The sequence below is a fragment of the Sphingomonas agri genome (assembly GCF_038148795.1).
Taxonomy (GTDB): Bacteria; Pseudomonadota; Alphaproteobacteria; order Sphingomonadales; family Sphingomonadaceae; genus Sphingomicrobium; species Sphingomicrobium agri.
On sequence record NZ_JBAPEU010000001.1, the window covers coordinates 708539 to 820722 of the forward strand.

The window sequence follows — 112184 nt, forward strand, 5'->3', positions numbered from 1 at the left end:
CACTTCCGATGTTCCTGCTTATGCCTGCATTGCTTCGCGCCGGCTGGAACTTCTGGGCGGCGTTAACAGTGGGCTGTCTCCTTACGATTGCACTCTATCTCGCCATGACCGCCATCGGGCCGCGCTTCGGTCTCAGGCTCTAGTGGTCACCGCTGTACGTTTGTAAGGTCCAGCGCGGAACGCATGGCCCTCGCCAGCCTGCTGGCATCCGCCACCCCCCAGAAGTGCATGAAATAGAGCTTGGGCTCCTCGCCAATCATGTGACTGTGCAGGGCGGTCACCTCGACGCCGTTGGACCGCAGGATACGCATCACTGGTGCAACCTCGCTTGCGACCAGAACGAAGTCTCCGGTAACCGCAGCCTTGCCGCCGCTCGCCGGCTGGAAGTTGATTGATATGCCCGTACCCATCGTCGCAGGTACGTCCATGCCATCATCAATGATCTTCTCGCGGCGCGGTACGGTGAACTGATAGACCCCGCCGGTGGCTTTTCCCTGCTTGCCGATGATGCGATCGATGGCAGTAGTGTCGAGCTCGATGGCAGCAGGTGCCGCGATGGCGGGCGGCTGGAGCGGCGTGTGCGATAAAGCCAGCGCGGCGTGCAGTGCAGCCGCGAGTTTCGCAGGGTCGCCGTGGCCGTGAACATGCATATAGACCGTCTGCGGCAATGACCTCAGCAGGTGGTTGTGAATGGCGGTGACCTCGATCCCGCCTTGCAGCAGGCCGCTCATTACGGGGTTCACCTCATCGGGCGTCAGCACAAGGTCCCCCATGACGGTTGCCGACCCTCCCAGGGGTTCGAACGCCAGCCATGAGCCCAGGGCGAGAGCAGGCTTGATCGCCACGCCATCGAGTTGAACGTTGAGGTCTGACCTGGGGAAGCCGTATCGCCGTACCCCGTCCGGCTGCGTTGCGCCCGGCCGGCCGAGAGCTTGATCGACGGCAGCCCAGGACTGCTGTGGCGCCTGGGCTTGCAGCACGGCCGGAGCAGAGCCGACGAGCGCGCACAGGACGAAGAAACCGCTCAATCGCATGACGTTCCTCCTCCAACCGAGAGTAGCCGCTTCTTTCACACAAAGGACGGGTGAGGGCCAATGAACTCGCGTGCTGCCGTCGCGACTTCAGGACAGCAGTTTGCGGGCATTATCCTGAGTCTTTCGGAGCGACGGGGCGACAACAGTGAGCCGGATCATCTGTTCGGGCATGTTAGACGCGCCGCGCAGATGTCGCGCTCGTTCGAAGGAAAGCTGTTAGTTTTCAGCGGATTGCCAAACTGCCAATAGTCTGGCCGGGGATGGTGCCCAGGAGAGGACTCGAACCTCCACGCCCTTGCGAGCGCCAGCACCTGAAGCTGGTGCGTCTACCAATTCCGCCACCTGGGCACAGGTGCTTGTCTTTTCGGCAGGCGGCGGCGCTTAAAGGCGCCGCCGCTGCCTTGTCAATCTAGGAAGCGAGCGGCTATCGCGCCACCCCATGATTGAGCGGAACGAAGAGCTTGTAACCGTCTTCGGCGGCGGCGGATTCATCGGCCGCTACGTCTGCGAACTGCTGTTCAAGCGTGGAGTCCGGGTGCGCGTTGCGAGCCGCGACCCTCGCAGCTCCTACTTTATCCAGCCGCTGGGCCAGGTCGGGCAGTTCGGCTTTCAACAGGCTGACATCACGAATGCTGCGAGCGTCAGGAACGCCGTCAAGAGCGCGACCGCGGTCATCAACCTGTGCGGCGTTTTCGGCAAGGGAATGCATTCGGTTCACGTCGATGGCGCTCGCAACGTTGCCGAGGCGGCGCGCGATGCGGGCGCGGTAGCCCTCGTCCACATTTCGGCGATCGGCGCGAACCTCGAGGCGAGTTCGGCCTATGGCCGGACCAAGGCCGAAGGAGAGGAAGCTGTCCGCAAGGCCTTCGGCAGCGTGACGATCCTCCGGCCCTCGCTGGTGTTTGGTCCCGAGGACGAGCTCACCAACCGCTTTGCGGCAATGGCCCGCTTGCCGTTCCTCCCGGTCATCGCTGCCAAGCGCAATTTCCAGCCCGTCTACGTGCGCGATCTTGCCAGGGCGATCGCGCTATCGGCACTCGAGCCGCAGCGCTTTGGCGGCCAGACCTACGAGATCGGCGGTCCGCAGGTCATGAGTATGGTCGAACTCCAACAGGCGATCGTCGATCTCAGCGGGCAGAAGACGGACATCGTTCCGATGCCGGATCTGTTCGGCAACCTGCTTTCCTATTTCGGCTGGCTGCCCGGCGCGCCGCTCACACGTGATCAGTGGCTGATGCTTCAGAAGGACAATGTTCCGTCAGGCAACTTGCCGGGCCTTGAAGCATTCGCGATCGAACCGGCCCCTCTTGGAGCGGTTGCCTACGAGTGGCTCGGCCGCTTCCACCGAGGCGGCAAGTTCGCGGGACGACGGATTAATTTGACGGCCACCTCGTGATCCGCGACGCCTAGCCGATGCCCATTCTCCTGATCGCCATCATCCTCGGCATTGTCGAGGGCGTCACCGAGTTCCTGCCGGTCTCCTCGACCGGCCATCTCATTCTCGCCACCGAGCTCCTCGGCTTCGATGCCGAGAAATGGGCTTATTTCAACGTCATCATCCAGCTGGGCGCCATCCTTGCCATCGTGGTGCTTTACTGGCGCACCTTCTGGGCGGTGCTCGAAGGGCTCATCAGGCGCAACGCCATGTCCTGGCGTTTCGTTCGAAACGTGCTCATCGCTTTTCTTCCCTCGGGAGTCCTTGGGTTTCTTCTCATCAAGCACATCGAGGCGCTGCTCGGGAACGGGAAGGTCGTGGCGATCGCCTTCATCATCGGGGGCATCGCCATCCTGGTGATCGAGCGGATGGCCAAGCGCTCCGACACGATCGGGGTCAGCGAGATGCCGGCCGCGACGGCAGCGGGGATCGGCGTGGCGCAGTGCCTCGCGATGATCCCCGGCGTCAGCCGCTCGGGGGCGACGATCATGGGTGCACTCTCGCTCGGGGTTGAACGAAGGACGGCCGCCGAGTTCAGCTTCTTCCTGGCGATCCCGACCATGCTCGGATCAACTACTCTCGAACTCGTCAAACACCATCACGAGATGATGTCGGGCGCAGGCGTCGGCTTTGGCACCATCGCGGTCGGTTTTGCAGTCAGCTTCGTGGTCGCGCTCATCGTCGTGCGGGCCTTTGTCCATTATATTTCGCGCCACGGCTTTGCCCCGTTCGCCTGGTACCGCATCGTCGCGGGCGCGGCTGCTCTGGCGTGGCTGACCCTGCGCTAAGTTTTAACTTGCACGGCAGTATCCCTGGCCTGATAATTCAGTGACTTAGATGGTGGTACCCATGCACAGAAGCTTGATCGGCCTGCCGCTTATCCTGTGTCTTACAAGCCCCGCGCTTGCGCAGGAGCGAGTCGCACCGCCGGCGGCCGACGCCTTCCAGCTTCCGCCCGAATTGACAGATCCTGCAACAATCCAGCGGGTCGCCGGCGCCATGCAGGCCGCCTCGCAGGCGCTCCTCAACGTCCGGGTCGGCGAGATGCACGCGGCGATCGAAGGGCGTGAAGCATCGCCGCGCGAACGCAACGAAACGGTGGGCGACCTCGTTCGCAAGAAGGACCCGAACTTCGACCGCGACGTCCAGCACAAGCTTGCGACGGTCGGACCCCAGATCGGCCGCACCGTGAGGGCGTTAAACGAAGCGCTTCCCGGGATTGAGCGAAGCCTTGCAGAAGCGCAGCAGGCCCTCGATCGCGCGGTCGCCAATCTTCCCGATCCGACCTATCCGAGGCGCTAGACGCCCGACGCTCAGCCGCTAAAGCAGCGGCTCGATGTGGCAGCTTTTCCAGTTCCCGCTGTGTCCCTTTTCAAGGAAAGTGCGTCTCGTCCTTGCCGAGAAGGGCGTCGGGCATGAATTGGTGCGCGAGAATCCCTGGGAGAAGCGCGACGAATTCATCGACCTGAACCCTGCGGGCGAAACCCCGGTCATGGTCGAGCCGGATCAGGGGGTCACCCTCATCGGTTCGCAGCCGATCGTCGAATATTTCGACGAGACGGTCGACCGCATGCCGATGATCCATGGCAATGGTGCGCTCCGAGCCGAGATCCGGCGGATGACCGAATGGTTCGACATCAAGCTCTATCGTGAAGCCGTCGAGCCCTTGATGAACGAGCGGATGCGCAAGCGGCTCGTCAACCGCGAGAGTCCCGATACCAGGATCTTGCGCGAGGCGATGCGCACCTCGAGCGAGCATCTCGATTACCTCGACTATCTGCTCGACCACCGCCGCTGGCTTGCCGGCCCTGGCCTCAGCCTCGCCGATTTCACGGCCGCCGCTCACCTCAGCGTTATCGATTATCTCGGTGCGTTGGACTGGCGCGGACACAAGCAGACCAAGGACTGGTATGCGGTGATGAAATCGAGGCCGTGCTTCCGGCCGCTCCTTGCTGAACGGATGGAAGTGATCGTGCCGCCCGGCCACTATGACAAGGTCGACTTCTAGCTGGGGACGCCGACCGACTGGCTGATATTCAGACCGTGCCGCGTGCGCGGACTGCGTCGCAGATCTGGAAATAATCGGTCGTCAGCTCGGTACCGGCTGCAAGATCGCTTGCTGCAACGTCATCGCCGAACGCGACTCCAAGCGAGATGGTGTTGGGTTCGTCCGAATGATTGAAGTGGCGTCCGTTGTCGCCGCACAATACCCACAGCCCCGATTGCTCGTGGAAGGTCGAGTACATCACGAGGAAATCGCGAAGCCGCTCGGGCATGGTTTCGAGCTCTTCGTTCGAGAAGATGCGATCGATGCGGCTGTCGAAACGCCAGATGAGATCGCCAGCCTTGACGTCCTCGAGGAGGAATGTGCCGATCCCGTGGATCAAGCTTGGCCTGAGTTCGGTCTCGACCATCAACATGAACGAACGCTCCACGCCCCAACGGGCGCGCTAACGGCAGTGCCCGCGCATGGTTCCGTTGCGGTCAGGCGGCGATGAGCGCCCCGCGATAGACCTGGTCCTCGAGAGTGCGGCCGGCGCCCAGCGCAACGCAGCTCATCGGGTCGTCCGCGACATGAACGGGGAGCCCTGTCGCGTCCTGGAGCACCGTGCTGAACTCGCGCAGAAGCGAGCCGCCGCCGGTCATGGTGATGCCCTGGTCGATGACGTCTGCAGCGATCTCCGGCTGAGTGTTTTCAAGCGCCGTGCGCACGACCTCGACGATCTGATTGACGGGCTCGCTCAGGGCGTCAGCGACCTGCGCCTGGTTGAGCTGGATCTCGCCCGGCATGCCCCGGCCAACATCGCGCCCGCGCACAAGCGTCGTCAGGCCCTCGCCGTCGCTGGGGCGAACCGCCGCGCCGATCTCGAGCTTCACGCGCTCGGCCGTTCCTTCCCCGATGAGGAGATTATAGTTGCGGCGGACGTAGGAGGCGATCGCTTCGTCCATCTTGTCACCGCCGACGCGCGATGAACGGCAGAGCGCCAGGCCCTGGAGCGAGATCACTCCGACCTCGGTAGTCCCGCCGCCGATATCGACCACCATTGATCCGATCGGTTCTGCAACCGGCAGGCCCGCGCCAATCGCCGCAGCCATCGGCTCCTCGATCAGCGACACACGATCGGCGCCGGCGTTGCTCACGGCATCGCGGATCGCCCGCCTTTCGACGGACGTTGCTCCCGAGGGGATGCAGATCACGACTTCGGGTCCGCGCGAAAAGCGGCTCGGTCCGCCGTGCGCCTTGCGGATGAAATGCTTGATCATCTCCTCGGCGACTTCGAGGTCGGCGATGACGCCATTGCGAAGCGGGCGAATCGTCCGGATGTTGTCGGGGGTCTTGCCAAGCATCAGCTTTGCATCGTCGCCCACGGCACGTACCTTCCGCACCCCGTTCAGCGTTTCCATGGCGACGACCGAGGGCTCGCTTGCAACAATGCCCTGACCACGAACGTAGACGACGGTGTTCGCTGTGCCGAGATCGATGGCAAGGTCGCGCGACGAGAAGTTGAACAAAGAACGCATTGCGGGCCCCCCGGCCTCAAGATTCGGAGAATCAAAGGCTTAGGCCCCCCCGCACCGCCGGTCATATGGTTAATGGCGGTTAGACGCGGGGCGTGGTTTTCCTGCGCCGAGCGGAGCCCGTTGAACCGTCAGCCGAGCTTGGCAACCGCCGCAACCAGGTAGTTGAGACGAAGGTCATCGCTGAGGTGAAGCCCGCGCGCAGGGGACCAGGCGATTCCCTCGACGTCGAGGCATCTGAGACCCGCCTCCGAAAGGAGCAGCTTCATCCGGTCGGGCCCGATGAACTTGTCAAAATCGTGCGTCCCACGGGGGATCCGGCCGAGGCCTTCACCGATCGTAATCATCATCAGCTTCGACCAGCCGGTCGCATTGGGCGTCGAGAGGATGAGAAGGCCGCCCGGAGCAAGCCGTTCAGCGAGCGCGCCGACGAACGCTGATGGGTCGGCAACGTGCTCGATCACCTCCATGCAGGTGATGAGATCAAATTTCCCCTCAAGGCTGGCCAATTCCCCGGCGCGATATTCGATCTCGAGGCCTCCAGCGATTGCATGATCCGAGGCAACCCTCACGAGTTCGGGCGAGGCGTCGAGACCCGTCACGCGTGCGCCCAGCCGGGCGAGCGGTTCGGCAAGCAGTCCCGCACCGCAGCCGACGTCGAGAGCTGCCTTTCCAGTGAGGGGCGTGCGCGAGCACTCGTCGTACTGCCAATGCTGGTCGATTTGGTCGCGCACATACTTCAGTCGGACCGGATTGAGCTTGTGGAGCATTGCCCCCGATCCGCTGGGATCCCACCAGTCACCTGCTTGCGCGGCGAATTTGCGGACTTCCGCCTCGAGAATGCTCGTTTCGGTCATGACGCTCCAATGCTCCCAACCCTTGCAAAGGGGAAGGGAGCTGTGCGTTGGGGTTTCGATGGATCATTTTCAGCTGAGGAATGGCGAGCTTTGCTGCGAGGACGTGCCGCTCGCCGACATCGCGGCAAGCGTCGGCACGCCTGTCTATGTCTATTCAACCGCAACAATGTGCCGGCACGCCGAGGCGCTTCGGGAAGCACTGGATCCTCTGGGCGATCCGCTCATCGCCTATGCCGTGAAGGCCAACCCCAACAGCGCCGTCATCGCGACGCTGGCGAGGGCAGGCCTCGGCGCGGATGTCGTATCGGGCGGTGAATATGCGCGCGCCCTCGCCGCGGGCGTTCCGGCCGGCAAGATCGTCTTCTCGGGCGTCGGCAAGACCCAAGAGGAAATGCGCCTCGCGCTGGAAGGCGGTCTTTACCAGTTCAATCTCGAGTCGCTCGAAGAGGGCGAAATGCTGTCCGCGATCGCCTCCGAGCTTGGTCGGACTGCTCCCGTGGGATTTCGCGTCAATCCTGACGTCGCAGCCGGCGGCCATGCCAAGATCACCACCGGGGCAGCGGAAAACAAGTTTGGTATCGCCATCGGCGAAGCGCCCGAGGCCTATGCACGCATCACCGGCCTCCCGGGTCTCAAGGTCCAGGGCGTTGCCGTCCACATCGGCAGCCAGCTCACCAGCCTTGATCCACTCGAACGGGCCTTCACGCGCGTCGGTGAACTGATCGGAAAACTTCGCGCTGCCGGCCACCAGATCGAGGTCGCCGACCTTGGAGGCGGACTAGGGGTCTCCTACGACCCCGGTCATCCGACGCCGCCGAGCCCCGCAGAATATGGAGCGATGGTTCGGCGCGTCGCGAGCTCGTGGAATGCACGTCTGGTCTTCGAACCCGGCCGCCTCATCGTCGGCAATGCCGGCGTGCTGCTGTCGAGAGTGATCCGCGTGAAGCCTGGACAAAAGGATCCCTTCGTCATTGTCGATTCAGCAATGAACGACCTCATGCGCCCGGCCCTCTATGACGCCTGGCACCGCATCGAGGCGGTTCGGCCCACGGGCAGAACCCGGACTGCCAATGTGGTCGGACCCGTGTGCGAAACGGGCGACACCTTCGCAACCGCTCGCGAAATGGACGACGTCGAAGCGGGCGAGCTCCTCGTCTTCAGGACAGCGGGCGCATATGCGGCGGCAATGTCGAGCACTTATAATTCGCGCCCTCTCACCCCTGAAGTCCTGGTCGACGGACGGCGCTGGGCAGTTGTCCGTCCGCGCATCGAGGTTGCAAGATTGATTGGCCTCGATCGCATGCCGGAATGGCTCGGCGGTTGCGCCCCGGACTCCAGCAGCTAAAGCCGCGCGCTAATGGCGCGCATCGTGATGAAATTCGGCGGCACCTCGATGGCGGGCATCGAGCGCATCCGCCATGTCGCCGGTCTCGTGAAGCGCGAAGCCGAGAGCGGCAACGAGGTTGCAGTGGTCGTCTCGGCCATGGCGGGCGAAACCGACCGCCTGGTCCAGCTCTGCAAGGAGGCTGCGCCCCTCTACGACCCGCGCGAATATGACGTCGTCGTCGCCAGCGGAGAGCAGGTGACTTCGGGGCTCCTTGCGATCACGCTTTCGGGAATGGGCGTCAACGCGCGCTCCTACATGGGCTGGCAGCTGCCAATCCTCGCGTCGGGTCACAGTTCCGCACTGATCGACCATATTGACGGCGACATTCTGAAGGGCGTCTTCGCCCGGGGCGGGATAGCGGTCATTCCGGGCTTCCAGGGGGTCACTGCCGAAGGAGACCTTGCAACGCTCGGGCGCGGCGGCTCCGATACATCAGCGGTTGCACTCGCCGTCGCGGTCGAGGCCGATCGGTGCGACATCTACACCGATGTCGAGGGCGTGTTCACGACCGATCCCAGGATCGTACCGAGCGCGCGCAAGCTCAATGCCATTACCTACGAGGAGATGCTGGAGCTCGCATCGGTCGGCGCCAAGGTCCTGCAGACCCGCTCAGTCGGCCTCGCGATGCGCTACAATATGGCGCTGCAGGTCCTTTCGTCCTTCGAGGACAAGCCAGGAACGCTCATCGTCTCCGATGATAAAATCGAGGAGCTCAACATGGAACGGCAGCTCGTCACGGGCATCGCCCATGACAAGAACGAGGCACGGGTGACGCTAAGGGGCCTTCCTGACCGGCCCGGCACCGTGGCCGCCATCTTTGCGCCGCTTGCGAGGGCGAACATCAACGTCGACATGATCGTCCAGAGCGGCGCCGGAACGGGATCGCCGAGCGACCTCACTTTCACCGTTCCCAACGGCTCGCTCGCCCATGCGGTTGCCGAGCTTGAGAAAGCGAGGACTGCTATCGGCTTCAGCGAGATCTTGACCGATACCAACGTCGTCAAGGTGAGCGCGGTCGGTATCGGCATGCGTTCCAATGCGGGCATTGCAGCAAAGATGTTCGAGACGCTTGCCGAGCGCGGCATCAACATTCTCGCTATCTCGACTTCGGAAATAAAGGTCTCTGTGCTTCTGCCCGAGGAATATACCGAGCTTGCCGTGCGCGTGCTTCATTCCGCCTTCGGCCTCGATGCCCGCGAGACCGCGGCATGAGCGGAGAGGGCCTGATTGCCGAGCCGCGCGCTGTCCACGCCCCGGAGGGTCACGCCCGCCTCAGGGAACTGATGCACCGCGGCACCCAGTTTCTGGGCTGCGAAGTCGCGATCATGGGCGGGGCGATGAGCTGGGTCAGCGAGCGCAATCTCGTGTCGGCAATCTCCAATGCCGGCGGCTTTGGAGTCATTGCCTGCGGCGCGATGACGCCTGAGCTGCTGGATTCCGAAATCGCCGAAACCCGGGCGCGGACCAGCCGGCCTTTCGGGGTCAATCTCATCACCATGCATCCCCAGCTCACCCAACTCATCGAGACCTGCGCGAAACATGGTGTGGGTCATGTCGTGCTCGCGGGGGGTCTTCCGCCGGCCGGTGCGATCGAGCGTATCAAGGGTAGCGGCGCCAAGCTCATGGCCTTTGCTCCGGCGCTTGCGCTCGCGAAGAAGCTGATGCGCTCCAATGTCGATGCACTGGTAATCGAGGGAATGGAGGCGGGCGGGCATATCGGACCGGTTTCGACCTCGGTCCTCGCGCAGGAAATCCTGCCCATCGTCAGCAAGGACATTCCGGTATTCGTCGCGGGCGGGATCGGCAGGGGCGAGGCGGTTGCAGCCTATCTCGAAATGGGAGCGGTCGGGGTCCAGCTCGGCACCCGCTTCGTGTGCGCGAGCGAAAGTATCGCGCACCCCAATTTCAAGAAGGCGTTCATTCGCGCGTCTGCCCGCGATGCGATCCCGTCGGTTCAGATCGACCCACGTCTTCCCGTCATCCCGGTGCGCGCGCTCAAGAACCGGGAGATGGAAAATTTCGCGGCCAAGCAGCGCGAAGTCGCGCAGAAGCTTGACGAGGGCGCGATTGAAATGGCCGAGGCGCAGCTTCAGATCGAACATTATTGGGCAGGAGCCCTTCGCCGCGCAGTGATCGACGGCGATGTCGAGAGCGGTTCGGTGATGGCCGGCCAGTCGGTGGGGATGGTCAATCGCGAAGAACCCGTCGCGGCGATCATCCAGGAACTGGTCGACGAAGCCGCCGCGGCGCTGGAGAGCCGCGGCTAGAGCCCGTTCACCGATGGCTCCATTTTGCTCCTCGAGCATTGGTGGCGTCCGTAGGGGCTTGGGATGAGCAACATCTTCAACAGCTGGTTCATGGCCGGTTTCGAATGCTCGTCGCATCGGCGGCGGGACGGCGTTCGCCTGGACCTCATCAGGGCCACCGGCCATGCCAAGCATGTCCTTGGCGACTATCGCCTTTGCAGGAAATCCGGCTTTGACACCGTTCGCGACGGCCTGCGCTGGCACCTTATCGAGAAAACTCCGGGCAAATACGACTGGTCGAGCTGGCTACCCATGCTCGAGGCAGCCGAAGAGACGGAAATCCAAGTCATCTGGGACCTTTTCCACTATGGCTCTCCCGACTGCATCGACCAGGCGGGAAGCGACTTTCCCGATCGCTTCACCGAATTTGCAATGGCAGCCCTCGAGCTGCAGCAATCCGTCAGCGGCCGACCGCCGCTCGTCTGTCCCCTGAACGAGATCAATTTCCTATCGTGGGCCGTCGACGATGGCTATTTCCCCCATGTCGGACCCGACGAGCGGGGATGGTTCAAGTCGCAGCTCGTGCGAACGGCGATTGCTGCTGCTCGTGCAATCAAGCGGCAATGGCCTGAGGCAACCATCGTCTGGGCGGAGCCGCTCATTCACATTGCACCGCACGACCGCCGCCGTCCAACTATCCGTGCCGCCGAGCAGAGCCTCGGCGGGATGTACGAGGCCTATGACTGGATCATGGGAATGGCGCAGCCGGAGCTCGGCGGCGACCCGTCGCTGGTCGATGTCGTCGGGTGGAATTTCTACCCGCACAACCAATGGTATTTCCAAGGACCCACGATTCCCATGGGTCACCACGAGTACCGGCCTCTTGGAGACATGCTCGTCGACACCGCCGAGCGATATAAAAAGCCCGTGTTCCTCTCTGAAACGGGAGCCGAAGGAACGGGCAAGGCCTCGTGGCTCCACTACGTCTCCAATGAGGTGCGCGATGCCATGGCTCGGGGCGCCGACGTACGCGGGATCTGCTGGTACCCGATCACCGCCTACCCTGGCTGGGATAATTCACGGCACGCCGAAACAGGTCTTTTCTCGACGATCGTCGCCGACGGAAACCGGCACGTGGACGAGCGCCTGCTCGCCGAGTTCGAATTGCAGCGCAGCCTGTTCGAACGCTCAGGCGACGCGCCCCGCGCGGTTGGGGCCGCCCGCCGCTAGGTGACGGGCGCCGCCTGCGGCGTATCCGAGGGCGTACCGACATAAGGCCAGCCGTCGGTCCATTCGATCTTGTCGATGAGAAGGATGCGGCGGCTGTTGATCTCGTCCTCCTGCGTCTGGCGGGGCCGGTTCACGTCGATCGCGTGATAGATGATCCAGACCTGCCCCGCCTTGTCGGTGACGATCGAATTGTGACCGGGCGCAAGCCAGCGCTCGCTCTTGAACAGCATCAGACTGTGGGGCACGCCCTTGGCCTCCTCGAGGGTCTCGAACGGGCCGGTCGCACTTTTTGAACGCGCAACCATCACGCCATATTCAGCCTGGGGGCCGCAGCAATTGTCGCCCGAATAGAACAGATAATAATGTTCGTCGTGGCGGATCAGCCACGAGGCCTCGACCAGCCTTGGAAAGCCCCCGTTTTCGCCGTTGGGCCAGATCAGGTCGACGGGCTTGCTGCCCGGGGCGAAGGACATGCGGTCGGGACCAAGCTCCTGCACCTTGATCGGCTCAAAGCCCGATCCCCAGTAGAGCAGGCGCTTGCCGGTGACGGGATCGTCATAGGCCATTGGGTCGATATTGTGGAAACCCTTGCCCGCGAGAAGAGGCTCGCCGGCATCGGTGAAGGGGCCATCCGGACTATTGGAGGTCGCAACCGCGAGCGCGTGGTCAGGTCCCTCGCGGCACTCGTCCGGCGTTGCCGAATAATACATGAAATAAGTGGACCCATCGAAGATCACGCTCGGTGCCCAGAAGTCCTGCGTCGTCCGGGCCCAGTGCGGCTTTTTGGGAAGCGCGTCGCCAAGGTCGTGCCAGTGAACAAGATCTTTCGAGCGCCAGACCTGGATGTTGATCCACTGGCCGTTCCTGAGGGTCTGCGTCCCGTAGGCGTAATAATAGCCGTCGGGAGCAAGGATCACGGCGGGATCGGGAAAGTCGTCGTCAAGGACGGGGTTCAGATAGCAGTCGTTAGCGCCCGGCGCGGCGATGCCGTTTTCGGACCCGCCGGCACCTTCAAGCGCGAGGTTCGAAGAATCGAGTGAGGTTCGCATCGAGCGGACATATGGGTCGGCAGGGCGATCGGGAAGCACCATTCTATTGTCTAGCCGAGGTTCCTTAAATTCTCGTAGAGAGTCCACGCTGCGCAAACGAACCTGCGCGTGACACGCGCGCTCTCCATCTGATAGCCCGAATATATGGCCACTTCTGCCGCGACCTCAGCCCGCGAGATCCTTACCGGTCTCCACGAGATCATGGCGAAGCGCGGTTCGGCCCAGTCCAAGCTCGACCAGGTCGTCGACCTCATTGCTCAGAAGATGGAAAGCGAGGTCTGCTCGATCTACCTGCTGCGCGATAATAATCTCGAGCTTTTCGCAACCCACGGTCTTCGCAAGGAGGCGGTTCACGTGACCCGCCTTCGCCTCGGCGAGGGTCTCGTCGGCACGATCGCAGCCGAGGGCCGCGTCCTCAACCTGGCCGAGGCGGCCGAGCATCCGGCCTATATCTACAAGCCGGAGACCGGCGAAGAGCGCTTCCACAGCTTTGCCGGAGTGCCGATCGTTCGCCTCGAAAGCCCTATCGGCGTCCTTGCAGTCCAGCATGCCGAACCGCGCCGTTACGAGGATGTCGAGATCGAGGCGCTCCAGACCGTCGCGATGGTCCTCTCCGAAATGATCGCGGGCGCAAGGCTGGTCGACGGCGCGCGCCGCAGTCGTTTGCGAAGCGCTGGACCGCTGCGGCTTGCAGGCCTGAAACTCGTTGCTGGAATGGCAAAGGGTGTGGCTGTCTTCCACGAGCCGCGCATCGTCGTCGAGCATACCGTGGCAGAGGACATCGAGGCTGAGCGCGATCGTGTCTACTCGGCCTTTCGCAAGATGCGCGAGCAGATCGACAACATGACGCGCGACGCCGAATTCGGGACCACCGGCGAGCACGAGGAGATTCTCGAGACTTACCGGATGTTCGCCTACGACGAAGGCTGGTCCCGCCGCATCAACGCAGCAATCGACAGCGGCCTCACCGCCGAGGCTGCGATCGAGCGGGTTCAGCAGCGGACGCGCGCGCGAATGCGCGAGATCGACGATCCCCTGCTCCAGGAGCGTATGCACGACCTGGAAGACCTCTCGAACCGGCTGCTTCGAATCGTCTCGGGACGCATGGGAACGGCCGCCCAGACCGGCCTCACGCACGATGCCGTCCTCATTGCCCGGAACCTTGGCCCTGCGGAACTGCTCGAATATGACCGCCGCCGGCTCAAGGCCGTCCTGCTCGAGGAAGGTTCGCTGACCTCGCACATGACGATCGTCGCGCGGGCCATGGGCGTGCCCGTACTTGGCCGGCTCCACGACATTCGCCACAGCGTCGAGGAGGGTGAGACCATCCTTGTCGACGGCGACAACGGCAGCGTCATTATCCGCCCTACCCGTCAGCTTCTTTCCGGCTTCGAGCACCGGATGGCGCTCAGCCAGAAGCGCCGGGCCGAATTTGCAGCCTCACGCAACCTCCCTGCAAAGACACTGGACGGCATCCAGTGCAGCGTGATGGTCAATGCGGGGCTTGCCGAAGATGCTGTCGCCCTGCCGATGACGGGCGCGGACGGCATTGGCCTCTTCCGGACCGAGTTTCAGTTCCTGGTCTCGGCGACCCTTCCCGGCCGCGACCGCCAGCAGAGACTTTATACCAAGGTACTCGAGGCAGCCGGAAACAGGCCGGTGGTGTTCCGCACTGTCGATATCGGGGGTGACAAGGCTCTCCCCTATCTTACCGACGACGTCGAGGAGCAGGCCGAGAACCCCTCGATGGGCTGGCGCGCCCTGCGCCTGTCGCTCGATCGCTCGACCCTGATGCGGGCGCAGGCGCGCGCCCTGATCGAGGCTTCGGGCGGCAAGGTCCTGCGGGTCATGTTCCCGATGGTCTCTGAGCCTTGGGAGTATGAGGAGGCCCGCGCCCTCTTTGAAGAACAGGTCGACTGGGCGCGAAAAGGCCACCGCAGGATCCCCAAGCGTATCGAGTTCGGGGCGATGCTCGAGGTGCCAAGCCTTGCTGAGATGCTCGACCAGCTTCTGCCGCGGGTCGATTTCCTCTCGATCGGGACGAACGATCTCACCCAGTTCCTGTTCGCCGCGGACCGCTCGGATCCCCGTCTCGCGGAGCGTTACGATTGGCTCAGCCCCGCCGTGCTGCGTTTCCTCAAGCGCATCCTCGACCAGACGCGTGCCGCGGGCGTTCCAGCACGCATCTGCGGCGAAATGGGAGGCCGACCCCTCGAGGCGATGGCTTTGATCGGTATCGGCGTCGAGAATTTCTCGATCACGCCCGCAGGCGTCGGGTCGCTGAAGGCGATGATCCGCTCGCTCGATGCGGGAGCCATTCGCGGCCGCATGGAGCAGCTGCTTGCAAAGCCGCCGAGGGACGTTCGCAAGGCTCTCAGCGACTGGGCACGGCGGCATAATGTCATAATCGGCTAGGCCGTGGTTGACACCCGGCGTTCAGCACTCACAAACATGGCCATGGCCAAGCGCGACGCCGAACCTGAACCGATGGAAGAAGAGCTGGTTGAGCAGGAAAGCTCGCCTGTGGGCGAACGGCTGAAGGCCGCTCGCGAGGAAAAAGGCCTAAGTCTCGAAGACGTTGCGGCGCAGACTCGCATCCCGCAGCGTCATCTCGCCAGCATCGAGACGGGAGATTGGGAGAATCTGCCGGCTGCGACCTACACGATAGGCTTTGCGAAGAGCTACGCTTCGGCGGTCGGTCTGGACCGCGTTGAGGTCGGCAACCAGCTGCGCGAGGAAATGGGCGGCCAGCGATTCGCGAACAGTTCCACCGATGTGTTCGAAGCGGCGGATCCTGCCCGCACGATGCCTAAGTGGCTCGTGCTCGGCGCGATCGCGGCCGTTGTCGTCCTCATCGCCGTGATGAGCTGGCTTAACAACAGGTCGCTCGAGCAGCCTGAAGAAACCAGTAATGTCGCGGCGGCAGCCACCGGTCCTGCCTCCCCCGCGCCCAAGCCTGAAGCGCCCGCGCCCAGCCCTCTTGCCCAGGGCCCGGTCGTTCTCAATGCGACCGCGCCGGTCTGGCTCCAGGTCAGCGAAAAGGGCGGGCCGACCCTGTTTTCGGGCATGCTCCAGCCTGGACAGACCTATACGGTGCCGGCCAGTTCGGCAGCTCCGGTTCTCAAGACTGGTAAGCCCGAAGCTCTGAAGATCACTGTCGGAAGTGCCGTTGCCGCTCCTGTTGGCCCCCCTGCGACAACGGTTTCGAACGTGAGCCTTCGTGCAGCTGACCTCATGAAAGCGCAGGGATCAGCTCCAGCTGCCGTTCCTGCAGCGGCGGCACCGCGGGCCGAGACCTCGCGGCCGCGCCCGAGACGGCCCGTCGCGGCCCCGCAAGCGCCGGCACCCGCTCAAACGCCTCAGGAAACACCGCCGACGACCAACACGGGCGAGTAGGATTCATCGGGGGAAAGCTGCCTTCCTTAAGAGTTGCCAACAGCTAAGCGTGGGGAAATGTTCGTGAAATCTCGCCTGATCACCGCTCTTGCGGCCACCGCCTTCGTGGCGCTCGTGCCCTCGCTCGCCCTTGCGCAGCGCCAGGCCCCGCCGACGCCCGAACAGCGCATCGACCGCCTCGAGCGACAGGTTCAGCAGGTTCAGCGGCAGCTGTTTCCCAAGGGGAGGCCTGCGGACACTGCCGGTTTTTCGGACGATCCCGCTGCTACTCAATCCTCGGTCGTGACGCTGGACCAGCGCCTCGATGCCCTCGAGAGGCAGATGGCCGATCTCGTCCGGATGTCGGAGGAGAATGGCAACCGCCTGCGGACGGTCGAAACTGGCCTTGGCCAGCTGAAGACCGACCAGGATCAGCGGATTGCGGCTATAGAGCAGCGGATGAGCCAGGCGGCCGCGCAGCAGGCTCCCGCGCCCGAGGTCGTTCCGCCGGCGTCCTCCGTTCCGGCAAAGCCGAAGCCCGGATCCAAGACCGTGCCGCCCAAGAAGACCGCCGATGCCCAGCCGCCCGCCGAAGGAGGCCCGGGGGTCGGGACCGCAAACATACTGGCCGCCGACCCGGGTGAGGATGCCTATACCCAGGGCTTCCGTCTGTGGGAGGCCGGGCAATATGACCAGGCGATCAGCTCGCTCAAGTCCTTCACGGCGGCTTATCCCAAGCACCGCCGCGTCAGCTACGCCAACAATCTCATCGGCCGCTCCTTGCTCGATAAGGGCGATCCGCGCGCGGCCGCCCAGGCGCTCCTCACCAACTACCGGACAAATCCCGGGGGCGAGCGGGCACAGGACAGTCTCTATTATCTGGGGCAGGCGTTGATGAAGCTTGGCCAGCCAGGTCAGGCCTGCAAGGCCTATGCCGAGCTCGACGCAGTGTATGGGGCTAAAGTCCGTCCCGATCTCAAGAAGCTCGAAACCGACGGCAGAGCCCAGGCACAGTGCAACTGATGTGCTAGAGCCGTTCGGGATGGTTCCCGAACCGGCCCTGGTGGAACGCTTTCGAGCCGGGCTCGACGCGCTCATCTCCCCCGATGCACGCATCGGTCTGGCCGTTTCAGGCGGACCGGATAGCCTTGCACTTCTGCTGCTCGCAGCTGCCGCCCGTCCGTCGATGATTGAAGCTGCCTCCGTCGACCACGGGCTGAGAAAAGGATCCCACGAGGAAGTCGCTTTTGTCGCTCTCCTTTGCGAAAGGCTTGGAGTTCCCCACGCGGTCCTCACCGCCCGCTGGAGCGAGATTCCTGAAACCGCGATCCAGGAGCGCGCCCGCCGCGAGCGATATCGTCTGCTGAGCTATTGGACCGAGGAGCGCGCGCTTGATGCCCTGGCGACGGCTCATCACGCCGACGATCAGGCAGAAACCTTGCTGATGCGCCTCAACCGCGGCTCGGGAGTGCGCGGACTGGCCGGCATGCGCGGCCGATCCATCACCCCTGGAAACCACGTCAGGCTCCTGCGGCCGCTGCTGGGCTGGCGGCGTGCGGACCTCCGGCAGATCTGCGCCGATGCCGGGCTCACACCCGTCGTTGACCCGAGCAACGCCGACGAGCGCTTCGAGCGCGTGCGCATCCGCAGCGCCCTTGGCAATGCCGAATGGCTCGACACGGCGGCGGTTGCGCGCTCCGCCGCACACCTTGCTGATGCCGACACTGCCCTTGACTGGGCGGCAAGGATCGAATGGGGCCGTAGCGTCCAGGAACGAATGGACGATATCCGCTACCGGCCGGGCGACGCACCCGCCGAGATTGTGCGCCGGGTCGTTTCCCGGGCGGTGCGCAAGCTCGCGACAGAGGGAGAGAGCGAACTTCGCGGGAATGAGCTCGACCGGCTCCTTGCCTCGCTCGCCATGGGCGAAATCTCCACTTTGAGGGGCGTCCGGTGCAGCGGCGGAAAGGAATGGCGTTTTTCTCCCGCATCGCCGCGCCGCGCCTGAAACGAGCAGCGCCTGCTGGTTTGCGCGTGAGCTGAGCCTCCTGAAATAGGTTGCTCACTAGTCCCCGCGGGCTTCACTCCGTTTCTGTCCGTGACTAGGGTCCGTGTCCGGAAGAGGGGTTTCATGTCTCATCTGCGTTCAATTCTTGCCGCCGCGGCGATCGCCGCATTGTCACCGTCCGCCATGGTTTGGGCGCAGGGAGCGCCGGCTGCCGCGCCCGCTGCCAATGCCGAAGATGCGCGCCTCACTGCATTTCTCGATGCGGAGTTCGCACAAGACCTGAAACTTCGCCCGCAGCTTGCGACCCGGCTGGGGGTCAAGAACGGTGAGGACCGGCTCGACGATATCAGCGATGCGGCGCAGCTTCGCCGCCTCGAGGAGCGCCGCGCCAGCGTCGCGCGGATGCAGGCGCAGTTCGACCGGTCCAAGCTCTCGCCGGCGGGCCAGACGAATTACGATATCTGGGAAACCGAGCTGCAGCGGATGGAGCTGCAATATAAATATCGCCGCTACCAGCCGCCCTTCTATTCCTTTCTCTATTCGGTGCACTCGCAGCTGCCCGATTTCATGATCAACACGCATACGGTGACCGACGCGGCCGACATGCGGGCCTATAATGCGAGGCTTCGCGGCATTCCGGCAGTGCTCGACACCGCAATCGCCCAGACGAAGCTTGCCGATGCCCAGGGCATCCGCGCGCCCCGCTTTGAAATCGAGCGCGTGATCAGCGGAAGCAGGACGATCATCAGCGGCGCCCCCTTCGATGCAGGCAAGGATTCGCCGCTGTGGGCCGATGGAAAGGCAAAGGTTGCCAAGCTCGAAGCCTCGGGCAAGGTCACGAAGCAGGAGGCCAATTCGCTTCTCTCCGAAACACGCGCGGCGCTTCTTACACTGAAGCCCGCCTACGGGCGGGTCATCGGGTGGGCTGAGAGCGAGCTTGGCTCAGCCCCAAGCGGCCGGGTCGGTGCAATTTCCCTTCCTCGCGGGGCTGAATGGTATGCCGCCGCGCTCAAGCTCAACACGACGCTCGATCTCACTGCCGACCAGATCCACAAGATCGGCCTCGGTGAAGTCAGGCGGATCGAGGGCGAGCAGGACGCGCTTGCGCGGCAGGCGGGCTTCAAGGACCGCAATGCCTTCTACGCGGACCGAGCCAGGCGCTTTCCACCGCAGCCATGGACCGATGCGCTGAGGGCCGATTACCTGAAGCGCGCGAACGATGCGGTCGCGCACAACCGCTCGCTGCTTCCGGAACGCTTCTACAACCTGCCGCAGTATCGGGCGGAGGTGGTTCGCGAGCCTTCGTTCAGCGAGGTCGCGGGAGGCGCGGCGCACGCGTCCGGTCCCAGCCCCGACGGTACTCGTCCGGGGCGGGTCTATGTGCACCTGCTTGGAAAGACCGAGGACCCGGCGGCGGTCTACGACCTCATGTGCCACGAGGGCATTCCCGGTCACGTGATGGCGGGCGACATCCAGGTGCGCCAGACGGGCACTCCCAAGTTCCGCCGGGCAGGCGGCTATGTCGCCTTCAACGAGGGATGGGCGCTTTACGCCGAGCACCTGTGCAAGGAGATGGGCGCCTATCCGGACGTCGCGGCCGACTTCATGCGACTTGACCAGGAGCTGTTCCGCGCGGCGCGCCTGGTCGTCGACACCGGCATCCATTCGATGGGTTGGACCGAGCGGCAGGCGATTGATTACATGACCAGCACCGGGCGGCTCGGGCCTGATCAGGCGCGTTCCGAGGTCCGCCGCTACATCACGCTTCCCGGCCAGGCGACCGGTTACAAGATCGGCATGCTCAAGATCATGGAACTCAGGCACAAGGCGGAGGCGGCGCTTGGACCCAAGTTCGACGTCAAGGCCTTCGACGACCTCATCATCAGCGAAGGCTCGCAGCCGCTCCCCGTTCTCGAGCGCCGCGTCAACGAATGGATTGCATCGCGAAGCTGACACATAGGACCTGTCCCGGAATCGTACAGCCCACAAAGGAGCCGTTGCAGCAGTGACGGCCAGGCATAGACCCTAGCCTTAGTTAGCTGCTGGGCCTGAAGGCATCGGGGGAGTGATTGCGATGTCGCGTCTTGAACACAAATTCGCGTTTCCGACTGATCGCCGGCGTGCGGCCCGCCGCCCGGTCTTCGTTGCGGGATCCGCGGTCACCATCCATGGGTCGAAATCCGTCGTGGTCGAGAACGTCAGTTCGACCGGTGCGAAGATTCGTGGCCGCGACCTGCCGGTGAAGGGCAAGCAGATCCTCATCTGGATGGAAGGTCTCGACGTCCTGGGCTCCGTCGCCTGGACGAAGAGCGACGAGTGCGGCGTTCGGTTTGACGTGTCGCTCGACGCTGATGCGTTGACCTGCCTCGAGCAAGAAGCCGTCGGCACGATCTTTGCCTTCAACTAGCCCGCGGCCGCTGCAAGCCCTTCGGCCGCACGGGCGGTCTGCACCGTCTCCCAGGCGCTCGTGATCTCCTCGCGGACGAGTGGCACCTGGTCGGGCCCCGTTCCGAAGTTGGTTACGGACAGGCGCATCACCCACTGCCCGCGCCATTGCGCCGGTCCGACAAAGATCCGGCCCCGGCGCTGCACCTCGGCGACGGTGGCAAGAGTTGCCTCGTCAGTGTCGCCGAAACGGACGATGAGCTGGTTCAGCTCTACCGGCGCGACCACTTCGATCCCCTCGGTCCGGGCAAGCGCTTCTCCGACTGCCGCTGCAACCCTGCAGTGCCGCTCGATCATTGCTGCAATGCCTTCTCGGCCGAGCGTACGGATCATGGTCCATGCCGCAAAGCCCCGGGCCCGCCGCGAGAGTTCCGGGACATAGGCGGACGGTTCGCGCTCGCCTTCGCTGGCGCCGGGAAGGTAACTTGCCTCGATCCCCATGCTGCGACGGTGCGCCCGGGGATCCCGAACGATGGCAAAGCCGCTGTCATAGGGCGTCTGGAGCCATTTATGGCCGTCGGTCGCCCAGCTGTCGGCTTCTTCGACCCCGCGGGTCAGGTGCCTCAAGCGCTTGCTGGCCTGTGCCCACAGTCCGAATGCACCGTCGACATGGACCCAGGCGCCGCGGGCATGCGCGATGGAGCAGATCTCGGCAAAGGGGTCGCAGGCTCCGGTGTTGATCTGGCCCGCTTGCGTAATGACGATCGCCGGCCCCTTTTTTGCCGCCAGCGCAGCCTCTAGGCTGTCGGGACGCATGCGCCCTGCATCATCGCTTTCGATGACGGTCACTCGCCCGGACCCGAATCCAAGGTAGCGGAGCGCCGAATAAACGGTCGCATGCGCATCGCGCCCGATCATCACCTCGATAGGGGGAGCGCCGAACAATCCGTCCTTCTCGACGTCCCATCCCGCCTGACGCAGCTGTTCGCCGCGCGCTGCTGCGAGCGCCACGAAATTGGCCATCGTCGCGCCAGTTACGAAACCGACCGAGGCGGTCCTTGGAAGGCCGAGCAATTCCAGGAGCCAGTTCGCCGCAACCTGTTCGGCGGCTGCTGCCGCGGGAGCAGCCGCGAAGTTTCCGGCATTCTGTCCCCAGGCCGAGGTCAGCCAGTCTGCCGCAACCCCTGCGGGATGCGAGCCGCCGATCACCCAACCGAAAAATGTCGGGCTGGTCATCGAGCGGAGGCCGGGGCTCGCCTTCGAGACGAGCTCCTCAATCACCTGTTCGGGATTGGTCGGCTGCTCGGGAAGAGGAGCGTCGAACAGCGCCAGTTCCTGAGCGAAGGTCGCAATCTCGGCCTCGCTGCCCTTCTCGACCAGTTCTCGATAAGCAATAGCTTCCCGCGCTGCACGAAGAAGCGCCTCATCCGCGTCCATTCATGGTCCTCCGTTGATCCTGCGGTACCGGACCAAAGCTCGAGCCTAAATGATCCTTCTGCCGAATTTCATGACTGATCTGCCGGCGGCCAAGCCAAGAAGATCTGGCCCGTGCAGCGTCCGAGGAGCGAGCCGGATGGGTCCCGGGCAAGCAGGGAAAAGGGCCGCCGAAGGCGTTCGGCTGCTCCTAAATTCCCATGATCCGTGGAACGAGCGAATGCCACCACGGCTTATCCCACACGCTGTAGGTAAGGATCGCAAACGGCAGCGAGATCCCGATCCAGAGCCAGTAGGCCTCGTGAACCCGCCGGTTGCGGATGACGTCCCAGGCGAGCATCGGCGAAACCGCCAGCAGCACGTAGAATTCGGTTGAAAGCGGGTTTGCCGGAAGAGTGCTCGGCAGCCAGGTTATGCGGTTGATCGCGGCCGGCAATGCGACTGCCGTCCCGAGGATCATCATTCGCTTGTGTAGCCCCGAATCGACCTTTCGCGCCCGTAGCCCGATGAAGAGGAACAGCGGGAACAGGATACCGATCCGCAATTGGAACAGCATGATGTCATCGAGCTCGGTCAGCCGGTGCTTCATGTCCGTCGCAACAGGTGCAGGAGCTGACTGCGCGGCGTGCGCAACCGAGTGGTAGATTGTGGGGACGAGAACCAGTCCCACGAGCACCAGCAACGGCACCAATATCATGCCTGCCCGTCCCACGCGCTGGTGGAGATCGCACCTCCCGGTCGCGACCAGTGTCGTCTGCGTCAGCAGCAGCAGCATGAACGAGCCCATCAGTGCTGCATGCACGTGCAGCACGAGGGGAAACGGTGGCCTCTGTCCCCCCGCTACGGCGGCAACCTTCATCAGAGAGTCAGGAATGAAGCCCGTCAGCACGATCGCAACGAACCACAGGGCCGTGATGACGAAGATCCAGCGGTCGATTGCGTGGGCTCGCGGTGTACCCGACAACAGGTCTAGCCGCCGTTCCTTGAACGTCAGATTCTCAGCAACAGTCGCCATGGCGCAATCCCCCCATCGCCTCCCGACTGGGCACAGGCTGTATCACAAGGATGGGTGGGGCGGAATGCACGGATCGAACTTGGCAATTCGATGCGGCGGGGGCCCCGCCAGGCTCAAAAAAGAAGCGAGCGGCAGGCCGCCGCTCGCTTATTGGTCAAGAGGGCGGGCGAGCCCTCGAAGCTCGCACCCGCGCCGATCAGGCCGGCTTTGCGCCCTTCGTTCCGCACTTCACGAACTTGCCCTTGGCGCCGCGGCAGCGCGTCGATTTGGCCGGCTTAGGCTTGGTGCACTTGGTGAACTTTCCCTTCGCATCGCGGCAGGGCGCCGCGATCGATGGGGCCGAGCCGGCGATCAGCCCCAGGGCCGACAGTCCGATGATGAATTTGCGCATCGCTTGGTCTCCTTCCTTGGCTCGGCCACTTGGCCTCAGCTCAGCCATTTGGCCACGCCGCCGTGATGAGAGCAAGCGCCCGTGTGATGGGCGGCATGGCTGTAGGTGCCATCCTTGCATTGGGCAGTCGCGCCGTTGGGATTGTTGTTCTCGCCGGCACTGCTCGAGCGTGAAGCTGCGGGAGGCGCCGCCGAAGGCTTTGGAGCCGGCGCGACGGTCGTGGTCGGTTTTGAGGAAGCGCTGCTCGTCCGGCAAACTGCGCGCACCTTATTGTACCACTTGGTGCAATCCGTCGTGGTGGACGTCGTTTTCGTGGTCGTCTTCACGGCGCCCGGTGAGCGACCGGTGGGCGTTTGTGCGCCAGCTGTCCTGCAGGCGGCCTTGTTGGCATTGCCTGCCTTCGTGCAGTCGTAATGGCGTGCGGTCGTCGTCGCGGTCGTCTTCGTCGTGGTGGTACGAGTGGGCGTCGCCGGCGCTGCGGCGGGCGCTGCAGCTCCCTTGCACGCAGCCTTGTTGGCGTTGCCAGCCTTTGAGCAATCATAATGGCGCGGCGAGGCTGCTGCAGCCGTTGCCGGAGATGCCGCAAGCGCGGTCGGCATCAGGAAAGCAAAGATCAGCATTGCTCTATGAATCATCGCCATGCACGAACTCCTCTTGCTGGATGACTTCAGGCTCTTCGCCTTCTCAGATGAACTTGGAAACAATTCCTGAGAGACCGCCTTCTCCCTCGAGCAGGGAAGAAAAGCGACCGAGGGATCCCTCGCCGCCGATATGATCGACGATCTCGTTGAGTTTGTCGGCTGGCAGCCCCGTCGTCGCCGAGGCCGTCTCGACGGTGTCGCCCTCTTGAGCATGCGCCTGGCCGAGCGCTGCGACAGCGCTCTCGACCTGCTCCGGCGTGAGGCCGACTTTTGCGGCAAGGTTCTGGATGGTGGCGTTTTCGCTCACCTGGCCCAGGATGGAATCAAGAAGGCTCATGTTGTTTGCCCCTCTAACAGCCTTGGATGGCTGAATTGCCGCGATGGTTGTTTGTTCCCACCAACCCGCAATCCAGCTTTCGCGAAACGCTCTGTCCTTGCGTTTTGCGGCGCCATGCTAGGGCGTTGCGGGCCCCGCAACCAGCTCATCGAAAGTGAAGCCCTTCAGTCGCCTCAGTCGGAACGCACGGGGCGGCTCCAGGCAATGACGCGTTCTCGCTCGTCGACGAGCGGGAATGTGGCCCTCGCCGGGGGGCGAGGGCCATGAAGGATCAGCTCTTGGTCGTCGACGAAGTCGTGACGTGTGCCTTTACTTTGGTCGTGTGCGTGTGCCGAACCCGACGATGCTTGCGGTGCTTTACGGGCTTATGGTGACGGACGACCTTGTGCTTTTTGACCGTCGTCGGCGACGTCGTAGTGGTGGTGGTCGTCGTCGACTGGTTAGCCATTGTGTCGTTCGACGCAGGCGGTGTGCTTTGTGCAAGGGCAGGCGAAGCAATCGCCAGTGCCGCAATCGATGCGATGAGAAGTTTCATGACCTTCCTCCTGTTGTTTGGCCAGCGACTGCTGAAAGCGCAGCGGCCAAGGAGGTTGCATTAAGATCGCCAGTCCAAATGAGCCGAGCGCGTATGCGTCTCGTCCCTTGTGCGAAGTCGATGACCTGAATAACTCCTGTCCGAATGGTGAAATCGTCCTCGCTGATCCAGATCGTGACGAAGGAGGTCGGGGCTGTTCAGGCGAGTGGAAGCCCGCACTCCTCCTAGTTCGGAGACCCGCGGCGGGGCGCAGGACGCGGCGAGGCGGCCCTCACTCCGTCGCCGGACCGCTTGTCCGTCGGCCGGAGACCGACCATCTCCAGAACCATGCTTCAATCTTCGCTCCGCCTCTTTTGCAAGATGTTCGGGCACAGCCGGTCCCGAAGGCTTGCCCATCTCGATCCGGTGGAACGCCGGTGGCGCAGCTACTGCTCGCGATGCGGTACCCGGATGAAGAAGGATGCAGTGACGGGGTGGGAAGCGGGCTAGGTATCATTTTCCCTCCCTTGAAGGTCTCAAGCGAGTTCTGGTTCGGGCTTGCGCATTGCCGGCGGCTCCATTTCGGGACGCTCGTTCACCCCCTCCTAAGGGTCGCATTGTTATTGGCCTGAATGAGCCTATTTTAGAGGCACATGCATTCCGCCCCGAAAGTGACGCGATGAACGACAAGGACAAGAAGCCGGGTAATCCGTGGACCAAGAGCCTGCTTATCTGGGCGGGCGTGCTCCTTGCGCTCGTGCTGTTCGTGCAGATGATCGACGGCGGATCACGCACCCCGACGGGCCAGGCGATGGCCTATTCCGAGTTCGTGCGCCAGGTCGACGAGGGCAATGTTCGCACGGTCACCATCGCCTCGGGCGGCAACGGCGCCAACAGCGCGATCGCCGGCAAGCTGTCGAGCGGCGAGGATTTCCACACCATCGCGCCGGGCGATGCCAATGTCTCCGACAAGCTGATCGCCAAGGGCGTTGCGGTCCAGGTCAAGGCCGAAGAGCAGTCGAGCATCTGGCTCTACATGCTCTACAACTCGCTGCCGTTCCTCCTTATCCTAGGCATCAGCTTCTTCGTGATGCGGCAGATGCAGAAGAACGCCGGTTCCGGCGCAATGGGTTTTGGCAAAAGCCGGGCCCGCATGCTGACCGAGAAGCAGGGCCGCGTTACGTTCGCCGACGTCGCTGGCATCGACGAGGCGCGGGAGGAACTCCAGGAGATCGTCGAATATCTGAAGGACCCCGGCAAGTTCGCTCGTCTTGGCGGCAAGATCCCCAAGGGCGCACTCCTCGTTGGCCCTCCGGGCACAGGCAAGACGCTTCTCGCCCGCGCGATCGCGGGCGAAGCTGGCGTTCCCTTCTTCACCATCTCCGGCTCGGACTTCGTCGAGATGTTCGTCGGTGTCGGCGCGAGCCGCGTCCGCGACATGTTCGACCAGGCCAAGAAGTCGGCGCCATGCATCGTCTTTATCGATGAGATCGATGCCGTAGGCCGCCATCGCGGCGCGGGTCTTGGCAACGGAAATGACGAGCGAGAGCAGACCCTCAACCAGCTTCTGGTCGAGATGGACGGCTTCGAGGCCAATGAAGGGATCATCATCATCGCCGCGACCAACCGTCCCGACGTGCTTGATCCTGCGCTCCTTCGCCCCGGCCGCTTCGATCGGCAGGTCGTCGTTCCGCGGCCTGACATCGACGGCCGCGAGCAGATCCTCACCGTCCATATGAAAAAGGTGCCGCTGGCGCCGGACGTCGACGGCCGCGTCATCGCACGCGGCACTCCGGGCTTCTCGGGCGCCGATCTTGCCAATCTCGTCAACGAGGCGGCGCTGCTTGCAGCCCGCAAGGGCAAGCGCCTCGTTGCCATGCAGGAGTTCGAGGAGGCCAAGGACAAGGTGCTGATGGGCACCGAGCGCAAGTCCATGGTGATGACCGAGGACGAAAAGCGGATGACCGCCTACCACGAGGCCGGCCATGCGATCGTTGCGCTGCATGAGCCTGCATCAGACCCCATTCACAAGGCGACCATCATCCCCCGGGGACGGGCGCTAGGAATGGTCATGCGTCTGCCGGAGCGCGACAGCTACAGCTATCATCGCGACAAGATGTACGCGAACCTTGCGGTGGCGATGGGCGGACGCGTCGCGGAGGAAGTGATCTTCGGCTACAACAAGGTTTCGTCCGGTGCTTCTTCGGACATCCAATATGCAACCACGCTCGCCCGCGACATGGTGACCCGCTGGGGCATGTCCGACGCGCTCGGACCTCTCCAATATGCGGAACCCGAGGAAGAGGTGTTCCTTGGATATTCGGTCAATCGCCAGCGGCAGATGTCGAACGAGACGGCGCAGCAGATCGACAAGGAGATCCGCCGGATCGTCGAGGAAGGCTATGAGCGGGCCAAGCACCTGCTCGACGAGCATCGCTCCGAACTCGAGAAGCTTGCCCAGGCGCTTCTCGAATATGAGACGCTGAGCGGCGACGAGATCACGAAGGTGATTGCCGGCGAGACCATCGACCGTGGCGGGTTCAAGGGTCCCGCGATCCCGACTGCCGGTTCCTCGATCCCCAAGGCCAAGCGTCCAAAGGGCGGCACGGTCGGCGGCCCGGCTGCAGCGGGAGCCTGAGGCCTCTACTCGAACGCACCGAGGGCGACGAGCAAGCTCCCGAACAGCGAAATCGCGATGAAGGCGAAGAGGGTAAGGAGCGCGGCGCGCCAGACGGCGCCGCGCTTGCTCACCCCGTAGGTGCCGCGGATCTGGCGGTACATGTGGATCGGCGGAACGAACCAGGCGATGCTTGCAATCGAATCGGAAACGAGCCCGATCACCGATCCCGCCGCCAGCAGAAGCATCATGAAGCACAGGGAATAGGTCACGAAGACCGTGTGATCGTAAAGCTTGAACCGCCGGCTGAAGGGAAAGAGCAGCCACACGAACGGCACCGAGATGGGGATGAGGGCCCAGCTGAACTTGTAGGCGTTGGTCTTGATCTTGTAGAACAGGAGTTCGGGGTTCTTGGCTGCCTTGCCGAGCTGTTCGTTGATTCCGCCCAGATAGTTACCCGCAAGACCGAAGCTTGCGTCGACCTTGCCTTCCTTCAGCGCCTCCAGCGCTGTCATTTCGTTCTTTAGGTCGCTGATCTTTTCGTCCAGAGCGCTTGCAACCGGCCCGCTCGCTGCTGATCGTTGCTGCTGCAGGATCGCCAGTTTCTGCTGGTCCTTGGTCAGTTCTCTCGAGGCATCGGCCGAAGCCTTGGCCGAGACATGGGCCGTGCTGCTGGTCAAACCGACGACGCCGAACATCAGGAACACGCAGAAAAGGAAAAGCGCGATCGGCGAGACGAAGCTTGCTCGCTGCCCGTCGATGTATCGCCGCGTCAGCTCACCTGGCTTCCAGGCAAGCAAAGGAAGCGTTCGAAAGATCTTTCCCTCGAAATGAAGAACCCCGTGCGCGAAATCGTGGAAGAAGGCTTCAAGGGTACGATGGACGTGCGCGTGCTGCCCGCACTGGCTGCAATAAGGGCCCTCAAGCGCTGCGCCGCAGTTGAGGCAGTTCGCTTCATGCGTATGCCCGTCCCCTTCGCCGGTCGCAGGCTCGACCGCGCGGCCGACCATTCCCCCGGTCAGAGCATCGCCAAGTGCTTCAAGGTTGCCCATCTCAAACCCCCTTGGCCCGACATTAGGCGGCGCGACAGGCGCATGCTAGCCGTGAGGGGCATGGCGCGCATCGGTCTCCTCGGCGGCTCGTTCAACCCGGCGCACGCGGGACACCGCCACATCAGCCTCGAGGCGATGCGCTCGCTCGGTCTCGACGAGGTCTGGTGGCTCGTGTCGCCGGGTAATCCGCTCAAGGAGGACGCCAAGGACATGGCCCCCTTCGGAGCGCGCTTGGCCTCGGCAAAGCAGATGGTCCGCCGCTCACCGATCCGCGTCAGCGACTTTGAGCAGCGTATGGGCACCCGCTACACGATCGACACTGTGCGCAAGTTGAAGCGAAGCCATCCTGAACATGACTTCATCTGGTTGCTCGGAAGCGACACCCTGCCAAATTTTCACTTATGGCGCGATTGGAGGGGTTTAGCGCGCGAAGTGCCGATTGCGGTGATTCGCCGGCCCGGTTATGATTCCGCTGCCCACGCGGCGCGCGCGATGGGTTGGCTCAGAAGGTTCGTCCATCCTTCGAGCCAGGCCAGACGTTGGACGCAGTGGAGTGCACCGGCGATCCTTTTCCTTCGCCTCAAGCCCGACACTCTGTCCGCAACGGCTATCCGCGCGCACGATCCCCACTGGCACCTGAGAACGAATGCTCGGCTCGAGCGTTCGTATCGTTCCGGTTCGCCAATGTTTCGCAGGAGAACCCTTGACCGAACGTCCAGCTGAGAACGCCGCCGAGGCCGGCCGCCCTCCCGTCGACGTCGAAGATCTCCACAAGCTCGTTCTTCAGTCGCTTGACGACGATCAAGCTCTGGAGGTCGTCTCCATCCCTCTTTCGGGAAAATCGAACATCGCCGATCATATGGTGATCGCTTCGGGCCGATCGACCCGCCAGGTCGCCTCGATGGCGGTTAAGCTTGGCGACAAGATCAAGGAGCGATTTGGAAGGAACGTCAGGATCGAAGGTCTCCCGGCTGCCGACTGGGTCCTCATCGATGCAGATGACGTCATCGTTCACATTTTCCGTCCCGAGGTGAGAAATTTTTACAATTTGGAACGAATGTGGGCATTTGGCGATGATTCTGGCGTAAGCGCAGCGGTACGCGGGTAGGGCGAAATGCGATTCATTGCGTTTTTTCTGACACTTCTGGCGTTCCTCGCGCAGCCGGCGGCGGCTGCCTCGAGCCCCAGCCTCTCAAGCCTCGAGCAGCAGCTGAGCTCCCTCGTCTCGAACAGGTCCACCGACGTCGGCATCGCAGCGCTCGATCTCAACACGGGCGAAACCGTGAGCATCAAGGGCAACACCCCCTTCCCGATGGCGAGCACGGTGAAGGTGGCAATTGCCGCGCTCTATCTCGCGCAGGTCGACAACGGCCGGCGCTCGCTCGATGACACGATCAACGGCCAGTCGGCACGCAGCCTCATGGCGCGGATGCTGATCCACAGCGACAACCACGCGACCGACATCCTGCTGAAGGATCTTGGCGGCCCGACCGCAGTGCACCAGTGGCTTCGCGACAATGGCGTCACCGGGCTTCGCGTCGATCGCACGATCGCCGACCTTCTGAGGAGCAAGCGTGACCTTTGGGATCGACGCGACTCAAGCACGCCGGTTGCGATGGTCGACCTCCTGAAGCGCATCTACAAGTCAGAGCTCATCAAGCCCGACAGCCGTAACTACCTGCTCGATCTCATGGCCAAGTGCCAGACCGGCAAGAACCGGATCAAGGCCCTGCTGCCCTTCGGCACCCCGGTTGAGCACAAGACGGGCACTCTGGATGGCCTTTCGGACGACGTCGGGTTCATCACCTTGCCCGACGGACGCCGCGTTGCGGTCGCGATCTTCACCCGCGGCGGCAATGACCGTCCGCGGACGATCGCCGAAAGCGCCCGCGCTATCTATGACGGATTCAAGTCGGTCTTCGCCTGGCCTTTCGGCAGCCCGGCGCTCAGCGCCCAGTAGGTTGCTGCTTCATATCGTCGCTCGCGGGAAGATCGGCCGCTCTCCGGAGGCCGATCTCGTCGAGCGATATGTGAAACGCATCCAGTGGCCGAGCAGGGTTACCGAACTTCCCGACCACGGTGGAAACGTCCCGCCGTTGCCGGCCAATGCAGTCACAGTCGTGCTCGACGAGCGCGGCGCGGCCTTGGCCTCGAGGGACCTTGCGCGCAAGCTCGAACACTGGCGCGACGAGGGTAAACGGGAGGCGCGGTTCCTGATCGGCGCTGCGGACGGCCATGAGGAAGACCAGCGGCGGGAGGCCGATTTCATTCTCTCTTTCGGCGCCGCAACCTGGCCGCATCTTCTCGTAAGAGCGATGCTTGCAGAACAATTGTTCCGTGCAACATCGATCCTTGCGAACCATCCCTATCATCGCGAAGGCTAAGAGCATGGTCCGCGCCGCGCTCCTTGTCCTGCTCTGTCCGCTGCTCGCTTCCAGCGCGCTCGCGCAAATGGCCGGTCAGCCGCTCGATGCGGCACTGAAAGAGGCGCTGTCGGACCAGGCGAGGGCCGACGCCGAGACGAGGAGACTGGAGCAGGCGGCCTCGCAGGCACGCTCCGAGGCCGACAGGCTTCGAGCAGAGCAGGCCGCGGCAGCCCAGGGCATCGATGCTGCCGAGGCGCGGATCAGCGCCGCCAACGCGCGCTTCCAGCTCGCCTCGGCTTTCGTAGCTGCGCACCAGCAGCAGCTTGCCTCCGAGCAGCAGCCGGTCTCGTCTCTCCTCGCGGGCCTTGCAACAATGGCCCGTAGACCTCCCCTACTGGTCCTTGCAGACGAAGGCGGCACTGACGAGCTCGTCAAGGTGCGCCTCCTGCTCAAGGCGACACTGCCGGTAATCCGGAGCCGGACAGGCCGCCTGTCGGCAGAGCTCGCGCAGGGACAGCGGCTTCGTCAGCAGGCACTTGCAGCCCGCTCGGAGATCGCCCGGAGCCGCGATGGTCTCCTCGCCAGCCGCGCCCGCTTTGCGGCGCTGGAGCAGAAGGCGGTCCAGCGAGCGCTCGCATCGGGCGGCGAGGCACTGGGCGCGAGCGACGTCGCGATTGCCGCCGGCGAGGACATCGAGCGCCTGCGCGGCGAACAGCTAAACAACCAGTCCATCCGGGCCGCCGCCTCGCGACTGGCAGAAGAGGGCGGGGCTCCCGAAAGCCCCTTCGCACAGGAAGGTCCCAGGGTCAGGACGCCATTCGCCTACCAGCTTCCTGCCGCGGCACCGGTTGTCGAGGGCCTCGGCTCGATAAGCGAGAGCGGCGTTCGCGCACGCGGAATGACGCTCGCGACCGCGCGCGGTACCCCCCTTAGTGCTCCTGCCGACGGAGTGGTCAGGTTCGCAGGCGCATTCCGCGACTATGACGGCGTACTGGTCATCGACCATGGCGGCGGATGGATGAGCCTCATCGTCAACATCGCAACGCCGCTTCATTCCGGGGACCGGGTGCGGATGGGCGATGACATCGGCCGTGCGATCGGCCCGCTGCAGGTCGAATTGTCCCAGAATGGGCGTCGAATGTCGCCTGCCCTCATCGCAGGTTCATCTCAAAACCTGTCAAACGGAACCAAAGGCTACTAAACGCCCGGAGATCCCTTAGGCTGGACGCCGATACAGGACGCGACTGTGATGAAATTCAATCCGAAGCTGATCCCTTCACTTGCGCTCGTTGGAGCCCTTGCACTGGTACCCGTGACCGCCAGCTCGTTCGCTGCGGCCGACACCACCAATTACCAGGAACTCGAGAAGTTCATGAGCGTCTACGAACGGGTCAAGGCGAACTACGTCGAGCCGGTCGATGACCACACCCTCATCAAGGGGGCAATCGACGGGATGCTTGCCGCGCTCGATCCTCACTCGAGCTATGTCGAGGCGAGCGATTTTGATCAGCTCAAGACAACGACAGACGGCAATTACGGCGGCCTCGGGCTCACCGTTTCCATCGAAGATGGAGCCGTGAAGGTGGTTGCGCCGACGGAAGACACGCCGGCGTATCGCGCCGGGATCAAGGCGGGCGACTATATCACGCACATCAATGGAGAGCTGGTCTACGGCCTCAATCTCGACGAAGCCGTCGCCAAGATGCGCGGCGATCCCGGCACGTCGATCAGCCTCACCATCGTCCGGCCCGGTCGCGACAAGCCGTTCGACGTCAGCATCAAGCGCGAGCGGATCGAGCTTCGTCCGGTCAAGTGGGAGATCAAGGACGGTATCGGCTATCTCAACATCAACACCTTTTCGGGCAATGTTGCCGAGCAAACCAAGTCGGCGCTGGTAGCGATCGACAAGGCGACCGGCGGCCATCCGCTCGGCTATATCGTCGACCTGCGCTCCAATCCTGGCGGTCTTCTCGACCAGGCGGTCGATGTTGCCGACGACTTCCTCGACAGCGGCGAGATCGTCTCGCAGCGCGGCCGGACCAAGGACGATATCGACCGCTATTACGCTCGGCCGGGCGACATGGCGCACGGGCTTCCCGTCATCGTCCTCACGGACGCCGGTACGGCATCGGCCTCGGAGATCGTCGCAGGCGCGCTGCAGGACCATCGCCGGGCGCTCATCATGGGCGAAAAGAGCTTCGGCAAGGGCTCGGTGCAGACGGTCGTCCAGACCGGCCCCGATGCGGCGCTGAGGCTCACGACGGCACGCTATTACACGCCCTCGGGCCGCTCTGTTCAGGCCGGAGGGATCGAGCCGGACGTCGAAGTGCCGCAGCTCAGCGACCCCGACTACAAGGATCGCAAGGTCGTTCGTGAAGCCGATCTTCGCCGGCACCTGCTCGCGCAGGCCAAGGTCCAGGACAAGCTGCTCGAGGCCGACGACAGTCCTGATCCGCGCTTCAGCGCCAAGCCCGACGAGCTCGAGAAGAAGGGCATCAAGGACTTCCAGCTCTATTATGCGATGAACACGCTGAAGCGGCTCGCCTCTCCGGCGGCGATCGCTTCGGCTGCCCCCATCAAGAAGTCGCGGTAGCAGCATGGCCGAGGCGCTGGTGGCGGGCTCTCCTCGAGCAAGCGGCCTGACGGGTCCGGCAGCGGCGCGGCTGATTGCACTGCTGCTTCCAGCAGCGCTTCTCGGCGGGGCCCTCGGATCGCAATATCTGGGCGGCCTTCACCCGTGCGAGATGTGCTATTGGCAGCGTTGGCCGCACGCTGCGGCAATCCTTCTTGCGGCGCTATCCTTCACACAGCCCGCTGCGTCCGGCCGCGCCCGCTCGCTGACCCTCCTTGCAGCGCTCGCGATTGCGATATCCGGCGCGATCGGGGTCTATCACGCGGGTGTTGAAGCGAAGATCTTCGAGGGCTTCACGACCTGCACGGCAATGGGCAAGGGCCTTAGCACTGCCGAATTACTGAAGCAGATCAGCGCGGCGCCCCTTGTTCGCTGCGACGAAGTGCAGTTCCGCTTCCTTGGAATCTCGATGGCTGGCTGGAACGCGATCCTCTCGCTTGGCGGCGCGGCACTGATCGTGACCCTCAGCCTGCGGGCGAAACGCGCATGAAAAGCTGGCGCCCTGGCGGTGACCGGGCCGACACGGCTTCGATGCTCCGTGTCGACCAGGCGGGTGAATACGGAGCGACGCGGATCTACGCGGGCCAGCTCGCGGTCCTTCGTCGCAACGGCGCGGAGGCCAAGCTCATCGCACGCATGGCAGCGCAGGAAGAGCGCCACCTCAAGCGTTTCAACGACCTGATGGCTGAACGGCGCGTGCGACCAACGGCCTTGCAACCGTTGTGGAACGTCGCCGGGTTCGCGCTTGGTGCGGCGACGGCACTCATGTCCGAGAAGGCCGCACTTGCGTGCACGGACGCGGTCGAAACCGAGATCGACAAACATTATTCCGAGCAGCTGAGTGCGCTTCGCGAGGATGATCCCGAGCTTGCAAGAGACATTGCCGACTTCCAGACCGACGAGCTCGAGCACCGCGATACTGCGCGGGCCGCGGGTGCCCGGCAGGCGGTTGGATATCCGCTGCTGACTGCGGCGATCCGTGCCGGTTGCAGGGTGGCAATCGAGCTCTCGAAACGCATATGAGGAACGAATGGCGGCGCCAGCCGCTGAAAACGGGAAAGGACGCGGTGAAACCATGAGAAGCTTGAGCATCATGCTCGGGGTTGCGGCCCTCGCCGGCGGCCTTGCTCCGCTCGCGACGCCGGCCGTCGCCCAGCAGGCCACGACTGCCGAGGTGGTCGTCTATGGCAACGACCCCTGTCCGCGCTCGACCGACGACCAGGTCGTGGTCTGTTCGCGGCGACCCGAGACCGAGCGTTATCGCCTCCCCAAGAATCAGCAGCTTCAGGGCACACGCCAGCAGCGCCAGTCGTGGGCGAAGAAGTCGCAACAGCTGATGACTGTCGGCAATACGGGCGTTGGCAGCTGCTCGGCGGTTGGGCCTGGAGGCCGCGAAGGCTGCCTCACGCAGCAGATCCAGCAGGAAAAGCAGGCGGCTCGGGAAGCCCAGCAGGACAATACGCCCCCTCAACTCTAGGGCCGTGACTGCCTCGGCCTTGAGAAATCGCTACCGGCCACCGCTGGCTCTTGTTACGCCGGCGCACCATCCGCGGGGGAGGGACGCCGTCACTTGAGCAGCGCGCCGGCCATTGTGCCCGAAGAGAGAGCCAGCCGCACGTTCTTCGGCCATCCACCAGGGCTCGCCTATCTCGCATTCACCGAAGCGTGGGAGCGTTTCTCCTATTACGGGATGACCGCCCTGCTGGTGCTTTACATGGTGAACCAGCTGCTCCTGCCTGGGCACATCGAGCATGTGGCGGGCTTCGCGACGTTCCGGCGGCTTGTCGAAGATACGACCGGGCCGCTTTCGGCGCAGGCCCTCGCGTCGCAGATCTTTGGCCTCTACGCGGGCTTCGTCTATTTCACGCCGGTGCTGGGCGGCTGGCTCGGGGACCGGATCGGCCAGCGTAGCGCCGTGGTGCTCGGCGCTCTTTCGATGACGGGCGGCCATCTTGCGATGGCCTTCGATCAGACCTTCCTCCTTGCCTTGTTGCTGCTGATCGCCGGGTCGGGCCTTCTCAAGGGAAATATCTCCGCGCAGGTCGGTAGCATCTACCCGCCCGACGACGAGGCGCGGCGGACGCGGGCTTTTGCGATCTTCAGTACCGCAATCAATCTGGGAGCCGTCACCGGACCCTTGCTGTGCGGTTTCCTCGGGACCCGCTTTGGATGGCATGTGGGCTTCGGCGCGGCAGCCCTGTTCATGCTGGGAGCGTTGGCGACATATCTCGGCGGATATCGCTACCTCCCTTCGAGGGTGGCGCGGCGCGACCGACCCCGGGCGACACCGCTCTCGGCGGCCGATCGCAAGGCTCTTGCGGCGCTGGTGGCGGTCATGGCCATCGTCGTCCTTGCCTATGTTGCTTATTACCAGCTCGCCAACGTTCATCCGGTCTGGCTGCAGCAGCACGCGGACCTCAACGCGGGCGGCTTCGAGATTCCGATCCCGTGGTTCTATTCGATTGACCCGCTGGTCAGCATGCTTTCGGTTCCCTTCCTGTTCGCCCTCTGGAACTGGCAGGCGCGTATCAGCGGTGCTGAACCTTCACCGCTCATCAAGATCGCGACCGGTTCCTTTCTGAGCGGCGTTGCAAATCTGGTCCTGGTCGCAGCGATCGCGTTTTCGAGCGGACGCGTCACGTGGATGTGGCCTGTACTCTACTGCGCCATCCAGGGGGTGGCCTTCATGTATTTCTGGCCGACGCTTCTGGCCCTCGTCAGCCAGGCCGCACCCCCCAAGGTCAACGCGACCATGATGGGCGTCGCTTTCCTTACCCTGTTCGTTGCAAACAACCTCATTGGCCGGATCGGTACATATTACGAGAAGATGACGCCGATGACGTTCTGGGCGCTCCACGCAGGCATGGGAATGGTCGGGGGCCTGCTTGCGCTGGCGTTCAGACGGTCACTCGGGCGGCTTCTTGAGCCGCAGTCCGCCGCGTCAGTCCGCGATTAGGAGATTTTTTTGATGAGCGTTGCCGAAGCCACTCCGGATCTCGAGCAGGTCGATCGCCGCGACCGAGCGTTTCTTGGTCATCCCAAGGGCTTGGGTTTCCTCGGCTTCGCCGAGGGCTGCGAACGCTTCTCTTATTATTCCATGCAGACGCTGCTGGTGCTCTACATGGTCAATTACCTGTTGTTGCCGGGACGGATGGAGAATGTCGTCGGCCTCAAGTGGATGCAGGCGCACGTCTACCACGGCATTTCGGGTCAGCCGCTCGCCTCGGCCATCTTCGGTACCTACACCTCGCTCGTCTACCTCACCCCGATCTTCGGCGGAGTGATCGCCGACAGGTGGCTGGGGCGACACAGAACGCTGATCGTCGGCGGCGTGCTCATGGCCATCGGGCACTTCCTGATGGCGATCGAGCCAGCATTCCTGCTTGCCCTGTTGGCGCTGCTGCTCGGAGTGGGAGCATTCAAGGGCAATATCGCAACGCAGGTTGGAGCGCTCTACGGCCCTCAGGATCTGCGCCGCGCGATGGCCTTCCAGATCTTCTACATCTTCATCAACGTCAGCGTGATCGTCGCGCCGCTCGTCTCGGGAACGCTGGGCCAGAAGGTCGGCTGGCATTACGGGTTCGGCTGCGCCGGCGTTGTGATGGTTCTTGGGCTCATCATCTATCTTGCGGGTCGCCGTTATCTCCCGGCGGAACAGCCTCGCGGACCGAGTGCAAAGCCCAAGCACCACGATCCGATGACACGCGGCGACTGGATCTGCCTTATCTACCTCGTCATCCTCATCCCCGTCATCGCGGTCTCACTCCTCACCAACCAGCAGATCTTCAATGTCTATCTCACCTGGGGCGACCAGCGGTTCGACCTCCGGCTGCTCAACAACACGAGCAGCTGGCTCATCACCGTCGATGCCGCAGTCAGCTTCACGATGCTCGTCGCAGTCGCCGCATTCTGGAAGTGGTGGGGAACGAAGCGGCAGGAGCTCGACGAGATCAGCAAGATGATCATCGGCAGCGTGTTTACGGTCGCGGGCGGGCTTTGCCTGTTCATGGCCGCTTTGACCCAGCCTGCGGGCGGCAAGATCAGCCTGTTCTGGCCGATGCTGTTCGAGCTTTGCAACAGCATCGGCTTTGCCCATGTCTTGCCGGTCAGTCTTGCCCTGTTCTCGAAGATCGCGCCGAGGCAGATAACAGCGACCGTCATCGGCCTCTATTATCTCGCCTTCTTCATCGCGAACGCGATCGTCGGCTGGGTAGGGGGCCTTTATTCGAGCCTCCCGACCACGACCTTCTGGCTCATTCACGTTGCAAGCGCGGCCTTCGGACTGGTCGCGTTCATCATTTTCAAGGTCGCGATCGGGCGGCGAATGCAGGGCACTCCGCAAGACCAGGCAGCGGCCCTCAGTTGAGGGTCACCTCTGCCACTTTTTCTTTCATGCCGGCCTCGGGCTTGCGGCCGAACAGCTTGTTGAACGCCGGCTTGAGGAAACCCTCGACGTCGCTCAGCCAGATCTTCGCGTCCGCGACGTCGAAGCGCACCAGCGCGAGTTTGGGATCGTCCTTTCCCTCGTACCATTCCGCAACGATCGGGCTCCACAGCCGTTCGATCGTGGCTGGGTCCTGATCAAGGGTCAGCGTTCCCCGAAGGCTCGCGAAAAGGCTGTGTCCTTTGGCCGAATAAGAGGCGATCGCCTGACTCGACTGGCCCATTGCGCGGGTGAAGTCATGATCCTTCGCAGTGAAGATCCACAGCACTCCCGAATGGCGATCCTGGTCTTCGAAATTGACCGTCATCGGCTGAGTGGCGCCCTCGCGTGCGCCCTCAATGCCGAGCATGATGAAGGGGCTGTCCTTCAGCGCCTTCCAGAACTTGTCTTCGATCTCGCGATCGTCGGCCATCAAACCTCTCCTTTGCGATGTCCCTGAACAACACCTGCGCTTGAAGGCCCGTTCCCCGGCTGCCGCTAAGTCATTGGCTTGTCAGCGGTTCGTACAGAACATAAAGAGAACAAATGGCCCAACTGGCACTTTCGGACAAGCTCGCGATTCTCGCCGACGCGGCGAAATATGATGCGTCCTGCGCCTCCTCGGGCTCGATCGAGAGGAATTCGCGGTCCGGAACGGGAATGGGATCCACCGCACCCGGCATGGGCATCTGCCATGCCTATGCGCCGGACGGGCGCTGTATCAGCCTGCTGAAGATCCTTTTGACCAACAGCTGCATCTTTGATTGCGCCTATTGCATCAACCGCAAGAGTTCGAACGTCCGTCGCGCGCGCTTTACCGCGAGCGAGGTCGTCGGCCTCACGCTGGCGTTCTACAAGCGCAACTATATCGAAGGACTGTTCTTGTCCTCGGGGATCATCCGCTCTTCCGATTACACGATGGGGAAAATGGTCGAGGTCGCGCGAAGCCTCCGCAACGATCATGACTTTCGCGGCTACATTCACTTGAAGGCCATTCCGGAATCCGATCCGGAACTGGTGAAAGAGGCGGGGCTTTATGCCGACCGCGTCTCGATCAATGTCGAGCTGCCGACGCGAAGCGGGCTTGCAAAGCTCGCACCTGAAAAGGACGCTTCGCAGATCGCCGGCGCAATGGGCGACATGAAAGCGCTGATTGCCGATGCCGATGACGCGAGAAAGCGGTTCAAGTCGGCCCCGAATTTCGCCCCTGCGGGCCAGTCGACCCAGATGATCGTGGGAGCAGACGGGGCCAGCGACTCCGACATCGTCGCCAAGGCGAGCAGCCTCTACGATCGCTTTGATTTGCGCCGGGTCTATTATTCCGCTTTCTCACCCATTCCGGATCCGAGCGCGGTGCTGCCGCTCAGACGGCCGCCGTTGATGCGCGAGCATCGGATCTACCAGGCCGACTGGCTGCTTCGTTTCTACGGCTTCACGGCGGTCGAAGTGCAGAGCGCGGCGGACGAGAAGGGCATGCTGCCGCTCGACATCGACCCCAAACTTGCCTGGGCCCTCAAGTATCGAGGCGTCTTCCCGGTCGACGTGAACCGCGCACCAAAGGAGATGCTGCTTCGGGTTCCGGGCCTCGGGACGAGGGCGGTCGAGCGGATCCTGTCCTCGCGACACTGGCGCAAGCTGCGGCTCGAGGACATTGGCCGGCTGACCCGTTCGATTTCCAAGGTACGGCCGTTCATTGCGGCCGCCGACTGGCGTCCGGTAGCGCTCGGTGATCGCGCGGATTTGCGTTCCCTCCTCGCGCCGAAAGTTCAGCAACTGGAGTTGTTCGCGTCCTGAGAATGGTCTTCGGATCAGCGGGGTTCGAGGCCCGCTTCGCTCAACCAGCCCTGTCGGGTCGCGATCCGGAAGAGGAGGTTGACCAGGGGGTTGGACCAGCCGTTATTGGTCGCGAAGTCGCGGCGCAATGTCTCGTGGTGAAGGGCATGGGCCCCCGGCGACATGAGGAGGCGCGCGCGCCGCATTGCCAGCACGATCCAGGGATTGTCGGATCGGTGCAGCGTGCCGTGGAAATATTGGGCGAGCGTCCCCCCGATCATCAGGACGACGATGCCCGCGACGAGCCATCCTGCGGCCGGGAACACCAGGCAGACCAAGTTGACGAGGATCGAGAAAGGAAGGGACACGAACATGATGGTCGAGCCGATCTGCACCAGGAACGACCGTCTCCCGAGTGCTTCAGGACGCGGGTGATGATTCTTGAAATCATAGACCAGCCGCTCGAACGGCGAGATCTGCGCCCACACCCTGTCCCGCATCCCGATATATTCGGCGCTCTCGCGAGAGCCTGCATAGTGGAACACGCGGTCAAGACCGATACCGGGCGTGCAGGGACGATAGTCCATGTACATGTGCGTGAGGCCCGAGAGCAGGTCGGCGGCATACCAGCCCGCGATCGCGGCCGGAATCCACCGCCAGTCCGGGACGCCCGCAAACCAGAGGTTGAGCGCAAGAGACAGGGTGAAGAGGGCCATCACCCAGGGCGGCGCAGCCTTCATCATGCTGATAAAGCGTTCAAAAGTGCTGGCATCCTTAGCATTTGCCCGAAAAATCCTACTTTTGGAACCGCATCGGCGACGAACGACGAGCTTATTGCGACAGGGAAGGTCGCGATTTCGTGATGCTGCCGGATGGGCCGATGATCGATTTCCACCGCGTGACGCTCGGGAGTCCTGACGATTTTGATGGCTGGCGCGAGGCTGCGCGCGCCCTTGCGGAGGCAGGAGTGCCGGCAAGCGCCGTTCTGTGGCAGGTGGAGAACGACGGGGCGGACCTCTTCGGAACTCCGATCGCCCAGCTTTGCGGCGAGAGTTTTCCGGTGCCGCGCTCCTTTGTCGAACTTGCGCGTGACGTCGTCTGCAACGCCGAGAAGGAGCGCTTCGCCCTCCTTTACGCGATGCTCCTTCGACTGAGGGAGAACAGGAGCGCTCTCGACAACCCGGCCGACCCTCTCGTCATGCGATTGGAAAAGCTTGCGGGGGAGGTTCGCCGTGACATCCACAAGATGCGTGCATTCGTCCGCTTCCGCGAGTTTGACGGCCGTTTCGTGGCGTTCTTCGAGCCAGGCCATCACATCGCTCGCCGCGCAGCGAGTTTTTTCGTCAATCGCTTCACCAACATGCACTGGTCGATCCTGACGCCCGAGCTCTCGATCCACTGGGACGGGCTGAGCCTGAGTGAAGGCCCTGGCGCCACGCGGGCCGACGCTCCCTCGGGCGACCCCGTCGAAGAGACCTGGCGAACCTATTATTCGAGCATCTTCAACCCTGCGCGGCTCAAGGTCGGCGCGATGTTGAAGGAAATGCCACGCAAATACTGGTGCAACATGCCGGAGACCTCGCTCGTTCAGCCGCTGATTGCCGGTGCACGGAGCCGGGAGGTTGCGATGATGGATGCTTCTAGCGCGAAGGAAGGATTGAGCCATGCGCTCGAAGCCGAGCGCCGGATTGCGCCAGGCGGCAATCTTCGCAGTTCATGGGAAGCGCTGCTGAAGGACGCGCGCAAGTGCAGGCGGTGCGATCTCTACAAGCATGCGACGCAGACCGTCTTTGGCGAAGGTCCGCTCGATGCAAGCATCATGTTCGTCGGCGAACAGCCGGGCGACCAAGAGGATATTGCCGGGCGGCCGTTCGTGGGTCCTGCCGGCCAGCTCTTCGATGCTGCGCTTGAAAAGGCGGGGATCGATCGTTCGGCCGTGTACGTCACCAATGCCGTCAAGCATTTCAAGTTCGAGGCGCGCGGCAAGAGGCGCATTCACAACAAGCCCGATGGAGGCGAGATCGAGGCCTGCCGCTGGTGGATTGACCACGAACGGGAACTCATCCGCCCGCAAGTGACCGTCGCGCTCGGCGCGACCGCGGCTCGGTCACTGCTCGACAAGACCGTGACGATCAGCCGCGTCCGCGGTGTTCCCATCAGGGCCACGGATGGCAGCGAGGTCTGGGTGACGGTCCACCCGAGCTTCCTGCTTCGCATTCCCGAGGAAGCCCGCAAGCGCGAGGAACGTGCCCTTTTCATTCGCGACCTCGAACGGATCAAGGCGCGGGCGAAGGAACTCGCTTCCTAGAAGCGATAGCCGAGCGAGCCTTTGAACGTGCGCGGCGCGCCGGGCGCGATATTATTGTCGGCGTTGGCCGTCGGAAAATAATGGGCGCCCAGGAGATTTTCGACATTGAGCTGCGCCTCAACGCCTGCGGCCAGCGCATAGTAGAACGCGCCATCAAGTCGCGCGTAGGCCGGAAGTTTCACCTGATTGCTGATTGTCGCATAGGATTTGGACCGGGCGAGGAGTCCCAGGCCGGCCCCGAGCCGGCCGCTGAAATCATATCGGTTCCACAAGGAGAAGCTACGGCGAGGGACGAGGGGAAGCTCGCGGCCGGCTGGCGCTGCGTTGGTCGTGCTGGTGATCTTCGCCTTCTGGAGCGTGTAGCCCGCCGAGATGAGCCAGCGGCTCGTAACGCTGCGCTCGAGTCCAAGCTCCAGGCCGCGGCTGCGCTGCTTGCCGGTGAGGACTGTCAAGGCCGGGTTGGCGGGGTCAGTGGCCCGGGTGTTGGTGCGGCCGAGCTGGTAGATTGCAGCGGTTGCGAGGAGTCCGCCCGGAAGCTGCAGCTTGGCGCCGATCTCCCGATTGTCGAACCGTTCGGGTTTCAGGCCCTCGGTGATCGCGGTGAGGCTGCTGAACTGATCGCCCGACTGGGGCAAATAGGATCTGCTGGCGTTTGCGTAGAATGACAGCCGGCCCGTCGGCTTGATGACAAGGCCAAGGCGCGGCGACCACAGATGGTCCGTGCGGTCAAACACGCCGCCGCTTCTGAGATCCTGAACCTTGACCCGGAAGCTGTCGAACCGCAGGCCTGCGACGATTTCGAGCCAGTCGGCGGGGCGCAGCTGGTCCTGCGCATAGACGGCTGCAATATCTGCATGGACGCGGTTGTCTGAGTCTGTCGGCGAAGGCGCGAACAGCACGTCGGCATCGGCCGTAGGATCAGAGACCGACACCGATCCTGCACCGAGGACGCGGGCCGTGCCGCGCCTGTTCCTGGACCGCTCGCGTCCGAGTTCGAAGCCAAGCAGCAAGGTCTGGTCGATGCCTGCGAGACGGATTTGCCAGACAAGATCGGTCTGGCTGAACAGGTTCTTGCGGTTGTTGAGATTATTGTAGCCGGCCAGCGCAACGAGGCCGGTCGCCGGGCTAAAGCTGCTCGCGAACACGTTCTGGTAGAATTTGCGATAGTTGCCGGACACGGTCCGGTTCTTCAGCGTGACCCCGCTACCGAACCGGTGTTCCACCGCGAGTGTCGCAACTTCGATGCTGGACGTTGCAAAGCTCAGTCGGGGATCGCCGAAGAAGTCGCGGTCATGGTCTCTGACCGGTTCGTCGCCATCTGCGGGAATCCCGCGATCGGCAGTCCGGCGATCGTGGAAATGTTCGAAGCCTAAGTCGATCCGCGTATCCGCCCCGGCGCGGAGGGCAACGGTGGGATTAATGCCGTATCGCTTCAGTTCGACGTGCCGCCGGAAGCTGCCGCTGTCCTCGAAGACTGCGCCGATGCGAACACCGATGCCGCTGGAAAGCGGCTGGTCGATGTCGCCGGTAAAGCGAAAGGCGCCCCAATTGTCGGTCGAGATGGTCGCGCTGCGTGCCTGGTTGAAGGTGGGACGCTTCAGTACCCTGTTGACGATACCGCCGCCGCCGCCGCGACCGAAGATCATCGCGTTGGGGCCTTTCAGGATCTCGACCCGATCGACGTTGTAGAAGTCGCGGAAGTATTGGACGTCGTCGCGGACACCATCGACGAAGAAGTCCGCAGTGCTCGAATTTCCGCGCAGGACGATCTGATCGCGGTTGCCCTCTCCCGAGCCGTACGAGGCGCCCGGCACGAACAGCAGCAGGTCGCCGACCGAGCGCAGCTGCTGGTCCTCGATCTGCTGGGCCGAGAGGATCGTGATCGCCTGCGGCACATTCCTGATGTCTGTCGGCGTCCTCGTCGCGCTGCTTGTCGCCTTGATGCCGTACGCCGCGCGCTCGCCGGTAACGACGATGGGCGCGGCATCGTCACTGGCGCGACCGACGTCGCCGGCGGCGGCAGGAGCAGCACCGCAAGCAAGAGCAGCGGCGAGCGGGTAGAACAACCGGTCCATTCGTTCCCCTTTGGATTGTTGTCAGGCGGCCTAGTGTTATCGATAATAATTCGCAATAGCGAATCATCTGACGGGCATTGGCCTAGCTGGGCGGCCGGTGACGCACTGGCGGAACCGCAGCTGGGGGAGAGCAACGGTCAAGACATTGGCTGAGCGGGCGCGCCGGTTTGCCGTCACGCTGAACACCTCATCCAGCAGGTGAGGCCGCGCCGCCGCTATTCGGCGGCGAGTAGGGTCTCCGCGCTGCCGAGGTCGACCGATACGAGCCGGCTCACGCCCTTTTCGATCATGGTAACGCCGTAGAGGCGGTCCATCCTGCTCATCGTGACGGCATTGTGGGTGACGATGAGATAACGTGTGTCGGTCTCGCGCGTCATCCTGTGGAGGAGCTCGCAGAAGCGCTCGACGTTGGCATCGTCAAGCGGCGCGTCCACCTCGTCAAGGACGCAGATCGGCGCCGGATTGGTAAGGAAGATCGCGAAGATGAGCGCGACTGCGGTCAATGCCTGTTCGCCCCCGGAGAGGAGAGTGAGCGTCGAGAGGCGCTTGCCGGGCGGCTGGGCCATGATCTCGAGGCCCGCCTCGAGCGGGTCGTCGCTTTCGACCAGCTGGAGGTGCGCCTGGCCGCCTTCGAAAAGGGTCGTGAACAGCCGCTGAAAATGACCATCCACCTTCTCATAGGCTTCGAGCAGCCGTACCCGGCCTTCGCGGTTGAGATTTCCGATCGAACCGCGCAGCCGATTGATCGCCTGGGTCAGTTCCTCTGCTTCTTCGGCGCCCTTGGTCCGTGCCGCATCGAGCTCCGCCAGTTCCTGCTCCGCGACGAGATTGACTGGACCGATCCGCTCCCGCTCCGCAGTCAGCCGCTCAAGAGTGACCGCTTCCTCCTGGGCATCCTGAAGGGCTTCGGCTTGGAATCCCAGCTTTTCGGGCAGCCGCTGAGGTAGGCATTCGAACTTGTCGGCGCTTGCACGGGCGAATTCCGCGCTTCGCGCCTCCTGCGCTTCGGCGCGCGCTGCCGCGGCAGCGCGGCGCTCACGCGTGTCGGCCGAGCGCTCGTTGGCTGCTGACAGGGCGTGTGCTGCATTGACGACGGCATCTTCGGCTTCGCGCTCAGCGGCGGTCGCTTCGCCTATCCTCACCTGGCTGAGATCATTTTCCTGCTCGAGGTCACGGATCTTGAGGTCGAGTTCGGCAGGTTCTTTCTGAAGACCGGCCCGCTCGGCCTGTTGGCGCTGCTGCCGGTCAAGGGCCGAAGCGAGCCGATGCTCGGCATCCGCCTGCCGCTTGCGCCATTCTTCCTGCTCCCGGCTCGCCGCACTCGAGCGCTCCCGGTCCGCTGCAGTCTCGCGTGCCCTGGTTGCAGCCTCGGCGCGCTTGTCTGCAACCGCGCTTGCCGCGGCGCCCGCCAATGCGCGGGCATGTTCCACCCCCTGCTCGAGGGCCGCCGGATCGGGCAAAGCGGCAAGTGACCGCTCGGCCCCTGTCACCGCCTCCTGCGAGGCTTCGAGGACGGGCTCGAGATCGCTCTGCCGCTGGGCGAGGCTCGAACGCTGGGCTTCTATCCGTTCGAGGGCAGCTGCCGCTGCATCGATCGCGCGGGCTGCCTCGCGGGCGTCGCGTTCGGCCGACAGCGCCGCGGTCCGCGCTTCTTCAGCGTTTCGCCGGCATTGTTCCATGGCCAAGAGCGCTTGCTCGCGCGTCGCGGCAGCAGCCTCCACAGCCTTTTGGAGTGCGGGGAGTTCCGCGACGAGCTCGGCAAGGCGGTTGGCACGAAGGAGCCGCTCGGCCGCCGCCGCTCCGCCTCCCGTCGCCACGAAGCCGTCCCATCGCCGGAGCTGGCCCTCGCGGGTGACGAGCCGCTGACCAACTGCAAGAGGCTGGCCATTATCGACATCCACGACCGCGACCTGCCTCAGCCGGCGAAGCAATTCCCTGGGGGCGGTTGCATGGTCGGCAAGACACTGCGTGCCAGGGGGCAGCGACGGGTCCGCCGGTAACGGATCGCTGCCCGCCCACCGCCGGGGTCCTGCGCCCCCGACCGCTGCGTCCGCGTCCTCGCCGAGCGCCGCGGCCAATGCCCGCTCGAACCCGGGCTCGGCCTTGAGGCTTGCGATCGCCGCTCCTCCGCCATGCTCAAGGGCCCGGGCGAGGGCATCGTGCTCCGAACGTGCTGCGGAAAACGCAGCACGCGCGGACGCGAGCTCGCTTTCGGCTGAATCGCGCGCCTCGGCGGCGGAGGCTCGGCCCTGTTCCGCTTCGAGGCGCCTCGCTTCCGACGCCTTCTGGGCGTCTGCCGCGGTGCTCGCCCGTGCTTCAGCCTCGCTCCGCGCCTGGATCTGCTCGCTTCCATCGCCCAGCAGCTGCAGCTGGTCGCTGAGCTTCTGCCGCTCGATCGTGGTCCGGCCGAGCTGCGCACGCGCCGCTTCCAGGGCGGCCTCGGCGACGCGGCGCTCCGCGCGCATCGCTGCCTGGCGGGCGAGGATTTCCGCGAGTGCAGCCTCCGCCTCGCGCGAAGCCGCTTCGGCTGCACTGAGGTCGGCCGCGATCCGCGCTGCATGAGTCTCGGCGTTTTCGAGCCGGTTAGCGATTTGGCCGCGCTCGTTCTCGAGCGCAGCGATCGCCCGCGCAGCATCGCTCTTGAGCGCTTCTTCGCGCTGCATGTCCGAACTGAGCGACGTGTCGAGCCGGTCAAGCTCGGCGATCCGCCGGGCGACCGTGTCCCGGCGTGCGCGCGCTGTCGCTAATTGGTGCGCAAGCTCGTGACCCTGCTCGCGCAGCTCTGTCAGGCCGCTGCGTTTCTGCTGCAGCGCGAGGTTTGCACGTTCGTGAGCAGCCTGTGCCTGGGTGATGGCCTCGTGGATGCGTTCGACTTCTTCAAGGGCCGCCTTTGCCTCCGCCGCTGCGGCCTGGGCCGCGTGCTCCGCCTCGGTCCAGCGCGCATAAAGCAGCCGGCCCTCGACGCTCCGGATCTGGTCGGTGAGCTTGCGATAGCGTTCGGCAGCGCGGGCCTGACGCCTCAGCTGGGCCGCTCGCTGCTCCTGATCGCCGAGGATTTCCCCCAGGCGCGCGAGGTTCGCTTCGGCCGCGCGAAGCTTCTGCTCGGCATCCTTGCGGCGGGCGTGCAGTCCCGAAATGCCGGCCGCTTCTTCCAGTAATTGCCGCCGTTCGACCGGTTTGGCTGCGATCACCGCGCCGATCTTGCCCTGGCTGACAAGGGCCGGAGAATGAGCCCCGGTTGCTGCGTCCGCGAACAGCAGGGCCACGTCCTTTGCACGCACGTCCCGGCCGTCGATGCGGTAGGCGGATCCCGCGGCGCGCTCGATCCGTCTCGTGACTTCGCTCTCGCCTGCAGCCGTCTCTTCGCCCGCGTCCCGCTCGATGAGGATCGACACCTCGGCGAAGTCGCGTGGCGGGCGCGTCGCCGTGCCCGCGAAGATCACATCCTCCATGCCCCCGCCGCGAAGCGACTTGGGGCTGGATTCGCCCATCGCCCAGCGGATCGCTTCGAGAAGGTTGGACTTGCCGCAGCCGTTCGGCCCGACGACGCCCGTAAGCCCAGGTTCGATCCGGAGCTCGGCCGGCTCGACGAAGCTCTTGAAACCGCTGAGCTTGAGCCTCCTGATCCGCAACCCGTCTGGCCCTCCCCTTGGCGGCGCTTAGCCTTTGAGCGCCTTGTCCAGCGCGGCGCTGAGCTGCTTCCAGACAGAGCCTCCGCCGGCGTCCATTTTGACCATGGTTCCGTTGAGGATGAAGGTCGGAGTGCCGGGGAAATCCGGGAACTGATTGGTCGCGTCGCTGGTCATCTGGACGAGCTGGTTGATGCTCTTCTCGTTGGCGAGGCATTGCGTGCTCTTCTCGACGGGAACGCCGCGAGCGGCCGCCCAGTCAAGGAATCCAGCGACTTTGGCAGCTTCGACGAATTCGCGGTTCGGCGGAAGGTTCTGGAGTCCTTCGAGCTGCGACTGCGGCGCCGCCTGGAGCTTGCCGACCCACACCGGCTGGTCTTTGTAGAAGGCGCGCATCAGCGGGAAGAAGCTCTTGGTCCCGTTGCAGCGGGCGATCAGCGAGGCAGTAAGGTCGAAGGGATCGCGCACGTAATTGCGGAACTCCCAGCTGACCTGCCCGGACTTCACATATTTGCTCGTCAGTTCGGGAACGCCGGTCTCGTCGAATTCCCGGCAGTGCGGGCAGGTGAGCGAGCCGAATTCGATCACCTTCGCCTTGGCGTTGGGATTGCCCATCATGAAGCCGCCCGCAGGCGTTGGATTGACGACCATCGTCCAGTCTCCGCCCTTGGGCGGCTTGACCATCTCGAGCTTGACCGGTGCCTGCTTGGTCGCGGCATCTCCCTGCTTCGAGTTGCAGCCCGCAATGGCCACCACGGCAAGGGCTCCGGCGAGGAAAACGGAAGGCTTCATTAATTAGCTCCGGTTGATCACGACTATGGGTTCATCGCTATCCTTGGACAGCGCGGGAGGACCGCTGCTAGCGGCAATTTGAGCCGCAAGCGACTCCAGGCAGGTTCGAAGCTCGGGATCTGCGATTTCGCGCAGGCCCTCGCCGATCTCCTTTGGGACCGGACGAAGTTGCGGCCGTTCGGGCCTTGGCGCTTCGACAGGCATTCTCCCCTGGCGAAATACGATCCGGTTGATCGCCGCATAACCGAAGAACCGGTTGACCCGCTCGACGATCATCGGCGTCAGATGCTGGATCAGGGGAGCATGAGCCCCCTCGACCAGCAGGGTGAGAACGCCGCCTGCCTTCTTGCCCGCCGGGAATTTGATCGATTCGGGGGAGGAGACCCTGGCGTAGCGCTCGCCGACTATCTCGGACCAGCGGCTGACGATCGAGTGCTGGACAAAGCCGAAGCGCCTGAACGACTGGCCGCCAATGTCGCCGACAAGCTCGCCCGCCTTGCGCGGGCGGCAGCTTCGCGGCGAATCCTCTCCGTTCGTCTTTCGCTTCGACATGGGCCTCGACCATGCCATAGCGCATATGTGCCCGCCAATGCCGCAACGCGCCTCCTCCAACATTATGTGGATAACTTCCGGCGTCTACCGTGGCGCTCTCCGCCCGGCGAAGAGCCGCCCGATCCCTATCGCGTGTGGCTGAGCGAGGTGATGCTCCAGCAAACGACCGTCGCCACGGTTCGTCCGCGCTTCGAGCAATTCCTGGCGCGCTGGCCCACCATCGAGAAGCTCGCCGCTGCGAGCGATGACGACATCCTCGCAGAGTGGGCCGGCCTTGGTTATTATGCGCGTGCCCGCAATCTCATCGCCTGCGCAAGGGAGGTGACCCGCCGCGGGGGTTTTCCAAGGCGAGCGGCCGATCTGAAGGACTTGCCCGGGATCGGCGCGTACACGTCCGCAGCAATTGCAGCGATTGCTTTTGGCGAACGCGCGGCCGCGGTCGATACCAATGTCGAGCGCGTGGTTTCCCGCCTCGAGGGCCTGCGCAATCCCTCGCGCGGGGATATCGGAAAGCGGGTTCTCGAGTTGATGCCGAGCAAGCGTCCCGGGGATTTCGTCCAGGCGATGATGGACCTTGGCGCGACGATCTGCCGTCCGCGCAGTCCCCGCTGCGGCGAATGCCCTCTCATGAGCGATTGCGCTGCTCTCGCGAGCGGAAATCCCCAAGGCTTCCCCGAGCCGCGCCTGCGCAGCGCAAAGCCGCACCGGTACGGCGTCTGCTACTGGACCGAGCGCGAGGGCTTGCTGTGGCTGACGCGCCGCCCGCCCGAGGGTCTCCTCGGTGGCATGGCGGCGCTGCCCGGTGCGCCCTGGAACGAAAGCGAGCCCCAAGCGCAGGAGCCGATCGCCACCGTGCGTCACGTGTTCACGCATTTTTCGCTCGATCTTCTCGTCGTTCGACGAAGCGAGCCGCAGGGGGAGGGCTGGTGGCACCCGCTCGACTGTCTGGCGAGGGCGGGCCTTCCAACTCTCTATCGCAAGGCCGTCGACCTTGTACTTAGTCGCCATGACCGACTTGCGGCCTGAACCTTTCTTCACCGGCTCCGGGCTGGACCGTGCTGATCATCTGCGCGGCGATGAAAGCGCCATCCGCGCCATTGCTGCGGGACCTGGTGCGCGTCAGCTCAAGTGGCTCGAAGGTCTGCCTGAACTCGACGGGGACGGCCGTCTCGCGTGGACAAAGGTCACCGATCCCGCGCTGTTCCTGGGCTTTGACGGCGATTCGCCGCGCTTCTCGGCAATCGCGGACGTCACTGCCGATGCCCGTTCCGCGTTCCCGCTGATGGCGCTCCTCGATCGTGACGACGCGCCCTTGTTCGCCGCCGCGCTCAGCCTTGCACGATGGCATTCCCGGCACCGCTTCTGTGCCAATTGCGGGACGCTCAGCAATATTGTCCGGGGCGGATGGTCACGCCGGTGCCCGGCCTGCGCCGCAGAGCATTTCCCACGCGTCGATCCGGTCGTCATCATGCTCGCCGAGCACGAGGGAAATCTGCTTCTTGGCCGGCAGGCCCAATATCCCCCGGGGCGCTATTCGGCACTCGCGGGCTTCGTCGAGGTCGGCGAGAACCTCGAGGCCGCGGTCGCGCGCGAGCTCAACGAGGAAGCAGGGATCCGGGTGCATGGCGTCCGCTACGTCGCAAGCCAGCCCTGGCCCTTTCCTTCCTCGCTGATGATCGGTTGCCACGCCTACGCAAAACGTGCCGAGCTGACGATCGACAAAACCGAGCTTGAAGATGCCCGCTGGTTCAGCCGGGACGAGGTTGCGGCGGCATTGGAGGAGCGTTCCGACCGCTCCTTCCGAGCGCCTCCCCAAACCGCAATTGCGCGGACCTTGCTGGAGCAGTGGCTCGCCCGCTTGAGTTAGCCAAAACTCACCCCTAAGAGGCGGCGCAAATCCTTTTCTCACTATCCTGACACCAACAGGGAAATTCATGGACGATCGCTTCAACACCATCGCCGGCTGGGTGCTGTTCGCTGGCATCGTCGCCTTGGGATCCTCGATCGTCGCGAGCGAGTTTTTCCATGCGGAACGCCCCGAGAAGATGGGCTTTCCGATCGCTGGCGTCGAACAGGAAGGCGAGGGCGGCGCTGCAGCCGAGCAGCCGATCGAAGCCTATCTGGCCAAGGCGGACCCTGCGAAGGGACAGCAGATTTTCAACAAGTGCATGGCCTGCCACAATGCCGACAAGGGCGGCGCTAACCAGCTTGGACCCAACCTTTGGGGTGTGCTTGGCGAACCGATCGGCCAGGGCAGGGGCTTTGCTTTTTCCGATGCGCTTTCGAAGAAGGGCGGCTCGTGGGACTGGGACAATCTTAGCCAATGGCTGACCAGCCCCCGCAACTTCGCGCCGGGCACGAAGATGACTTTCGCTGGTCTCAGCAATCCCGAGGATCGGGCGAATGTGATCGCCTTCCTGAACCAGCATAGCGACACGCCCAAGGCCCTCCCGGCCGCTCCTGCGGCAGCCGCGGCTGCGAACGGGTCGACGGGCCAGCAGGCAGCCGGGAACCCGCCGGGTACCGGCCCCAACAACGGTCCTCAGACTGCGGGTAAGGAACCGGTTCTCACTCCGCAGCAGGCGGGCGCAAATCCGAAGAACGTCGGCGGCGAAGGCGCGCCCAAGAAGCCGGGCGCTTAGACCTTCGACCTCATTCGGGCGGCGCTGACTGGAGCCGCGGAATTGCGGGATGCTCCCCGTAATAGTTGGTGACGAACTCCCAGGCTTCCGCAGCGTCCTCGCTCCAGTGGATGAGATCAAGGTCATGCGGCGCGATCACGCCTTCCTCGACCATCGCCTCGAAATTGACGACGCGATTCCAATAATCCTTGCCAAAAAGCAGGATCGGCAACGGCCGCACCTTGCCTGTCTGGATTAGGGTCAGGAGTTCGAACATCTCGTCGAAAGTGCCGTAGCCGCCGGGAAAGACTGCAACTGCTCGCGCCCGCAGGAGGAAATGCATCTTCCTCAATGCAAAATAGTGAAACTGGAAGCTGAGGTCGGGCGTCACATAGCGATTGGGCATCTGTTCGTGCGGAAGCACGATGTTGAGGCCGATGGATTCCCGACCCTCCTCGAAGGCACCCCGGTTCGCCGCTTCCATGATCGAGGGGCCACCGCCCGAGCAGACGACGAAATGTCTCTTTCCCTCCTCGTCACAGCCACAGCGGCTGGCGAGCCGCGCCAGCTCCCGCGCAACATCGTAATATTGAGACTTCGCCTTGAGCCTCTCGGCGATTTTCTCCTGCTCTGGATTGCTCGCCGCGGCGATCAGCGCATCGGCCATGTCGGGTGCAGGAATCCGCGCCGAGCCGTAAAAGACGAAGGTCGACCCGATATTCGCCTCGTTGAGCAGGAGTTCCGGCTTCAACAGCTCGAGCTGGAAGCGGACGGGGCGAAGATCCTCGCGCAGCAGGAACTCGCTATCCTGGAAGGCAAGCTTGTAGGCGGAGCTCTCGGTCTGCGGGACGGGCGGCACATGCTCGGCTGCCCGGGCATCGACTTTGGAGCTTGGGAAAATGCGCTTTGGCGGTAACGGTTGCGAAGTCATCGATGCCGACTAGCGGCAAAGATTTGCAACGTCACGCCTCGCCCGTCGCGCTTGCCCCTCCTCCCCAGTCGATACGCCTCGTGGCGTACATGACGGCGGCGAGCGCAATGAAGAGCAGCAGCGATCCGATAATGAGTGAAAAGGCCTCGAGGCTGAGGAGAATGTAGAGCACTGCGTAGAGGCCTCCGAGAAGGCCGCCGATGAAAGCGGCGCGCCACCAGCTTGCGAGTACCGCCGCACAATAGGCCGTGTTGAGACCTGCGATGGCGCTAGCCGCGACCACGTAGGCGGGCGTGAAGCCGATCAGTTCTGCAAAGGCGAGCAGGAGCACGAAGAACAGCACCAGCGCAGCGCCTGTCAGAAGATATTCGACACCCGATACGGTTACGCCCCCGATGACGTCGAACATCAGCAGCGCAAGGAAGGTGAAGCCGATGAACAGAAAGCCGTATTTGGTGGCCCGGTTAACCTGCGAATAGAGATCTATCGGCTGGATGAGACCTATCTGTGCCGATTGAGTGCCCGCCGCGCTTGCTGCCGTATCCGAAGATGGTGTTGTACCCGATGGAGCAGGATCACCCGTGCTTATGAGCGACCGGCCCAGAGCAAGATTGCCGATGCGGTAGATGGCAACGAACCCATTGTCCGAGACCTTGCGGCCGGTGGGCAGGAAGGCGCCGCCAAAGCTCGGACTTGGCCAGGACGATTCCACCGTCCAGCGCGTGTCTTCGGCCTGCGGGGCAAGGCTGAGCGCCTCGTTCCCGCGAACGTCGAAGGCGAAGTCGATCAGGATCGCTCCCGCCTTCAGCCTGCTTGCATCGATCCAGGCGAAGAAGCCCTTGCCGCCGCTGGAACCCGTCCCGTCGCCGGGCTGCGGCCTCAGCTGTTTTCCGTCGGCAGCGAGGCGCGGATTGGCTCCAAGTCCCCTCGGATCGGTGAGCCCGAAGCGCAGTTCTGCGTGGGCGAGGTCCATTTGCGCCGCATCCACCCCCGCCTGCGCAAGGTCGGCGGGGAAGGCGAAGCGCGCTTTCCCGATCATGCCGGCGCCGTAGACCACGGCCTCGTAGATCGAGCGCTTGCGGACTTCCGGGCTCATCTGCGTCCGGAGGTCGAGCGTTTCGGGTGCGAGCGTCAATTCCCGCTTCACCTCGCTGGTGTGCGTGACGCTCCGACCGCTTTCGACGAGCGTCTCGCTCGCATGGGTTCGATAAGGGATGACGAGCACCGGCCCGCTCATTTCCTGCGAGGCTCCCCAGCCGGACGTGATGGAACCCCTGGCCTCGCGAGACTGGGACTGACGGTCGTAATTGAGGAGGTAAATCGAAAAGATCGGGACCGACAGGAGGAAGCCCATTGCGACGGCCAACGCGAGCTTGGTCCCTGCCGTTCGTTCGCTATTGAAGAAAGCCACGTTCCCCGCCTCCGCTACCTGTTAGCGAAGCAATGGATGCCGCATCACGTCGGTGAGCGTCATGAGCTGGCCGTGAGTAATTGGTGAGGGGCGGGGCTAGTGGATCTTCAACCTCACGAAACCCATCGCCCCGACCGGCCTGTCCCCTCCATAGGCCGCTGCAAGGGGCTGGGGGACGAAGTTGAGAGCAAACAGGGCGCCGGTACCGATCGATAGATGGTCGGCAATTTCAAAGTCCTGGACGGCCCCGATCGAAACCTTGCCGACCTGGTAGGCGGGCCCGTGTCCGGAACCTGGAACGAGTTCCCGGTTTTCGGTCAGCTCCCCGCGGCCGAAGACAGTCCACAGACCGTGCTTGATTGATGCCTCGGCGACATAGGCGTCGTCATCGTGGTGCTCGACGGTCTTGCGCCCCCATGCCAGCGTACCCGCGAGTTTCCAGCCGGGCGCAATTTCCCGCGCGTAGAGCATGCTCGCCGAAAGGCGCTTCTGGTCTACCCCGGGCTCGAGCTGTTCGGGATCGGTGAAATGTCCCCAGCTCGCCTGGAATGCCAGCGTGGAGCTCGGATTCCAGGAAATCCGGACTGACGTCGAACTGAGGGATCCCGTCTCGATGTTCCAGCGATGCTGGTCCGGCTCCCGTCCGTTGAAGCGGCTGATCTCGAGCTTCACCCGATCGAGGACCAGCCCGGCCGTCACGACCCCGAAGCTGATATGGGTGGAATCGAGCCAATGATGGCTGATCGGTGCTTCGGGCGAATCGAGGATTGCCTCCCGGTGCATGAACGCAGGCGGTCCGAATGCCGGTTCGCCCGGAAGAGCGGCATAGACGAACAGGCTGCGGTTTTTTCCGATCGTCTGGGATGCAGACGCTGACAGCTCCATGAAAAAGTCATGTGGATGTTGGCGGTCGATCAGGCGGTCACGCCCGTTTGCCGTTTCGCCGCTCGCAAGGAGGAGGGGATAGCCGCCGGGTCCCATCAGCGGGTCGGGGCTGAGCATTGCCTTCAGCTGAAGGGTGCCATTGCCAAGAGGTCGGCGTGCCATGCCCATCAGCATTCCGCTCGCAAACGCCTTTTCATCGCCCCGAGGGCCGGACTGATGGTCGTAAACGAGGTTCACGATCCCGTGTGCCATGAGCGTCCAGTGCCCGCTCATGATCATGAGACCCATCGGCTCCGAATTGTCGGGCTGCCACGCCGTTCCAGAGGACTCGCGCTCCATGGGATAAGATCCAAGCGCACCGTCCATCGGCATTGAGCCATGCGGCGATTGACCCATTTCCATTGTGCCCATGGCCGAGCGATCGCCAGGAGAAGTCGGGCCCGCGCCTCCCATCGGCATGGTCATTGCGCCGGGGCCCGCTGGCGAGTGATCTACCGGCGGTATCGCCACGGTTCCGCTCGTTGGCGCGGACGTGTGACGGGAGCCGTGGTCCATGGGCTTTACGGCGGAGGCGCCCTTTGGGGCCTCCATCGCCGGATGGCGAGCCGGGTTGATGCTTGGCGCTCGCGAATGCTCGCCCTTTGCGACCGGATGCCTGGTCGAGGATTTCTTGGCGTGCGGCTCGGGCTCTTTTGCCTTTGGATGCGCGCCGCTGGTCATGCCGGGCATGTTCATCGGCATCGATTGCGCAAGAACCGGGCTGGCGGTTCCAACGAGCGCGGCGGCGAAGAAACGATTGAACAGGTGCGGTCTCCCTTAGATGCCGAAACGGCGGTCGGCGGCGATCCCCAGCGCCATGCCAATCATGAACAGATGTTCCCCAAGCGAGATGAAGCGCAGCAGAACGTTGTCCGATCCGTGACCCACGCGGATTTCAATTCGCGCGTCGATGCCCCGCCTTCAACACCGATACGGCACGGTGCGCCGGGTGTGACCATGGTTGGGAATGGGCTTTTGAAATACTGCGGGGAATGAAAAGGCCCGACATTCGACGCTCCTCACGAACTTGCCGGCGCCGGTATAGCGTCCGTACCATGGTACAGAGTCAAGCCACTTGCATTCGTGGAAAGAAACGCGGGGGGCGATGCCGGAAGGTCGCTTCCCTCGTTCGGTCGTGGCTGGTCACATCGATGACACTTGATGCTCTTGGGCGATGTCCCAAATCGGTGGCATGATCGACCTTCGCCCCTTCAGCAGTCTCGGCCACGCCAACCATGGCTGGCTCGATGCACACCACCATTTCTCCTTCGCCAATTATCACGACCCCAGGCGCATGGGCTGGGGCCGGATTCGCGTCTGGAACGATGATACGATCGGCGCCAAGAACGGATTTCCGCCACATCCGCACCGTGACATGGAAATCGTGACCTACGTCCGAACGGGAGCGATCACGCACCAGGATTCGATGGGCAACAAGGGCCGGACCGCGGCCGGCGATGTGCAGGTGATGAGTGCCGGTACCGGTGTCGTGCATGCCGAGTATAATCTCGAGGACGAACAGACGACGCTGTTCCAGATCTGGATCGAGACCGATCGGCCGGCGGCTGCACCAAGCTGGGGCGCGATGCCTTTTCCCAAGGAATCCCGCAACGGCGTGTTCCAGCTCCTTGCGAGCGGGGACGAGGGCGACGGCGCGCTGACCATCAATGCTGATGCGAGGATCCTTGGAGCAACGGTGAAGGCGGGGGAATCGATCACGATCGATGCCGAACCCGATCGGCACCTGTATCTGGTTCCGAGCGGCCGCGTCAGTGTGAACGGGATCGAGGCCAACGCGCGCGACGGAGTCGCGATCACCGGCGAGAGCAGGGTCGAGATCAAGGCCAAGGACGATTCCGAGCTGGTTCTCGTTGACGCCCGATAGCGCCTAAGCGCTTGAGTCGGGCCCGGTTCATCGAACCTGTGCTTGAAGTCGGGACTGGCCGCGGGCATGGACGTTTCGCGCCGCACTGGTGAGGACGGCGTCTCAAGGACAAGAGCGGGCTAATGAGGGCGGGTTTGCGCTGGAAGACGGCATATGTGGCGATGGGGCTGCTCCTTGCGGCCGCGCCGGCACTTGCCCAGACGGTGCCCGATACGAGCAGCAACACGCCAGCAAGCGACGCCATTGGTCCGCGCGAGCTCCAGAACTTCAGTCTGCCCGGGACGAGGACCACGCCGGCCGAGCAGCAATCGGCTCCGTCGTCCTCAGCCCCTCGAGCGCCAAGCGAGGCCAAGCCAAGGTCGCAAGCACCGGTAACGGCAGTCCGCGAGGCGGCCCGCGAACCGGCGCGAGCGGCGACGGGCCAGAAGAGCGCGGACGCGCCGGCCTTGTCTCAGGGACCTGTTGCGGCGCCGGAGCAGAAAGCCGCTGCAGCTCCGCCGCCACCGGCCGTTTCCCTCGATTCCCGCCAGGCCGCCCGCTCGTTCGGTTCTACACCGCTCCCGTCCGCGGACACGACCCCGGTGGCTGTCGCGCCCAAGCACCGGATGCCGGTCGTGCCCTGGATAATCGCAGCTCTCCTCGTTGCGCTCGGCGCGATCTTCCTCCTCTGGCGCCGCAACCGCCAGCGCGAGGCCTTTGCCGGCGGGCCCCAATATGATTTTCTCGCTCCTCCGGAGCCAGCTCCTGCGGCCACCCCGGCGCCTCCTGCGCCAAGGGTGGCTTCACCTGCGCGCCTGCCCGAACCGCCTCCTGCACCAGCTGCGGGTCGATCACCGGCGCCGAGCGCAGGTCCGGTCCCACGACCGAGCGGCATCGTCGCCTCGCGCCTCAGGCCTTCGATCGAACTTGCGATGCAGCCGCTACGCTGCCTGGTGGACGATGAGGAGGTGACGATCGAGTTCGAAGTCGAGCTCTTCAATTCCGGGGCCGCGCCGGCGCGGGCGGTCATCGCCGAAGCGAGCCTCTTCAACGCAAGCTCAAGTCAGGAGCAGGAGCTCGCGGCCTTCTACGCAAGGCCTCCAGGCGCAGGTGATCGCATAGATTCGATCCCGCCGATGCGGCGCATGACCTTCACCAACCGCGTGGTGGCGCCGCGGGCTCAGGTCCAGGAGTATGAGCTTGCCGGGCGCAAGTCATTCGTTCCTGTCCTCGCGTTCAATGCCCGGTACGAGTGGAGCGGTGGCAAGGGCCAGAGCTCGCTTGCCTACCTGCTCGGCCGGGAGACGCGCGGCGACAAGCTTGGTCCCCTGCATCTCGACGGCGCGCAGCGCGAGCTTCGTGGCCTCGGTGCTCGCGTCCTTCCGACAGCAGTCAGGACCTAAAGAACGCTCGAATTATAGCTGTGCCACGCGAGCACCGCTGCCGCCCCCCGGTAGGGACGCCAAGCTTCGGCAAGTTCGCGCAGCTGCTTCTCGCTCGGTTTGTCGGGCAATCCCAGGAGCCGGCCAAGCTCGATCATGACCGCAAGGTCACCCGCCGGGAAGACGTCCGGACGCCCTTCTGCAAAGAGGAGGTAGATCTCCGCGGACCAGCGTCCGATGCCCTTGATCTTGGTGAGGAGCGCGATCGCCTCCTCATTGTCCTCCGGCAGGGAATCAAGGTCGAGTTCCCCGGAAATCACGAGTTCCGCAAGACTGCGGATATAGCCCGATTTCTGCCGTGACATGCCCGCGGCGCGGAGCTCCTCGTCGCTTGCTGCCAGGAGCCGGTTGAGGTCGGGAGGGGAGCCGAAGGCAGCCTCGAGTTTCGACCACATCGCCCGCGCGGCCGCAACGCTCACTTGCTGCCCGACGATCGTCCGAAGCAGGGTCTGCGCACCCCGTTCGCTGCGCCGCGGCTCAGGAATGCCGAACTTTGCGACGACCCCAGCGAACGCGGGTTCGCGACTGGCGAGGGCCTCGACGGCCGTTCCGATGCTCTCCTTGGTTCGGACCATCAGGCGATACTCGCGGCATAAAGGGCGATGGCAGCGGCGTTGGAGACATTGAGGCTCTCCACCGTATTGCTGATGGGAAGCCGCGCTAGCGCATCGCAATGGTCGCGCGTGTTGGGACGGAGCCCTGCACCTTCCGCACCCAGCACCAACGCGACGCGAGAAGGGCCGAGCGCGTCCTTAAGGTCGGTGTCGGCCTCGCTAGTGAGCGCGATGCGCCAGAAGCCTGCCTCGCCGATCTCCTCGAGTGCTCGGGCCAGGTTCACAACACGTGCCCAGGGCACGCGTTCGAGAGCACCGGAAGCAGCTTTCGCGACCACGCCGCTCTCGGGCGGCGAATGGCGATCCTGAGTCACGATCCCAATGGCGCCGAATGCTGCCGCCGAACGCAGGATGGCACCCAGGTTGTGGGGATCGGTGACCTGGTCAAGCACGAGGAGGACGGCTCGTTCGGGTGCCTGCGTCAGGAGGTCGCCGAGCCAGACTTCCTCAAGCGGCTCGACTTCGATCACGACCCCCTGGTGGGGAGCGTCGCTCGGAACCAGGCGGCCAAGATCGGGCGCTTCGGCCAGGGTCACTGCAACTTCCTTTGGAAACTGCATGAATGAAGCTGCATCGCGCGTCGCCCAGGCGCGCAGGATCCGGCGCGAGGGGTTGTCGAGCGCGGCTGTAACCGCATGCTTGCCCCAGAGGCGCGGCCGGTTCGCAGTTCCGTGGGACTGATGGGATTTCTTGCGTCGCGACATCGGCCGCTCAATGCGGACAGAAGTCCGATCGTGCAACCGCTGCTTCTAGATCGCCGAGACGTCGTGACCGCGCTGCCGTCGACGATGGCTACGCCAGGTCCCGATCGCCAGGATCAGCACGATGGGGTAGCTCCAGAAGACGAGCGCGGCGCCGTAGGCGCGGGAGAAGAGCTGCACATCGACGGCCTTGAGAACGTGACCCAGGATCGTTGTGAGCTGGAGACCCGCGATCCACAGCGGCCAGAAGCGCTCCGACCGGAGCGCCACCCAGAGGAAACCGGCGAACACGGCGATATCGACGGCCATCACGTGGGTTTCGACGCCCGCGAAGCGGCTGCTGAGCGGCGAGATCGCGAAATGGGTCGCGATGACGCCGAGAACGAGGATGATCCCCACGTAGCGTTCGTCGCGCCTGCCCTGAAGCAGGACGTAAAGCGCGACGATCGCCAGCAAGATGCGGAAGAAATTGGGTGCCATTCGACAGAACCACGCAGCACGCCCGAAGGCGCACCGTCAATGGAGGATCTTAGGCAACGACCCGAAGAGCCGCCTGGGCAGGCGGGCATTCTTCGTCGCCGATAGCGACTGTGCGTGCGCCCGGAATGGTCTGGCGCGTTTCCGCAAGCGCAACGTGGCAATTGGCGATGCCGCCCCTTGCGGCAATGAGCCCGTTCACCGTCGCCGCGAGCTGTTCAAAGGCAGGATGACTGACAACGAACCCGGCCCGGGTAACGCCCCTTGCGTGGACCATGCGTGCCTGCAGCTCTGCGAGCTCTGCGAGCGCGGCTTCGATGCTGTCTTCGACGGCGCGAACCTGGGTTGCGACTTCGTAGACGGCGTTTTCGATCAACTGTTTGCGCATGATTGCTCCTTCCCCGGCGTTGGTCGCCGGAGTGGCTATCGGTCTGATTTGGGGTCGGTTGAGCTGCTCAGCTCTTAAGGAGCCGTGCAAGGCTTTCCAGCCCGGCGAGATACATGCCCGCCGAGAATGCTGCCCCAATCGCGATTGCCGCGATCCAGAACAGCCGCTGGCCGACGCTCATCTCATTCCGGGGGTTGCTCCTTGTTGCGAACGGCGGTTGCAGGGAAGACCGGACTGAAACGGGCCTCTGCTCGGTTAGGAAACCTGCTCCCCCGGTCCCCCCTGCGCGGTCAGCGTGCCGAATCTGATGACTGACCGCGGCTTCCGAGTGGCCGGTTTGATCTTCCCCGTGAATGTACGGCGATTGATGTATCAATCGCTGATATTGGCCCTTGTACTGGGCGACGATGCGAGCGGCCTGGGTGCGGCGCTCAACTCCGAGAATGGCAAGGGACTGACGAATGCGCTGGTCGACCGTGTGCGGGGAGATATTGAGCTGGCTCGCAATTTCCTTGGAGCTGAGGTGCTCGTCGACCAGGAGGAGGCAGTCGAGTTGGCCTGCGCTTAGCTTGGCGACGCGCGCGCCCATCACGTCCTGCCACGCGCCTTCGCTGGCCTGGAGAGACGCGTCGTGCGCTCCATCCGAATCGTCCAATGCAACACCCACCCCGCTCAACATGCGGTGCTCCCGAGCCGAGTCCTTGTGAACACCATTAGGTTATCTTGTGAGGTTTAGCCAGTTTTCGGCTGATTTCACCCAATTTCCCATTAACCAAAATCGAGGTCGCGGGCAGGGACGAGGCGGCGCGCCAGCCAGGTCGACCGTGAAGCAGCCTGAGACATGATTGCAACCTCGTGCCTATCCTCAGCTTGCGATCTGGTCCGGCTCGGGCATCGCGCTACGTTCCGGATATGCGTTCACTAACTGCAGGCTGTGCACGATTGCGCCGTCTTCATCTTCAGCGTCGATGCGAAAGCGGAAATCCAGCATTCCGTTTCCAGCGTCACGGGTCAGAATGTCCCGCGCAGCGATCATCACAGCTGAGCGGAGCGCCTCCAGGCTCGAGTATTCGCGAGAATGCCGGTCAACGAGCTTTTCAGTGCCGTCGCGCAAATGCATTGAATAACGGGCCACAGCTTCCTCCCCATTGGTGGGCGGGAGCACGCGGTCTCTCAGCCGCCGAGGCCTGAATTATCCCGGCGATAAGACCCCTTTATTCCAATCGGCGTGAGAAGTCCGAATTGTTTTTATTGTTTTTGCGCGCGAGCGCGGCGCGAGAGATAGCGGAAGAGGCGGGCAACGGGCCTAACTTCTGCCTGGCAGCGAACGCACCCAGGACGGCGAGATTGCAACGGAGAATGGTGGAGAGGGCTGGATTCGAACCAGCGTACGCTTGCGCGGGCAGATTTACAGTCTGCTGCCTTTAACCACTCGGCCACCTCTCCACGAGGTCAGGCAGGGGCGCCATGTGGCGGGGCGCCTCTGATGTGTCAACGCGCCCAATCAGCGGCGTGCCGGCTGGCCTGGCGCGGCTCGCTGGGTTTGGAGCGGGTGAAGGGAATCGAACCCTCGTCGTAAGCTTGGAAGGCTTCTGCTCTACCATTGAGCTACACCCGCTCAGGACCGGAAAAACCGCGAATCAGTGATCAGTTATCCCAATCCGATTGCAGCATCGGTCTTGCACGTTTGACCTGATGTGCCGGGCAAGTGCCACAATCGCCGCAGATTGGTCAACGTAGACGGGGCTGATTCTGGGGGCACAAGGCACGGTTAGGCGGTCCGGCTGCGGCGGAGCCTTGCAAACAAGCGGGCGAAGAAACTCGGCATTGCCTGCATTACCGGCTCGGGCTCCACGGGCGTGAGGCGCTGTCTTAGCCTCGGACCGCTTGCCGGTGCATCGGCGGTCGGGTCCTCGCGCGGAACCCACGGTTTCATCGTGAGCGTAGCAAACGCCGGCTCGGCGCCGGAAGGGGCGGACGCGGGCGCAAGTGCGGTCGAGCCAGAAGGCGCCACGAGCGAAATGAAGTCGGCGTTGACGTCGACTGTTCCGGCAATGAGCCGGCAGCCGGCGGGAAGACCAAGGTTCGAAATCGCGCGTTCCGTAGCCTGCAGGAACCGGGTGGCGAGCAGCCAGCATCCGAGCACGAATTCGACATAGCCGCCCGGAGCTCGACCCTCGACCCCATCGCGGCCGTCGCGAAGGAACCGGCGATGCTTGCATTGGATCAGTGCCGTATTGAGTTCGGCAAGGCCGGAAATCGCGCAATAGAATTCGACATCTTCCTCCGCGCCCGACCACGCAGGAAGATCCTTCCCGCATTCGAGAAGAAGCTCGGCCTTGCTCGAGCGGCTGAAAGGGAATTTCTCGTCAGAATAAAGGCCGAGGAGCAGTTCGGGATCGTGCATCCGGCCAGCCTCGAACACCAGGTCGGGAGAGTTGGTAAGCCCAAGGGTGATCGCGGTGATTGGAGGCCCCTCCCATTCCTCGAGGATGGGCAGAAGGTCATCCCAGCCTTCGAGGCTCACATCGCCGACCTGCGTCGCTTTGCACAGGCAGGCAAGCGCTCCCTCGAAGCCTGCAATCTCTGAAGCGAGGCGTGCGTCGGCCTCAAGAACGCGGCCGTCCGAAAGCAGGGCGCGCATTTCCTCGACCCAGGCGCGCTCGCCTTCGGGGTCGAGGAATCTGATCTGCAGCGGGTGAGGTTCTGCGGGTTCGCGATACGCGCGCACGCCTTCAACCTGCCGCGGATCCGGGATTGGGACGAAATGCGGATGCTGTGCGCCGACACCCGGATCAGCATTCATTGGCAATGCTCCCACGCGGCACCAGGCCGCAAATCGCTGAGCAGTGTAGCCCGGGACGGTTAAGCGATGATGTGGATGAGAGGCCTTGAGGATGCGTGTATTTGAACTGGCTTGCGCAATCTGTTTGCAGCTCGACTATGAGATAAGTCGGCGCTCGCTTTCTCCGACCCGTGCGCAATTCAGCGTGCTGGCCATCGTCTTCCTCCAACTCCGGTGACTCTCGATGAAATGCCTCATTGATCGCGACGGGGCGCTCTCGAGCGGGCTAGTCGACATCCGGACGCAGTTCCAAGTGCCCGCAGGTTTCCCGGCCAGTGTACTGGCAGAGGCAAAAGAGGCGGCGACCCGACCGCTCACCGGCCATGCCGACTGGACGGCCCGGCCATTCGTGACGCTCGACCCTCAAAGCTCGACCGATCTTGACCAGGCATTCTGCATCGAACGCTCGGCAGGAGACCTCATTCTCCACTACGCCATCGCCCACGTGTCCTGGTTCGTTTCCTCGGGGGGAGCGCTCGACACCGAAGCCTGGGCGCGCGGGGAAACCATCTACATGCCGGGCGGCAAGGCGAGTCTCTATCCCGAACTGCTCAGCGAAGGAGCAGCGAGCCTTCTTCCGAACGTCGAGCGCCCCTCGGTCGTGCTCACGGTCAGGATCGATCCTGAAGGGAAGGCCTCTCTCGACAGCGCGACGCCCGCGATTGTCCGATCGCGCGCCAAGCTCGCCTATGAAAATGTGCGTCCGGAAGATCTTCCGGCCGACTTTGCGGAATTGTCACGCCGTATCGAAGCTGCGGAGGATGCCCGGGGTGCCGCGCGGGTCGAGGCTCCCGATCAGGAACTCACCGTCGATGCGTCCGGCCATTTTACGCTCCGCTTCCGTCCGCAGCTCGATGCGGAAGTGCAGAACGCTGCCTTGTCGCTTGCTGCCAACCTTGCGATCGCAGAGACGCTGCTTGCGCATCGAACCGGGCTGTTCCGAGTGATGGCCGAACCGGACGAGTGGGCAGTGAACCGCCTGCGTCACAGTGCAAAGGCACTCGGCCTCCATTGGGCTGGGAACATCGCGCTCAAGGACTTCGAGAGAAGCCTCGACAGCGCCAATCCACGTGACGCGGCCTTCCAGGCTGCCGTTCGCCGGGCAGGTCCGAAAGCCTCCTACGCCCCCTATCAGGATCAGGTGGTGCCGTGGCATTCCGCGATGGCGGCCACCTACGCTCACGCCACGGCCCCGTTGCGCCGTCTTGCAGACCGCTACGTCATCGAGGCTGCTGTCCAGATTGCAGGCGGGGCGGCTGTTTCCGAGGAACTGGATGCGATTTTTGGGCGCCTGCCTGCGGTGATGGCAAAGGCCGAGGAAAGGGCCGGCCAGATCGACCGGGCGGTGCTCGACCTTGCTGAAGCCGTGGTTCTCGAGGGCCAGGAAGGATCCCGCTTCAGCGCGGTCGTGACGTCGATCGACGACCGCGGTGCGCGCATCCAGCTTTCAGATCCTGCCGTGATCGCCCGCGTTGAGGCCAAAGGAGCCATGCCAGGCGACGTCATTACCGTAAGCCTCGAAAGCGTCGACGTTCCCCATCGAGAAGCAAGGTTCGAGCGCGTCGGTTAGAGCCCCGTAGGTGGGGGCGGGCGGCCGCCGGTGCGTCCCTGCCCGCATGGCGCGTCCTTGCGCCGCGACGCGCGGGTTGCCCTGTTGACGACGGCCAAGCCTCTGCCTTACCAAGCGATTCGCATGACGAACCTGGTCGCCATCGCTGCAACTTCGACTGCTCACCGCTGGTGGTGGCTCAGCGTGAACATTGCGGCGCGATGGCGCGACTGATCGCCTAACACCCGATCATCGACTGCCCGCCCGCCACCGGCGGGCTTTTTTGTTTCCAGGACCACGATCATGACCATTGCAACCCTTGTTGCCGAGACAGCCGCGCCCATCCCCGCGAACCTTCCGGTCGACCTACCGGTACCGAACCCGCTTCCCAAACTCCTCGCGGGCGAGGACCTCTCAAGCGAGGAATCCGGGCATCTGTTCGAGCGTCTCGTGCTCGGGCGCCTCGAGCCCGCCGAGATTGCCGGCATGCTGATCGCACTCCGAATGAAGGGCGAGACGGCCGACGAGATGATTGGTGCTGCAAGGGCCCTGTCTGCCGCCGCCCAGCCGTTCGAGCGGCCCCAATATCTTTTCGCGGACTGCTGCGGGACTGGCGGCGACGGATCGGGATTGATCAACGTCTCTACGGCGACTGCCTTCGTTGCCGCCGCTGCCGGGCTTCCAATCGCCAAGCACGGCAACCGCAGCATCAGTTCGCGCTGCGGCTCGGCCGACGTCCTCGAGGCGCTTGGGGCAAGGATCGAGCTTTCGCCAGGAGCGGCTCGCGCGCTCCTTGATGAAACGGGATTCTGCTTCCTCTTCGCCCCTGCTTACCATCCGGGGATGAAGCATGCCGCGCTCGTTCGCCGGCAATTGTCAGTGCGCACGATCATGAATCTGCTCGGGCCTTGCATAAACCCCGCCCGGCCGCAGGTTCAGCTGTTGGGCGTTGCCGACCCAAGGATGCTGCGACGCATCGCCCAGACGCTGGATGCGATGGGCGTCGAGCAGGCGCTCGTCGTCCATGGTTCCGGGCTCGACGAGATCGCGCTTCATGGCGAGACGCTCGCGGTGCGGCTCTCTCAGGGCGAGATCAGCAACGTCGTGATCAGTCCCGAGGATGCAGGGCTCGAACGCGCTCCGCTCAACGTCGTCACCGGCGGGGATCCCGCAGAAAATGCGGCGCGCCTGCGAGGCCTGCTCGAAGGCCAGGGCTCGATCGCGGAAACCGACATCACGGTTCTCAACGCCGGGGCCCTGCTTCATGCGGCAGGCAAGGCAGCCACGCTGAAGGAGGGAGCGTTTCTCGCGCGCGAGGTCCTGCTCTCGGGCCTTGGAGCAAGGCTGCTCGACAGGTTCATCGAGGCGAGCCGTGGCTGAGCCGGCTGGACTCCTCGGACAGATTGCCGCGGCCAAAAGGAAGGAGCTGAGGACGCGTCTGGATGGCGTCGCGATCGAAGCCTTGCGATCGCGCGCGCTGCCGACGACGCGCAGCCTCGCTTGCGCACTTGCGAAGCCGGGTGCCCGTTTCATCCTCGAGATAAAAAAAGCGTCGCCGTCGTCGGGAGCCATTCGGCCGGGAGCGGATGCTGCTGCACTTGCGCGCGGCTATGCCGGGGTCGCCGATGCGCTGAGTGTTCTTTGTGACCGGTCCTATTTTGGCGGCTCGCTTGGCGACTTGGTCGCTGCACGGGCCGAGTTTGACGGCCCGATCCTCGCCAAGGACTTCTTCATTGACCCGCGGCAGGTCGCCGAAGCCCGGATCGCCGGAGCCGACGCCGTGCTCGTGATGCTGTCCTTGCTCGCTGACGAGCACGCGCGCGAGATCATCGAGGAGGCCGGCCGCTTTGGAATGGATTGCCTGGTCGAGGTTCATGATGAGACCGAGATGCGGCGAGCGCTTGCCCTTGGAAGCCCGCTGATCGGGATCAACAATCGTGACCTTCGGGATCTCAGCATCGATCTTGCGACGAGCGAGCGGCTCGCGCGCTTCGCTCCCGAGAAAATTCTCGTTTCGGAATCGGGCATCGCTACGCGTGCGGACGTCGAACGCCTGTCACCGCTTGTCGATGGCTTCTTGATTGGTTCCTCGCTGATGCGTGCTGATGAACCCGCGCAGGCTGCGCGGGAACTTATGTTCGGGCGCACCAAGCTGTGCGGGTTGAATAGCGGCGCCGCCCTCTGCGCCGCCCGGCCAGCGGCGTTCGCCGGCTTCGTGTTCGTGCCTGGCAGCCCCCGCCACGTCACGGCATCGGAGGCGGCGCCGCTGGCCGGTCAAGCCCGCAATTCCGGCATGCTTCCCGTTGGAGTATTCGCCGATGCCCCGCTCCGGGCCGTCGCGGATATGGCGAGCCTGTTACACCTGCACGCTGTGCAGCTGCATGGGCACGAGGACTGCGCGTATGTCCATGCGCTCGCCCGACAGCTCCCCGCCGGCTGCGAGATCTGGACGGCGCTGAGCGTTGGGCGAGAACCGCTCGTGAGCCGCGGCGGCGACCGCCTGGTCTTCGATAATGCAGGGGGCGGAAGCGGGTGCGCTTTCGATTGGTCGCTGATTGCGGACCACCCGCAATTGTCGAGCGCGCTCGTCGCGGGGGGCATCGGCGCGCACAACGCGCAGGATGCGGGGCGCCTTGGCGCCTATGCAATCGATGTCGGCTCGATGCTCGATGCCCGGCCTGGGCTCAAGGCCCCGGACAAGATCGCTGCCCTGTTCGACTGCCTCCGTCCATCCGAGCGCCCGCGGCTCCGCCAATGCGCCTGAATGGCCGCTTCGGCCGCTTTGGCGGTTGCTACGTACCGGAAATTCTCGTTCCGGCGCTCGAGCAGCTCGAGACGGCGTTCCTCGACGCCGCAAACGACTCCTCGTTCGTGGCCGAGCTGAACGGCTTCCTTGCGCATTATGCCGGCCGGCCAACGCCACTGACCCGTTGCCGCAACCTCCCCAGCAACATTTACCTGAAGCGCGAGGATCTGCTCCACGGAGGCGCACACAAGACCAACCAGGTGCTTGGGCAAGCTCTCCTTGCAAAACGAATGGGCAAGAGCCGGCTCATTGCCGAGACGGGCGCTGGACAGCATGGTGTCGCGACGGCGATCGTCGGCGCGCTGCTGGGCTTCGAGACGGTCGTTTACATGGGGGCCGAGGACGTTGCGCGCCAGCAGCTCAACGTCTTCCGGATGCAGCTTATGGGCGCACGGGTCGTGCCGGTGGAGAGCGGCGGCCGCACCTTGAAGGACGCGATCAACGAAGCCTTGCGCGATTGGTCCGCGAGCTTCGAGACCACGCATTACCTGCTGGGCACGGCAGCAGGTCCACATCCCTTTCCGACGATGGTCCGCGAGTTCCAGAGAGTCATCGGACGCGAGGCGCGTCAGCAGATGCTCGAGCAACTGGGCCGCTTGCCGGATTCGGTGATCGCCTGCGTCGGCGGCGGCTCGAATGCGATCGGCCTGTTTGCCGATTTCATTGACGACGATGTGCGTCTGATTGGTGTCGAAGCTGCTGGAAAGGGCCTGGATACCGATGATCATGGAGCAACCTTATTGAGGGGCTCGCCGGGGATCCTTCACGGGGCCGAGACCTACGTGTTGCAGGACGCCGATGGCCAGGTGAACGACAGCTGGTCGGTTTCTGCAGGGTTAGACTATCCCGCCGTGGGTCCCGAGCACGCGCATCTCAAGGAGAGCGCGCGGGCCCAATATGTGGGCGCAACGGACGAGGAAGCGCTCTTCGCTTTCAAGGCGCTCGCTCAAAACGAGGGGATCATCTGTGCCTTCGAATCCGCGCACGCCCTTGCCCATGCGCTGAAGCTTGCAGACCGCGAGCCGGACAATGTGATCCTCGTGGGACTTTCCGGCCGAGGCGACAAGGACGTCGCACAGGCCCAGGATCTTCTGGGTTCGTCCAAATGAGCCGCTACGCCCGGATGTTCGAGCGGCTCGATGGTGAAGGGGCGTTCGGCGTCTTCCTGATGCTCGGCGATCGCGATCTGGAAACGAGTGCGCGGCTCCTCGACGCTGCCGTTAAGGGCGGCGCAGACATGATCGAGGTCGGGATCCCCTTCTCTGACCCGGTGGCCGACGGACCAGTAATCCAGGCTGCAGCGCAGCGGGCGCTTGCGGCCGGCGTTACGGTTACCGACTGCCTGGGACTGATCGGCGCGTTTCGGGCCCGACATGCTGAAGTGCCCGTCGGCATCCTTACCTACGCGAATATCGTCCGTGCCCGGGGAGGGTTCATGAGCGATGCTGCCGAGGCTGGAGCGGACAGCCTGCTGATTGCCGACGTGCCCTCGCTCGAGGCCGAGCCGTTCGTGCGCGAGATGATCCAGGCAGGGATAGAGCCGGTCCTGATCGCCGCTGCAAACTCGCCGCCTCCCAGTCTTGAGCGCATCGCCTCGCTATCCAAAGCCTATACCTACTGCGTCAGCCGCGCAGGCATCACCGGCACCCATGCCGGCGGCCAGTTCGACTCGGGCCTGATCGGCCGCGTCGAAGCCGCCGGCGGTCCGCCGGCGGTGTTCGGGTTTGGGATCGCCAAACCCGAGCATGTCGCCGCTGCTCTCCGCGCGGGCGCGAAGGGCGTGATCTGTGGCTCGGCGATCGTCGATTGCGCGGCGCGTGGCGGAAACGTTACGGAGCTGGTACGATCGATGAAGGCGGCTACGCGGGAACGACTCGGGGCCGCAATGAATTGAATCGTCCAAGGAGACGAATTCATGGCTGCGCGTCCGATCTGGCGAGGGCAAATCCGGCTCGCCTTAGTGTCCATACCGGTGGAGCTTTATCCTGCCACGCGAAGCGGGGCGCAGATCCAGTTCCATCAGGTCCACGAGCCAACCGGCAAACGGATCAAATATGAGAAGGTGGTTCCTGGTGTCGGTCCCGTCGACAAGGACGAGATCGTCAAGGGGTACGAAGTCTCGAAGGGCCATTATGTCCTGCTCGATCCCGAGGAGATCGAGAGCGTGAAGCTCGAGAGTCGCAAGACCCTCGACCTCGTCGAGTTCGTTGACGACGACGGCATCGACCCGATGTATTTCGACAAGCCTTATTATGTCGTCCCGGCGGACGACCTTGCCGAGGAAGCTTATGTCGTCCTCCGGGACGCGCTCAAGGCGGCCAACAAGGTAGGAGTTGGCCAGCTTGCGATGCGGGGGCAGGAATATGTCGTCTCGCTCAAGCCCTTCGATCGCGGCCTCATGCTGAAAACGCTGCGCTACGCGGACGAGGTCAACAAGGCTTCGGGCTTCTTCCGCGATATTGGCGATCACAAGCCGGATCCGGACCTTCTCGACATGGCATCGATGCTCATCGAGCGAAAAGCCGGTGAGTTCGACCCGCGCGAATTCCACAACCGCTACGTCGATGCGCTCCACCGGCTGATCGAGGAGAAGCAGAAGAAGAAGGGCGAGAAGATCATCGAGGATCCGGACGCTGCCGAAGGGCCGCCGAAGGGCGCCAACGTCATTGATCTGATGGCCGCGCTCAAAAAGAGCCTGGGCGACCAGAAGGCTCAAGGCGGCAAGTCCAAGAAGGCGGCTGCCAAGAAGGAAACCTCAAAGAAGGCGCCGGTGCGAAAGCGAGCTTAAGTCATGGCGCGCAAGGTCCCGCTCGACATCGAGACCTACAACCGGAAACGCGACTTTTCGAAGACGAAGGAGCCGCGGGGCCGTAAGCTCAAGGGCCAAGGCGACAGCTTTGTCGTGCAGAAGCACGAGGCCTCGCGACTGCATTGGGATTTCCGGCTCGAGCTCGACGGTGTGCTCAAGAGCTGGGCAGTACCCAAGGGCCCAAGTCTCGATCCCGGTGAGAACAGGCTTGCGATGCGAACCGAGGACCATCCGCTCGATTACGGCGATTTCGAGGGAACCATTCCCAAGGGAGAATATGGCGGCGGTACCGTAATGCTATGGGACCAGGGCCGCTGGATTCCCGACCCTCGCAAGGATCCGAGCAAGACCATCGAGGAAGGGCACCTTCATTTCACCCTCGAGGGCGACCGAATGAAGGGCGAATGGGTGATGTTCCGTCTCAAGCCCAAGCCCGGTGAGAAGGCCGAGCCATGGATGCTGAAGAAGGTGACGGACGGTTATGCCGACCCTGGCGACGGCGATGCGCTGGTCGATAATTGCGTGACGAGCGTCACGACGGGCCGGACGATGGCCGAGATTGCCGCTGGCGAGGACGTCTGGGAGTCGAACCGGGGCGGCAAGAAGGGCGGGCGCGCCAAGAAAGTCGCCGGCAAGGCGCCGCCGCCTTTCCAGGAGCCGCAGCTTGCGACCCTGGTCGACGATGTCCCCGAAGGGACCTCGTGGATCCACGAATATAAATATGACGGATACCGCCTTCTGCTTGCGGTCGGAGAAGGCGTCGCAACCGCCTGGACCCGCAACGGCAAGGATTGGAGCGACAAGTTCAAGGCGCTTGTAAAGGCTGCCGCGCGCCTGCCTGCGGGCTGCCTCATCGATGGCGAAGCCGTGGCGATCGACGATAAGGGAAAACCGAGCTTTCAGCTCCTCCAGTCGACACTGAAGGATCACAAGGGCGCGAACCTGGTCTTCTACGCCTTCGACCTCCTCGTTGACCGGGGAGAAGACATCAAGGCGCTTCCGAACATCGAGCGAAAGCAGCGGCTGGCAGCACTGCTGGAAGGGATCTCGCCTCCAATCCTTTACGGCGACCATGTGATCGGCCGTGGGGACGAGCTGTTCCGCGAGGTCTGCAAGACCGGCGGCGAGGGGATCGTCTCCAAGCGTGCAAGCGCCCGCTATCGAGGGGCGCGAGGCCGCGACTGGCTCAAGGTCAAATGCACGCAGCGCCAGGAATTCGTGATCGTCGGCTGGTCGGAAAGCGACAAGCGCATCGGCTTTCGTTCGCTGCTACTTGCGGCAAAGGACCGCGGGAAGCTCACCTATGTCGGCAAGGTCGGCACAGGCTTCAATGCGAGGCTCATCCAAGAGCTCATGGACCGCATGGAGCCACTCGCCCTCGACAGGGCGCCGGTCGAGGTTCCTCGCGCCGACCGCAAGGGCGCGCATTGGATCAAGCCGCAACTTGTTGCGGAAATCGCCTTCGCGGAATTTACCGACGACGGGATCCTCAGGCACCCGAGCTTCATTGGGCTTCGCGAGGACAAGCCCGCAAAGGACGTCGTCGTGGAGCAGCCGCAGAAGCTCAAACCCGCTGAGCGCAGACGCAAACCAAAGAAAGCGGCCGCCAGGGGCTCGAGTGCCGAGGATTTTGGCATCGAGATCAGTAGCCCCGAGCGCGCCATATTTCCCGAGCTCGGGCTCACCAAGAAGGATCTTGCGGACTATTACGCGGCGATCGAGCCGCTGATCATGATCGATGCTGCCAGGCGTCCGATGACCCTGATCCGCTGTCCCGGCGGACGCACGGGCGAATGTTTCTTCCAGAAGCATGACAAGGGGACGTTCGGACCGCACGTGAAGCATATCCCCATCGAGGAGAGCGACGGGGCAATCGAGGATTACCTCTACTTCGACGACATCAAGGGACTGCTCGCGAGCGTCCAGATGGGAACGATCGAGTTTCACGGCTGGGGCAGCAAGATCGACAAGGTCGATTATCCCGACCGGCTGGTGTTCGATCTGGATCCGGACGTGGGCCTCGACTTCGACAAGGTGAAGACCGCGGCGGTGCGGCTCAAAGCCTTGCTTGAGGATCTAGGCCTCCGGAGCTTCCCGCTACTTTCGGGAGGCAAGGGTATCCACGTCGTCGTCCCGCTCGACACCTCGAAGGACTGGCCCACGGTCAAGAGCTTCGCCGAGCGCTTCAGTCGGGCGATTGCCGACGCGGAACCTCAGACCTTCACCGCGAACATCCGGAAGGTCCAGCGGCAGGGCCGCATTTTCCTCGACTGGCTGCGCAACCAGCGCGGCGCGACGGCCGTGATGCCTTATTCCGCCCGCGCCCGCGAAGGAGCACCGGTATCTGCGCCCGTCGCATGGGAAGAGCTCGACCATTACCAGAGTGGGCACCATTTCAGCATCCGCGACGCTGACGAGCTTCTCGATCGTGCGGGCTCGAAGCTTCTTTCCGGCTGGGGCGAAGCGAAACAGGCCTTGCCCGACGCCTAGCGGATGTGCGCGAGCTCGATGCCGCGCGTCTCCCGGGCGAGCAACGCGCTGACGCCGCTGATAAGACAGGCAATGGCGACATAAATCGAGACTGGCACCGAGGAATGCTGGCTCTTGTAGAGCCACAGCGAGATGATGGGAGCAAGCGAGCCCGCGAAGATGGCGGTGAGCTGATAGGCGATCGACACTCCCGAATAGCGGATGCGGGTGGGAAACAGCTCCGTGATGAATGCGGCCTGCGGCGCGTACATGGATCCGTGCAGCACCAGGCCCACGACGACCGCAAGGATGATCACGGCATTGCTGCCGCTCGCGAGCATCGGGAAGAACAGGAAGATGAAGAGAGCGCTACCGAACGCTCCGAAGGCGTAGACCGGGCGCCGGCCGACGCGATCCGAGAGTGCCGCGAGGAGCGGAATGGCGATGAACTGAACCGCGGCACCCACCAGCAAGGCATCGAGCGCCAGGCTGCGGCTGTGCGCTGCGACGTCGACCAGGAAGGTCAGCGAAAAGACGGTCAGCACATAATAGACGATATTCTCGCCGATCCTGAGGCCCGCACCAAGAACCAGAGCTCGCGGGCGCTCGCGGATAACATCCATTGCCGGCAGCTTTGCGGGAGCTTGCGCGGCTTCTATCTCGGATTCGAACATCGGGCTCTCGCTGACGCGGTTCCTGATGTACCAGCCGACGGCGACGAGAACGGCCGAAAGAAGGAACGGGACTCGCCATCCCCAGGAGACGAATTGCGTCTCACTTTGGAAGCCGGCCATCACCGCCAGCACTCCGGCCGACAGGAGACTCCCCAGGGGAACGCCTGCCTGAGGCCAGCTCGCCCAATAGCCCCGCCGTGCAGCGTCGCCGTGCTCGGCCGCCATCAGCACCGCACCGCCCCATTCGCCACCGACCGCGAACCCCTGGAGCACGCGAAGCAGGATAAGCCCGATCGGTGCCGCGACCCCGATTGCTGCATAGCCCGGCAGGAGGCCGATCAAGAGGGTGGCAAGACCCATCATGACGAGGCTCCACATGAGGAGGCGCTTGCGGCCGATCCGGTCGCCGAAATGCCCGAAGACGACACCGCCGAGCGGACGGGCGATGAAGCCGACCGCATAGGTGGCAAAGGCGAGCAGGGTGCCCACCAGTGGATCGAAGGAGGGGAAGAAGAGCTTGTTGAAGACCAGTGCGGCAGCCGAGCCGTAGAGAAAGAAATCGTACCATTCGATCGTCGTGCCGATGAGGCTTGAAAGAATGACGCGCGCGAGCGGACTGCGCTTTGCTTCATTTGCCGGCATGAATGACCCTCCCTCGTCTCGCTGCTAGCCTGATCTCGAGCGCAACCGCCAGTTTGCGTGTGCTCACGCTTGCCCCGGTCGCCGCTGCGTCTTAGCCCTCGTTCGCATGCGCACCCTCGTCCTCCCTGCCTTCCTGTTTCTCCTTACAGCCTTTTCATCGCCGCAACCCGACCGATGGCGAACGGAAGCATCGCGGGTCACGATCGCGCGCGACAATTGGGGCATTGCTCACGTCCATGGAAAAACGGATGCCGACGCGGTCTTTGGCATGATCTATGCCCAGGCCGAGGATGATTTTCCGCGGATCGAGGCGAACTATCTGACCAACCTCGGGCGCACAGCCGAGGCCGAGGGCGAGAAGGCGGTCTGGCAGGATCTTCGAGCCCGGCTTTACGTCAGCGAGAGTGAGCTCAAGGCAGATTATGCGCGCAGCCCACCCTCGATGCGCAGCCTCATGGACGCATGGGCCGACGGACTGAATTATTTCCTTGCGACACATCCTCATGTGCACCCGCGTGCGATCACTCGTTTCGAGCCGTGGATGGCGCTGAGCTTCACCGAGGGAAGCATCGGCGGCGACATCGAACGGATCGACCTCAAGGAACTCGCGGACTTCTACGGCGACAAGCCCCGGATCGCGCTTGCTGCGCCCGACACCGAGCCGCGAGGGTCAAACGGCATCGCCATTGCACCCAAGCTCACCAGCAACGGACGGGCACTGCTCCTCATCAATCCGCACACGAGCTTCTACTTCCGCTCCGAGCTGCAGATGTCGAGCGATGAGGGTCTCGACGTCTATGGTGCTGCAACCTGGGGCCAGTTCTTCATCTACCAGGGCTTCAACCCGCACGCCGGATGGATGCACACTTCGAGCGGCGTCGATAATGTCGATGAATTCGCCTACCGGGTCGAGCGTCGCGGGCCCGGCTTTTGCTATTGGTATGGGCCCGTCTGCCGGCCGGTCGGCCTCCGGCCGATCACCATCCGCTATCGTACATCGGGCGGACGGCTCGCTTCGCGCAGCTTCACCGCATTGATGACCCACCGGGGTCCGATCGTTCGCGCCGAGCATGGCCGCTGGGTTGCCTTCGCGATGATGGACAAGCCGGTCGAGGCGATTCAGCAAAGCTTCCTTCGGACCAAGGCCAGCGACCTTGGCTCTTTCATGCGGATCTCCGAGCTCAAGGCGAACAGCTCCAACAATACCGTCTTTGCCGACGACAAGGGCGAGATCGCGGTCCTCGCCCCGCAGTTCATGCCGCGCAGGGACAATCGCTTCGATTATACGAGGCCGGTCGACGGAAGCGACCCGGCGACGGACTGGCGCGGTCTGCACGCCGTTTCAGAGCTGCCAAATACGATCAACCCGGTGAGCGGGTGGGCCTTCAACAGCAATGACTGGCTCTATTCGGCCGCCGGGGCCTATTCGCCAAGGCCGCAAAACTTCCCCGCCTATCTCGACATGGCGGGCGAGAGCTATCGCACTATTCATGCAACGCGCCTCCTGACACAGCCGGGCCCGTGGAGTCTCGATCGGCTTGAGACGGCCGCTTACGACAGCCAGCAACCCTCGTGGGAGGTGCTCGTGCCGATGCTGGTCTCGGCCTTTCAAGGCCTGCCGGCCACCGACGCGCGGAGGGCACGCCTTGCCGAGCCCATCGCCGCCTTGAATTCCTGGGACAAGCGATGGTCGACGAGCTCGGTCCCGAACACGCTCGCAAACTTCTGGGGAGACGAGCTCGCAAAGGCAGTCGGCTCACGCAAGTGGAACGACCACCAAAATGCGTTTCGCCACATGGAGCAGCTGAGCGGCGCCGAGAAGATCGAGACCTTCGAGCGCAGCCTCGTTCGCCTGGAGGGCGACTTTGGAAGCTGGCGCGTGCCGTGGGGAGAGGTCAACCGGTTCCAGCGCATTTCGCCGGCAATCGATTCGCCCTTCGACGACAAGGCGCCGAGCATTCCCGTCGGCTTCACCTCCAATCGCTGGGGCTCGCTCGCATCGTTTGGCGCGACGCAGAAGCCTGGAACCAAGCGTTGGTACGGGACCAATGGGAACAGCTTCGTGGCCGTGGTGGAGTTCGGACCTGACGGTCCACGCGCCCGTGCGGTGACTGCGGGCGGCGAGAGCGGCAATCCCGCGTCTTCGCACTTCGACGATGAGGCTGAGCGCTACGCGGCCGGCAATCTTCGAAATGTCTACTTCACGGCTCAGGACCTCAAGGGTCACACCGAGCGGGTATACCGCCCGGGCAACTGATCACAGCCCTGCGAACTTGTCCGTCGCCCGGATCAGGCCATCAAGGACGCCGGGTTCGCTGAAGAGGTGGCCGCCATCCGCAATGATGTTCAGCTCGACCTCGGGCCATGCCTGCTTGAGTTTCCATGCAGCAACGGGCGGGGTGCACGTGTCGTGCCGGCCCTGGACGATCACTCCCGGGATGCGGCGCAGCTTCTCTGCTCCGCGCAGTAGCTGACCCTCGTCCAGCCATCCGTGGTTTGCCATATAGTGGTTCTCGATGCGCGCTACGGCGACCGCGACCTCGGGACTGGTAAAATGCTCGATGGTCTCGGGGCTGGGGAGCAGGGTGACGATGTCTCCCTCCCACTTGCTCCAGGCCTTGGCGGCGGTCAGCTGCGCCTGCGCGTCATTGCTGGTCAGCCGCTTTCGATAGGCCTCGACCAGATCGTCTCGCTCGCCTTCGGGAATTGGCGCCAGGAACTCCTCGAACTTGTCGGGATAGACCTGTGAGGCGCCGCCCTGCCTGTACATCCAGTCGAGTTCGTTTTGATCGAACAGGAAGATGCCCCGAAGCACGAGCTCGGTCACACGTTCGGGATAGGTCTGCGCATAAGCGAGCGCCAGCGTCGAACCCCAGCTTCCTCCGAAAACCTGCCATTGCTCGACCTTGGCGACACTGGTTCTCAGCTTCTCCAAGTCCTCGACGAGGTCCCATGTCGTGTTGTTTTCGAGACTGGCGTAAGGCGTCGATTTGCCGCAGCCTCGCTGGTCGAAGACCAGGATCTTGTACTTGTCCGGGTTGAACTGGCGACGATGGTCAGGACTCGATCCACCTCCTGGACCGCCGTGCAGAAATACCACCGGCTTGCCCTCGGGGTTGCCGCACAGCTCCCAATAAAGGCGGTGACCCTCACCTACATCGAGCATTCCCGTCTCATAGGGTTCGATCGCCGGATAAAGCGTGCGGCGCTTGGGGCTCATCGCGTCCATCAGAAGCTGAACTCCTCGTAGATGTGGGACACGTCACCGCCCCATTCGTTTGAATATTTGTTGAGCAGCCGGTCGGCTGGAGTGATGCCGGTGAGGACGACTTCCCTCAAGGGGTCGAGGAAGCCGACTTCATTGTCGCCCGCGCTGTTGAGACGCGCCCTCCGGGTGAGGCCACCCGCCGCGATCTCGAGCACGTCGCCGGCAAGCTCCTGCATCGATCGCCCATCGGGTGTCCGTGCATCGAGTGCGAGGCCTGGAACATCGCGCCTCAGCGTCTCGCGGCTCTCGATGGTCCAATCCTTGACCAGGTCCCAGGCGGCATCAAGCGCTTGATCATCATACAATAGTCCGACCCACAGCGCCGGAAGCGCGCAGATACGGCTCCAGCGGCCGCCATCGGCGCCGCGCATCTCGAGGAAACTCTTGAGCCTCACCTCCGGAAAGGCGGTCGAAAGATGATCCGTCCAGTCGCTGAAAGTCGGCTTTTCGCCCGGAAGCTGCGGCAGCTTTCCCTCGAGGAAGGCCCGGAAGCTCTGGCCGGCGACGTCGATATACTTCCCGTCGCGGTAGACGAAGTACATCGGGACATCGAGCATGTACTCGCAATAGCGCTCGTAGCCGAAGCCGCTCTCGAACACGAAAGGAAGCATCCCGGTGCGGTCGGGATCGGTGTCTTCCCAGATTCTGCTGCGGAAGCTCTTGTAGCCGTTGGGCTTTCCCTCGGTGAAGGGCGAATTCGCAAATAGCGCCGTCGCCACCGGCTGCAGCGCCAGGCCCACACGAAACTTTTTCACCATGTCGGCTTCAGACGAGTAGTCCAAATTAACCTGAATGGTACAAGTGCGAAGCATCATGTCGAGACCGAGCGTTCCGACCCGTGGCATGTAATCGAGCATGATGGCATAGCGCCCCTTGGGCATGACGGGCAGCTCGCTGCGCGTCTTGTCCGGCCACATGCCGAGGCCGAGGAAGCCAAGTCCCAGACGCTCGCCGACGCTCTTGCACTGGTCGAGGTGACGCGCTGCTTCCGCGCACGTCTGGTGCAGGTTTTCAAGCGGTGCACCGGAGAGCTCGAACTGTCCGGCGGGCTCGAGGCTGATCGTGCCGTCATAGGGGCCGATGAGCGCAATGATCTTGCCGCTTTCCTCGACCGGCTTCCATCCGAATTCGGTGAGGCCGAGAAGCAGATCCCGGATCCCGCCCGGCTCCTCCCACGAAGGCGCCCGGTGGTCCTCCAGCCGGTAGACGAACTTCTCGTGCTCGGTGCCGATACGCCACTTTTCGCGGGTCTTCTCGCCCCCTGCGAAGACGGACAGCAGGTCATCGCGGCTCTCGATGCGCGGACTGGCGCTATCGTCGGTACGGGTCGTCATGGCTGGCGGCGCTTAGCCGCCCCAAGATACGTGCGCCAGCGATTCTGACTTATGAGTCAATAAGCCGCCAGTCGCCTGCGATCGCCATGTAGCTTGCGAGCGCGGCAAGCGCCGCGGTTTCGGCGCGGAGGATCCGGGGGCCAAGCGATACGGGCGCCGAATTGGGAGCGGCTCGGATGATCGAGCGCTCCTCGTTGGTGAAGCCGCCCTCGGGCCCGGTGAGGATCAGCGCCGGACCCCGCCTAAAGGCGTTCGCAGCAGGTTCGCCTCCGCCCTCGTCCGCGAAATACAAGCGGCGGTCGGGATCGCGGTTTTCAAGGAGGCGCGTGAGCGCCACGGGCTCCTCTATTGCCGGAAGACGGGTCCGCCCGCATTGCTCGGCCGCCTCGATCGCGATCGCCTCGAGCCGCGCGAGCTTCACGCGTTCCGTCACTGTCCTTTGAGTCATCACCGGGAGAAGGCGATCCGCGCCAAGCTCGGTCGCCTTCTCAACGAGCCAGTCGGTCTGGCTTCTCTTTACCGGTGCAAAAGCGAGCCAGACCTCGCTTGCCGGTTCCCGATCGCGGGTCTGATGCTGGATGGCAAGGCTCATTCGCCTCTTGCCGGCCTTGGCAATGCGGGCCAGCCACTCGCCCGACTGGCCATCGAACACCAGAAGCTCGGCCCCGGGGCCGAGGCGCATCACATTGCCAAGATAGTTGGCCTGCGCCGCATCGAGCTTAAGGAGTTCACCCTTTGAGAGCGGCTGGCGCACGAACAAGCGGGGGAGGCTCTTGGGCGGCCATGCAGGCGTTGCGGGCATATGGTCGGGCTTATCCTGCCAGCAACCGTCAGGCCATGCCCAGCAAAGCAAACCCCCCGTGAAGGATGGAAAAAGACCTCGGCGCGGGCTCTCGATCGGCGCACGGGCGTCCCGCCACCCGGACTGCCGATGGGCACTCGACAAGCCTGCAGCGAGGCGCCCGCCGGCGGGGCCAGGCGTGTCCATGAGGCTGACCACCTGATCCCCACGCCGGTTTGTGCTGCCCCATGGAGCACGGGTTCATCCTCAAGACAAAAGTCGCGTGCGGCGTTAACTGGCAATTCGTGACAGCAGGCACGGATATCGTTCCCGACAGCGAACGGCGGGGCTTCATTGGCGCTTTGCCAGCCCGCCTGCGTCCTTTTGCGTCCCTCATGCGGCTCGACCGGCCAATCGGTACATGGCTTCTCTATTGGCCGTGCGCCTGGAGCGTCGGCCTTGCCGGCGTCGCAGGCCGCTGGGACCTGTTCCTGTGGCTTGGACTTGGAGCACTCGCAGCGCGCAGCGCCGGCTGCGTCTACAATGATATCGTGGACCGTGATCTCGACGTCAGGGTCGAGCGGACGCGGCTGCGACCACTGGCGAGCGGACGCGTGTCGCTTCGCTCAGCCTGGGCCGCGATTGCCCTCCTTTGCGCCGTCGGCATGGTCGTGGTCGCCGAGCTCAAATGGGTTGCAGCGATCATCGCTCTTCTCAGCATCATCCCAGTTGCAGCCTATCCGTTCATGAAGCGGATTACCTGGTGGCCGCAGGCCTGGCTCGGGCTCGTCTTCTCCTGGGGGGCGCTTGTCGGCTGGCCGGCCGTTACCGGGAGCTTCGCAATCGCCCCGCTTCTGCTTTGGCTGGGATCTGTCTCCTGGGTCATCGGCTACGACACGCTCTATGCGATCCAGGACAAGGAGGACGACGCGCTCATAGGCGTCAAATCCTCGGCTCGCCGCCTCGGCAAACACGCCCCGGCGGGAATCGCGATTTTTTACGCGATTGCGCTTCTCTTGTGGGGCGCCGCGGTCTGGAACGTCAGACCCGACTGGGTGGCGCTCCTGACACTGGTCCCCGCCGCGCTGCACCTTGCCAACCAGGCGCTTCGGGCAGACCCGGACGACGGCGATCTCGCGCTTCGCCTGTTCCGGTCGAACCGCTCGTTCGGCCTCCTCTTGTTTTTCGCAATGCTGGTCGTGGGCCTCTCGGCGCGCTAGGGCGCGCGGCTCATGCTCTCCCCCGCCGAAGCCAGGACCACCGCGGAAAAGCTCGTCGAGCGAGGGCTCCGGGCAGGAGCAAACGCCGCCGACGCCCTCTATGTCGGCGACCGTTCCTCGAGCGTGCAGGTCCGGCTCGGGAAGCTTGAGGATGTCGGACGCTCCGAAGGTGCGCAGGTCGGGCTTCGGCTTTTCGTCGGGCAGCGCTCGGCGACCGTCGCCTCGTCGGATCTTTCCGACGAAGTGCTTGGGATGCTTGTAGAGCGCTGCCTCGCCATGGCCCGCGAGGCGCCCGAGGACCCCTATGCCGGTCTTGCGCCCCCAGAGCTGCTGCAGCACGGAAAAAACCCGCGGCTGGATATTTCCGACCCCATCCATCCCGATCCCGAAGAGCTCCGGAGCAGGGCGCTCGAGGCGGAGAATGCAGCCCTTGGAGTGGTCGGCGTCACCAATTCGAGCGGAGCTGGTGCGAGCGCCTCGAGCACCATCATCGCACTTGCGACTTCGGGCGGGTTTTCGGGCACCTACGAGGGCAGTTCCCATAGCTGCTCGGCAACCATGATTGCCGGCGAAGGCCCGTCAATGCAGCGGGATCATGCCTGGCACAGTGCCCGCCATCTGCTCGATCTCGATGCTCCCCAAGCCATTGGCCGCAAGGCCGGGGAAAGGGCCGTCGCGCGGCTCAACCCGACAAAGCCAAGGCCCGGTCGCTATCCCGTGCTGTTCGACCCGCGTGTCTCTTCCACCTTGCTCGGTCATTTCGCGGGTGCGATCAGCGGTTCCGCAATCGCGCGGCGAACGAGCTTTCTCCAGGAGAAACTTGGAGAGCAGGTCTTCGCGCCGGGAGTGACCATGGTCGATGACCCGCTGCGCGAGCGGGGCCTGCGCTCAAGGCCATTCGACGGGGAAGGGGTGATGGTTTCACGCCAGGAGCTCGTCTCGAAGGGCGTTCTGGTGAAGTGGATTGCCGAAAGCGCTTCTGCGAGGCAGCTCGGCATCTTACCGACCGGGCATGCGGTGCGGGGCGTTGGCGGAGCGCCGGGGGCGAGCCCGAGCAACTTCTACCTTGCGCCCGGCAAGAGATCCCGTGAGGAATTGCTTGCCAGCGTTCCTGAGGCACTGCTCGTCATCGAGCTGATTGGCCAGGGCATCAATCCGGTGACGGGCGACTACAGCCGGGGCGCGGTGGGGTTCATGGTGCGCAACGGAGAGGTCGCCGAGCCCGTGTCGGAGATCACGATCGCCTCGAACCTCGTCGACATGTTTGCGACACTGGAGCCGGCCGCGGACCTCGAGTTTCGACGGGGAATCGACGCGCCGACGCTCCTGGTTCCGGAAATGACGGTGGCGGCGGCCTGATCTCAGGCGGCGATCCGCGAAAGTCCCAAACGCGCAATCTCGATCTTGAGACAGCGATCCATCACGACCTTGAGCCCTGCCGCCTCGGCCCTCGCGGCCGCTTCCTCGTTGATGACGCCGATCTGCAGCCAGACCGCCTTGGCGCCGATGAAGATGGCCTGGTCCACGGCTTCGCCCGCGGCCTCGGGTCGACGGAAGATGTCCACGATATCGATGGGAACGCCGATCTGCGCCAGTTCACGCCAAACGAACTCGCCATGGACATGTTCGCCCGTGATCTGCGGATTGACTGGAATGACGCGGTAACCGTGGTCCTGGAGGAATTTCATGACACCATAGGAGGGGCGTTGTGGCCGGTCCGAAGCGCCGATCATGGCGATGGTGCGGGCATTCTTGAGGAGTTCGGCAATCTCTTCGTCGGTCTCGAGCGGCATCCGGGGACTCCTCTTTGCGACAGCTTAATGCCCGAGCGCCTGAAGCAGTTTCGAAGCGAGGTCGGCGAACGGCCTGGCCTCGGCTGTATCGGATGCCGCGGGAGGCTGGCCTGCGTCGGAAGCTTCGCGAATGGCGATGGAAAGGGGGAGGCGTCCGAGGAAGGGCACGCCCATGTCGGTCGCGGCGGCCTCGGCGCCGCCAACGCCGAAGGGGTGAGAGGTGCCGCCGCAATGCGGACAGGAATAGGTGGCCATGTTCTCGATGATTCCGATTACGGGAACACTGGTCTTGTTGAAGAGGTCGACAGCCCGCCGGGCATCGATCAGCGAGAGGTCCTGCGGCGTTGAAACGATGAGGGCGCCGGCGGGCCGGGAGCGCTGGATGAGCGAAAGCTGGACGTCGCCGGTGCCCGGGGGAAGGTCGACGATCAACAATTCCGAATCACCCCAGTCAGCGTCGATGAGGTTGGCAAGGGCGCCCGTCGCCATCGGGCCGCGCCAGGCCAGCGCGTGACCTGGCGAAACCAGCTGCCCCAACGATAGAAAGCGGATGCCGTGCGCCTCGACGGGGATCAGCTTTTCATTTTCGGCCGTCGGCTTGTCGTGGCGTCCGAGCAAGGTCGGCTGTGACGGCCCGTAAACGTCGGCGTCGATGAGGCCGACCTTCTTGCCTGCGCGGGCAAGTGCGATTGCAAGGTTGGCGGAAACCGTGGACTTGCCCACCCCGCCCTTGCCGCTTCCGACGGCGATCACCGTCCTTGCAGTCTGGGCGGCGGTCATTGCGATCCGCACTTCCTTGACGCCGCTCATTGAAAGCGCCGCAGCGCGGAGCTCGTCCTCGAGCTCCTTGCACTCGCTCTCCCCAAGGCCCGTGGCGTCGACGATAATGGTCGCGACGTTGCCAGCGAGCTTTCTCGACCGGATACGTTGAGTGTGCGGCAGGCCCGTCAGCGGGTCGACAGACTGGTCCATGCGGGGTGACATAGGAAGCGCACGCCCGCTTGCCACTGTTTTTGTTGCACGGCGCTCCCTATACTTGCCGCGATGAACATCATTTCCGGGTGGGCAACGCGCGCGCGCGGCTTATTCACCGACACCAAAGGGCCTTGGGGTCCAAGCAGCAGCGATGGCGGCGGCAGCGACGTTCCGCCGACCGACGCTTCCAAGGGACCAGGCAACGGCCCCTGGGGCGAACCGACGCGGCGAGGCCGCCGCCCTGGTCTTGGGGGTGCCAACGTATCGGCGCTCGATGAGCTGCTCCGCCGGAGCCGCGCTCGCTTCGGTGGCGGGGGAGGAGGCGGGCTTCCGGGCCGCGCCGACCGGTCCCTGATTCTCTGGGCGATCGCGGGCTTCGTCCTCATCTGGCTGGTTGCGACCAGCATCCACTCGATTTCGCCAGGACAGCGCGGGGTCGTCACCCGCTTTGGCCGTTACAGCTACACGCTCGGGCCGGGCGTCGGTTTCACCCTTCCGGCTCCGGTCGAACGCGTGAAGAAGATCGACGTCGAGAAGATCCGCACTAACGATCTTGGCTCCCAGAGCAGCGAAGACCTGATGCTGACGGGCGACCAGAACCTCATCGACATCGCCTATTCGGTGCGGTGGAATATCAAGAGTCCCGAGCTTTACCTGTTCCAGCTCGACCAGCCGGACGAGACGATCCGGCAGGTTGGCGAGAGCGCGATGCGTGCGGTGATCGCGGAGGTCACGCTGCAGGACGCGATGGGCGACAAGCGCAGCGAGATCGAATCCAGGGTCGCTGATGGAATGCAGCGCGTGCTCGATGGCTATCACTCCGGCATCCAGATCCAGGGCGTTGCGATCCAGCAGGCCGATCCCCCGGGCGAGGTCAACGATGCCTTCAAGGAAGTCACTGCCGCCCAGCAGGATGCCAAGTCCTATGTGAACCAGGCGAATGCCTACGCACTTCAGCTGACCGCCAAGGCGCAGGGCGAAGCGGCGGCCTTCGACAAGGTCTACGAACAATATAGGCTCGCGCCGGACGTTACCCGCCGGCGCATGTATTACGAGACCATGGAGCAGGTGCTCTCGAAGGTGGACAAGACGATTATCGAGGCGCCTGGAGTTACGCCCTATCTGCCGCTGCCGCAGGTTCAAAAGCAACAACAGCAACAGCAACAGCAGCAGGAGCGGCAGCAGTGACCGATATCTTGCGTCGCCATCCGCTCGGCGCTGCGCTCATCGCCATCGCCCTGCTCCTGCTCCTTCTTGGCAGCTTCCCGATCATTCCGGAGACCAAGCAGGCGGTGGTGGTCCGTTTCGGCAAGCCCGAGCGGATCCTGAACCGCTTCGAGCCCGGAAGATTCATCGGGGGCGCGGGAGCAGGCCTCTCGTATCGCATCCCGTTCGTCGACGAGATCGTCTGGATCGACAAGCGCGTCCTCGCGGTCGACATGGAGCCCCAGCCGGTACTGTCGACCGATCAGCGGCGCCTCATGGTCGATGCCTTTGCGCGCTATCGCATCGTCGATCCGCTGCTCATGTACATTCGTTCGAACACCGAGGAGAACCTCCGCGGCCAGCTGCAGACGATCCTCCGTTCCGAGGTCCGGAACGAGCTTGCAAAACAGCCTTTTTCGGCACTTCTCTCGCCGGAGCGGCAGGGGGTGATGGACGACGTCAGCAAGGCGCTCAACGTGCAGGCTGCGAAATTCGGGGTCCAGATCGTCGACGTCCGGATCAAGAAGACTGATCTGCCTGACGGTGCTCCGCTCCAGTCCGCTTTCGAAAGCATGCGCACGGCCCGCCTCCAGGAGGCCCGCTCGATCCGCGCCCAGGGTGCCAAGCAAGCACAGATCATTCGTGCCCAGGCAGACGCCGATGCCGCCAAGACCTATGCGGCGAGCTTCGGCAAGGACGCCGATTTTTACGACTTCTACCGTGCCATGCAGAGCTATCAGACGACCTTCATCGGCGACGGACAGGAGAAAGCTGCGCCGACGACAATCATTTTGTCGCCGCAAAATGACTATTTGAAGGAATTTTCTGGACGCTCAAAGTGAACTCTGGCGTTCAAATATGGTTCATGCGGCTGGGCCAAAGCGCCCCTTGCGTCTCACCCCGATTGATGGAGTATCGATGAAGTCGAAGGAGTCCGGAAAAGTGCGCTATGCCTATGGGGTCGCAACGGCCCTGCTGCTCGGGGGGACGGCATTCTCTCTCGCCACGGGACAGGCGGGCGCGCAGGTCGCGCAAAATGCACCCGGCACTTCGGCGCTGGCGCCTCGGGGCGCACCGATGTCCTTTGCCGATCTTGCCGCCAAGCTGCAGCCGGCAGTCGTCAATATCTCGACCAAGCAGCGGGTTCCTGTCCGGACGCAGGCCGACCCGTTCGAGCAATTCTTCCGCCAGTTCGACCCCAGCCAGCAGGGCGGCAACGACAATAGCCAGGGAAGCGGCAGCGGCAGCGGCGGCGGCAGCAGCAGCGGCGGCGCCCAGCCCCGGACCCGCGAGGCGGGCTCGCTTGGCTCCGGCTTCATCATCTCTCCTGACGGCTATGTCGTCACCAACAACCACCTCATCCAGGGCGTGAACGGCACCGGCACGGTCGATACCGTGACGGTGATTACGACCGATCGCAGGGAGTATCCGGCGCGGATCGTGGGTCGTGACGAAACGTCCGACCTTGCACTCCTGAAGATCGAGGGTCGCAATCTGCCGTTCGTGCAATGGGGCGACAGCACCAAGGCCCGCGTCGGTGACTGGGTGCTGGCCATCGGCAATCCGTATGGACTTGGCGGAACCGTGACCGCCGGCATAATTTCCGCGCTCCACCGCGGGATTACCGGTGTCGGCGCCTATGATCGGTACATTCAGACGGACGCTGCCATCAACATGGGCAACAGCGGCGGCCCGATGTTCGACCTCAACGGCAACGTGATCGGCATCAACTCGGCCCTCATCTCGCCGACGGGAGCATCGGTCGGCATCGGCCTCGCCATCCCGGCAGAAGCGGCCAAGCCGGTGATCGACGCGCTGATGCGCGGCCAGCGTCCCTCGCGCGGCTACCTCGGAGTAAGCCTGCAGCCGGTGGACGAGGATCTCGCTCCCGCCCTTGGAATTCCAAAGGACACCGGCGAGCTCGTCCGCTCCGTGGTCCCGGGCGCTCCGGGCGCCAAGGCGGGGCTCGTCCAGGGCGACGTTATCGTGAAGGTGAACGGCCAGCAGGTGACGCCCGACCAGACCGTTTCCTATCTCGTCGCAAACACGAACGTCGGCTCGCGGATTCCGCTCGAAATCATTCGCAGCGGCAGGCGCGCGACCGTGACGGTCCAGGTGGCCGAGCGCCCGACCGAGGAGCAGCTCGCAAAGATCTCCGGCGGGGACTCCGGAACCCAGGGCGGCACTGGCCCGTCGGCAACGACGCCGCAGCGGGCGCTTGGCCTCTCGCTTGCGCCGCTCACCCCGGATCTTGCGCGGGCGGCCAATCTCCCCCCTGGTGCACACGGCGTGATCATCACGACCATCGACCCCAACTCGAACGCTGCCGAGCAAGGACTTCAGCGCGGCGATCTCATCACGTCGGTGAACAATCAGGCGGTGAACTCGCCGGCGCAGGTGATCGCAGCGGTCGATGCGGCACGCAAGGCAGGCCGTTCGAGTGTGCTGCTGCTTGTCCAGCGGGGGGCCACGCCGGGCGTGTTCGTCGGGATCGATATCACCGGCAAGTAAGCCGGGCGCCGTCTTCCCCTCAAGTCTCGTGCTCGCTAGTGCGGCTGGCGGATCGAGGAAGAGGCGAGCCGGGTGAGAAAAACAGCATCTTCATCGGGACGTGCGCAACCTGCGCCCGGCGTACCCTAGCGCCGGCCGGCGGTGATTGCGCTCGCGACATTGCTGCTTGCCCTGGCGCCGGTGTCTAAGGCATCGCTCGCCGGTACCTACGAAATTCGCCAGATGGAGATGGCTGGCGGCCTTGAGCTGAAGCGCGATGGTCGTTTCCGCTATGCGTTCACGTACGGCGCCCTCGACGAGGAAGCCGCCGGAAGCTGGACGTTCGATGGCCGGGCCGTTCGCCTGACCAGCAACCCGATGCCGAAACCCCCGAGCTTCGAGTTATTGCGGGACGACCCTGCACCAAGAGGCGAGCTCTATCTGAAACTTGAGGACCCCGGGTTCGAGTGGGGCCATCCCCTCTTTGCACTCGCGACAGACATGAAGCAGGAGTTCGAGATCGAGGCCGACGAGAATGGCCGCGTCGATCTCAGCGGCAAGCCCCCGGTGATGGCAATCGCCCCACTGATGCCCGTCTATGGACCGACCCGCGACAGCTTCACCCTGGCGAGTGATCGCGGGCATCGGCTCCTGTTTCGCTTTCACAAGAACGATCTGGGCAAAGCCGCGTTCAAGGATGAACCTCTGGAGGTCAGTTCCAAGGGTTTGCTCATGAACCGTTACGACAGCCAGATTCGCTTTATCCGCGTTCGGCCTTAAGAAGAGACGGGGAGAAAAGTGTCGGTGGCCGATCCGAATTGTGAAGTGATTGACGGGCTGGAGCGCGAATGGCGCGACGCCCTCTGCAGCAAGGACATGGACCGGCTGCAGTTGCTGGTTCACAAGGATTTCCTCCTGATCGGCACACGTTCGACAGGACCGTTCATGATGAACCGCCAGGAATGGATCGATGCGATCCAGCGGCGCGAAGTCGAGGCGATCGAAATCGAGGTCCTCGACGCGACCCGGGTGCGGGAGGTGATGATCGGTACCGTCCAGGCGCGCTGGCGCCTCAAATATCTCGGCAGGATCATCGAGGATTGCGTCGTGCTGACCGACGTGTGGGTGCACGACGACGGCCGGTGGCAGGCCATCAGGCGGCATTCCACGCCGGCCCCGCCAGGCGCCTGCATCAATTTGGGAGAATAGGATGGCTAACAGGGAGGGAGCGCGCGAGGGGTCGCGCGCTCGCGAGAACATCAAGGAACTGACGATAAGAGGCGTCATCCTCGGCGCGCTCATCACCGTCATTTTCACCGCGGCCAACGTCTACCTCGGCCTCAAGATCGGCATCACCTTTGCGACCTCAATTCCCGCGGCGGTGATTTCAATGGCCGTCCTGAAGGCGTTCCGCGATTCCACCATTCAGGAAAACAATATCGTCCAGACGATCGCGTCGGCGGCAGGAACGCTTTCCGCGATCATCTTCGTTCTTCCCGGCCTCATCATGGTCGGTTGGTGGACCGGCTTCCCTTACTGGCTTTCCGTCGCGGTCATTGGCATCGGAGGTATCCTGGGTGTCATGTATTCCGTGCCGCTGCGCCGGGCGCTCGTCACGGGGACCGACCTTCCCTATCCCGAAGGCGTTGCTGCAGCGGAGGTCCTGAAGGTCGGCTCGGGCGTGGGCGGCGCCGAGGAAAATCGCCGCGGCCTCGCCCTCATCAGCGGGTCGACGCTGGTTTCGGCGGCCTATTTCATCATTGCCAAGACGCGGCTTCTGGTTGACGCCGCAGCCCGCAATTTCCGCGTCGGAGCAGGTGCGAGCGGCATCTCTGCAAACCTTTCCATGGCCCTTATCGGCGTTGGTCACCTTGTCGGACTGGCGGTGGGCCTCGCAATGGTGGTGGGTTTGATCATCAGCTGGGTGTTCATCGTCCCCCACTGGACGCAGGACGCCGGCCTCATTGCCCAGGCCGCGGGCGACCTTGACAAGCTCGTCAGCACCGCCTTTCGGATGAAGGCGCGAATGGTTGGTGCAGGAACGATCGGCGTGGCAGCCATCTGGACGCTGCTGCGGATCATCGGACCGATCATCGCCGGGATCAGGGCGGCCCTTGCGGCCAATCGCGAGCGCAAGGCCGGGCGGGGCGCGGAACTGCCGATCACCGAGCGCGACATTCCGATCGGCATTGTGGGGGGCGTCATCCTCCTTTCGATGATCCCGATCGGATTTCTGCTGTACGCCTTCGGCAACACCGCGCCGATTGCGGCCAACCCGGGCCTCACGATCGCGATCAGCATCGTCTATACGCTCGTTGCGGGCGTCGTCATTGCCGCGGTCTGCGGCTATATGGCGGGGCTGATCGGTGCTTCGAACAGCCCGATTTCGGGCGTCGGCATCCTTTCCGTACTCGGCATCTCGCTGATCCTTGCCGCACTGTTTCCCGGAGTGGGGGGCGCCCTTACCAAGTCGCTCGTCGCCTTCGCCCTCTTCGTGACGGCGATCATCTTCGGCGTGGCGACAATCTCCAACAACAATTTGCAGGACCTCAAGACCGGCCAGCTCGTCGAGGCAACGCCATGGAGACAGCAGGTCGCTCTCGTCCTGGGCGTCATCTTCGGCGCGCTCGTCATCCCGCCCATCCTCGACCTTCTCAACACGGCCTTCACCTTCCAAGGAGCGCCCGGAGCAAAGGCGAATGCCCTCGCAGCGCCGCAGGCTGCGATCATCTCGACCATTGCGCAGGGGGTGCTGGGCGGAAGCCTCGACTGGGGCCTCATCGGTGAGGGCGCCGTCATCGGCATCGTTGCAGTGATCGTCGATGAAGTCCTGAAGCGAAGCTCAAGCGGGAAGAGGTATCTGCCGCCGCTCGCCATCGGCATGGGGATCTACCTTCCGATGGAGGCAACCTTGCTCATTCCGCTGGGTGCGGTCCTTGGCTGGTTTTACAACCGGTGGGCGCTGCGCTCGCCCAGTCCCGCCTTTGCCGAACGGATGGGCACGCTGATGGCGACCGGGCTGATCGTCGGCGAGAGCCTGATGGGCGTCGTCTACGCGTTCGCCGTCGCGGGCGCCGAGAAGGCGGGCTCCAAGGACAGCGCGAACGTGCTTGCTCTCATCGAGCCTTATTCGTCGGTAATTCTCGTCAGCATCGTCGTATTCGCAGTTGCCGTCGCGGGGCTTTACTGGTGGACCAAGGGGCGTGCCTCGGTCGCTCCGGCCTTCGATGATGCACCGACGCCGGAGCCGAGCTACCGCTAACGGCCGAGCACGGCTTTCGCCAGCGCCTTGGGCGGGAGCGGGTGGGCACCCGTTTCCGCCTTTCGCACCAGCTCGACGATCGCGCGATTGACAGGGGCTGCCCGTTGCAGCCGGTCGGCGAGCCGGACGAGTTCACCGTTCAGATAGTCGATCTCGGTCTTGCGGCCGGCGGCGAGGTCATCGGCCATCGACGAGCGTGCCTTGGCGTCGATTTTCCAACGGCTGATGAAGACGTTGTTGAACAGCCAGTCGGGAGAGCCCACGAGACGGGGCAGCACCTGCAGCGAAATCGGGCCGACCGCGATGGGTTCGATATCGGCGCGCTTGAGAAGATCGAGCCCCTCACGCAGCGAAGCGGCGAAAACCCGGCGGTAATCGCGCCGCTTCAGCTCATCCTGGAGCGTGCGGCCGGACAGCGCATTGACCGCATTGTTGAGATTGATGAGGAGCTTGCCCCAGGCAAGGCCGAGCATGTCGTCACTGATCTTGAGCGCTGCTGGACCCCCGTGCACGGCGTCTGCAAGCGCTCGGACGCTGGCGCGCTGCTCGGCATAAAGATCCCCGGCAACTCCCTTGTGGAAGCGTCCCTTGCCAAGATAGGCCACGTTGTAGGGCACCATTCCGCGCGCAACCTCGAACCGCCCGCCAAGACCCTGCTCGAGCACATCGACGTTGCTCACCCCGTTCTGGAAGCTGATTACGGTCGCGCCCGGCGTACCATGCGCGGCAATCTCGGCGGCAGCCGATTCCGTATCGCCGCTCTTGACGGTGAGGGCGATGACCTGGGCTTCCCCGAGCGCCTCAGGTCCGCAGCGATAGTCCACGTCTCCGGGCGCGAGCCGCGCCTCCCAGCCGGCGTAATCGCTGAGTGTCAGTCCGTACTGATCGACGTCCTTGGACAATTTCGGGCGGCCGATGAAGGTGACGTCGAGACCTGCCGCCGACCAGGCGCCGCCGATGAAACAGCCGACCGAGCCGGCTCCAAGAATTGCAATTTTTGGCCCCCCGGCCATGGCTCAACCCCTTCCGCGATAAGGCTGCACGCCCTGGTCCGGAAGCCACAGGCCGTCTGGCGGCGTGCCGCTCTGCCAGAAAACATCGATGGGAATGCCGCCACGAGGATACCAGTAGCCGCCGATGCGCAGCCACCTTGGTTGCATCTCCGCGACCAGTCGCTGTCCGATGCCGACGGTTACATCCTCGTGGAAACCGCAATGATTGCGGAAGGAGCCTAGGAACAGTTTCAGGCTCTTGCTCTCGACGATCGTGTCGGCCGGCGCATAATCGATCACGAGATGCGCAAAGTCGGGCTGGCCCGTCACCGGGCACAGCGAGGTGAATTCGGGTGCCGCGAAGCGCACGAGGTAAAGAGATCCCGGGCGAGGATTGGGGACAAAGTCGAGCGCCGCCTCCTCCGGCGAAGCGGGCAATGCGCTGGCCTGGCCGAGATGGCGCGTCTCCATGCAAGGCCACCTAGCAGCAGTCGCGCGGGCCGCCTATCCTTGGTCAATGGACTCGCTCGTCTCTACCGAGTGGCTTGGGGCACGCCTCGGCGAACCGGGCCTGGTTGTCGTCGACGCGAGCTGGTTCATGCCTGCCTCGGGCCGAAACGGCCGGGAGGAATATCTTGCGGCACATATTCCGGGCGCGCGTTTCCTCGACATCGACGAAGTGAGCGACCGGTCAAACCCTGTCCCGCACATGCTTCCGGATACCCAGGCCTTCGGTGCTGCGATGGAGCGGCTCGGGATCGGCAGCAGCGACCGCATCGTCGTCTACGACAATTCACCGACGCGCAACGCGGCTCGCGGTTGGTTCATGCTTCGTCACTTCGGCGCCGATAAGGTCGCGATACTCGATGGCGGCTTCCAGAAGTGGAAGGCCGAGAGCCGTCCCGTCGAGAATGGCGAACCTCAAGCCCGCAACGCCCGCTTCGACGTCCGCGAACGGGACGAGATCGTTAGCAAGGCGCAGCTCCTTGCCGGAAGCAATCTTCCATGGCTCGATGCGCGGGGCCGCGCCCGCTTCGAGGGAAGCGAGGCCGATCCTCGTCAAGGGGTTGCCCCGGGCCATGCACCGGGAGCCCGCAACCTTCCCTTCGGCTCACTCTACCGCGACGACGGCACCTTTAAATCACTCGATGAAATCCGCGCCCTGTTCCTCGAAAGTGGCGTTCCGATTGACGTGCCCTTCATTGCCAGCTGCGGCTCTGGAGTGACTGCCAACAGCCTCATCTTTGCCGCGCACCTCGCCGGCAATGATGCAACGCGACTCTATGACGGCAGCTGGAGCGAGTGGGGCGCCGATCCCTCGACGCCGAAGATCACCGGGCCTGCCTAGGCGAGCACGATGCCCGCGACGTCGCGAAGCTCGCGGCGGATTTCATCGACCAGGGTCCGGCTGGCCTGGGCGTGCGGCTCACGACCTTCGTGGCGAACTCCAAGCAGTGCCTCGATTCCCGCCGCAGTCTGTCCGACGAGCCGTCCCGAACGCCGCTCGAACCAGCGCTGCCGGGCTTCGCCGGCCTCGTCCCAGGCTCGGGCCAGCCGGTCGTCGAGGTCGTGCGCGGGTCCCTCACTGAACCCGCCGTCCACGAGCCGCAATGCGTGGCGAACGCTCGCGAGCCTCGAAACCGCCTCGTCATAGTCGAGTGGTTCTTCGGGCTGCGCCTGCGGGATCAGGTGAAGCATCTGCCCGGGCTAATCCGGACAGGGCTAAGGAAGTGTTAAGCGCCGCTCTTCTCGTCGACGTCGCGCAGGATCCAGCCGCGCTGCGGGATCGTCTCGATAAACTCGGCGCCGCCGCTTGCATTGCGCAGCTTCTTGCGGAGCTTGGATATGAACACGTCGATGATCTTGGGCTGCGGCTGGTCGTCGGCGCGGCGATAGAGGTGCTTCAGCAGCATCGCGCGCGTGACCACGTTGTTGCGCGCGAAAGCGAGGAGCTCAAGCACGCGATATTCCATTTCGGTGATCCCGATCGGGTGACCGTCGATGCGGATCAGTCGCTGGACCTGGTCGACCGAGAGGCGCCCGCCGCAAAGGCTTTCGGGCATCTCGCCGCCGGTGGACTTGAGGCTCGCAAGCAAGCGGGAAGCGGCTTCCTCGCTGTCTTCGGGAGAAACGGTCCGCGGCGAGCCAATGATCGCCTGCTGGATGTCTGCCAGAAGCTTGTGCGCCTCCTCGACCAGGCGCGTGCCCTCCTCGAAGCGGCGGCGCGACCGGTCGAGCATCGATTCGATCTCGACGAGACGGGCGGGGACGTTTGTTTCGGCCATGGTTGCCATTCGCTCTCGCTCTTATTGCCCGGTCTGCGCCGATGCGATGTTGGTGCTGGTGTTCTGGGCCGACAGGATCTGCAGCGTCGTCGGACCCTTGTCGACGACGCGGGTCTGAGGATCCCAGACCTGGCTGCGGATCCCGACCTGCGCGTCGCTTCGGCCTGCAGCATCGAGCAGGCTCGTCTCGCCGGGACTGCGCGGCGCCGGCCCGCCGAAGAGGGCGTCGATTGCCTGCTGCTGCGCCTCGCTGGGCGTCAGCCCGGCGGTGCCCGCCACTGGCGGTGCAAGGTTGAAGTCCGGCGGAATGATGAGCGGCGCGTTGCGGGCCACTGCAAATTCGTCTGGCGTGCGCGAATGGCTCCGGAAGGCTCCGCACCCGCTCGTGGTCACCGCCGCTGCAAGAACCAGAGCGGTCAAGGCTTTACGCATGTTCGATCGTCTCCTCGGGGTCACTGCCCTTTGCCTGATCCTTACGGCTCAGGAACGCGCGCAGCAACAGGATCACGACGGCAATGCTAATCGCCGCATCGCCGACGTTGAATATCAGAAAGGGGCGCCAGGCGCCAAAATGCAGATCGGCGAAGTCGACGACATAGCCGTGCCGGGTGCGGTCGAGGATGTTTCCGAGGGCACCGCCAAGCACCATCCCAAGCGCGACGAGGTCGACGCGACTCTTTTCGCGGACCATCCACCAGGCAACGCCGACGGCTATTGCGCTCGTCAGTCCCACCAGCATCCAGCGACCAATTTCGGTCGTCGCGTTGAGCAGCCCCAACGAGATGCCGTTGTTTTCCGTATAGGTGAACTGGAAGATCGGCAGCAGGTAATGGACCGCCCCCTCGTAATTGACCCCGAGCGGCCCGGTCACGAACCATTTCGCAAACTGGTCGAGGGCGAACACGGCCAGTGCGACCAGGAACCCCGAGGTCCGCCTACCCATTCACCACCTCGTCACAGCGGGCATCAAGACCTGTCTCCTCGCCAACGTCCGGCCGATGCCTCCAGCAGCGGGCGCATTTGGGGTTGCTTGTCTTCACGACCTTCCACTCGCCTTGATGGACTGTCGAGGTAATGAACAGCTCTTCAAGCAGGGCTGCGTTTTCCTCGCCCGGGACCCAGACCTCGGCTTCGAGGCTCGACCCGAGCACCTTGTCGCGGCGAAGCGGCTCGATCCGCTCGGTGACGTCCGCGCGGAGCGCCCGCAGTCTTGCCCAGCGATCCGCGTCGGCATCGACCTGCGGAACGACCGGCCATTCGAGGAGATGTACAGAGCCGGCGTCCGGAAAGCGCGTGCCCCAGACTTCTTCGGTCGTGAACACGAGAACGGGAGCGAGCCAGCGAACCAGCGCATGGAAGAGGATGTCGAGCACGCTCCTGTAGGCGCGGCGCTTGGTTGCCTCTTTCGAATCGCAATAGAGGCTGTCCTTCCGGATATCGAAATAGAAGGCCGAGAGGTCGTTGTTGGCAAAGTCGCCAAGGAGCCGGGTGTAGGTGTTGAAGTCGAAGTCATGCACCGCGCTGCGGAGCTTCTGATCGAGCGCCGACGTCAGGTGCAGCATGTAGCGCTCGAGCTCGGGATAGGCCGACAGGTCGTCCAGCCGCTCTTCTTCGCTGAAACCGTCTAGCGCGCCCAAGAGATAGCGGAAGGTGTTCCTGAGCTTGCGATATTGGTCGGCAACCCCGGCGAGGATTTCTTTTCCGATCCGGTGGTCCTCGGTGAAATCGACCGACAGCGCCCAGAGCCGCAGAATATCGGCGCCGTATTCCTTCATGAGTTCGATCGGGTTGATCGTGTTGCCGAGGCTCTTGGACATTTTCATGCCCTTGGCGTCCATCGTGAAGCCGTGGGTGAGCACGGCATTATAGGGGGCCCGGCCTCTGGTCCCGCAGCTCTCGAGCAGGGATGACTGGAACCAGCCGCGGTGCTGGTCTGAGCCTTCAAGATAAAGATCGGCAGGCCAGCGCTCTTCCGGCCAGTGTCCGCTCTCCAGGGTGAAGACGTGCGTGCAGCCGCTGTCGAACCAGACGTCCAGAATGTCGGTGACCATCTCATAGTCTTCGCGATTGCGATTTCCGAGGAAGTCAGCGGCGTTCTCTATACTCCACGCGTCCACGCCCTCGCGTTTGAACGCCTCGACGATGCGTTGATTGACCTCGCGGTCAACCAGCAGCGCGTTGGATTTCTTCTCGACGAACACCGCGATCGGCACGCCCCATGCCCGCTGGCGGCTCAGTACCCAGTCGGGCCGCTGCTCGACCATCGAGCCGAGGCGGTTCCGGCCTTTCTCCGGGACGAAACGCGTGCTGGCGATCGCGTTCATTGCCAGCTGGCGGAGCGTCGGTGCTTCGCTGCCGTTGAGGGGATCCAGACCTCCCTCATTGTCCCAGCGCTGCTCTGCGCGGCTTTCGGGGGTCAGGTGCGGCAGCCGCTTGTCCATGGCGATGAACCATTGGGGCGTGCAGCGGTAGATGACCTTGGCCTTCGAACGCCAGCTATGAGGATAGCTGTGCTTGAAGTCGGCGGTTCCCGCGAGGAGTGCGCCCGCATCGCGCAGGTCCGAGCAGATCGGGCCGTCGGGCGCGTTGAACTTCGCGTTGATGACGCTTCCCTGGCCGCCGAGCCAAGCCCAGTCGGAGCGGTAGAAACCGCCAGCGTCAACCGCGAAGACGGGATCGATACCGTTAGCCCGGCACAGCTCGAAATCGTCCTCGCCATGGTCAGGCGCCATGTGGACGAGCCCCGTACCCTGGTCGGTGGTCACAAAGGCGCCGGGAAGGAACGGACGGGGCGTTTGAAAGAAGCCGCCCCGTTCGTGCATCGGATGGCGGGCGATGGTCCCGGCAAGAGCCGACCCTTCGATCAGCATTCCCTTCTTGGCTGCCTCTCGGACTTCGGGAGCTTCGTCCGGGCGCGCCCGAGCGAGAAAGTCATCGGCAAGGTCGGCGGCAACGAGATAGCGCGCCGTGCCCAGCTCAAGGACCGTGTAGGTGATATCCGGGCTGTAGGCGATCGCCTGGTTTACAGGAATGGTCCAGGGCGTGGTGGTCCAGATGACTGCCTTCGCGCCTACGAGCTCGGGAAGATCGCTCGTGGTGATCTCGAAGGCGACGTCGATCTGCGTCGAGACGATGTCTTCATATTCGATCTCGGCCTCGGCAAGCGCGGTCTTCTCGACGGGAGACCACATGACGGGCTTGGCGCCCCGGTAGAGCTGGCCCGTCTCGGCGAACTTGAACAGCTCGGAAACGATGGTCGCTTCCGCTCCCTTGGCCATCGTGAGGTAGGGATTGTCCCAGTCGGCGCTGATGCCGAGGCATTTCAGCTGCTCGCGCTGAACATCGACCCAATGCTGCGCGTAGGCGCGGCACTCCGCGCGGAATTCGCGAACCGGCACCTCGTCCTTGCTCTGCTTCTTCTTGCGATATTGCTCCTCGACACGCCACTCGATCGGGAGCCCGTGGCAGTCCCAGCCGGGCACGTAGGGTGCGTCCTTGCCCAGGAGCGTCTGGGTGCGCACGACCATGTCCTTGATCGTGTGGTTGAGCGCGTGGCCGATGTGCATGTCGCCGTTGGCGTAGGGCGGGCCATCGTGGAAGATGAACTTCTCGCGTCCCTCGCGGGCGCGCCGGATCTGCCGGTAAAGTCCCTCGCTTTCCCATCGCGCGGCGATTGCAGGTTCCTTTTGCGGAAGCCCCGCCTTCATCGGGAAATCGGTTCGCGGCAGGAAGACCGTCGAGCGGTAGTCGGTCTTGGTGGTTTCCGGGGCGTCAGCCATTGGCGCGGGCTCTAGCGGTCACTCGTGAGATTGCAAATTGATGGGTTCAGTCAAGGGCGAGCAGATGCCGCGCCTTCGCTTCGTCCTCACGCATATGGGCAACCAGAGCCTCGATGTCATCGAACTTCTTCTCGTCCCGGATGAAGGCGTGAAGCGCGACCTCGATCTTTCGCCCGTAAAGATCCCCGGCAAAGTCGAGGAGGTGCGTTTCGAGCAGTTCCTGTGGCGGCTCGAACGTCGGACGGACGCCAAGGCTAGCAACGCCGGGATGCTCGCTTCCATCGTCGAGAGTCACGCGCACGGCGTAGATGCCGTATCGGGGTCGCTGATAGTCGCCGAGCGTCATGTTCGCAGTCGGGTAACCGAGCTCACGCCCGCGGCGGTCGCCGCTCTGAACGACCCCTTCCACCGCGAAATCGCGGCTGAGGAGCCGCGTCGCAGTCGCAAGATTGCCGGTCTGGAGCGCCTCGCGGATCCGCCCCGAGGAGATCCGCGTCGTCCCAAGGAGCACCGGCGGCACCGTCTCGGCGACGATGCCGTTCTCCTCGCCAAGTCTCCGAAGCATGAGGACGTCGCCCTTGCGGCCGCGGCCGAAAGTGAAATCATCCCCGGTGACGACACCGGCGGCGCCGATCTGGCCGGCAAGGACCTCGCTGACAAAATCCTCGCTCGAAGTGACTGCGAGGGCCTTGTCGAACTGGAAGACGAGCATCGCATCCGCACCGGCGTGGGCGAACAGGACTTCCCGCTGGTCGAGGCTCGTAAGCCGGAAGGGCGGGACGTCAGGCTTGAAGAAGCGCACCGGGTGAGGATCGAAGGTGGCGACGATCACCGGACGGCGCTCGTGGAAAGCGCGCTGGATTGCCCGCCCGACCACTGCCTGGTGGCCAAGGTGGAAACCGTCGAAGTTGCCGAGGGCGACAATACTCCCCTGAAGACTCTCGGGGATGCCGCCGGCGAGGGTCAGGCGCTGCATTGTAGCGGGCCTTAATGGGTCGGGAGGTGTTTGCGAAGGAGCCGGTATTCGTGGACAGCGAGCGCGATCACGAACAGGTCGAATATGCTGAGCAGGATAAGGCCGATGTCGTGGGTGAAGCTGAAACGATAGAGCTGGTAGGCGATGAAGAGGGCAAAGACGACGATGCTGGCCGGATATGCCCAGAGCCTTTCGCGCAGGAGAAAGAATACGAGGACGACTTTTACGAGGCCGTGACTGAGGAGGTAAAAGGCGTAGAATCGCTGCTCTGAGGCGGGGAAATGACGCGCGATCCACTCGTGCCTGCCGAACTCGTCGAGCCCGCGTGCAATCGTATCGGCGCTGAAAAAGTAGAGTGCGAGCCCGCCCGCGATTTCGATCATCGCGTGGAGGCCCTTGGCCAGCACGCTGACGACGAACATCTGGTGAATGCGCTTTTCCTGCATGGCGGGCTTCAACGCTTGGATTTCCGATTCGGAGTCAACCGCTTGACTTCGCTGGGGGCCAATCCTATCTCCAGTCGTATCCCGATCCACCGGTTCCGGCGGCGCATTCGTGCGCGCGTCGGTTTTTCGTTTAGGAAACGGGAATTTCTGGCGACGAGATGGGGCGGTTGGCGCCCTGTGGAGCTTGAAGAAGGGTAACGAATGGCTCGAATTGCCGGGGTCAACATCCCCACCAACAAGCGCGTTGAAATCGCGCTGACCTATATCCACGGAATAGGCCGAACCACGGCCAAGAAAATCACCGAGCAGCTTGGCATCGCTCCTGAAAAGCGGGTGCAGGACCTCACCGACCAGGAGGTGCTCCACATTCGCGAGGCGATCGACAAGGACTTCACGGTCGAGGGCGACCTTCGCCGCGAGACCGCGATGAACATCAAGCGGCTGATGGACCTCGCCTGCTACCGCGGGCTTCGCCATCGAAGGGGCCTTCCGGTCCATGGCCAGCGCACGCACACCAACGCGCGCACCCGCAAGGGCAAGGCCAAGCCGATCGCGGGCAAGAAGAAGTAATCTTCGCTCTCAGCTGCAACTACACGCCCTTGAAGAAAAGCTAAGGGCGAACGGCGATTAGGAACGGATTAGAATGGCTCAGGCACCGCAGCGCATCCGCAGGAGGGAGCGCAAGAACATCTCAGCAGGCGTCGCACACGTGAACGCCAGTTTCAACAATACCATGATCACCATCACGGACGCGCAGGGCAATGCCATCGCGTGGAGCTCTGCCGGAATGATGGGCTTCAAGGGGAGCCGCAAGTCCACGCCCTACGCGGCGCAGGTCGCGGCCGAAGACGCGGGCCGAAAGGCAGCCGAGCATGGCGTCCGTACGCTCGAGGTCGAAGTGAAGGGTCCAGGATCAGGCCGGGAGAGCGCTCTTCGCGCGCTCCAGGCAGTCGGCTTTACGATCACGTCGATCCGTGACGTCACCCCGATCCCCCACAACGGGGTCCGGCCCTCGAAGCGCCGCCGAGTCTAAGCCTTTTCGCCGAAAGCGGTTCTTTCGGCGAGGAGCAGAGAAAAGAATTTGAACCTAGAGGGTTATGGCAATTGCGCCTCCCTCGCACTGCCAAGGGATGAAAATGGCCGTCAACGCAAAGAACTGGCAGGAACTGAAGAAGCCCAACGCGCTCGAGAAGAAGCAGTCGGGAGGCGACAGCCGCCGCCGTGCCGTGTTCGTCGCCGAACCGCTGGAGCGCGGTTTTGGAATGACGCTCGGCAACTCGCTTCGCCGCGTGCTCCTTTCCTCGCTTCAGGGTGCTGCCGTGACGTCGATCAAGATCGACGGCGTGCTGCACGAGTTCTCGAGCCTCGCTGGCGTTCGTGAGGACGTCACGGACATGGTGCTCAACATCAAGCAGATCGCGCTCAAGATGGAAGGCGAGGGTCCGCGCCGCCTTCATCTCTCCGCGACCGGCCCCGCCGAAGTGACGGCCGGCATGATCGCGACCACCGGGGACATGGAAGTCACCAACCCCGACCTCGTGATCTGCCATCTGGACGACGGGGCGACCCTCAACATGGAGCTGACCGTCGACATCGGCAAAGGTTATCAGCCGGCCGCTTCCAATCGGCCGGCCGACGCGCCGATCGGTCTCATCCCGGTCGATGCGCTGTACAGCCCGGTGCGCCAGGTTGCGTACAAGGTCGAGAACACCCGCGTCGGCCAGGAGCTCGACTACGACAAGCTCACTCTGACGATCGAGACGGACGGCACCGTCACGCCGGAAGACGCTCTTGGTTATGCTGCGCGCATTCTCCAGGACCAGTTGCAGCTTTTCGTCCACTTCGACGAGAGCCAGGTACGTATGGCTCCCTCGCCGATGATCGGGCAGGCGGTTCCTATGGCGGCCGAGGCGCCGACCGACACCAACCAGCTCAATCGCTACCTCTTGAAGAAGGTCGACGAGCTCGAGCTGTCGGTGCGCAGCGCCAACTGTCTCAAGAACGACAATATCATCTACATCGGCGACCTCGTTCAGAAGACCGAGGCCGAGATGCTCCGCACGCCGAACTTCGGCCGCAAGAGCCTCAACGAGATCAAGGAAGTGCTCGCCAGCATGGGCCTTCGCCTCGGCATGGATATCCCCGGCTGGCCGCCGGAGAATATCGAGGAGATGGCGAAGAAGCTCGAGCAGGAGATGCTGGGCTAATCGCGCCAGCATTCCTGGTTTCGTCGGAACACAAGGGGCCGCCAATCTTGGCGGCCCCTTTTTTTGTCCGCGGGCCGGAACGACGCCGGGGGCCTGCTTGTGCAGCCCGCCTCCGTCGAAAAGGCTGAGACGCGTGGCCCGCTCCGAGGGACTCGAACCCCCAACCTTCGGGTTCGAAGCCCGACGCTCTATCCGGTTGAGCTAGGAGCGGTGCGCTTCGCGCCTATAGCGAAATTCGCAAAGCACAGTCACGCCCAAGGACCGCTCGTTACTCCGCTGCAACTGGCCTGGCGACTTCGTGGGCGTCCTCGCCGACGAGGCGATGGAAGAGCCGGCCGATACGGGCTTCCATGGAGATAGCGATGGAAAAATAGGCGGGCACCAGCAGCAGGGTGAGCATCGTTGAAAAGATCAGGCCGCCGATCACGGTCACGCCCATCGGTGCACGCCAGCTCGAATCGCCGGTGAGGGAAAGCGCAATGGGGAGCATGCCTGCGACCATCGCGACGGTGGTCATGACGATCGGCTGGGCTCGCTTGTGACCGGCCTCCCGAATTGCCTCGTCCTTCGCCATCCCGTGGTTCATCATCTCGACCGCGAAATCGACCAACAGGATCGAATTTTTCGCGACGATCCCGAACAGCATCAGGATACCGATGAATACCGGCAGCGATAGCGGCTGCCCTGCAACGTGCAGGCCAAGCGCAGCCCCGAGAGGGCAGAGCCAGAGCGAGCCCATGTTGACGAACGGGGAAAGGAACCGCCGGTAGAGCAGCACGAGGACGGCAAAGACGAGCAGCACGCCGGCGAGCAGCGCGACAATGAAATTGCGGATCATCTCGCCCTGCCACTTGGTCTGCCCAAGGTTGAGGCGCGAGACGCCCTCCGGGAGGCCGCGGACAGAAGGCAGCATCTCGATCTTCTTCCAGGCCTGGCCGCTGACGAAACCCGGGGCAAGGTCGGCGCCGATGGCGATCCGGCGCTGCTGAGCTGTTCGCTGGATGCTGACGGGACCGGCGCCAAAGCTGATTTCGGCTACCGACCGCAGAGGAACCGAGTTGCCGTTCGCAGTCGGGACGGGAAGGTTTTCCAGCGTGGCGATGTCGCGCCGCTTGGTTTCGCTCAGGGACACTTGGATCGGCACCTGTCGGTCCGAGAGCGAAAACTTGGCGCTGTTCTGCTCGATATCGCCAAGGGTTGCGATGCGGATGGTCTGGCTGAGCGCAGCGGTGGTGACCCCGAGGTCGGCGGCAAGATCGAAGCGCGGCTTGATGGTGATTTCAGGCGTTGCAAGGTCACCCGCCACGCGCGGAGACCGCAGCTCGGGGAGAGTCTGCATCTCCGCTGCGATCCTGTTCGCGGCTGCTTCGAGCTTGGCGGGATCTTCGCCGCCGAGGTAGAGCATGATGTCTCGCGCAGCGCCCCCGGGACCGCCGCCGTTCTGGCTCTGGAAGTTGACGCGGGCGTCCGGGATGTCGGCGAGCGCCGGCGCAAGTGCGCGTTCGAACTGGATGCTGGTAACCGTGCGATCCTTTTTCAGCTTGAGTTCGACGGTACCGCTCGCAACGTTGATCCGCTCGAACGCCCGCTCGACTGCTGGATCCTTGCGCACCACGGCCGCAACCTTGTCGATCACCGCCTCGGTCTGTTCGAGCGTGGAACCCGGAGGCAGGGCTACCTGGATCGTGGAGGCGTCGAAGTTGATGGGGGGCTGGAACGTCATCGGCAGCGTGGCGATGAGGATTCCCGTTACGACCAGAGCGCCCGCACCCACCGCCACCATGACCAGCCGGTGGTCGAACCTCAGGCTCTTGATCTTGCCCCACAGACCCGGTTTCCTGAGCGCGTAGGCGTGCGCCTTGGACGTGTTGAGCGACCAGGTCAGCAGGCTGAGATACTTGTCCATCGCTGGACCGGAGGCATGCGGCTGAATGCCTTTACCGCGCAGGAAATAGGCGGCGATCAGCGGCGTGATCATGCGCGCGACGAGAAGGCTCATCATCACCGCGACGACTACGGTGAATCCGAATGCCTTGAAGAACTGGCCCGAAATGCCCGGCATCAGTGCGACCGGAAGGAAGACGGCGACGATCGACATCGTCGTTGCAAGAACGGCAAGGCCGATTTCATCGGCGGCGTCGAGGGCGGCCTGGTAGGCCGATTTCCCCATGCGCATGTGCCGCACGATATTCTCGATCTCGACGATGGCATCATCGACCAGCACGCCCGCCACCAGGCTCATCGCCAGCAGCGAGAGACCGTTGAGGTTGATTCCCAGCATATCCATGAACCAAAACGCAGGGATCGCGGACAACGGGATGGCGAGCGCTGAAATCGCCGTCGCTCGAATATCGCGAAGGAACAGCAGAACCACGAACACGGCAAGGACGGCGCCCTCGAGCAATCCCTCCATCGCGGATTTGTACTGGTTCTTCGTATAGTCCACCGAGTTGTTGATTTCGGAGAAGCGGACCCTGGGATCGCCTTTCTGGATTTCATTCAGCGACTTCCAGACGTCATCGTAGACGGTGACGTCTGACGAGCCTTTGGCCCGCTGCACGTTGAAGCTGATCACCTGCCGGCCATTGAGCTTCGCAAGGGTGCGCTGCTCCGAATAAGCATCCCTTACCGACGCGATGTCGGCCAGGCGCACCATGCGTCCGCCGGGAAGCGAGATCTGCGTTTGGGAAAGGTCGTAAGCAGTCGGTGCATTGCCCAGCACGCGCACCGACTGTTCAGAGCCTGCAATCTCGGCCCGGCCGCCGGCTGCATTCATGTTCAGCGAGCGAAGCTGCTGGTTGACCTGCGCTGCTGTAAGGCCCTGAGCCTCGAGGGCCGCGGGATCGAGGATGACGCGGATCTCGCGGTTCACGCCGCCTTCACGCGATACGCCGGCGACGCCGGCGATGGCCCGAAGCTTCTTGGCGACACTATTGTCGATGTACCAACTGAGCTGCTCGAGCGTCATGTCGGTGGTTTCGGCCGAGACGAAGACGATCGGCGTTGCCGAAGTATCGAAGCGCTGAACGGTGGGCTCGAGGATGCCTTCAGGAAGATTGCCGCGGATCTGCGCGATGGCGTTCCGAACATCGTTGACGGCACGGTCGACGGGTGTTCCGATTTGAAGCTGGACGATCGTATTGCTGTTGCCCTCGCTCACGGAACTATCGATTTCGTCGACTCCGTTGACCCCGCGGACGGCGGCCTCGATCTGCTGTGTGACCTGCTTTTCCATCTCGGCGGGAGCAGCACCAGGCTGGCTCACTCCGACGACGACGACGGGGAACTCGATGTCCGGGTTTTGAGTGATCGTCATCCGGCTGAAGGAGACGATGCCGGCCAGCATCAATCCGACGAACAACACGATCGGTGCGACCGGATTCCGGATGCACCAGGACGAGATATTTCGGAAATTCATGGGCCAAAAACGTTCCGGCTTGGAATCGGGACCAGCTTTTGCTCAGGCCAGCGCCGGCGACCGCGCGGGCCGGGTCGCTTGCCCCAAACCCGGGGGACGGGGTTCAGGCGCGGCATTGGCTGACAAGAGAGTTGATGGAGAAGCTGGATCGATGTCGCCACGAGCGCGAGGCATTTGTGCCGAATGACGCGATCGTGGCATAATACAGGAAACAGGCGCCGCATCGGCGAAGATGCTGCTGGTGCGCCGCTCGATGCGCAAGCATGGGCTGGGGGGCAATCATGCGTCCATCATACATTTGCGTCATTGCTCTGGCGGCGATCCTTTCGCCATCTTTGGCGATCGCACCAGCCATGGCAACCAGCGCTCAGGCCGCGCCGGGTTCAGATGCGGCGGAAGAGGCTCGAGCCCTGCGTTCGCATGCGCCGTGGCAGGCCGAAATCTATTCCAATTTCACCAATTGGACGCAGAAGGATCTTGAGGCGCACAAGCTTTGGGAACTGCCACATCGCTGTGGGGGCTCGCTCATCGCTGACCACTGGGTCCTGACCGCTGCCCACTGCATCGACCAGCAAAAAGTCGACAAGGGCTATCGGGTGAGGCTCGGGACGACCGAAATCGACGATAATTCAGGGGTCACCTACAGAATTGACCGAATGGTGATGCATGGCCGCTATGATGCGGAGCACCATTTTAACGACATCGCGCTCGTTCACTTCGTGGCAGACGAACTCACGGACCGGGGCAAGGTCGCCAATGTCGCTCGCATTCGGCTGTATGGCACTAACTCGGGCGACGGAGCGGTCGGACCCCGGTACCGCCGTGACCGTGACGGGGTGGGGAAGAACGTCTGAGGGCGAGGACGCGGGCCTTAGCGCTACATTGCTCGAGGCGGACCTTCAGACGCTCGATTGCGAGGGTATCCCCGAGTATCGGGGCCACGTCACGAATTTCATGCTTTGCGCGGGCGCGCCGGGAAAGGACAGTTGCCAGGGCGACAGCGGCGGCCCTCTTGTCCTCACTTATGGCGAGCCGGTCCTCGTCGGTATCGTAAGCTGGGGGGCTGGGTGCGGGCGTCCCGGACAACCCGGCGTCTATGTCCGGATTGATCGTAATCATTATCTGAACTGGATCCGCCGCGCGATCGCGGCGGATCCGCATGTGAACAGCCTGAACTAGCGGGTGTCGCCAATACCGCGGGTATCTCCGATGCCGCGCGTGTCGCCTATCCCGCGCTGCTCGCCAGCTTCGTCCTGGGTTTCATCTCCAACAAGACCAAGATCGCCGTCACCGGCGTCAGGCTGGTTCTGCTCGTCCTGGACGTTCTGAGCGTCCGCTTCATCCTTGACAGGTTTGCCACCGACAACCATCGCAGCCCTCCTTCGCTATCCGAGGAAGCGGATTGTCTCACGGATCAGGTCCGCCGCAAAGGGGCTGTCGTCTACAAGTTCAAGGAGCGCATCAGCGGCGCGAAGCGTCGATCCTTGCGGATCGGGTCGAGAAGCGGGTCCGTAGCGGCATAAATGAGGCCAGAGTCGCCAACCTCATGTGCCCGCTGCAGCGCCCTCAGCGCGTCGTCCGGCTTTCCCCATTGCGCCAGGACCTCGGCCTGCTGGTAAACGGCGCTGTCGCCGACCTTTGACACGAGATCTGAAAATGCCTGCTGCGCTGCTGCCCGATTGCCGAGCTTGAACTCGGCAATCGCGAGGCCGCTGAAGTGGAATTGGGCCTCCGGCTCGGCGGCAAATTCGCGCTTTGCCTCCGCGTAACGGCCTAGGCCCAGCAGAGCGCTTCCAGCCAGCGCGTGCGCGTAGGTCATCTTGGGATTGAGCTCGAGCGCGCGCTTCAGTGGAGCGAGCGCATCGGTGTAGCGGCGGGCGGCATAGGCAACCGAACCCCGCGCACGGTGAGCACGGGGATTGAGTGGATCGAGGGTCACTGCGCGCTCGACTGCCCTCGTCGCGTCGCCGGGCCGACCGGCACGCGAGCAATAGAGCGCATATAGGAGGGCGATGTCGGCATTCCCGCCTCCGAGCTCATAGGCACGGTCGTAGAACGGCCTTGCCGCCAGAAGGTCGAGTTTCCCTGTGAAGAGTGCAAAGCCAAGCGCCAGCTGTCCCTCGGCGAGCGTCGGCGCGACTTCGACCGCGCGGCGCGCTGCTGCGATCGATTGCTCGTAAAGCGCTTTGATCTCGCTTCCCTTGGCATATTCGCCGGCAAATGCCGCCAGCGATCGCGACCGGGCTGCAAGGGCGAGACCGAACTTCGGGTCGGCGGCAAGCGCCTGGTCGAAGAGGTCGAGGGCGGCGCGGTCCGTCGTCTCGTCCTTTGCAAGATTGAAGAGAGCCCTCCCCTGGAGGTAGTCCTGATAGGCCTTTGCGTTCCTGGTGCCGCCTGGGGCAGGCGCACTCGTTGCAACCTCGATCGACATCGCCTGGGCGACGGTGCGCGCGATCTCGCTTTGCAGCGCAAAGATGTCGGTCAGCTTGCGATCGAAGCTTTGCGACCACCGCGTGAAACCCGTCGAGCCGTCGGCAAGGTTGGCAACGATTCGCACCGTGTCGCCAGCGTGCTGCACGGAGCCGCCGAGCACGTATCGGACGGACAATGTCTGGGCGATCTTCTTTGGGTCGTCCTCGCTGCCCTCGCTCGCCTTGTCGGTCGATGTGCCGGCGAGCACGTGGAGCGCATTGATGCGCGTCAGCGCAACGCGCACCTCCTCCGTGAGCCCATCCGAAAAATATGCCTGCGAGGCGTCGCCGCTGAGGTTTCGAAAAGAGACGACGGCGATGCTGAGCGCCGTCGCGCCACCGTTGAACAGGCCTTTTTCCCATCCGAACCAGCCTCCGGCAGCGAGGAGTGCCGCTGCACTCCCACCGGCAATCAGGGCCGCGCGGCGCGAGACCGGTGAGGAGTGCGATGGCGTGGGAACGTGCCTGTCGTGGATCACCGCATCGATGGCTCGAATGATCGCTTCGATCTCCCGAGACCCGCTGCGCCCATGCCAGTGCGATAGATCGATCACCTGATATTGCCGAAAGCCGATCGGCGGCGCGCTGCCATCGAGGCTGAGCGGTATGAGCCGGTGTCGGTCACGTCCCTGCGCAGCCTCGTCACGGACCCAGTCCGATTCGACCGATCTTGCAGACCACAGGACGATGACCGCGTCGGCATGGTCGAGGGCCTCAGAGATCGACCGCGCGTAGGCAGCCCCGCCCTCGATCAGGGCGTCCCACCAGATCTCGTAGCCGCTCTTCTCCAGAATCTGCGCGAGGCGCTTCGCGCGCGTCTCGTCCGTCCTTGAATAGCTGAGAAACAGCGTCGCGGGCTTGCCCGCGCCAGTGTCAGGATCAGCGTTCACCTGCCCCCATTCCCAAGTTCCTACGGCTGCGTGGTCATCGGATCGGCCGGACAGCTTTAATGGCGTACGAGCCCAGGACACGCTTCGGGGATCCGCCGGTGACGCGCCTCGCCGTCGCAGGTCCTTTGCGCGAGTGGTCATTCATGGCTCATCCCCGCTCCTGCAACGAGCGACGACCGGATTGGTCAATTTTTGTGAAGGGACCCCCCTTCCGAGCGCGGCGAAGCTAACATACGCACCCCGGACCGCAAACGACAATTGGCACGAAGGGAATACGGGCGAGGTCTCGTCGAGGTCCGATAATCCGCTCTTTCAAATCCGGCCGATCCTCGCCGTGCGGAGACCGGGCTTCTTGCGAGATCAAGGAGCAAGCCGCCCTAGACCTCGAGATGGTCACCCTCGCGCGCGACCACCGTATAGAGTGCCGGCATCAGGAAGATTATGATGAGGAGGCAGGTCGCAAGGCCGCCGACGATCACGACGGCGAAGGGCCGCTGCGTGTCGGTTCCGACGCCGGTCGCAATTGCCGCCGGAAGCAGCCCCAGAGCTGCGACCAACGCGGTCATCATGATCGGGCGCAGTCTCAAGATCGCGCTTTCGCGGATCGCTTCGGCGAGCGGCGTGCCGCTCAGACGAAGCTCGTTGACGTAGGAAATATAGACGAGCGCTGTCTGTACGGAGACTCCGAACAGCGCGAGAAAGCCAATCCCCGATGAAACCGAGAAGGGCGTTCCGGTAAGCCAGAGCGCAAGTATCCCTCCGACCGGGGCGGACATGAGCACGCCGACGAGGGCGATCGCTGGGAATTTGAAGTTCCGGTACAGGAAGAACAGCAAAAGGAAGATGAGAAGCAGTGTCAGGGGGACGATCGTCATCAACTGCGCGCGAGAGGCCGTGTATTCGCTATATTCGCCGCCCCAGTCTGCGCGGTAGCCCTGCGGCAAGGGCACCTTGCGCGAGACCTGTGCCATCGCGTCCTGGACGGCGCTCGCAAGGTCGCGGCCCTCGACCGAGAACTGCACTCCGATGAAGCGGCTGTTGTTCTCGCGATAGATGAAGGACGCCCCGTTGCTGATGGATATGTCGGCCAGGTCCTTCAGTGGCACGTGCTGGCCGCCGGGCGTCGCAACAAGGATGTTGCCAATGGCGATCGGGTTGTCGCGATATTGTCCCTGTAGCCGAACGAGGAGATCGAATTCCTTCTCCTGCTGCACGACCTGTGTCGCGACGTCACCGCCGATCGCCGTCTGGATCAGGCCGTTGATGTCATCGACGTTGATGCCGTAGCGGGCCGTCTTGGCACGATCGATCTTGATCGTGAGGCTCGGCTGCCCGAGCTCCTGCACCAACGTAACATCGCGGATGCCGCGGACCTGCTGGAGTACGGCCTTGATCGCCTTGCCCTTCTGCTCAAGCGTGTTGAGGTCGGTTCCGAACAGCTTTACTGCAAGCGCGCTTTTCAGCCCGGTCTCCGCTTCGTCGACGGCGTCTTCGGCAGGCTGCGTGTAATTGAACGTGATGCCCGGGAAGTTCTGGAGCTTGCTGTTGATGGCCGCGATGAGCTGCGCCTTGTCGCGGACGGACCCGCGCCATTTCGAATATGGCTTCAGGCCAACGTAGAATTCCGCGTTGAAGAACCCCGTCGCATCGGTGCCATCATCCGGGCGCCCATGCTCCGAGGCAACCGTCGTCACCTCGGGAAAGGATGCGATAATGGAGCGGATCTGCGGGACGATCTTAGCCGACTGATCGAATGAGATCGTATAGGGCATGGTCGCTCGGACCCACAAAGCGCCCTCATCGAGATGCGGCATGAACTCGGCGCCGACGTCGGCGAAGAGCAGCAACGAGGCCATGAGAAGCACCGCCGATGCGATGATCGTTCCAAGGGGCCTTGCAAGGCAGCGATCGAGCCCGACGACATAGCTGGAGCGGATGCGTTCGAAGACCGCGTTGCGGCGCTCCCGAACCCCGCTCCGCATCAGCCAGGAGCAGAGCACGGGAAGCAATGTCAGGGTTACGATCAGTGAGCCTATCAGCGCGAAAATCATCGTGTCCGCCATCGGCTTGAACAGCACCCCCGACGGGCCGGACAGGACGTAGATGGGAAGGAAGCTGACGACGATCACGATGACCGAGTAAAAGAGCGGGCGGTCGACCTCTGCGGCAGCCTCGCGGATGATTGCGCCGACATTTCCTGCCCGGTCTTCGCTTTCTGCGAGGCGGCGATAGATATTCTCCACCATGATCACTGCCGCATCGACGAGGATTCCAAAATCGATCGCGCCGATGGAGAGCAGGTTTGCCGATGCGTTCTGGAGGTTAAGGCAGGCGAAGGCGAAGAGAAGCGACAGCGGAATGGTAACGGCGACGATCAGTCCCGACCGGATGTCGTAGAGAAAGAAGATCAGAACGACGATCACCAGCAGCATGCCGCGAACGAGGTTGTTTTCGACGGTGCGCACCGTCTCATGGACGAGGTCGGAGCGGTCGTAGAAGGGGACGATTTTCACGTCTTTTGGAAGGATACTGCTGTTGAGCTCGCTCGTCTTGGCTTCGACGCCCTTCAGGACGTCCTGAGTCTTGTCGCCGGTACGAAGCATGATGACGCCTTCCACGGCATCGTTCTGGCGATCGATTCCAAACTGACCGAGGCGGGGCGCAATGCCAAGGGTGACCTCGCCGACATCCTTGACGAGGGTCGGGATCCCATGGTGCGCGGCGACGACGACATTCCCGATGTCATCCAGGCCCGAGACACGCCCCAGACCTCGGACATAGTAGAACTGGCTGCCTTCCGAATAGAAGCCGCCGCCGCTGTTGCCGTTGTTGGCTGCGAGCGCGCTTTCCACCTGCTGCGATGAAAGGCCCGCTCCGGCCAGACGATATTGGTCGAGCAGCACCTGATATTGCATGGTGCCGCCACCGAACCCCGAATCGTCGGCGACCCCGGGGACCGATCGGAATTGCGGCTCGACCACCCAGTCCTCGAAGGTTTTGAGTTCTGTCGGCGAGCGATCCGGACTTTCCAGCGTATAGCGGTAGATGAGCCCGGAAGGAGAGGTGAGTGGGCTGACCGACGGGGTTACTCCGCTGGGCAGGCTGAGGTCTCCGACCCGGTTGAAAACCTGCTGCCGTGCGAACTGGCGATCGGTGTCCTGGTCGAAGGTCATGCTCACGTCCGAAAGGGCATAAAGCGAGATCGAACGGATATTACTTTCCTTGGGAATGCCGTTCATTTCCCTTTCGATCGGGACCGTGATCAGCCGTTCCACCTCTTCAGCCGAGTGACCTGGCCACTGGGTGATGATCTCGACCATGGGTGGGGAGAGATCCGGATAGGCATCGACGGGAAGCCGACTCCACGCGTGTATTCCGGCACCGATGAGGAGGATTGCGAGGAACGCAACGAGGACGCGCTGTTCGAGACCGAGGGCAACGATCCGATTGATGAAGGATGAGCCGGTCGGTGGGGGCTCGGAGGCTCCCTCGCTCATTGGCTCTGCATGAACTGGAGGAAGATGGCACCGTCTGCGACGATCCGGTCGCCGCTCGCAAGGCCGCTGGTCACGTCATAATTCTGGCTGTCTCGGTAACCGAGCGTCACGTGACGGCGAGCAAAGCTGCCGTCTGGCAGCGCAAGGTAGACGAAGGGCAGATTCTCATCGTCGTGAAGGACGGCCGACACGGGCACGAGCAAGCCGGTGCTCGGCTGTCCGGACGAGATCGAAACAGCGACGTACATCTGCTTCTTCAGCAAGCCGCCCGGATTGGGAGCAACGATTCTTGCGACGACGGCGCGCGTGTCCGGATCTACCGATGCGCCGATGTTCTCTACGCTGCCGCGAAAGGGTCCCGTGCCATTTTTCGGGTTGATGGCCGCGAGATCATGCAATCGAACCGACGCAAGGTCGCTAGGAGAAAGTTGCGCAAGCACCCAGACCCGCGAGAGGTTTGCGACGGTGAATGCCGCGGTGTTGCCAGCTTGCAGAAGCTGGCCGGGGGTGATTTGTTTTTCAACGACAACTCCGGACACGGGTGCACGGATGATGCCGGCAAAACCCGCGACCGGACTGCCCGACGTCGCACTCGCGATCGTATGGCGGTCGACTCCCATCGAGACCAGGCTTTGCAGAGCTGCTACTCTG

General features: G+C 63.5%; 106 protein-coding genes and 4 tRNA genes (2 of these 110 running past the window's edge). 58 read left to right on the forward strand and 52 right to left on the reverse strand.

Annotation, left to right across the window (positions count from 1 at the left end):
• Positions 1-143, forward strand: the 3' end of a protein-coding gene (locus V8192_RS03515; RefSeq protein WP_341631662.1) for a DUF3147 family protein. The gene continues 208 nt to the left of window position 1, outside the view; only the last 143 of its 351 coding nucleotides appear in the window; the start codon falls outside the window, past its left edge; it ends in the stop codon at positions 141-143.
• Positions 144-146: 3 nt separating this feature from the next.
• On the opposite strand, the gene V8192_RS03520 is transcribed toward V8192_RS03515, so the two are convergent.
• A complete protein-coding gene (locus V8192_RS03520; RefSeq protein WP_341631663.1) occupies positions 147-1034 on the reverse strand; it encodes a DUF1259 domain-containing protein in 888 nt (295 codons plus the stop codon).
• 261 nt (positions 1035-1295) lie between these two features.
• A tRNA-Leu gene (locus V8192_RS03525) sits at positions 1296-1382 on the reverse strand.
• A 91-nt stretch (positions 1383-1473) separates the two neighbouring features.
• Here V8192_RS03525 and V8192_RS03530 point away from each other — a divergent pair.
• The 4 genes from V8192_RS03530 to V8192_RS03545 all read left to right on the forward strand — a co-directional run bounded on the left by V8192_RS03530 (position 1474) and on the right by V8192_RS03545 (position 4477).
• Complete coding sequence (locus tag V8192_RS03530) at positions 1474-2430, forward strand: complex I NDUFA9 subunit family protein (RefSeq protein ID WP_341631664.1); 957 nt, start codon at positions 1474-1476, stop codon at positions 2428-2430.
• 17 nt (positions 2431-2447) lie between these two features.
• A complete protein-coding gene (locus V8192_RS03535) occupies positions 2448-3257 on the forward strand; it encodes an undecaprenyl-diphosphate phosphatase (protein WP_341631665.1) in 810 nt (269 codons plus the stop codon).
• Between the two features lie 61 nt (positions 3258-3318).
• Positions 3319-3771 (forward strand): hypothetical protein, encoded by a 453-nt coding sequence (locus V8192_RS03540; RefSeq protein ID WP_341631666.1) that lies wholly within the window; start codon positions 3319-3321, stop codon positions 3769-3771.
• A gap of 34 nt (positions 3772-3805) precedes the next feature.
• The gene (locus tag V8192_RS03545) at positions 3806-4477 is read left to right on the forward strand and encodes a glutathione S-transferase family protein (RefSeq protein WP_341631667.1); all 672 of its coding nucleotides are present in this window, start codon (positions 3806-3808) and stop codon (positions 4475-4477) included.
• A 28-nt stretch (positions 4478-4505) separates the two neighbouring features.
• Here the strand turns inward: V8192_RS03545 and V8192_RS03550 are convergent, their stop codons facing one another.
• The 3 genes from V8192_RS03550 to ubiG form a co-directional block, all read right to left on the reverse strand.
• Positions 4506-4889, reverse strand: a complete 384-nt coding sequence (locus V8192_RS03550; RefSeq protein ID WP_341631668.1) for an SET domain-containing protein — start codon at positions 4887-4889, stop codon at positions 4506-4508.
• A 64-nt stretch (positions 4890-4953) separates the two neighbouring features.
• A complete protein-coding gene (locus tag V8192_RS03555) occupies positions 4954-5991 on the reverse strand; it encodes a rod shape-determining protein (RefSeq protein ID WP_341631669.1) in 1038 nt (345 codons plus the stop codon).
• A 128-nt stretch (positions 5992-6119) separates the two neighbouring features.
• On the reverse strand, positions 6120-6845 hold the full coding sequence (gene ubiG / locus V8192_RS03560; RefSeq protein WP_341631670.1) for a bifunctional 2-polyprenyl-6-hydroxyphenol methylase/3-demethylubiquinol 3-O-methyltransferase UbiG: 726 nt from the start codon (positions 6843-6845) through the stop codon (positions 6120-6122).
• Positions 6846-6903: 58 nt separating this feature from the next.
• Between ubiG and lysA the strand changes: the two genes are divergently transcribed.
• The 4 genes from lysA to V8192_RS03580 all read left to right on the forward strand — a co-directional run bounded on the left by lysA (position 6904) and on the right by V8192_RS03580 (position 11708).
• The gene (lysA, locus tag V8192_RS03565; RefSeq protein WP_341631671.1) at positions 6904-8190 is read left to right on the forward strand and encodes a diaminopimelate decarboxylase; all 1287 of its coding nucleotides are present in this window, start codon (positions 6904-6906) and stop codon (positions 8188-8190) included.
• A 12-nt stretch (positions 8191-8202) separates the two neighbouring features.
• Entirely contained in the window at positions 8203-9444 is a 1242-nt protein-coding gene (locus V8192_RS03570; protein ID WP_341631672.1) for an aspartate kinase, read from the forward strand.
• Complete coding sequence (locus tag V8192_RS03575; RefSeq protein WP_341631673.1) at positions 9441-10499, forward strand: NAD(P)H-dependent flavin oxidoreductase; 1059 nt, start codon at positions 9441-9443, stop codon at positions 10497-10499. The genes V8192_RS03570 and V8192_RS03575 overlap by 4 nt, the downstream gene beginning before the upstream one ends.
• 63 nt (positions 10500-10562) lie before the next feature.
• On the forward strand, positions 10563-11708 hold the full coding sequence (locus V8192_RS03580; protein ID WP_341631674.1) for a glycoside hydrolase family 26 protein: 1146 nt from the start codon (positions 10563-10565) through the stop codon (positions 11706-11708).
• Here the strand turns inward: V8192_RS03580 and V8192_RS03585 are convergent.
• A complete protein-coding gene (locus V8192_RS03585; RefSeq protein WP_341631675.1) occupies positions 11705-12799 on the reverse strand; it encodes a glycoside hydrolase family 43 protein in 1095 nt (364 codons plus the stop codon). The two genes, V8192_RS03580 and V8192_RS03585, sit on opposite strands and share 4 nt — an antisense overlap.
• A 102-nt stretch (positions 12800-12901) precedes the next feature.
• Here V8192_RS03585 and ptsP point away from each other — a divergent pair, with 102 nt between their 5' ends.
• The 6 genes from ptsP (at position 12902) to V8192_RS03615 (ending at position 20547) form a co-directional block, all read left to right on the forward strand.
• Entirely contained in the window at positions 12902-15172 is a 2271-nt protein-coding gene (ptsP, locus tag V8192_RS03590) for a phosphoenolpyruvate--protein phosphotransferase (RefSeq protein ID WP_341631676.1), read from the forward strand.
• Positions 15173-15214: 42 nt separating this feature from the next.
• Positions 15215-16153 (forward strand): helix-turn-helix domain-containing protein, encoded by a 939-nt coding sequence (locus tag V8192_RS03595; RefSeq protein WP_341631677.1) that lies wholly within the window; start codon positions 15215-15217, stop codon positions 16151-16153.
• A 63-nt stretch (positions 16154-16216) separates the two neighbouring features.
• On the forward strand, positions 16217-17155 hold the full coding sequence (locus V8192_RS03600; RefSeq protein WP_341631678.1) for a tetratricopeptide repeat protein: 939 nt from the start codon (positions 16217-16219) through the stop codon (positions 17153-17155).
• Positions 17156-17195: 40 nt separating this feature from the next.
• Positions 17196-18140, forward strand: coding sequence for a tRNA lysidine(34) synthetase TilS (tilS, locus tag V8192_RS03605; RefSeq protein ID WP_341631679.1), 945 nt, complete (start codon positions 17196-17198; stop codon positions 18138-18140).
• A 123-nt stretch (positions 18141-18263) separates the two neighbouring features.
• Positions 18264-20093, forward strand: a complete 1830-nt coding sequence (locus V8192_RS03610) for a DUF885 domain-containing protein (protein ID WP_341631680.1) — start codon at positions 18264-18266, stop codon at positions 20091-20093.
• 121 nt (positions 20094-20214) lie between these two features.
• Complete coding sequence (locus V8192_RS03615) at positions 20215-20547, forward strand: PilZ domain-containing protein (RefSeq protein ID WP_341631681.1); 333 nt, start codon at positions 20215-20217, stop codon at positions 20545-20547.
• Here V8192_RS03615 and V8192_RS03620 read toward each other — a convergent pair.
• The 6 genes from V8192_RS03620 to V8192_RS03645 form a co-directional block, all read right to left on the reverse strand.
• The gene (locus tag V8192_RS03620) at positions 20544-21962 is read right to left on the reverse strand and encodes a pyridoxal phosphate-dependent decarboxylase family protein (protein ID WP_341631682.1); all 1419 of its coding nucleotides are present in this window, start codon (positions 21960-21962) and stop codon (positions 20544-20546) included. The genes V8192_RS03615 and V8192_RS03620 overlap by 4 nt on opposite strands.
• A 187-nt stretch (positions 21963-22149) precedes the next feature.
• Positions 22150-22974: a hypothetical protein gene (locus tag V8192_RS03625; RefSeq protein WP_341631683.1), complete on the reverse strand. Its 825-nt coding sequence runs from the start codon at positions 22972-22974 to the stop codon at positions 22150-22152.
• A gap of 196 nt (positions 22975-23170) precedes the next feature.
• Positions 23171-23365 carry a hypothetical protein gene (locus tag V8192_RS03630; RefSeq protein WP_341631684.1) on the reverse strand — a complete coding sequence of 65 codons (195 nt, stop codon included), beginning with the start codon at positions 23363-23365 and terminating at the stop codon, positions 23171-23173.
• A 35-nt stretch (positions 23366-23400) separates the two neighbouring features.
• The gene (locus V8192_RS03635; protein WP_341631685.1) at positions 23401-24006 is read right to left on the reverse strand and encodes a DUF3761 domain-containing protein; all 606 of its coding nucleotides are present in this window, start codon (positions 24004-24006) and stop codon (positions 23401-23403) included.
• Positions 24007-24049: 43 nt separating this feature from the next.
• A complete protein-coding gene (locus V8192_RS03640) occupies positions 24050-24343 on the reverse strand; it encodes a hypothetical protein (protein WP_341631686.1) in 294 nt (97 codons plus the stop codon).
• 271 nt (positions 24344-24614) lie between these two features.
• A complete protein-coding gene (locus tag V8192_RS03645; RefSeq protein WP_341631687.1) occupies positions 24615-24878 on the reverse strand; it encodes a hypothetical protein in 264 nt (87 codons plus the stop codon).
• Positions 24879-25205: 327 nt separating this feature from the next.
• Here V8192_RS03645 and V8192_RS03650 point away from each other — a divergent pair, with 327 nt between their 5' ends.
• Together V8192_RS03650 and ftsH are read left to right on the forward strand one after the other, a co-directional pair.
• A complete protein-coding gene (locus tag V8192_RS03650; RefSeq protein WP_341631688.1) occupies positions 25206-25367 on the forward strand; it encodes a DUF1660 family phage protein in 162 nt (53 codons plus the stop codon).
• A 169-nt stretch (positions 25368-25536) separates the two neighbouring features.
• Positions 25537-27495 (forward strand): ATP-dependent zinc metalloprotease FtsH, encoded by a 1959-nt coding sequence (gene ftsH / locus V8192_RS03655; RefSeq protein WP_341631689.1) that lies wholly within the window; start codon positions 25537-25539, stop codon positions 27493-27495.
• A 5-nt stretch (positions 27496-27500) separates the two neighbouring features.
• Here the strand turns inward: ftsH and V8192_RS03660 are convergent, their stop codons facing one another.
• Complete coding sequence (locus V8192_RS03660) at positions 27501-28526, reverse strand: DUF3667 domain-containing protein (RefSeq protein ID WP_341631690.1); 1026 nt, start codon at positions 28524-28526, stop codon at positions 27501-27503.
• A gap of 60 nt (positions 28527-28586) precedes the next feature.
• Between V8192_RS03660 and V8192_RS03665 the strand changes: the two genes are divergently transcribed.
• The 11 genes from V8192_RS03665 to V8192_RS03715 all read left to right on the forward strand — a co-directional run bounded on the left by V8192_RS03665 (position 28587) and on the right by V8192_RS03715 (position 37890).
• Positions 28587-29249, forward strand: coding sequence for a nicotinate-nucleotide adenylyltransferase (locus V8192_RS03665; RefSeq protein WP_341631691.1), 663 nt, complete (start codon positions 28587-28589; stop codon positions 29247-29249).
• On the forward strand, positions 29230-29634 hold the full coding sequence (gene rsfS / locus V8192_RS03670) for a ribosome silencing factor (RefSeq protein WP_341631692.1): 405 nt from the start codon (positions 29230-29232) through the stop codon (positions 29632-29634). The genes V8192_RS03665 and rsfS overlap by 20 nt, the downstream gene beginning before the upstream one ends.
• 6 nt (positions 29635-29640) lie before the next feature.
• Positions 29641-30486: a serine hydrolase gene (locus V8192_RS03675; RefSeq protein ID WP_341631693.1), complete on the forward strand. Its 846-nt coding sequence runs from the start codon at positions 29641-29643 to the stop codon at positions 30484-30486.
• A 1-nt stretch (position 30487) separates the two neighbouring features.
• The gene (locus tag V8192_RS03680) at positions 30488-30910 is read left to right on the forward strand and encodes a 23S rRNA (pseudouridine(1915)-N(3))-methyltransferase RlmH (RefSeq protein WP_341631694.1); all 423 of its coding nucleotides are present in this window, start codon (positions 30488-30490) and stop codon (positions 30908-30910) included.
• A gap of 4 nt (positions 30911-30914) precedes the next feature.
• Positions 30915-32093: a murein hydrolase activator EnvC family protein gene (locus tag V8192_RS03685; RefSeq protein ID WP_341631695.1), complete on the forward strand. Its 1179-nt coding sequence runs from the start codon at positions 30915-30917 to the stop codon at positions 32091-32093.
• A 48-nt stretch (positions 32094-32141) separates the two neighbouring features.
• A complete protein-coding gene (locus V8192_RS03690; RefSeq protein WP_341631696.1) occupies positions 32142-33485 on the forward strand; it encodes a S41 family peptidase in 1344 nt (447 codons plus the stop codon).
• A gap of 4 nt (positions 33486-33489) precedes the next feature.
• Entirely contained in the window at positions 33490-34014 is a 525-nt protein-coding gene (locus V8192_RS03695; protein ID WP_341631697.1) for a disulfide bond formation protein B, read from the forward strand.
• The gene (locus tag V8192_RS03700; protein WP_341631698.1) at positions 34011-34547 is read left to right on the forward strand and encodes a demethoxyubiquinone hydroxylase family protein; all 537 of its coding nucleotides are present in this window, start codon (positions 34011-34013) and stop codon (positions 34545-34547) included. The genes V8192_RS03695 and V8192_RS03700 overlap by 4 nt, the downstream gene beginning before the upstream one ends.
• 52 nt (positions 34548-34599) lie before the next feature.
• Entirely contained in the window at positions 34600-35001 is a 402-nt protein-coding gene (locus tag V8192_RS03705) for a hypothetical protein (protein WP_341631699.1), read from the forward strand.
• A gap of 114 nt (positions 35002-35115) precedes the next feature.
• Positions 35116-36480: a peptide MFS transporter gene (locus V8192_RS03710; protein ID WP_341631700.1), complete on the forward strand. Its 1365-nt coding sequence runs from the start codon at positions 35116-35118 to the stop codon at positions 36478-36480.
• A gap of 12 nt (positions 36481-36492) precedes the next feature.
• Positions 36493-37890, forward strand: coding sequence for a peptide MFS transporter (locus tag V8192_RS03715; protein ID WP_341631701.1), 1398 nt, complete (start codon positions 36493-36495; stop codon positions 37888-37890).
• Here the strand turns inward: V8192_RS03715 and V8192_RS03720 are convergent.
• A complete protein-coding gene (locus V8192_RS03720; RefSeq protein WP_341631702.1) occupies positions 37883-38380 on the reverse strand; it encodes a pyridoxamine 5'-phosphate oxidase family protein in 498 nt (165 codons plus the stop codon). The genes V8192_RS03715 and V8192_RS03720 overlap by 8 nt on opposite strands.
• A 113-nt stretch (positions 38381-38493) precedes the next feature.
• Here V8192_RS03720 and V8192_RS03725 point away from each other — a divergent pair, with 113 nt between their 5' ends.
• Entirely contained in the window at positions 38494-39741 is a 1248-nt protein-coding gene (locus V8192_RS03725) for a putative DNA modification/repair radical SAM protein (protein WP_341631703.1), read from the forward strand.
• Positions 39742-39755: 14 nt separating this feature from the next.
• On the opposite strand, the gene V8192_RS03730 is transcribed toward V8192_RS03725, so the two are convergent.
• Complete coding sequence (locus tag V8192_RS03730; protein WP_341631704.1) at positions 39756-40463, reverse strand: fatty acid desaturase CarF family protein; 708 nt, start codon at positions 40461-40463, stop codon at positions 39756-39758.
• Between the two features lie 119 nt (positions 40464-40582).
• On the opposite strand from V8192_RS03730, the gene V8192_RS03735 reads away from it, so the two are divergent.
• Positions 40583-42028 (forward strand): UdgX family uracil-DNA binding protein, encoded by a 1446-nt coding sequence (locus V8192_RS03735; RefSeq protein WP_341632299.1) that lies wholly within the window; start codon positions 40583-40585, stop codon positions 42026-42028.
• On the opposite strand, the gene V8192_RS03740 is transcribed toward V8192_RS03735, so the two are convergent.
• The 4 genes from V8192_RS03740 to V8192_RS03755 all read right to left on the reverse strand — a co-directional run bounded on the left by V8192_RS03740 (position 42025) and on the right by V8192_RS03755 (position 49076).
• The gene (locus tag V8192_RS03740; RefSeq protein WP_341631705.1) at positions 42025-44103 is read right to left on the reverse strand and encodes a TonB-dependent receptor; all 2079 of its coding nucleotides are present in this window, start codon (positions 44101-44103) and stop codon (positions 42025-42027) included. The two genes, V8192_RS03735 and V8192_RS03740, sit on opposite strands and share 4 nt — an antisense overlap.
• Positions 44104-44318: 215 nt before the next feature.
• A complete protein-coding gene (locus V8192_RS03745) occupies positions 44319-47735 on the reverse strand; it encodes a chromosome segregation SMC family protein (protein WP_341631706.1) in 3417 nt (1138 codons plus the stop codon).
• A 27-nt stretch (positions 47736-47762) separates the two neighbouring features.
• Positions 47763-48524 (reverse strand): thioredoxin domain-containing protein, encoded by a 762-nt coding sequence (locus V8192_RS03750; RefSeq protein ID WP_341631707.1) that lies wholly within the window; start codon positions 48522-48524, stop codon positions 47763-47765.
• A 3-nt stretch (positions 48525-48527) separates the two neighbouring features.
• The gene (locus V8192_RS03755) at positions 48528-49076 is read right to left on the reverse strand and encodes a DUF721 domain-containing protein (RefSeq protein WP_341631708.1); all 549 of its coding nucleotides are present in this window, start codon (positions 49074-49076) and stop codon (positions 48528-48530) included.
• Between the two features lie 27 nt (positions 49077-49103).
• Here V8192_RS03755 and V8192_RS03760 point away from each other — a divergent pair, with 27 nt between their 5' ends.
• The 3 genes from V8192_RS03760 to V8192_RS03770 all read left to right on the forward strand — a co-directional run bounded on the left by V8192_RS03760 (position 49104) and on the right by V8192_RS03770 (position 51718).
• Entirely contained in the window at positions 49104-50102 is a 999-nt protein-coding gene (locus V8192_RS03760; protein ID WP_341631709.1) for an A/G-specific adenine glycosylase, read from the forward strand.
• Complete coding sequence (gene nudC / locus V8192_RS03765) at positions 50083-50943, forward strand: NAD(+) diphosphatase (protein ID WP_341631710.1); 861 nt, start codon at positions 50083-50085, stop codon at positions 50941-50943. Before V8192_RS03760 ends, nudC begins: the two co-directional genes overlap by 20 nt.
• Before the next feature lie 67 nt (positions 50944-51010).
• Positions 51011-51718 carry a c-type cytochrome gene (locus V8192_RS03770; RefSeq protein WP_341631711.1) on the forward strand — a complete coding sequence of 236 codons (708 nt, stop codon included), beginning with the start codon at positions 51011-51013 and terminating at the stop codon, positions 51716-51718.
• 10 nt (positions 51719-51728) lie between these two features.
• On the opposite strand, the gene V8192_RS03775 is transcribed toward V8192_RS03770, so the two are convergent.
• The 3 genes from V8192_RS03775 to V8192_RS03785 form a co-directional block, all read right to left on the reverse strand.
• On the reverse strand, positions 51729-52628 hold the full coding sequence (locus V8192_RS03775) for an LOG family protein (RefSeq protein ID WP_341631712.1): 900 nt from the start codon (positions 52626-52628) through the stop codon (positions 51729-51731).
• Positions 52629-52659: 31 nt separating this feature from the next.
• Positions 52660-54039 carry a cell envelope integrity protein CreD gene (gene creD, locus V8192_RS03780; RefSeq protein WP_341631713.1) on the reverse strand — a complete coding sequence of 460 codons (1380 nt, stop codon included), beginning with the start codon at positions 54037-54039 and terminating at the stop codon, positions 52660-52662.
• 96 nt (positions 54040-54135) lie between these two features.
• Positions 54136-55659 carry a hypothetical protein gene (locus V8192_RS03785; protein WP_341631714.1) on the reverse strand — a complete coding sequence of 508 codons (1524 nt, stop codon included), beginning with the start codon at positions 55657-55659 and terminating at the stop codon, positions 54136-54138.
• A gap of 9 nt (positions 55660-55668) precedes the next feature.
• Between V8192_RS03785 and V8192_RS03790 the strand changes: the two genes are divergently transcribed.
• The 3 genes from V8192_RS03790 to V8192_RS03800 all read left to right on the forward strand — a co-directional run bounded on the left by V8192_RS03790 (position 55669) and on the right by V8192_RS03800 (position 58230).
• On the forward strand, positions 55669-55959 hold the full coding sequence (locus tag V8192_RS03790; protein WP_341631715.1) for a hypothetical protein: 291 nt from the start codon (positions 55669-55671) through the stop codon (positions 55957-55959).
• A 196-nt stretch (positions 55960-56155) separates the two neighbouring features.
• The gene (locus V8192_RS03795) at positions 56156-56848 is read left to right on the forward strand and encodes a pirin family protein (protein WP_341631716.1); all 693 of its coding nucleotides are present in this window, start codon (positions 56156-56158) and stop codon (positions 56846-56848) included.
• Between the two features lie 122 nt (positions 56849-56970).
• Positions 56971-58230 (forward strand): hypothetical protein, encoded by a 1260-nt coding sequence (locus tag V8192_RS03800; RefSeq protein ID WP_341631717.1) that lies wholly within the window; start codon positions 56971-56973, stop codon positions 58228-58230.
• Here the strand turns inward: V8192_RS03800 and V8192_RS03805 are convergent.
• From V8192_RS03805 to V8192_RS03845, 9 genes are all read right to left on the reverse strand, one after another.
• The gene (locus tag V8192_RS03805; protein ID WP_341631718.1) at positions 58227-58844 is read right to left on the reverse strand and encodes a DNA-3-methyladenine glycosylase family protein; all 618 of its coding nucleotides are present in this window, start codon (positions 58842-58844) and stop codon (positions 58227-58229) included. The genes V8192_RS03800 and V8192_RS03805 overlap by 4 nt on opposite strands.
• Entirely contained in the window at positions 58844-59587 is a 744-nt protein-coding gene (gene rlmB, locus V8192_RS03810) for a 23S rRNA (guanosine(2251)-2'-O)-methyltransferase RlmB (protein WP_341631719.1), read from the reverse strand. The genes V8192_RS03805 and rlmB overlap by 1 nt, the downstream gene beginning before the upstream one ends.
• A gap of 45 nt (positions 59588-59632) precedes the next feature.
• Positions 59633-60064, reverse strand: coding sequence for a hypothetical protein (locus tag V8192_RS03815; RefSeq protein ID WP_341631720.1), 432 nt, complete (start codon positions 60062-60064; stop codon positions 59633-59635).
• Positions 60065-60113: 49 nt separating this feature from the next.
• Positions 60114-60449 (reverse strand): hypothetical protein, encoded by a 336-nt coding sequence (locus tag V8192_RS03820; RefSeq protein ID WP_341631721.1) that lies wholly within the window; start codon positions 60447-60449, stop codon positions 60114-60116.
• A 67-nt stretch (positions 60450-60516) separates the two neighbouring features.
• Entirely contained in the window at positions 60517-61128 is a 612-nt protein-coding gene (locus V8192_RS03825; RefSeq protein ID WP_341631722.1) for a helix-turn-helix domain-containing protein, read from the reverse strand.
• A gap of 186 nt (positions 61129-61314) precedes the next feature.
• On the reverse strand, positions 61315-61614 hold the full coding sequence (locus V8192_RS03830) for a DUF6894 family protein (protein WP_341631723.1): 300 nt from the start codon (positions 61612-61614) through the stop codon (positions 61315-61317).
• A 195-nt stretch (positions 61615-61809) separates the two neighbouring features.
• Positions 61810-61895, reverse strand: a tRNA-Tyr gene (locus tag V8192_RS03835).
• 98 nt (positions 61896-61993) lie between these two features.
• Positions 61994-62067: transfer RNA gene (locus V8192_RS03840), tRNA-Gly, on the reverse strand.
• A 153-nt stretch (positions 62068-62220) separates the two neighbouring features.
• On the reverse strand, positions 62221-63255 hold the full coding sequence (locus V8192_RS03845; protein WP_341631724.1) for a hypothetical protein: 1035 nt from the start codon (positions 63253-63255) through the stop codon (positions 62221-62223).
• A gap of 223 nt (positions 63256-63478) precedes the next feature.
• Here V8192_RS03845 and V8192_RS03850 point away from each other — a divergent pair, with 223 nt between their 5' ends.
• From V8192_RS03850 to ligD, 7 genes are all read left to right on the forward strand, one after another.
• On the forward strand, positions 63479-64864 hold the full coding sequence (locus V8192_RS03850) for an RNB domain-containing ribonuclease (RefSeq protein WP_341631725.1): 1386 nt from the start codon (positions 63479-63481) through the stop codon (positions 64862-64864).
• A 282-nt stretch (positions 64865-65146) separates the two neighbouring features.
• On the forward strand, positions 65147-66223 hold the full coding sequence (trpD, locus tag V8192_RS03855) for an anthranilate phosphoribosyltransferase (protein ID WP_341631726.1): 1077 nt from the start codon (positions 65147-65149) through the stop codon (positions 66221-66223).
• Positions 66216-67607 carry a bifunctional indole-3-glycerol-phosphate synthase TrpC/phosphoribosylanthranilate isomerase TrpF gene (trpCF, locus tag V8192_RS03860; protein ID WP_341631727.1) on the forward strand — a complete coding sequence of 464 codons (1392 nt, stop codon included), beginning with the start codon at positions 66216-66218 and terminating at the stop codon, positions 67605-67607. The genes trpD and trpCF overlap by 8 nt, the downstream gene beginning before the upstream one ends.
• Positions 67598-68758: a tryptophan synthase subunit beta gene (trpB, locus tag V8192_RS03865; protein WP_341631728.1), complete on the forward strand. Its 1161-nt coding sequence runs from the start codon at positions 67598-67600 to the stop codon at positions 68756-68758. Before trpCF ends, trpB begins: the two co-directional genes overlap by 10 nt.
• Positions 68755-69543: a tryptophan synthase subunit alpha gene (gene trpA / locus V8192_RS03870; protein WP_341631729.1), complete on the forward strand. Its 789-nt coding sequence runs from the start codon at positions 68755-68757 to the stop codon at positions 69541-69543. Before trpB ends, trpA begins: the two co-directional genes overlap by 4 nt.
• A 21-nt stretch (positions 69544-69564) precedes the next feature.
• On the forward strand, positions 69565-70437 hold the full coding sequence (ku, locus tag V8192_RS03875; protein WP_341631730.1) for a non-homologous end joining protein Ku: 873 nt from the start codon (positions 69565-69567) through the stop codon (positions 70435-70437).
• A gap of 3 nt (positions 70438-70440) precedes the next feature.
• Positions 70441-72948, forward strand: coding sequence for a DNA ligase D (gene ligD / locus V8192_RS03880; protein ID WP_341631731.1), 2508 nt, complete (start codon positions 70441-70443; stop codon positions 72946-72948).
• On the opposite strand, the gene V8192_RS03885 is transcribed toward ligD, so the two are convergent.
• Entirely contained in the window at positions 72945-74243 is a 1299-nt protein-coding gene (locus tag V8192_RS03885; RefSeq protein WP_341631732.1) for an MFS transporter, read from the reverse strand. The genes ligD and V8192_RS03885 overlap by 4 nt on opposite strands.
• 106 nt (positions 74244-74349) lie before the next feature.
• Between V8192_RS03885 and V8192_RS03890 the strand changes: the two genes are divergently transcribed.
• Complete coding sequence (locus V8192_RS03890) at positions 74350-76500, forward strand: penicillin acylase family protein (RefSeq protein ID WP_341631733.1); 2151 nt, start codon at positions 74350-74352, stop codon at positions 76498-76500.
• Here V8192_RS03890 and pip read toward each other — a convergent pair whose 3' ends face one another.
• From pip to V8192_RS03905, 3 genes are read right to left on the reverse strand one after another with little or no spacing between them, the layout of a single operon-like run.
• Complete coding sequence (pip, locus tag V8192_RS03895; RefSeq protein ID WP_341632300.1) at positions 76501-77463, reverse strand: prolyl aminopeptidase; 963 nt, start codon at positions 77461-77463, stop codon at positions 76501-76503. It lies immediately after the preceding gene.
• A gap of 8 nt (positions 77464-77471) precedes the next feature.
• Entirely contained in the window at positions 77472-78845 is a 1374-nt protein-coding gene (locus V8192_RS03900; protein ID WP_341631734.1) for a glutamate--cysteine ligase, read from the reverse strand.
• A 49-nt stretch (positions 78846-78894) separates the two neighbouring features.
• Positions 78895-79647 carry a 16S rRNA (uracil(1498)-N(3))-methyltransferase gene (locus V8192_RS03905; protein ID WP_341631735.1) on the reverse strand — a complete coding sequence of 251 codons (753 nt, stop codon included), beginning with the start codon at positions 79645-79647 and terminating at the stop codon, positions 78895-78897.
• 227 nt (positions 79648-79874) lie between these two features.
• On the opposite strand from V8192_RS03905, the gene ubiA reads away from it, so the two are divergent.
• Complete coding sequence (gene ubiA, locus V8192_RS03910; protein WP_341631736.1) at positions 79875-80846, forward strand: 4-hydroxybenzoate octaprenyltransferase; 972 nt, start codon at positions 79875-79877, stop codon at positions 80844-80846.
• A 12-nt stretch (positions 80847-80858) separates the two neighbouring features.
• A complete protein-coding gene (locus tag V8192_RS03915; protein WP_341631737.1) occupies positions 80859-82205 on the forward strand; it encodes a TldD/PmbA family protein in 1347 nt (448 codons plus the stop codon).
• Positions 82206-82207: 2 nt separating this feature from the next.
• On the opposite strand, the gene V8192_RS03920 is transcribed toward V8192_RS03915, so the two are convergent.
• Together V8192_RS03920 and V8192_RS03925 are read right to left on the reverse strand one after the other, a co-directional pair.
• Positions 82208-82639 (reverse strand): CoA-binding protein, encoded by a 432-nt coding sequence (locus V8192_RS03920; RefSeq protein ID WP_341631738.1) that lies wholly within the window; start codon positions 82637-82639, stop codon positions 82208-82210.
• Between the two features lie 24 nt (positions 82640-82663).
• The gene (locus tag V8192_RS03925; RefSeq protein WP_341632301.1) at positions 82664-83449 is read right to left on the reverse strand and encodes an Mrp/NBP35 family ATP-binding protein; all 786 of its coding nucleotides are present in this window, start codon (positions 83447-83449) and stop codon (positions 82664-82666) included.
• Between the two features lie 234 nt (positions 83450-83683).
• On the opposite strand from V8192_RS03925, the gene hflK reads away from it, so the two are divergent.
• From hflK to V8192_RS03955, 6 genes are all read left to right on the forward strand, one after another.
• Positions 83684-84802, forward strand: coding sequence for an FtsH protease activity modulator HflK (gene hflK, locus V8192_RS03930; RefSeq protein ID WP_341631739.1), 1119 nt, complete (start codon positions 83684-83686; stop codon positions 84800-84802).
• A 5-nt stretch (positions 84803-84807) separates the two neighbouring features.
• On the forward strand, positions 84808-85662 hold the full coding sequence (hflC, locus tag V8192_RS03935) for a protease modulator HflC (RefSeq protein ID WP_373276328.1): 855 nt from the start codon (positions 84808-84810) through the stop codon (positions 85660-85662).
• Between the two features lie 76 nt (positions 85663-85738).
• Positions 85739-87331: a Do family serine endopeptidase gene (locus V8192_RS03940; RefSeq protein ID WP_341631741.1), complete on the forward strand. Its 1593-nt coding sequence runs from the start codon at positions 85739-85741 to the stop codon at positions 87329-87331.
• Positions 87332-87511: 180 nt separating this feature from the next.
• Complete coding sequence (locus V8192_RS03945) at positions 87512-88090, forward strand: hypothetical protein (RefSeq protein WP_341631742.1); 579 nt, start codon at positions 87512-87514, stop codon at positions 88088-88090.
• A gap of 24 nt (positions 88091-88114) precedes the next feature.
• Positions 88115-88519, forward strand: coding sequence for a nuclear transport factor 2 family protein (locus V8192_RS03950; RefSeq protein WP_341631743.1), 405 nt, complete (start codon positions 88115-88117; stop codon positions 88517-88519).
• Position 88520: 1 nt separating this feature from the next.
• Positions 88521-90572: an OPT family oligopeptide transporter gene (locus V8192_RS03955; protein ID WP_341631744.1), complete on the forward strand. Its 2052-nt coding sequence runs from the start codon at positions 88521-88523 to the stop codon at positions 90570-90572.
• Here the strand turns inward: V8192_RS03955 and V8192_RS03960 are convergent.
• Both V8192_RS03960 and queF read right to left on the reverse strand, forming a co-directional pair.
• Positions 90569-91585 (reverse strand): 2-dehydropantoate 2-reductase, encoded by a 1017-nt coding sequence (locus V8192_RS03960; protein WP_341631745.1) that lies wholly within the window; start codon positions 91583-91585, stop codon positions 90569-90571. The genes V8192_RS03955 and V8192_RS03960 overlap by 4 nt on opposite strands.
• A gap of 3 nt (positions 91586-91588) precedes the next feature.
• Positions 91589-92035, reverse strand: a complete 447-nt coding sequence (gene queF, locus V8192_RS03965; RefSeq protein WP_341631746.1) for a preQ(1) synthase — start codon at positions 92033-92035, stop codon at positions 91589-91591.
• Positions 92036-92081: 46 nt separating this feature from the next.
• Between queF and V8192_RS03970 the strand changes: the two genes are divergently transcribed.
• On the forward strand, positions 92082-92912 hold the full coding sequence (locus V8192_RS03970; RefSeq protein ID WP_341631747.1) for a sulfurtransferase: 831 nt from the start codon (positions 92082-92084) through the stop codon (positions 92910-92912).
• Here the strand turns inward: V8192_RS03970 and V8192_RS03975 are convergent.
• From V8192_RS03975 to V8192_RS04005, 7 genes are read right to left on the reverse strand one after another with little or no spacing between them, the layout of a single operon-like run.
• The gene (locus V8192_RS03975; RefSeq protein ID WP_341631748.1) at positions 92909-93262 is read right to left on the reverse strand and encodes a hypothetical protein; all 354 of its coding nucleotides are present in this window, start codon (positions 93260-93262) and stop codon (positions 92909-92911) included. The two genes, V8192_RS03970 and V8192_RS03975, sit on opposite strands and share 4 nt — an antisense overlap.
• Before the next feature lie 35 nt (positions 93263-93297).
• The gene (locus V8192_RS03980) at positions 93298-93858 is read right to left on the reverse strand and encodes a winged helix-turn-helix domain-containing protein (RefSeq protein ID WP_341631749.1); all 561 of its coding nucleotides are present in this window, start codon (positions 93856-93858) and stop codon (positions 93298-93300) included.
• Between the two features lie 12 nt (positions 93859-93870).
• Positions 93871-94281: a DUF3035 domain-containing protein gene (locus V8192_RS03985; protein WP_341631750.1), complete on the reverse strand. Its 411-nt coding sequence runs from the start codon at positions 94279-94281 to the stop codon at positions 93871-93873.
• Positions 94274-94792: a signal peptidase II gene (gene lspA / locus V8192_RS03990; protein ID WP_341631751.1), complete on the reverse strand. Its 519-nt coding sequence runs from the start codon at positions 94790-94792 to the stop codon at positions 94274-94276. Before lspA ends, V8192_RS03985 begins: the two co-directional genes overlap by 8 nt.
• Positions 94785-97628, reverse strand: coding sequence for an isoleucine--tRNA ligase (ileS, locus tag V8192_RS03995; protein ID WP_341631752.1), 2844 nt, complete (start codon positions 97626-97628; stop codon positions 94785-94787). The genes lspA and ileS overlap by 8 nt, the downstream gene beginning before the upstream one ends.
• Before the next feature lie 46 nt (positions 97629-97674).
• Positions 97675-98604, reverse strand: coding sequence for a bifunctional riboflavin kinase/FAD synthetase (locus tag V8192_RS04000; protein ID WP_341631753.1), 930 nt, complete (start codon positions 98602-98604; stop codon positions 97675-97677).
• An 11-nt stretch (positions 98605-98615) separates the two neighbouring features.
• A complete protein-coding gene (locus V8192_RS04005; protein WP_341631754.1) occupies positions 98616-99050 on the reverse strand; it encodes a DUF2127 domain-containing protein in 435 nt (144 codons plus the stop codon).
• A 201-nt stretch (positions 99051-99251) separates the two neighbouring features.
• On the opposite strand from V8192_RS04005, the gene rpsM reads away from it, so the two are divergent.
• The 3 genes from rpsM (at position 99252) to V8192_RS04020 (ending at position 101257) form a co-directional block, all read left to right on the forward strand.
• Positions 99252-99620: a 30S ribosomal protein S13 gene (rpsM, locus tag V8192_RS04010; RefSeq protein ID WP_341631755.1), complete on the forward strand. Its 369-nt coding sequence runs from the start codon at positions 99252-99254 to the stop codon at positions 99618-99620.
• Positions 99621-99693: 73 nt separating this feature from the next.
• Positions 99694-100083 (forward strand): 30S ribosomal protein S11, encoded by a 390-nt coding sequence (gene rpsK / locus V8192_RS04015; protein ID WP_341631756.1) that lies wholly within the window; start codon positions 99694-99696, stop codon positions 100081-100083.
• 103 nt (positions 100084-100186) lie between these two features.
• A complete protein-coding gene (locus V8192_RS04020; RefSeq protein WP_341631757.1) occupies positions 100187-101257 on the forward strand; it encodes a DNA-directed RNA polymerase subunit alpha in 1071 nt (356 codons plus the stop codon).
• Positions 101258-101391: 134 nt separating this feature from the next.
• On the opposite strand, the gene V8192_RS04025 is transcribed toward V8192_RS04020, so the two are convergent.
• Positions 101392-101468: transfer RNA gene (locus V8192_RS04025), tRNA-Arg, on the reverse strand.
• Positions 101469-101525: 57 nt separating this feature from the next.
• Complete coding sequence (locus tag V8192_RS04030) at positions 101526-104675, reverse strand: efflux RND transporter permease subunit (RefSeq protein ID WP_341631758.1); 3150 nt, start codon at positions 104673-104675, stop codon at positions 101526-101528.
• Between the two features lie 353 nt (positions 104676-105028).
• On the opposite strand from V8192_RS04030, the gene V8192_RS04035 reads away from it, so the two are divergent.
• Positions 105029-105529: a trypsin-like serine protease gene (locus V8192_RS04035; protein ID WP_341631759.1), complete on the forward strand. Its 501-nt coding sequence runs from the start codon at positions 105029-105031 to the stop codon at positions 105527-105529.
• A complete protein-coding gene (locus tag V8192_RS04040; protein ID WP_341631760.1) occupies positions 105453-105854 on the forward strand; it encodes a S1 family serine peptidase in 402 nt (133 codons plus the stop codon). The genes V8192_RS04035 and V8192_RS04040 overlap by 77 nt, the downstream gene beginning before the upstream one ends.
• Here V8192_RS04040 and V8192_RS04045 read toward each other — a convergent pair.
• From V8192_RS04045 to V8192_RS04060, 4 genes are all read right to left on the reverse strand, one after another.
• Positions 105851-106045, reverse strand: coding sequence for a hypothetical protein (locus V8192_RS04045; protein WP_341631761.1), 195 nt, complete (start codon positions 106043-106045; stop codon positions 105851-105853). The two genes, V8192_RS04040 and V8192_RS04045, sit on opposite strands and share 4 nt — an antisense overlap.
• 71 nt (positions 106046-106116) lie before the next feature.
• Complete coding sequence (locus V8192_RS04050) at positions 106117-108036, reverse strand: TIR domain-containing protein (RefSeq protein ID WP_341631762.1); 1920 nt, start codon at positions 108034-108036, stop codon at positions 106117-106119.
• Between the two features lie 377 nt (positions 108037-108413).
• A complete protein-coding gene (locus V8192_RS04055) occupies positions 108414-111533 on the reverse strand; it encodes an efflux RND transporter permease subunit (protein WP_341631763.1) in 3120 nt (1039 codons plus the stop codon).
• Positions 111530-112184 carry the 3' portion of an efflux RND transporter periplasmic adaptor subunit gene (locus V8192_RS04060; RefSeq protein ID WP_341631764.1) on the reverse strand. 491 nt of this gene lie beyond the right edge of the window, so 655 of the gene's 1146 nt are visible here — the last part of the coding sequence; its start codon lies off the right edge, out of view — the gene reads right to left on this strand; the stop codon is at positions 111530-111532. Before V8192_RS04060 ends, V8192_RS04055 begins: the two co-directional genes overlap by 4 nt.

What these genes read in the sequence shown, in the direction of transcription:
- V8192_RS03520 (WP_341631663.1), bottom strand. Translation starts at nt 1,034, where the DNA reads ATGCGATTGAGCGGTTTCTTCGTCCTGTGCGCGCTCGTCGGCTCTGCT.
- V8192_RS03530 (WP_341631664.1), top strand. Translation starts at nt 1,474, where the DNA reads ATGATTGAGCGGAACGAAGAGCTTGTAACCGTCTTCGGCGGCGGCGGA.
- V8192_RS03535 (WP_341631665.1), top strand. Translation starts at nt 2,448, where the DNA reads ATGCCCATTCTCCTGATCGCCATCATCCTCGGCATTGTCGAGGGCGTC.
- V8192_RS03540 (WP_341631666.1), top strand. Translation starts at nt 3,319, where the DNA reads ATGCACAGAAGCTTGATCGGCCTGCCGCTTATCCTGTGTCTTACAAGC.
- V8192_RS03545 (WP_341631667.1), top strand. Translation starts at nt 3,806, where the DNA reads ATGTGGCAGCTTTTCCAGTTCCCGCTGTGTCCCTTTTCAAGGAAAGTG.
- V8192_RS03550 (WP_341631668.1), bottom strand. Translation starts at nt 4,889, where the DNA reads ATGTTGATGGTCGAGACCGAACTCAGGCCAAGCTTGATCCACGGGATC.
- V8192_RS03555 (WP_341631669.1), bottom strand. Translation starts at nt 5,991, where the DNA reads ATGCGTTCTTTGTTCAACTTCTCGTCGCGCGACCTTGCCATCGATCTC.
- ubiG (WP_341631670.1), bottom strand. Translation starts at nt 6,845, where the DNA reads ATGACCGAAACGAGCATTCTCGAGGCGGAAGTCCGCAAATTCGCCGCG.
- lysA (WP_341631671.1), top strand. Translation starts at nt 6,904, where the DNA reads ATGGATCATTTTCAGCTGAGGAATGGCGAGCTTTGCTGCGAGGACGTG.
- V8192_RS03570 (WP_341631672.1), top strand. Translation starts at nt 8,203, where the DNA reads ATGGCGCGCATCGTGATGAAATTCGGCGGCACCTCGATGGCGGGCATC.
- V8192_RS03575 (WP_341631673.1), top strand. Translation starts at nt 9,441, where the DNA reads ATGAGCGGAGAGGGCCTGATTGCCGAGCCGCGCGCTGTCCACGCCCCG.
- V8192_RS03580 (WP_341631674.1), top strand. Translation starts at nt 10,563, where the DNA reads ATGAGCAACATCTTCAACAGCTGGTTCATGGCCGGTTTCGAATGCTCG.
- V8192_RS03585 (WP_341631675.1), bottom strand. Translation starts at nt 12,799, where the DNA reads ATGGTGCTTCCCGATCGCCCTGCCGACCCATATGTCCGCTCGATGCGA.
- ptsP (WP_341631676.1), top strand. Translation starts at nt 12,902, where the DNA reads ATGGCCACTTCTGCCGCGACCTCAGCCCGCGAGATCCTTACCGGTCTC.
- V8192_RS03595 (WP_341631677.1), top strand. Translation starts at nt 15,215, where the DNA reads ATGGCCAAGCGCGACGCCGAACCTGAACCGATGGAAGAAGAGCTGGTT.
- V8192_RS03610 (WP_341631680.1), top strand. Translation starts at nt 18,264, where the DNA reads ATGTCTCATCTGCGTTCAATTCTTGCCGCCGCGGCGATCGCCGCATTG.
- V8192_RS03615 (WP_341631681.1), top strand. Translation starts at nt 20,215, where the DNA reads ATGTCGCGTCTTGAACACAAATTCGCGTTTCCGACTGATCGCCGGCGT.
- V8192_RS03620 (WP_341631682.1), bottom strand. Translation starts at nt 21,962, where the DNA reads ATGGACGCGGATGAGGCGCTTCTTCGTGCAGCGCGGGAAGCTATTGCT.
- V8192_RS03625 (WP_341631683.1), bottom strand. Translation starts at nt 22,974, where the DNA reads ATGGCGACTGTTGCTGAGAATCTGACGTTCAAGGAACGGCGGCTAGAC.
- V8192_RS03630 (WP_341631684.1), bottom strand. Translation starts at nt 23,365, where the DNA reads ATGCGCAAATTCATCATCGGACTGTCGGCCCTGGGGCTGATCGCCGGC.
- V8192_RS03635 (WP_341631685.1), bottom strand. Translation starts at nt 24,006, where the DNA reads ATGGCGATGATTCATAGAGCAATGCTGATCTTTGCTTTCCTGATGCCG.
- V8192_RS03640 (WP_341631686.1), bottom strand. Translation starts at nt 24,343, where the DNA reads ATGAGCCTTCTTGATTCCATCCTGGGCCAGGTGAGCGAAAACGCCACC.
- V8192_RS03645 (WP_341631687.1), bottom strand. Translation starts at nt 24,878, where the DNA reads ATGAAACTTCTCATCGCATCGATTGCGGCACTGGCGATTGCTTCGCCT.
- V8192_RS03650 (WP_341631688.1), top strand. Translation starts at nt 25,206, where the DNA reads ATGCTTCAATCTTCGCTCCGCCTCTTTTGCAAGATGTTCGGGCACAGC.
- ftsH (WP_341631689.1), top strand. Translation starts at nt 25,537, where the DNA reads ATGAACGACAAGGACAAGAAGCCGGGTAATCCGTGGACCAAGAGCCTG.
- V8192_RS03660 (WP_341631690.1), bottom strand. Translation starts at nt 28,526, where the DNA reads ATGGGCAACCTTGAAGCACTTGGCGATGCTCTGACCGGGGGAATGGTC.
- V8192_RS03665 (WP_341631691.1), top strand. Translation starts at nt 28,587, where the DNA reads ATGGCGCGCATCGGTCTCCTCGGCGGCTCGTTCAACCCGGCGCACGCG.
- V8192_RS03675 (WP_341631693.1), top strand. Translation starts at nt 29,641, where the DNA reads ATGCGATTCATTGCGTTTTTTCTGACACTTCTGGCGTTCCTCGCGCAG.
- V8192_RS03685 (WP_341631695.1), top strand. Translation starts at nt 30,915, where the DNA reads ATGGTCCGCGCCGCGCTCCTTGTCCTGCTCTGTCCGCTGCTCGCTTCC.
- V8192_RS03690 (WP_341631696.1), top strand. Translation starts at nt 32,142, where the DNA reads ATGAAATTCAATCCGAAGCTGATCCCTTCACTTGCGCTCGTTGGAGCC.
- V8192_RS03695 (WP_341631697.1), top strand. Translation starts at nt 33,490, where the DNA reads ATGGCCGAGGCGCTGGTGGCGGGCTCTCCTCGAGCAAGCGGCCTGACG.
- V8192_RS03700 (WP_341631698.1), top strand. Translation starts at nt 34,011, where the DNA reads ATGAAAAGCTGGCGCCCTGGCGGTGACCGGGCCGACACGGCTTCGATG.
- V8192_RS03705 (WP_341631699.1), top strand. Translation starts at nt 34,600, where the DNA reads ATGAGAAGCTTGAGCATCATGCTCGGGGTTGCGGCCCTCGCCGGCGGC.
- V8192_RS03715 (WP_341631701.1), top strand. Translation starts at nt 36,493, where the DNA reads ATGAGCGTTGCCGAAGCCACTCCGGATCTCGAGCAGGTCGATCGCCGC.
- V8192_RS03720 (WP_341631702.1), bottom strand. Translation starts at nt 38,380, where the DNA reads ATGGCCGACGATCGCGAGATCGAAGACAAGTTCTGGAAGGCGCTGAAG.
- V8192_RS03725 (WP_341631703.1), top strand. Translation starts at nt 38,494, where the DNA reads ATGGCCCAACTGGCACTTTCGGACAAGCTCGCGATTCTCGCCGACGCG.
- V8192_RS03730 (WP_341631704.1), bottom strand. Translation starts at nt 40,463, where the DNA reads ATGATGAAGGCTGCGCCGCCCTGGGTGATGGCCCTCTTCACCCTGTCT.
- V8192_RS03735 (WP_341632299.1), top strand. Translation starts at nt 40,583, where the DNA reads ATGCTGCCGGATGGGCCGATGATCGATTTCCACCGCGTGACGCTCGGG.
- V8192_RS03740 (WP_341631705.1), bottom strand. Translation starts at nt 44,103, where the DNA reads ATGGACCGGTTGTTCTACCCGCTCGCCGCTGCTCTTGCTTGCGGTGCT.
- V8192_RS03750 (WP_341631707.1), bottom strand. Translation starts at nt 48,524, where the DNA reads ATGAAGCCTTCCGTTTTCCTCGCCGGAGCCCTTGCCGTGGTGGCCATT.
- V8192_RS03755 (WP_341631708.1), bottom strand. Translation starts at nt 49,076, where the DNA reads ATGTCGAAGCGAAAGACGAACGGAGAGGATTCGCCGCGAAGCTGCCGC.
- nudC (WP_341631710.1), top strand. Translation starts at nt 50,083, where the DNA reads ATGACCGACTTGCGGCCTGAACCTTTCTTCACCGGCTCCGGGCTGGAC.
- V8192_RS03770 (WP_341631711.1), top strand. Translation starts at nt 51,011, where the DNA reads ATGGACGATCGCTTCAACACCATCGCCGGCTGGGTGCTGTTCGCTGGC.
- V8192_RS03775 (WP_341631712.1), bottom strand. Translation starts at nt 52,628, where the DNA reads ATGACTTCGCAACCGTTACCGCCAAAGCGCATTTTCCCAAGCTCCAAA.
- V8192_RS03785 (WP_341631714.1), bottom strand. Translation starts at nt 55,659, where the DNA reads ATGAACATGCCCGGCATGACCAGCGGCGCGCATCCAAAGGCAAAAGAG.
- V8192_RS03795 (WP_341631716.1), top strand. Translation starts at nt 56,156, where the DNA reads ATGATCGACCTTCGCCCCTTCAGCAGTCTCGGCCACGCCAACCATGGC.
- V8192_RS03800 (WP_341631717.1), top strand. Translation starts at nt 56,971, where the DNA reads ATGAGGGCGGGTTTGCGCTGGAAGACGGCATATGTGGCGATGGGGCTG.
- V8192_RS03805 (WP_341631718.1), bottom strand. Translation starts at nt 58,844, where the DNA reads ATGGTCCGAACCAAGGAGAGCATCGGAACGGCCGTCGAGGCCCTCGCC.
- rlmB (WP_341631719.1), bottom strand. Translation starts at nt 59,587, where the DNA reads ATGTCGCGACGCAAGAAATCCCATCAGTCCCACGGAACTGCGAACCGG.
- V8192_RS03815 (WP_341631720.1), bottom strand. Translation starts at nt 60,064, where the DNA reads ATGGCACCCAATTTCTTCCGCATCTTGCTGGCGATCGTCGCGCTTTAC.
- V8192_RS03820 (WP_341631721.1), bottom strand. Translation starts at nt 60,449, where the DNA reads ATGCGCAAACAGTTGATCGAAAACGCCGTCTACGAAGTCGCAACCCAG.
- V8192_RS03825 (WP_341631722.1), bottom strand. Translation starts at nt 61,128, where the DNA reads ATGTTGAGCGGGGTGGGTGTTGCATTGGACGATTCGGATGGAGCGCAC.
- V8192_RS03845 (WP_341631724.1), bottom strand. Translation starts at nt 63,255, where the DNA reads ATGAATGCTGATCCGGGTGTCGGCGCACAGCATCCGCATTTCGTCCCA.
- V8192_RS03850 (WP_341631725.1), top strand. Translation starts at nt 63,479, where the DNA reads ATGAAATGCCTCATTGATCGCGACGGGGCGCTCTCGAGCGGGCTAGTC.
- trpD (WP_341631726.1), top strand. Translation starts at nt 65,147, where the DNA reads ATGACCATTGCAACCCTTGTTGCCGAGACAGCCGCGCCCATCCCCGCG.
- trpB (WP_341631728.1), top strand. Translation starts at nt 67,598, where the DNA reads ATGCGCCTGAATGGCCGCTTCGGCCGCTTTGGCGGTTGCTACGTACCG.
- trpA (WP_341631729.1), top strand. Translation starts at nt 68,755, where the DNA reads ATGAGCCGCTACGCCCGGATGTTCGAGCGGCTCGATGGTGAAGGGGCG.
- ku (WP_341631730.1), top strand. Translation starts at nt 69,565, where the DNA reads ATGGCTGCGCGTCCGATCTGGCGAGGGCAAATCCGGCTCGCCTTAGTG.
- ligD (WP_341631731.1), top strand. Translation starts at nt 70,441, where the DNA reads ATGGCGCGCAAGGTCCCGCTCGACATCGAGACCTACAACCGGAAACGC.
- V8192_RS03885 (WP_341631732.1), bottom strand. Translation starts at nt 74,243, where the DNA reads ATGCCGGCAAATGAAGCAAAGCGCAGTCCGCTCGCGCGCGTCATTCTT.
- V8192_RS03890 (WP_341631733.1), top strand. Translation starts at nt 74,350, where the DNA reads ATGCGCACCCTCGTCCTCCCTGCCTTCCTGTTTCTCCTTACAGCCTTT.
- pip (WP_341632300.1), bottom strand. Translation starts at nt 77,463, where the DNA reads ATGAGCCCCAAGCGCCGCACGCTTTATCCGGCGATCGAACCCTATGAG.
- V8192_RS03900 (WP_341631734.1), bottom strand. Translation starts at nt 78,845, where the DNA reads ATGACGACCCGTACCGACGATAGCGCCAGTCCGCGCATCGAGAGCCGC.
- V8192_RS03905 (WP_341631735.1), bottom strand. Translation starts at nt 79,647, where the DNA reads ATGCCCGCAACGCCTGCATGGCCGCCCAAGAGCCTCCCCCGCTTGTTC.
- ubiA (WP_341631736.1), top strand. Translation starts at nt 79,875, where the DNA reads ATGGAGCACGGGTTCATCCTCAAGACAAAAGTCGCGTGCGGCGTTAAC.
- V8192_RS03915 (WP_341631737.1), top strand. Translation starts at nt 80,859, where the DNA reads ATGCTCTCCCCCGCCGAAGCCAGGACCACCGCGGAAAAGCTCGTCGAG.
- V8192_RS03920 (WP_341631738.1), bottom strand. Translation starts at nt 82,639, where the DNA reads ATGCCGCTCGAGACCGACGAAGAGATTGCCGAACTCCTCAAGAATGCC.
- V8192_RS03925 (WP_341632301.1), bottom strand. Translation starts at nt 83,449, where the DNA reads ATGAGCGGCGTCAAGGAAGTGCGGATCGCAATGACCGCCGCCCAGACT.
- hflK (WP_341631739.1), top strand. Translation starts at nt 83,684, where the DNA reads ATGAACATCATTTCCGGGTGGGCAACGCGCGCGCGCGGCTTATTCACC.
- V8192_RS03940 (WP_341631741.1), top strand. Translation starts at nt 85,739, where the DNA reads ATGAAGTCGAAGGAGTCCGGAAAAGTGCGCTATGCCTATGGGGTCGCA.
- V8192_RS03955 (WP_341631744.1), top strand. Translation starts at nt 88,521, where the DNA reads ATGGCTAACAGGGAGGGAGCGCGCGAGGGGTCGCGCGCTCGCGAGAAC.
- V8192_RS03960 (WP_341631745.1), bottom strand. Translation starts at nt 91,585, where the DNA reads ATGGCCGGGGGGCCAAAAATTGCAATTCTTGGAGCCGGCTCGGTCGGC.
- queF (WP_341631746.1), bottom strand. Translation starts at nt 92,035, where the DNA reads ATGGAGACGCGCCATCTCGGCCAGGCCAGCGCATTGCCCGCTTCGCCG.
- V8192_RS03970 (WP_341631747.1), top strand. Translation starts at nt 92,082, where the DNA reads ATGGACTCGCTCGTCTCTACCGAGTGGCTTGGGGCACGCCTCGGCGAA.
- V8192_RS03975 (WP_341631748.1), bottom strand. Translation starts at nt 93,262, where the DNA reads ATGCTTCACCTGATCCCGCAGGCGCAGCCCGAAGAACCACTCGACTAT.
- V8192_RS03980 (WP_341631749.1), bottom strand. Translation starts at nt 93,858, where the DNA reads ATGGCAACCATGGCCGAAACAAACGTCCCCGCCCGTCTCGTCGAGATC.
- V8192_RS03985 (WP_341631750.1), bottom strand. Translation starts at nt 94,281, where the DNA reads ATGCGTAAAGCCTTGACCGCTCTGGTTCTTGCAGCGGCGGTGACCACG.
- lspA (WP_341631751.1), bottom strand. Translation starts at nt 94,792, where the DNA reads ATGGGTAGGCGGACCTCGGGGTTCCTGGTCGCACTGGCCGTGTTCGCC.
- ileS (WP_341631752.1), bottom strand. Translation starts at nt 97,628, where the DNA reads ATGGCTGACGCCCCGGAAACCACCAAGACCGACTACCGCTCGACGGTC.
- V8192_RS04000 (WP_341631753.1), bottom strand. Translation starts at nt 98,604, where the DNA reads ATGCAGCGCCTGACCCTCGCCGGCGGCATCCCCGAGAGTCTTCAGGGG.
- V8192_RS04005 (WP_341631754.1), bottom strand. Translation starts at nt 99,050, where the DNA reads ATGCAGGAAAAGCGCATTCACCAGATGTTCGTCGTCAGCGTGCTGGCC.
- rpsM (WP_341631755.1), top strand. Translation starts at nt 99,252, where the DNA reads ATGGCTCGAATTGCCGGGGTCAACATCCCCACCAACAAGCGCGTTGAA.
- rpsK (WP_341631756.1), top strand. Translation starts at nt 99,694, where the DNA reads ATGGCTCAGGCACCGCAGCGCATCCGCAGGAGGGAGCGCAAGAACATC.
- V8192_RS04020 (WP_341631757.1), top strand. Translation starts at nt 100,187, where the DNA reads ATGGCCGTCAACGCAAAGAACTGGCAGGAACTGAAGAAGCCCAACGCG.
- V8192_RS04030 (WP_341631758.1), bottom strand. Translation starts at nt 104,675, where the DNA reads ATGAATTTCCGAAATATCTCGTCCTGGTGCATCCGGAATCCGGTCGCA.
- V8192_RS04035 (WP_341631759.1), top strand. Translation starts at nt 105,029, where the DNA reads ATGGCAACCAGCGCTCAGGCCGCGCCGGGTTCAGATGCGGCGGAAGAG.
- V8192_RS04040 (WP_341631760.1), top strand. Translation starts at nt 105,453, where the DNA reads ATGGCACTAACTCGGGCGACGGAGCGGTCGGACCCCGGTACCGCCGTG.
- V8192_RS04045 (WP_341631761.1), bottom strand. Translation starts at nt 106,045, where the DNA reads ATGGTTGTCGGTGGCAAACCTGTCAAGGATGAAGCGGACGCTCAGAAC.
- V8192_RS04055 (WP_341631763.1), bottom strand. Translation starts at nt 111,533, where the DNA reads ATGAGCGAGGGAGCCTCCGAGCCCCCACCGACCGGCTCATCCTTCATC.